The sequence below is a fragment of the Bradyrhizobium sp. AUGA SZCCT0177 genome, assembly GCF_018130125.1.
GTDB lineage: Bacteria > Pseudomonadota > Alphaproteobacteria > Rhizobiales > Xanthobacteraceae > Bradyrhizobium.
The window spans coordinates 1-84825 of the sequence record NZ_JAFCMA010000033.1 but is presented as its reverse complement, the minus strand read 5'-3'; the positions used below and the strand labels follow the sequence as shown (position 1 = coordinate 84825).

General features: G+C 63.6%; 55 protein-coding genes and 3 pseudogenes. 43 read left to right on the top strand and 15 right to left on the bottom strand.

The window, feature by feature from the left end; genetic code table 11:
• From JQ597_RS30560 to fhuB, 5 genes are all read left to right on the top strand, one after another.
• On the top strand, positions 1–1734 hold a 1734-nt coding region (locus JQ597_RS30560; RefSeq protein ID WP_212269185.1), incomplete at its 5' end, for an amino acid adenylation domain-containing protein.
• Positions 1727–18166, top strand: a complete 16440-nt coding sequence (locus JQ597_RS30555; RefSeq protein ID WP_212269184.1) for a non-ribosomal peptide synthase/polyketide synthase — start codon at positions 1727–1729, stop codon at positions 18164–18166. The genes JQ597_RS30560 and JQ597_RS30555, both read left to right, overlap by 8 nt.
• Positions 18167–18303: 137 nt before the next feature.
• On the top strand, positions 18304–19182 hold the full coding sequence (locus JQ597_RS30550) for an alpha/beta hydrolase (RefSeq protein ID WP_249148332.1): 879 nt from the start codon (positions 18304–18306) through the stop codon (positions 19180–19182).
• Positions 19183–19316: 134 nt separating this feature from the next.
• Complete coding sequence (locus JQ597_RS30545; protein ID WP_212269182.1) at positions 19317–20174, top strand: ABC transporter substrate-binding protein; 858 nt, start codon at positions 19317–19319, stop codon at positions 20172–20174.
• Positions 20161–22167, top strand: coding sequence for a Fe(3+)-hydroxamate ABC transporter permease FhuB (gene fhuB, locus JQ597_RS30540; protein WP_249148330.1), 2007 nt, complete (start codon positions 20161–20163; stop codon positions 22165–22167). Before JQ597_RS30545 ends, fhuB begins: the two co-directional genes overlap by 14 nt.
• Positions 22168–22202: 35 nt before the next feature.
• Here fhuB and JQ597_RS30535 read toward each other — a convergent pair whose 3' ends face one another.
• Together JQ597_RS30535 and JQ597_RS30530 are read right to left on the bottom strand one after the other, a co-directional pair.
• Positions 22203–23027 carry an ATP-binding cassette domain-containing protein gene (locus JQ597_RS30535; protein WP_212269181.1) on the bottom strand — a complete coding sequence of 275 codons (825 nt, stop codon included), beginning with the start codon at positions 23025–23027 and terminating at the stop codon, positions 22203–22205.
• 74 nt (positions 23028–23101) lie between these two features.
• Positions 23102–24163: a siderophore-interacting protein gene (locus tag JQ597_RS30530; protein ID WP_212269180.1), complete on the bottom strand. Its 1062-nt coding sequence runs from the start codon at positions 24161–24163 to the stop codon at positions 23102–23104.
• Between the two features lie 354 nt (positions 24164–24517).
• On the opposite strand from JQ597_RS30530, the gene JQ597_RS30525 reads away from it, so the two are divergent.
• Positions 24518–26185, top strand: a complete 1668-nt coding sequence (locus JQ597_RS30525) for a cyclic peptide export ABC transporter (protein ID WP_349628912.1) — start codon at positions 24518–24520, stop codon at positions 26183–26185.
• Between the two features lie 139 nt (positions 26186–26324).
• On the opposite strand, the gene JQ597_RS37860 is transcribed toward JQ597_RS30525, so the two are convergent.
• Complete coding sequence (locus tag JQ597_RS37860) at positions 26325–26561, bottom strand: hypothetical protein (RefSeq protein WP_249148340.1); 237 nt, start codon at positions 26559–26561, stop codon at positions 26325–26327.
• A gap of 6 nt (positions 26562–26567) precedes the next feature.
• Between JQ597_RS37860 and JQ597_RS30520 the strand changes: the two genes are divergently transcribed.
• Positions 26568–27467, top strand: a complete 900-nt coding sequence (locus JQ597_RS30520; RefSeq protein ID WP_349628911.1) for a GNAT family N-acetyltransferase — start codon at positions 26568–26570, stop codon at positions 27465–27467.
• Between the two features lie 22 nt (positions 27468–27489).
• A pseudogene (locus JQ597_RS38530) lies at positions 27490–28787 on the top strand (lysine N(6)-hydroxylase/L-ornithine N(5)-oxygenase family protein).
• 3 nt (positions 28788–28790) lie between these two features.
• Here the strand turns inward: JQ597_RS38530 and JQ597_RS30510 are convergent.
• Positions 28791–29600, bottom strand: coding sequence for a 4'-phosphopantetheinyl transferase family protein (locus JQ597_RS30510; protein ID WP_212269177.1), 810 nt, complete (start codon positions 29598–29600; stop codon positions 28791–28793).
• A gap of 280 nt (positions 29601–29880) precedes the next feature.
• Here JQ597_RS30510 and JQ597_RS30505 point away from each other — a divergent pair, with 280 nt between their 5' ends.
• Positions 29881–31071: a CaiB/BaiF CoA transferase family protein gene (locus JQ597_RS30505; protein ID WP_212269176.1), complete on the top strand. Its 1191-nt coding sequence runs from the start codon at positions 29881–29883 to the stop codon at positions 31069–31071.
• A 48-nt stretch (positions 31072–31119) separates the two neighbouring features.
• Here JQ597_RS30505 and JQ597_RS30500 read toward each other — a convergent pair whose 3' ends face one another.
• From JQ597_RS30500 to JQ597_RS30485, 4 genes and pseudogenes are all read right to left on the bottom strand, one after another.
• Positions 31120–32625 carry a helicase HerA domain-containing protein gene (locus JQ597_RS30500; protein WP_212269175.1) on the bottom strand — a complete coding sequence of 502 codons (1506 nt, stop codon included), beginning with the start codon at positions 32623–32625 and terminating at the stop codon, positions 31120–31122.
• 120 nt (positions 32626–32745) lie between these two features.
• Positions 32746–33348, bottom strand: coding sequence for a pyridoxamine 5'-phosphate oxidase family protein (locus tag JQ597_RS30495; protein ID WP_212269174.1), 603 nt, complete (start codon positions 33346–33348; stop codon positions 32746–32748).
• A gap of 29 nt (positions 33349–33377) precedes the next feature.
• Positions 33378–33962 (bottom strand): annotated as a pseudogene (locus JQ597_RS30490) (M20/M25/M40 family metallo-hydrolase); the annotation flags it as partial.
• Positions 33963–34167: 205 nt separating this feature from the next.
• Complete coding sequence (locus JQ597_RS30485; RefSeq protein WP_312012324.1) at positions 34168–34488, bottom strand: MarR family winged helix-turn-helix transcriptional regulator; 321 nt, start codon at positions 34486–34488, stop codon at positions 34168–34170.
• A gap of 338 nt (positions 34489–34826) precedes the next feature.
• On the opposite strand from JQ597_RS30485, the gene JQ597_RS30480 reads away from it, so the two are divergent.
• From JQ597_RS30480 to JQ597_RS30435, 10 genes are all read left to right on the top strand, one after another.
• Positions 34827–36104 carry an amidohydrolase/deacetylase family metallohydrolase gene (locus JQ597_RS30480; protein ID WP_212269171.1) on the top strand — a complete coding sequence of 426 codons (1278 nt, stop codon included), beginning with the start codon at positions 34827–34829 and terminating at the stop codon, positions 36102–36104.
• 17 nt (positions 36105–36121) lie between these two features.
• Positions 36122–38524, top strand: a complete 2403-nt coding sequence (locus tag JQ597_RS30475; protein ID WP_212269194.1) for a xanthine dehydrogenase family protein molybdopterin-binding subunit — start codon at positions 36122–36124, stop codon at positions 38522–38524.
• Positions 38521–39357 (top strand): FAD binding domain-containing protein, encoded by an 837-nt coding sequence (locus JQ597_RS30470; protein WP_212269170.1) that lies wholly within the window; start codon positions 38521–38523, stop codon positions 39355–39357. The genes JQ597_RS30475 and JQ597_RS30470 overlap by 4 nt, the downstream gene beginning before the upstream one ends.
• Positions 39354–40559 carry a xanthine dehydrogenase family Fe-S subunit gene (locus JQ597_RS30465; protein WP_212269169.1) on the top strand — a complete coding sequence of 402 codons (1206 nt, stop codon included), beginning with the start codon at positions 39354–39356 and terminating at the stop codon, positions 40557–40559. The genes JQ597_RS30470 and JQ597_RS30465 overlap by 4 nt, the downstream gene beginning before the upstream one ends.
• A gap of 78 nt (positions 40560–40637) precedes the next feature.
• Positions 40638–41792, top strand: coding sequence for an ABC transporter substrate-binding protein (locus JQ597_RS30460; protein WP_212269168.1), 1155 nt, complete (start codon positions 40638–40640; stop codon positions 41790–41792).
• 72 nt (positions 41793–41864) lie between these two features.
• The gene (locus JQ597_RS30455) at positions 41865–42737 is read left to right on the top strand and encodes a branched-chain amino acid ABC transporter permease (RefSeq protein ID WP_212269167.1); all 873 of its coding nucleotides are present in this window, start codon (positions 41865–41867) and stop codon (positions 42735–42737) included.
• Positions 42734–43780 carry a branched-chain amino acid ABC transporter permease gene (locus JQ597_RS30450; RefSeq protein WP_212269166.1) on the top strand — a complete coding sequence of 349 codons (1047 nt, stop codon included), beginning with the start codon at positions 42734–42736 and terminating at the stop codon, positions 43778–43780. Before JQ597_RS30455 ends, JQ597_RS30450 begins: the two co-directional genes overlap by 4 nt.
• Positions 43780–44562, top strand: a complete 783-nt coding sequence (locus JQ597_RS30445; protein WP_212269165.1) for an ABC transporter ATP-binding protein — start codon at positions 43780–43782, stop codon at positions 44560–44562. Before JQ597_RS30450 ends, JQ597_RS30445 begins: the two co-directional genes overlap by 1 nt.
• The gene (locus tag JQ597_RS30440; protein WP_212269164.1) at positions 44555–45259 is read left to right on the top strand and encodes an ABC transporter ATP-binding protein; all 705 of its coding nucleotides are present in this window, start codon (positions 44555–44557) and stop codon (positions 45257–45259) included. Before JQ597_RS30445 ends, JQ597_RS30440 begins: the two co-directional genes overlap by 8 nt.
• 19 nt (positions 45260–45278) lie before the next feature.
• The gene (locus JQ597_RS30435) at positions 45279–45620 is read left to right on the top strand and encodes a Rieske (2Fe-2S) protein (protein WP_249148328.1); all 342 of its coding nucleotides are present in this window, start codon (positions 45279–45281) and stop codon (positions 45618–45620) included.
• Here the strand turns inward: JQ597_RS30435 and JQ597_RS30430 are convergent.
• Positions 45617–46492, bottom strand: coding sequence for an alpha/beta hydrolase (locus tag JQ597_RS30430; protein WP_212269193.1), 876 nt, complete (start codon positions 46490–46492; stop codon positions 45617–45619). The genes JQ597_RS30435 and JQ597_RS30430 overlap by 4 nt on opposite strands.
• A 738-nt stretch (positions 46493–47230) precedes the next feature.
• Here JQ597_RS30430 and JQ597_RS30425 point away from each other — a divergent pair.
• Complete coding sequence (locus JQ597_RS30425) at positions 47231–48268, top strand: aldo/keto reductase (protein ID WP_502754704.1); 1038 nt, start codon at positions 47231–47233, stop codon at positions 48266–48268.
• Positions 48268–49122: an amidohydrolase family protein gene (locus JQ597_RS30420; protein ID WP_249148327.1), complete on the top strand. Its 855-nt coding sequence runs from the start codon at positions 48268–48270 to the stop codon at positions 49120–49122. Before JQ597_RS30425 ends, JQ597_RS30420 begins: the two co-directional genes overlap by 1 nt.
• A gap of 18 nt (positions 49123–49140) precedes the next feature.
• Here JQ597_RS30420 and JQ597_RS30415 read toward each other — a convergent pair whose 3' ends face one another.
• From JQ597_RS30415 to JQ597_RS30405, 3 genes are all read right to left on the bottom strand, one after another.
• Positions 49141–50742 (bottom strand): FGGY-family carbohydrate kinase, encoded by a 1602-nt coding sequence (locus JQ597_RS30415; protein WP_212269163.1) that lies wholly within the window; start codon positions 50740–50742, stop codon positions 49141–49143.
• A complete protein-coding gene (locus tag JQ597_RS30410; protein ID WP_312017345.1) occupies positions 50739–51716 on the bottom strand; it encodes a sugar-binding transcriptional regulator in 978 nt (325 codons plus the stop codon). Before JQ597_RS30410 ends, JQ597_RS30415 begins: the two co-directional genes overlap by 4 nt.
• Before the next feature lie 80 nt (positions 51717–51796).
• Complete coding sequence (locus JQ597_RS30405) at positions 51797–52819, bottom strand: zinc-dependent alcohol dehydrogenase (protein WP_212269162.1); 1023 nt, start codon at positions 52817–52819, stop codon at positions 51797–51799.
• Between the two features lie 980 nt (positions 52820–53799).
• Here JQ597_RS30405 and JQ597_RS30400 point away from each other — a divergent pair.
• The 6 genes from JQ597_RS30400 to JQ597_RS30375 all read left to right on the top strand — a co-directional run bounded on the left by JQ597_RS30400 (position 53800) and on the right by JQ597_RS30375 (position 61277).
• Entirely contained in the window at positions 53800–54765 is a 966-nt protein-coding gene (locus tag JQ597_RS30400; protein ID WP_249136058.1) for an AraC family transcriptional regulator, read from the top strand.
• A gap of 448 nt (positions 54766–55213) precedes the next feature.
• The gene (locus JQ597_RS30395) at positions 55214–56026 is read left to right on the top strand and encodes an esterase/lipase family protein (protein ID WP_212269160.1); all 813 of its coding nucleotides are present in this window, start codon (positions 55214–55216) and stop codon (positions 56024–56026) included.
• 62 nt (positions 56027–56088) lie between these two features.
• Positions 56089–56514: a phasin family protein gene (locus tag JQ597_RS30390; protein ID WP_212269159.1), complete on the top strand. Its 426-nt coding sequence runs from the start codon at positions 56089–56091 to the stop codon at positions 56512–56514.
• Positions 56515–56630: 116 nt separating this feature from the next.
• The gene (locus JQ597_RS30385) at positions 56631–58352 is read left to right on the top strand and encodes a long-chain-fatty-acid--CoA ligase (protein WP_212269158.1); all 1722 of its coding nucleotides are present in this window, start codon (positions 56631–56633) and stop codon (positions 58350–58352) included.
• Positions 58353–58407: 55 nt separating this feature from the next.
• Positions 58408–59874, top strand: coding sequence for a WS/DGAT/MGAT family O-acyltransferase (locus JQ597_RS30380; protein WP_212269157.1), 1467 nt, complete (start codon positions 58408–58410; stop codon positions 59872–59874).
• A 47-nt stretch (positions 59875–59921) separates the two neighbouring features.
• Positions 59922–61277, top strand: coding sequence for an MFS transporter (locus JQ597_RS30375; RefSeq protein ID WP_212269156.1), 1356 nt, complete (start codon positions 59922–59924; stop codon positions 61275–61277).
• A gap of 78 nt (positions 61278–61355) precedes the next feature.
• On the opposite strand, the gene JQ597_RS30370 is transcribed toward JQ597_RS30375, so the two are convergent.
• The 3 genes from JQ597_RS30370 to JQ597_RS30360 all read right to left on the bottom strand — a co-directional run bounded on the left by JQ597_RS30370 (position 61356) and on the right by JQ597_RS30360 (position 65339).
• Positions 61356–62585, bottom strand: a complete 1230-nt coding sequence (locus JQ597_RS30370; RefSeq protein ID WP_409411317.1) for a pyridoxal phosphate-dependent aminotransferase — start codon at positions 62583–62585, stop codon at positions 61356–61358.
• Positions 62586–62597: 12 nt separating this feature from the next.
• Complete coding sequence (gene amaB / locus JQ597_RS30365; protein WP_212269155.1) at positions 62598–64154, bottom strand: L-piperidine-6-carboxylate dehydrogenase; 1557 nt, start codon at positions 64152–64154, stop codon at positions 62598–62600.
• A 252-nt stretch (positions 64155–64406) separates the two neighbouring features.
• The gene (locus JQ597_RS30360) at positions 64407–65339 is read right to left on the bottom strand and encodes a LysR family transcriptional regulator (protein ID WP_212269154.1); all 933 of its coding nucleotides are present in this window, start codon (positions 65337–65339) and stop codon (positions 64407–64409) included.
• A 170-nt stretch (positions 65340–65509) separates the two neighbouring features.
• On the opposite strand from JQ597_RS30360, the gene JQ597_RS30355 reads away from it, so the two are divergent.
• The 16 genes and pseudogenes from JQ597_RS30355 to JQ597_RS30285 all read left to right on the top strand — a co-directional run bounded on the left by JQ597_RS30355 (position 65510) and on the right by JQ597_RS30285 (position 84403).
• Positions 65510–66793, top strand: coding sequence for an NAD(P)/FAD-dependent oxidoreductase (locus JQ597_RS30355; RefSeq protein ID WP_212269153.1), 1284 nt, complete (start codon positions 65510–65512; stop codon positions 66791–66793).
• Positions 66794–66946: 153 nt separating this feature from the next.
• Positions 66947–67708, top strand: a complete 762-nt coding sequence (locus tag JQ597_RS30350; protein ID WP_212269152.1) for an ABC transporter ATP-binding protein — start codon at positions 66947–66949, stop codon at positions 67706–67708.
• Positions 67701–68402 (top strand): ABC transporter ATP-binding protein, encoded by a 702-nt coding sequence (locus JQ597_RS30345; protein WP_212269151.1) that lies wholly within the window; start codon positions 67701–67703, stop codon positions 68400–68402. Before JQ597_RS30350 ends, JQ597_RS30345 begins: the two co-directional genes overlap by 8 nt.
• Positions 68403–68415: 13 nt before the next feature.
• Positions 68416–69291: pseudogene (locus tag JQ597_RS38370) on the top strand (branched-chain amino acid ABC transporter permease); the annotation flags it as partial.
• 138 nt (positions 69292–69429) lie between these two features.
• Entirely contained in the window at positions 69430–70329 is a 900-nt protein-coding gene (locus tag JQ597_RS38365) for a branched-chain amino acid ABC transporter permease (RefSeq protein ID WP_349628914.1), read from the top strand.
• Between the two features lie 95 nt (positions 70330–70424).
• Positions 70425–71648: an ABC transporter substrate-binding protein gene (locus tag JQ597_RS30335; protein WP_212269149.1), complete on the top strand. Its 1224-nt coding sequence runs from the start codon at positions 70425–70427 to the stop codon at positions 71646–71648.
• Between the two features lie 69 nt (positions 71649–71717).
• Positions 71718–72380: a helix-turn-helix domain-containing protein gene (locus JQ597_RS30330; protein WP_212269148.1), complete on the top strand. Its 663-nt coding sequence runs from the start codon at positions 71718–71720 to the stop codon at positions 72378–72380.
• 24 nt (positions 72381–72404) lie between these two features.
• Positions 72405–73373 (top strand): bifunctional Delta(1)-pyrroline-2-carboxylate/Delta(1)-piperideine-2-carboxylate reductase, encoded by a 969-nt coding sequence (lhpI, locus tag JQ597_RS30325; protein WP_349628909.1) that lies wholly within the window; start codon positions 72405–72407, stop codon positions 73371–73373.
• A gap of 25 nt (positions 73374–73398) precedes the next feature.
• Positions 73399–76716, top strand: a complete 3318-nt coding sequence (locus tag JQ597_RS30320) for a molybdopterin-dependent oxidoreductase (protein ID WP_212269147.1) — start codon at positions 73399–73401, stop codon at positions 76714–76716.
• Between the two features lie 294 nt (positions 76717–77010).
• Entirely contained in the window at positions 77011–78348 is a 1338-nt protein-coding gene (locus JQ597_RS30315; protein ID WP_349628907.1) for an extracellular solute-binding protein, read from the top strand.
• A 119-nt stretch (positions 78349–78467) separates the two neighbouring features.
• Positions 78468–79418, top strand: coding sequence for an ABC transporter permease subunit (locus JQ597_RS30310; RefSeq protein ID WP_312010873.1), 951 nt, complete (start codon positions 78468–78470; stop codon positions 79416–79418).
• A gap of 4 nt (positions 79419–79422) precedes the next feature.
• Entirely contained in the window at positions 79423–80343 is a 921-nt protein-coding gene (locus JQ597_RS30305; protein ID WP_212269145.1) for an ABC transporter permease subunit, read from the top strand.
• Between the two features lie 10 nt (positions 80344–80353).
• Complete coding sequence (locus JQ597_RS30300; RefSeq protein ID WP_212269144.1) at positions 80354–81115, top strand: glycerophosphodiester phosphodiesterase family protein; 762 nt, start codon at positions 80354–80356, stop codon at positions 81113–81115.
• Entirely contained in the window at positions 81112–82653 is a 1542-nt protein-coding gene (locus JQ597_RS30295) for an alkaline phosphatase D family protein (protein WP_212269143.1), read from the top strand. The genes JQ597_RS30300 and JQ597_RS30295 overlap by 4 nt, the downstream gene beginning before the upstream one ends.
• Positions 82653–83459 (top strand): inositol monophosphatase family protein, encoded by an 807-nt coding sequence (locus JQ597_RS30290; protein WP_212269142.1) that lies wholly within the window; start codon positions 82653–82655, stop codon positions 83457–83459. The genes JQ597_RS30295 and JQ597_RS30290 overlap by 1 nt, the downstream gene beginning before the upstream one ends.
• On the top strand, positions 83456–84403 hold the full coding sequence (locus JQ597_RS30285; protein ID WP_212269141.1) for a sugar-binding transcriptional regulator: 948 nt from the start codon (positions 83456–83458) through the stop codon (positions 84401–84403). Before JQ597_RS30290 ends, JQ597_RS30285 begins: the two co-directional genes overlap by 4 nt.
• Positions 84404–84825 lie beyond the last annotated feature (422 nt).

The following is an 84825-nucleotide window of genomic DNA, read 5'->3' as shown; positions in this document are numbered from 1 at the left end:
GCGCTGAGCTATGGCGAGCTGAACAAGCGGGCCAACAGGCTGGCCCGTGACTTGCGGGATTACGGCGTCGGGACGGACGTGGTGGTCGGTCTGGCGCTGGAGCGCGGCGTCGCGATGATGGTGGCGCTGCTGGCGGTGCTGAAGGCGGGCGGGGCGTATCTGCCGCTCGATCCGGATTATCCGCCGGAGCGGCTTTCCCACATGCTGCGCGACAGCGGCGCAGCGCTGGTGCTGACGCAGACGTCGTTGCTGGAGCAGTTTGCTCCCGTGCTCAAGGAAACCGGCGCCGAGGCGTGGCTGCTCGACGAGGCGGCTGGCGGTGAGGGTGGTAATGCCGACAATCTTGATCTCACGATCCATCCCGAGAGCCTGGCCTATGTGATCTACACCTCGGGTTCGACCGGCCTGCCCAAGGGCGTGATGGTCCGCCACGACGCGGTGACGAACTTTCTGGCGACGATGGCGGAACAGCCGGGAATGACGCCACAGGACCGCGTGCTGGGCCTGACCTCGCTGTCGTTCGACATTGCGGTGCTGGAACTGTGGCTGCCACTCACGCTGGGGGCGCGCGTCGTGCTGGCGGATCGTGCCGCGGCGCATGATCCGGGCCAGCTCAAGGCGATGGTGGCGGCCCAAGGTGTGACGATGATCCAGGCGACGCCGTCGACCTGGCGGATGCTGCTCGATCACGACGGGCCACAGCTTCCGCAAAGCTGCCGCGTGCTGTGCGGCGGCGAGGCGCTGCCGCCGGATCTTTCGCGTCGGCTGGTAGCGCAGGCCGGCGAGGTCTGGAATCTGTACGGCCCGACCGAGACCACGGTGTGGTCGGCCCGTCATCGCCTCGACGCGCAAGACGATAGGCCAGTGCTGGGCGGCCCGATCGGCAATACCACGCTGCACATCCTGGACAATGATCTCAACCTTGCGCCGGTCGGGGTTGCCGGCGAACTCTATATCGGCGGCGAGGGACTCGCGCGCGGCTATTGGCGGCGCGGCGCGCTGACGGCGGAACGTTTTATTCCCGATCCGTTTGGCACTCCCGGGGCACGGCTGTACCGCACCGGGGACGTCGCGCGGTGGCGGGCCGACGGCGTGATCGAGTATATCGGCCGCTCGGATCACCAGGTGAAGATCCGCGGCTTCCGGATCGAGCTCGGCGAGATCGAGGCTCGGCTGATGGAGCAAGCCGCGGTGCGCGCAGCCGTGGTGGTGGCGCGCGAGGTTGGCGCTGGCCGCCAACTCGTGGGCTATGTCAGCGGCGAGGCGTCGCTGGACGGCTTGGCGCTCAAGACGGCGCTGTCATCGGTGCTGCCGGATTACATGGTGCCTGCTCGTATCGTGGTGCTGGATCGCTTGCCGCTGACGCCGAACGGCAAGATCGATCGCAAGGCGCTGCCGGCGCCGGATCAGCTCGGCGCCGCCGAGCATGTCGCGCCGCGCACGCCAACCGAAGCGGCGCTGGCCGCGATCTGGGCCGACCTGCTGCGCCAACCCAACATCGGCGTCACCGATAACTTCTTTGAGCTCGGCGGGGATTCTCTCGCCGCCGTCCAGCTCATCAGCCGTATCAAGCGTGATCTCGGCCATGACCTGCCGCTGAACCGCCTGTTTGAAATGACGACCGTCGAAACCATGGCTGCCAGCCTCGCCCCGGAGATTCAGGTCGACAAGCGCGGCGATGACATCGCCGCGATGCTCGACATGTTGAAGGAAGTCGAATTTTCCGATGAGTGACATCGCCACCACGCAGAAGCAGCAGCTTCGCGACATCTCACGGCGATTGATGCGCCTTGATGCGAGCAAGCAGCATGCGTTCCTGACGCAGCTGGCGGCCAAAGGCGTTAACCTGGCCATGCTGCCGATTGCGCGCCAGGAACGGACACGCGCGCCGCTTTCCTTTGCGCAGTCGCGCCTCTGGTTCCTGTGGCGAATGGATCCGGGCAGCGCCGCCTACAACATCTCGGCGACCGTGCGGGTGCGCGGTAAACTCGATGTGCATGCGATGCAGCAGGCGTTCGACAGGCTGGTTGTCAGGCACAGCGCACTTCGCACGGTGTTTCGGCAAGAGGGCAGGGATGCCGAGCAGATCGTGCTCGATCCGCAACCGGTCGAGATCAGGCACGTCAAGGTGGACGGCCGCGACCGCGAACAGCAGGCTCACCTGCTGGCGCGCGAGGAAGCCGCGCGCCCCTTCGATCTCATGGCCGGCCTGCTCATGCGGGTCGCAGTGCTGACGCTGGAAGAAGACGACAGGTTTGTCGTGGTCAGCCTGCACCATATCGTCGCCGATGGTTGGTCGATGGCGGTGCTGGTCGAGGAGTTCTGGCAGCTGTATGCGGCCGTTGCGCGAGGCGAGGCGCCGGCGCTGCCCGAACTTGATGTTGAATACATCGACTATGCCGATTGGCAGCGGCTCTGGATGAGCGTGGTCGACGGCGAGCGGCAGATCGATTACTGGACGACGCGCCTTAGCGATCCTGCGGTGCTGCAGCTCCCCATCGATCGGGCGCGGCCGGCGGAGCCCGACCTTGCCGGCGCCGCGGTTCGCATGGAGCTTGATCCGGGGCTCGCCGATGCCCTGCGTGCTTTGGCGCGCACGCACAAGACGACGCTGTTCGCTATCCTGCTGGCGAGCTTCAAGCTGCTGCTCTATCGCTACACCGGCCAATCCGACATCGGCGTCGGTGTGCCGGTTGCCAATCGTCACCGGGACGAGACCCGGGGGATGATCGGACTGTTCGTCAACACCCAGGTGCTGCGCACGCAGCTTGACGGGCGCGCGGCAATCGCGGACTTCATCGCAACCGTCCATGCAGCCACGATCGAAGCCCAGGAGAATCAGGATCTTCCGTTCGAGCGGCTATTGGAGGTACTGCAGCCCAAGCGCAGCCTGAGCCAGAATCCTCTCTTCCAGGTTCTCTACAACCACCAGCGCCGCCGGACATCGGACAATTCGCTCGGCCTGACCGGCCTGCAGATCGAAAAAATCGACCCCAATGTCGACACCGTCAAGTTCGATCTGGCGCTCGACAGCGAAGAGGGACCGTCAGGAGAGATACGCGCGATATTCACCTACGCAACGGCACTGTTTGACGCGGCGACGATCGAACGCCTTGCGGCGCATTGGATCACGCTCCTCAAAACGATGGCTCAGGATTCGTCGCAGTCTATCGCCGGAATCGCGCTGCTTTGCGAGCAGGAACTGACTCAAATCAGGAGCTGGAACGGAGCAGACGCCGGTTCGGCGACGCCGTTCACACCCGTGCACCAGACGGTAGCCCGCTTTGCCGCGCAAACACCAGACGCGCCGGCGCTCGTCTTCGGCGACGACGTTATCTCGTATGACGAACTCAACCGTCGCGCCAACCGCCTTGCGCATCGACTGCTCCGTCTTGGTGTCACCAGCTCCGACCTGGTCGGCCTGTCGGCGCAACGTTCGCCATCTCTCGTCGTGGCGCTGCTGGCCGTACTGAAGACGGGCGCGGCCTATCTGCCGCTTGATCCCGACCACCCGGTCAAGCGGCAGCTCGCCACCATGCGCGATGCCGGCGTGCGTTTTGTGCTGACGGATACGGCCGGTGAAGCGCTGACCTCGCAACCGTCCGGGGTCAAAGTTGTTCTGCTTGATGTAGTTGATCCCGATCAGGAGACGGAGAGCGATCCTGCGATTGCCGTGGCAGCGCAAAGCCTCGCCTACGTGATCTACACGTCGGGTTCGACCGGACTACCGAAAGGCGTCGCGGTCGAGCATGGACCGTTCGCGATGCATTGCGAGGTGACTGCCGGCCTCTACGACATGGACCGGCATTCCCGCGAACTGCACTTCCTGTCCTTTACGTTCGACGGTGCGCATGAACGGCTCTGGACCGCGCTGACCTGCGGCGCCGCGCTGGTGATGCGGGACGAGAATCTATGGTCAGCCGAACAGACGCTGGACGTCATGCGCAAGCAGCGCGTCACCAATGCCGGCTTTCCACCAGCTTACCTGCAGCAGCTCGCCGACTTTGCTGAGTGGCGCGGCGATCCACCGCCGGTCTCGCTCTATTCTTTCGGCGGCGAGGCGATGCCGAAGGCCGGCTTCGACAAGGTCAAGCGCGCGCTCAAGCCAAGGGCGTTGATCAATGGTTACGGCCCGACCGAAACCGTCGTAACGCCGCTAGTCTGGAAGGTCGATGCCAGCGAAGAGATTGAGGGCAATTATGCGCCTATCGGTCGCCCGGTCGGCCGGCGGTCTGCCTATGTCCTCGATGCTGATCTGAACATCGTGCCGGTCGGCGTAACCGGCGAACTGTTCATCGGCGGCGAAGGGGTGGCGCGGGGCTACTGGCGGCGCGGCGCGCTGACGGCGGAGCGATTTATCCCCGATCCCTTTGGCACGCCGGGCATGCGGCTATACCGCACCGGCGATCTGGCTCGATGGCGTTCGGATGGCGTGATCGAATATCTCGGCCGCTCCGATCATCAGGTCAAGATTCGCGGTTTCCGGATTGAGCTCGGCGAAATCGAGGCGTGGCTGATGCGTCAGCCCGGCGTGCAATCGGCGGTCGTCATCGCCCGCGACGCCGGGGCAACCCATCAGCTGGTGGGTTATGTCTGTGGTGAAGGGGCGTCCGACGAGACGGCAATGCGCGCCGCGCTCGCGGACGGGCTGCCGGACTACATGGTGCCGGCCCGCATCATCAGACTTGAAAGCCTGCCGCTCACCGCTCATGGCAAGGTGGACCGTGAGGCGTTGCCGGCCCCCGACATGCACGCCGCCGCAGCACACGTCGCGCCGCGCACCGCGACGGAGACGACGCTTGCCGCGATCTGGGCGGAGCTTCTTGGCCAGCCTCTGATTGGCGTCGACGACAACTTCTTCGAACTTGGCGGCGATTCAATCATCTCGCTGCAGATGGTGGGTCGCGTCCGTCAGGCCGGCCTGCTGATCGAGCCACGTGATGTTTTCCGGCACCAGACATTGCAGGAACTGGCGCTGGCGGCGCGCACGGAACAGGCGGTGCCGGACGCCGAGCCCGAGAAGGTTCTCGTGGGCAGCGAGCATCCGCTGTTGCCGATTCAAATGCGGTTCTTCGGCGAGGACGCCGGCGAACGCCATCACTGGAACCAGGCTGTGCTGCTGATGCCGCAGTCGCGGCTGGATTGGGCGATCGTGGAACGCACGGTCGCCGCTGTCGTGGCGCATCACGATGCGCTGCGCCTTCGCTTCGAAGAGATTGATGGTGTCTGGCGGGCGGCCTATGGCGCTGCGCCCTCGGTATCGGAACTATTCTGGATTCGAAGCGGCATACGCGATGCGGCCGAGGTGACGGCGCTGGCGTCAGCGGCCCAGGCGAGCCTGTCATTGCAAGGACCGCTGTTGCGCGTGGTCGGAATGGACCTTGCCGACGGCAGCCAGCGGCTCCTGATATCGGTGCATCATCTCGTCATCGACGGTGTGTCATGGCGGGTGCTGCTGGAAGACGTCGCATCGGTTTACGGCCAGATGGCGCAGGGTGCGGCCTCCGTTGCGTTGACGCGAAAGAGCCAATCCTATTCGTCCTGGGCCGCGCGCTTGGACGCGCATGCAGGCAGCGTCGAACTGGCGGCCGAACTGCCATATTGGCTTGAACGCAAGCCCAACGCCGATCTGCCCTGCGACGACGATCATGGCGACGTCGATCGCGTTGCCGAGGGCGAGGAAATCTCGCTGACATTCGACGCGGGTCTGACGACGCGGCTGCTCAAGGAAGCGCCGTCCGCCTACCGGACCCAGGTCAACGATCTGCTGCTGGCGGCGTTGGCGCGCGCGGTATCGTGCTGGAGCGGGATAGACGATATCCTTGTCGAACTCGAAGGCCATGGCCGGGAAGACATCTTCCCGGGTCCGGAAATTTCACGCACGGTGGGCTGGTTCACCACCGCGTTCCCTGTCCGCCTGCCTAGAGGTTCGGGCGACGACGCTGCGCTGATCAAGGCGGTCAAGGAAGAACTGCGGGAGATCCCTGCGCGCGGGCTGGGCTATGGCATTCTGCGCTATCTCGGCACCGAAGAGCAGCGCCATGCGCTTTCCGCAATCCCCGAGCCGCGTATCGTTTTCAATTATCTCGGCCAGTTCGATGCGAGCCTGGGTGAGGGGGCCTCGTTCAAGGTTGCGCCCGAGAGCGCCGGCGCTGCGCGCAGTGCGAGCGCGCCGCTTGGCCGCTGGCTCAGCATCAACGGCCAGGTGCGCGACGGACTGCTGCGGCTGTCGTTCAGTTTCGGTCGCAAGCGCTACCGGCGCGCAACAGTGGAACGCCTCGCAGAGTCATATGCGGCAGCCTTGCGGAAGCTGGTGGACCATTGCACCGGCGGCGCGCATGGGATTACGCCGTCGGACGTCGAACTCTCCCGTTTGAGCCAGGCTGACCTCGACGTTCTGACTGCGACGATCGATTGTCGTGAGATCGAGGACATCTATCCGCTGTCGCCGATGCAGCAGGGCATGCTGTTCCATGCGCTGCGCGATGGCGAAAGCGGAAACTATGTCAATCAGGTCGGCCTGGAAATCCGCGGCATCGATCCCGGCAGGCTGCGAGCGGCCTGGCAGGAAGTAAGCGCCCGGCACGCGGTGCTGCGCACCGGCTTCGCCTGGCGCGAACTGGCGGGCGCGGCCCAGCAGGTGGTGTATCGTCATGTGACACTGCCGTTTCTCGAAGAAGACTGGCGCGAGCGGGCGGCCAGCATGGACCGCAGCGAACTCGAGGCCGCGCTGGCGTTGGCGTCGCAGGCCGAGCGGGCCGAAGGTTTCGATCTGTCGCATGCGCCGTTGCAGCGGGTGCGGCTAATCAGACTCGAGAAAGGCCGCCACTGGCTGATCTGGACGCATCACCACATCCTGCTCGACGGCTGGAGCTCGGCGCGACTGGTGGCCGAGATACTGCAGCACGAACGCGGCGGCCGATTGCCCGCCGTGCACGGCCGTTACCGTGACTATATCGGCTGGCTGCAAAGGCAGGATCGCGACGCGTCGGCGGCGTTCTGGCGTACCGCCTTGGCCGAGTTGGACGAGCCGAGCTTCGTGGCGGATGTGCTGGGAGGACCTTCGAGCACAGGTGCAGCCGGTCACGGTTCGCTGGATCTGCTTCTCACGCCTGATCTGACCGCAAGATTACAGGCGATTGCCAGGCGCGAGCGTGTGACGTTGAACACGCTCCTGCAGGGTGCGTGGGCGCAACTGTTGCGGCGTCATACCGGGCAGCGCGTTGTGTGTTTCGGAGCGACGGTGTCGGGCAGGCCAGCGGAGATCGCTGGGTCCGAGGACATGGTGGGCCTGTTCATCAACACCCTGCCGGTGGTTGATCAGGCAAACCCGCAAACCGAAATCGGTGCGTGGCTTCGCGGCTTGCAGGAGCGCAACATTGATCTGCGCGATCATGGCTGGATGCCGCTCTACGAGATCCAGCGCCTGGCCGGACGATCCGGCCGGCCGCTGTTCGACAGCATCCTGGTGTTCGAGAACTATCCGATCGATGAGGCCCTGCGCGGCGAGAATGAAAGCGGTTCGCGTTTCGGACGGGTCGTGCAGGTCTCGATCACCAATTATGCGCTTACGGTAGCGGTATTCGCCAAGACCGACGGCATCAATCTCGGTTTCCGCTATGACCGCGGCCGGTTCGACCAGGACCAGATAAGATATCTGCAAGCCTGCTTGTCGCGCCTGCTCGCGCAGATCGTGACGGATGCGGCCGCTCCGCTTGGCGAACTCACCGGGCTCGATGTCGATGAGGTCAGGCAAATGCTCGCCTGGAGTGGCGGCGCAATCGAACCGAACAAGATTCGGGAGTTTGGTGGCGGAATCGTTGCCCAGATCGAGGCGCGCGCCGCTGCTTCACCGTCCTCAATTGCGTTGGTCTTCGGCGATCAACGGGTCAGCTATGGCGAGTTGAACGCTCGCGCCAATCGTCTGGCGCGACAGTTGCGGGACCGCGGTATTGGCCGCGACCAGCTGGTGGGTGTCGCGCTGGAACGCAGCGTCGAATTGATCGTTGGTGTGCTCGCCGTCCTCAAGGCCGGCGCGGGCTATCTGCCGCTCGACCCGGATTATCCGGCTGATCGGCTGCTGCATATGCTGCGCGACAGTGACGCCGGGTTGGTGCTGACTCAAAGCCGGCTGCTTGAACGCCTCGCGCCTGTGATGACGGAATCGGCCGCGGAGGCCTGGGCAGTCGACGTGGAGAATGAGGCCGGGGCAGCAGAGCCGGCGTGCAATCTCAATCTCGCGCTTGATCCGGAGAGTCTCGCCTATGTGATGTACACGTCGGGCTCGACCGGCATGCCAAAGGGCGTCGCCTGCTCGCATGGCGCGCTGGCCGCACGGCTCGGCTGGATGCAGGCGGAATACCGCCTCGATGCCAGCGAGACCCTGCTGCAGAAAACACCGTTCAGCTTCGACGTGTCGGTGTGGGAAATTTTGTGGCCGCTTGCGGTCGGTGCGCGCCTTGCGATCGCCGCGCCGGGTGCACATCGCGAACCGCGGCTTCTCATTGACGCGGTCGTTGCCCACGATGTGACGACGCTGCATTTCGTGCCGCCAATGCTCGAGCATTTTATTGCTGAGCCGGAGGTGGAACGCTGCGTGACGCTCAAACGGCTGTTTGCCGGCGGCGAAGCCTTGTCTGCGGAGTTGAAGGCGCGCGTGCTCGCGGCCTTCCCCGACGTTCGCTTCGACAACCGCTACGGTCCGACCGAGGCCCTGATCAACGCGACGTTCTGGAATTGCCGCGACGACGGCGCGGTGCGCGTGCCGATCGGGCGACCGATCCCGGGCACGGCCATTCGCATCCTTGACGCTTCGCTGAACCTGGTACCGGCCGGGGTGACGGGCGAGTTGTTCATCGGCGGCGTCGGGCTGGCGCGCGGCTATTGGAAGCGCCAGGGGTTGACGGCGGAACGGTTCATCCCGGATCCGTTTGGCGGTCCCGGTGAGCGGCTGTACCGGACGGGGGATCTGGCGCGCTGGCGCCCGGACGGCGCCGTCGAGTATGTCGGGCGATCCGATCACCAGATCAAGATCCGCGGCTTCCGCATCGAACTCGGAGAGATCGAAGCGCGGCTGCTGGAGCAGCCCGGCGTACACTCCGCGGTGGTGGTTGCGCGCGAGGTGGGTCTGGCACGTCAGCTCTTCGGTTACGTTTGCGGGGCGGGCGAATTTGACGGGACGGACTTGCGCGCGGCGCTGTCGTCCGTTCTGCCGGACTACATGGTGCCGTCGCGAATCGTGACGCTGGAACGGCTGCCGCTGGCGCCGAACGGCAAGGTCGACCGCCGTGCGCTCCCGGCGCCGGACGCGATCGACACCGGCTCGGAGCACCTGGCGCCGCGTACCCCGGCGGAAATGGCGCTCGCGGCGATCTGGGCCGAACTGCTCGCCCGGCCTGTCGTGGGCCTATCCGACAATTTCTTCGAACTCGGCGGCGATTCGATTATCTCGCTGCAAATGGTGAGCCGCGCCCGACGCGCCGGTTACCTGATCGAACCGCGCGATGTGTTCCGGCATCAGACGCTGGAAGCCCTGGCGCTCGCGGCACGTACCGAGCAACTGAGCGAAACGCGCGCCGACCAGGGATTGGTATCCGGTTCGCATCGTCTGCTGCCGATACAGACCCGGTTCTTCGCAGAGGATGTTACAGAACGCGATCACTGGAACCAGGCGGTGCTGCTGCGGCCGAACGACCGGCTTGACTGGGAGGTCATGGGACGCGCGATAGCGGCCGTGCTGGCCCATCACGACGCGTTGCGGCTTCGCTTCGAAGCGAGGGACGGCGTGTGGCGCGGGGAGCATGACGCCGCGCCGGACGTGGCTGAGCTGTTGTGGGTCCGAAGCGCGGTTGATGGCGAAGCCGTCACGGCGCTTGCATCGTCGGCGCAGGCAAGCCTGTCGCTGGCCAATGGGCCGCTGTTGCGTGCGGTTGGCATCGATGTCGCCGACGGCAGCCAGCGCTTGCTGATCGTGATCCATCATCTGGTTGTGGACGGCGTGTCGTGGCGGGTGCTGCTGGAAGACGTCGCGGCGGCGTACGGCCAGTTGACGCAAGGCAACACGGTTGCGCTTCCGCCGAAGAGCCATGCCTATTCCCTGTGGGGTGCCCGGCTGGAGGCTTATGCGTCGTCGTCCGAACTTCCGGCAGAATTACCCTATTGGATCGAGCGAAACGGACGGGCTGATTTTCCGTGCGACGACGATCACGGCGGCATCGACATCATCGCCGACGCCGACGAAATCTCGCTGTCGTTCGACGCAGAACTGACGCAGCGCCTGCTGACGGACGCTCCTACCGCCTACCGCACGCAAATCAACGATCTTCTCCTCGCTGGTCTCGCGCGCGCCGTTTGGCAATGGAGCGGACAGGATGATGTTCTGGTCGAACTGGAAGGTCACGGCCGCGAGGATCTGTTCGGCGATATCGATATCTCGCGTACGGTCGGCTGGTTTACGACCGCGTTTCCCGTGCGTCTGGCCGGCGGCTCGCAGGATCCGTCGTTGTTGATCAAGACCGTGAAGGAAGAGCTTCGCGCCATTCCCGGTCGTGGGCTGGGCTACGGCGTGCTGCGCTATCTCGGCTCTGAAGAGCAGCGCGCGGCGTTGTCGAAAGCGGCGGAGCCGAAGATCACGTTCAATTATCTCGGCCAGATCGACGGCGGCGCGGGAGAGGCGTTCGCCATGGCGCCCGAAAGTGCGGGCCCCTCGCGCAGCGCATCGAGCCCTCTGCGGCGCTGGCTCAGCGTCAACGGCACGGTGCGCGAGGGGCAGCTGCGGCTGTCGTTCGGCTTCGGCCGCAAGCGCTATCGGCGCGAGACGGTCGAGCGGCTGGCCGCGTTGTATGAGGCGGCGCTGCGGGAGTTGGTCGATCACTGCACCAGCGGTGCCTGCGGAATCACGCCGTCGGATGTGGCGTTGTCCGGGCTCAGCCAAACCGATCTCGACCGGCTGGAACTCGACTGGCGCCAGATCGAGGATGTCTATCCGTTGTCGCCGATGCAGCAGGGCATGCTGTTCCATGCGATGCACGACGGCGTTAGCGGACTTTATGTCAACCAGGTTGCCGCCGAAATACACGGCCTTGATGCCGGCAAGCTTCGTCTGGCCTGGCAGGCGGTCAGCGACCGCCATGCGGTGCTGCGCACCGGGTTTGTCTGGCGCGACCTGTCGGGTTCGGCGCAACAGGTGGTCTATCGCCACGCCGAGGTGCCGTTCATCGAGGAGGATTGGCGCGCGCGCCTTGCGGTGCTGGAGCAATCCGGACTGGATGCTGCGCTTTCGGACGTTTCGCGGCAGGAACGCCTCGAAGGCTTCGACCTGTCGCGGCCACCCTTGCAGCGGGTCCGGCTGGTTCGTTTGGGAGAAGACCGTCACTGGCTGATCTGGACCCATCATCACATCCTGCTCGATGGATGGAGTTCGGCGCGGCTGATCGCCGAGGTGTTGCAATACAGCGCCGATGGCCGGTTGCCAGCCTTGCAGCGCCGCTATCGGGACTACACCGGCTGGCTGCAGAACAGGGATCGCGACGCTGCAGCCGCGTTCTGGCGCACGGCGATGGCGGAACGAGGGGAGCCGGGTCTACTCTCGGATGGCTCGCCGGAACGCTCGAGCGGAGCAACGCCGGGTCACGGTGCGTTGGCGCTGGAAATGGACGTCGCGCTGACCGCGCGGCTGCAGCAATTTGCAGCCCGGGAGCGCGTGACGCTCAACACATTGGTGCAGGCCGCTTGGGCGCAATTGCTGCGTCAGCATACCGGGCAGGGCGCGGTCTGCTTCGGCGTCACCGTGTCGGGGCGGCCGTCGGAGCTCGCAGGCGCCGAAGACATGGTGGGCCTGTTCATCAACACTTTGCCGGTCGTCGACAGCGTCAGTCCGCAGCAGAAAATCGGCGCATGGTTGCGCGAGCTGCAGGATCGCAATCTGACCATGCGCGAATTCGGCTGGACGCCGCTCTATGAAATCCAGCGCCTGGCGGGACGTCCCGGACGGCCGCTGTTCGACAGCATCCTGGTGTTCGAGAATTATCCGGTCGACAGTGCGCTCAAGGAGAAGAACCAGCGCGTCCGTGTCGGCGAGACAAGGATCACCGAGACCAGCAACTATCCGCTGTTCGCGAGCGTCGGTCTCGATGAGCGGCTGCGGCTGGTGCTCAACTATCAGCGCCAGCATTTTGACGAGGTGCAGGTGGCGCGGCTGCAGGCCGCCTTCGTGCGGTTGCTGGAGGCGTTGAGCGCTGATGCGGATCGACCGGTCGGTATGATCGCGGCGAACGATCCTGTGGATGAGGCGCTGCTTTTGCGCATGAACAGTACCCGTCGTGACCAACCACGCCGGGGAATTGTCGCGCAGTTCGAAGAGCAGGTCCGCCGGTCTCCGGATGCGATCGCGCTGGTGTTTGGCGATGCGGCGCTGAGCTATGGCGAGCTGAACAAGCGGGCCAACAGGCTGGCCCGTGACTTGCGGGATTACGGCGTCGGGACGGACGTGGTGGTCGGTCTGGCGCTGGAGCGCGGCGTCGCGATGATGGTGGCGCTGCTGGCGGTGCTGAAGGCGGGCGGGGCGTATCTGCCGCTCGATCCGGATTATCCGCCGGAGCGGCTTTCCCACATGCTGCGCGACAGCGGCGCAGCGCTGGTGCTGACGCAGACGTCGTTGCTGGAGCAGTTTGCTCCCGTGCTCAAGGAAACCGGCGCCGAGGCGTGGCTGCTCGACGAGGCGGCTGGCGGTGAGGGTGGTAATGCCGACAATCTTGATCTCACGATCCATCCCGAGAGCCTGGCCTATGTGATCTACACCTCGGGTTCGACCGGCCTGCCCAAGGGCGTGATGGTCCGCCACGACGCGGTGACGAACTTTCTGGCGACGATGGCGGAACAGCCGGGAATGACGCCACAGGACCGCGTGCTGGGCCTGACCTCGCTGTCGTTCGACATTGCGGTGCTGGAACTGTGGCTGCCACTCACGCTGGGGGCGCGCGTCGTGCTGGCGGATCGTGCCGCGGCGCATGATCCGGGCCAGCTCAAGGCGATGGTGGCGGCCCAAGGTGTGACGATGATCCAGGCGACGCCGTCGACCTGGCGGATGCTGCTCGATCACGACGGGCCACAGCTTCCGCAAAGCTGCCGCGTGCTGTGCGGCGGCGAGGCGCTGCCGCCGGATCTTTCGCGTCGGCTGGTAGCGCAGGCCGGCGAGGTCTGGAATCTGTACGGCCCGACCGAGACCACGGTGTGGTCGGCCCGTCATCGCCTCGACGCGCAAGACGATAGGCCAGTGCTGGGCGGCCCGATCGGCAATACCACGCTGCACATCCTGGACAATGATCTCAACCTTGCGCCGGTCGGGGTTGCCGGCGAACTCTATATCGGCGGCGAGGGACTCGCGCGCGGCTATTGGCGGCGCGGCGCGCTGACGGCGGAACGTTTTATTCCCGATCCGTTTGGCACTCCCGGGGCACGGCTGTACCGCACCGGGGACGTCGCGCGGTGGCGGGCCGACGGCGTGATCGAGTATATCGGCCGCTCGGATCACCAGGTGAAGATCCGCGGCTTCCGGATCGAGCTCGGCGAGATCGAGGCTCGGCTGATGGAGCAGGCCGCGGTGCGCGCAGCCGTGGTGGTGGCGCGCGAGGTTGGCGCTGGCCGCCAACTCGTGGGCTATGTCAGCGGCGAGGCGTCGCTGGACGGCTTGGCGCTCAAGACGGCGCTGTCATCGGTGCTGCCGGATTACATGGTGCCTGCTCGTATCGTGGTGCTGGATCGCTTGCCGCTGACGCCGAACGGCAAGATCGATCGCAAGGCGCTGCCGGCGCCGGATCAGCTCGGCGCCGCCGAGCATGTCGCGCCGCGCACGCCAACCGAAGCGGCGCTGGCCGCGATCTGGGCCGACCTGCTGCGCCAACCCAACATCGGCGTCACCGATAACTTCTTTGAGCTCGGCGGGGACTCGATCATTTCGCTGCAAATGGTGAGCCGCGCGCGCCGCGAAGGCGTCCTGATCGAGCCGCGCGACTGCTTTCAGCATCAAACAATCGAAACGCTTGCGGCGATATCCCGGCAGGTTCGGCCGCCAACGGAAGCGCCGGCGCCGGTGCGGGGCTCGCTCTCAGGACTGAGGAGCGAACAGCTCGAAAAGCTCGCTCTCGACTGGAGCCGCATCGAGGACATCTACCCGTTGTCGCCGATGCAGCAGGGCATGCTGTTCCACAGCCTGCGTGATGCCGGCAGCGGCGTTTACGTCAATCAGGTCAGCGTTGAAATCCGTGGGCTCGATCCCGAACGCTTCCGGTCGGCATGGCAAGACGTGACCGCGCGTCATCCGATGCTCCGGACCGGCTTCCTGTGGCGGGAGCTATCCGGCTCGCCGCTGCAAGCCGTCTATCGCGACGCAGCCGCGCCGTTCGAACAGGAAGACTGGCGCGGGCAACCCGTCAGCGACGAACGAATTGCGTCGGCTCTTGCCGGCGAACGTGCCGCTGAATTCGACCTCTCGGCACCGCCTCTGCAAAGGGTCCGGTTGCTGCGTCTTGAGGACAACTTCTATCGCTTGATCTGGACCTATCATCACATCCTGATGGACGGCTGGAGCTCGGCGCGCTTTGTCGGCGAAGTCCTGGAGCGTTATTACGGCGGCTCGCCCGCGGCGAACCCGACGCATTACCGCGACTATATCGGCTGGCTGGTGGCGCAGGACGCGCAAGCGGCTGAACGCTTCTGGCGCGAACAGCTCAAATCCTTTGACGAGCCGACGCAACTCGCCGATGCCTTCGGTTCTCGTCGTCACCCGGCTTCCGGTCACGCGCGCTGTTACACCCGGCTCGGCGAGACGGCGACCGCGCAGTTGAAGGCGTTCGTTCGCCGTGAGCGGATCACGCTCAATACCATTGTCCAGGGCGTGTGGGCGCTGTTGCTGCAGCGCTATACGGGCCAGCAGGCCGTGACTTTCGGCGTCACCGTCGCCGGTCGCCCGGCAAGCCTCGACGGATCGCAGCAGATGCTCGGTCTCTTCATCAACACATTGCCCGTGATCGAATCGCCGTCGCTGGCAAGCACAGTCGGAGAATGGCTGCGGGCGCTTCAGGATCGCAACCTGGCGATCCGGGATTATGAGCACACGCCGCTCTACGACATTCAGAGCTGGGCCGGCCGCGGCGGCCAGACGATGTTCGACAGTATCATCGTGTTCGAAAACTATCCGATCGAACGCGGCATGCTGCAGAAGGGGGATGGCTCGCTGCAGTTCGGTGGCCTGAAGAATGTCGACGTGACGAACTATCCGATGGACCTGTCGGTGCTCGTCGAGGAAACGCTTCAGGTCGAATACACCTATATGCCGAGCCATTTTACGCCAGCGCAGGCCGAGCAGATCAGGATGCAGTTCGAGCATCTGCTGGCGGCGCTGACGCGGGATGCTTCGGTGCTGCTTGGCGGCATCGATCCGGTCACGACGGTCGATGCTGGTGTTGCCGATAACTGCAATCGCCACGCGGTGCCTGCCGTCGCATTGCCGCTGGTGCATGAGGCGATCAGCGCACATGCGAAGCATCACCCGGAACGAACGGCGCTTACCATCGGCGGGAACGTGCTCTCGTTCGGAGCGTTCGACACCAAAGCCAATCGTCTTGCCCATCACCTGATTGGCCGCGGGCTCAAGCCCGAGCAGCGGGTCGGCGTCGTGGTCGAGCGAACCGAAGCCACGATGGTCGCGCTGCTCGCCGTCCTCAAGGCGGGCGGGGCGTACGTTCCGCTCGATCCGGAGCTTCCGTCCGAGCGACGCAAGTTTGTCATGCGCGATGCCGGGATTTCGTTCCTGCTGACGGGACAGCTCGAAGAGGACCTGGACAATGTTGAAAGAATCTCTCTTTCCACATTCGATCTCGATGCGGGCCCCCACCATGCGCCGCAACCGGATTTGCACCCCGAAAACCTCGCTTATCTGATCTACACCTCCGGTTCGACCGGGACGCCAAAGGGCGTGGCGGTTGCTCACGGGCCGCTCGCCATGCACTGTCACGTCACGGGAAGCCTCTACGAGATCGACGATGGCTCGTGCGAATTGCATTTCCTGTCGCTGGCTTTCGACGGCGCCCATGAGCGCTGGTTGACGGTGCTGTCGCACGGCGCGCGGCTGCTGATGCGCGATGCGGAGCTGTGGACGCCGGAACAAACCGTCGAAGCTTTGCATGCGCATGGCGTCAGCCATATCGGCCTGCCGCCCGCCTATCTTCAGCAAGTCGCGGAATGGGTCGAGCAGGCGGGCAACCCGCCGCCGGTCAAACTGTATTCTTTCGGCGGCGAGGCGATGCCGAAGGCTGGCTTTGACAAGGTCAAGCGCGTCCTGAAGCCGCGCATCCTGATCAACGGTTATGGTCCGACCGAAACCGTGGTCACGCCCCTGGTCTGGAAGGTCGATGGCGCCGCCGAATGCGATACGCCCTACGCGCCGATCGGTCTGCCGGTCGGTGATCGCAGCGCCTATATTCTCGATAGCTCGCTAAATATCATTCCCGCCGGCGTTGCAGGAGAGCTCTATCTCGGAGGCTTTGGGCTGGCGCGCGGCTATCAGGGAAAAGCGGGCATGACGGCCGAACGTTTCGTGCCGGACCCGTTCGCAGCGGCGCCGGGAGCACGACTCTATCGCACCGGCGACCTGGCGCGATGGTGCGAAGACGGCACCATTGAATATCTCGGCCGCAGCGACGACCAGGTCAAGATCAACGGCTTCCGGATCGAACTTGGCGAGATCCAGACCTCGCTTCTTCGGCACGAGGAGATCGAGCAAGCGGCGGTGGTGGCGTTGCCGGGCGTTGCCGGAAGCCAGCTCGTTGCCTATGTCGCGCCGAAGGCGGCAAAGGCCTCGTCAGGAGCACCTGCCGAGGCGCTGGTCGACAGATTGACCGATTTCCTGAGGCGGACATTGCCGGTCTATATGGTGCCGGCACGGATCATGGTGCTTGATCGCCTGCCGGTGATGTCGAGCGGAAAGATCGACCGGCGCGCGCTGCCGGCGCCCGATACCGCGGCGCGAAGCTTCGTTGCTCCGCAGGGGGCTGCGGAAACCGCGATGGCGCGCCTGTGGGCCGACATACTCAAGCTGCCGCAAGTCGGCGTCACCGACAATTTCTTCGAACTGGGCGGCAACTCGATCCTCAGCCTCAAGGTCGTTGCCAGGTTGCGTCAGGACAAGAGCTTCGGCATCGAGATCAAGCTTCGCGATCTCCTGCAGAAGCCGACGATCCGGGCGCTGCTGGCAGATACCGGCGACGTGGCTCCCGCCGCTGCAGCGGCGCCGTCGGCGTTGCTGCCGCTGAGCGTTGCGGTTCCTGGAATGCATCCGGTGTTCTGTGTGCATGGTGGTTTCGGCACCGCCTTCGATTATGGACCGCTGGCGCGGCGCCTCCAAGGGCGCCGGCAGGTGATCGGGTTGCAATCCCGGATGCTTGTCGACGGTTCGTGGAGTGATAGGTCGCTCGAGGCGATGGCTGCGGATTATGCGCGCGAGATCAGACAGGTGCAGCCCCGCGGTCCGTACAGCCTGATCGGTTGGTCGCTCGGAGGGCTTCTCGTCAGCCTTGTTGCAGCCGAGCTCGAACGAAGCGGTGAACGTGTGGATCGTCTCGCCTTGGTCGACAGCTTCGTGCTGCGGACGCACGGCGGATCGAACCGGCAGGAAGCCGTAGCCCACTGGGCCGATGATCTCGCGGGATTGCTGTCGGCCGTTCTTCCGAACGCTGCATCCGGCCGTATCCATCCGCACGTGGAAGCAGCGAAACGCGACGGCGCGCCAGAGACGTCCGCAAGCGTCCGGCGTCTGGCCGCGCAGATATTGGAAGAGGTGCAGGGACCATTGCCGGACGACACTCTGCTCGGCATCGACGATCTGTCGAGCGCCTTTGCAGTCGGGCGGCACCTGAAAACCCTGACGCAGAACGCCGCGCCGCCGCGTCGTCTCGCGGCCGCGCCGTTGTGCTGGTGGACGTCAGGTCGCCTGACGCAGCGCGATCGGCTGGAGACGCAGCTCCCGAATGCCGTTGATCGCGGCATTGTTGGCGACAACCATTTTACGATCCTCAGGGATGCCGATTTTCTCGATGAGATATGCGCGCTGCTGGCTCCGGAGGCGACATCGACAACGTCGCAGGACCAGGTGCCGGAACCCGCGGAGTGAACGATCGCATGAGCCTTGATCCCGATATCGCAGCGCTCCTCGAGATGGTCCAGCTTGGGACCGAAAGCGGTGCACGCGTTCCGTTTCCGCAACTGACCGCCATACAGGCACGCGCGGATTTCGACGCTTCTTCGCCGTTGCTCGACGTCGACCCTCCGGCGCTGGCGTTTGAACGCCAGCTCTCTCTGCCGACGCGCGATGGGGAGGCCATCGCCGCGCGGCTGTACGCCCCGCGGGAGCCGGACGCGCAAGATCCCACGCCCGTTCTGCTTTATATGCACGGCGGCGGCTTTGTCGTCGGAAGTCTCGATTCGCATCAGCCCTTGTGCCGCGGCCTCGCCGCCGATAGCGGTGCGGCGGTGCTGTCGATTGGTTATCGGCTTGCCCCGGAGCATAAATTTCCGACGGCGTTCGAGGATGCCGTCGATGCGCTGGCCTGGATCGGTCGCGAGGGGGAGGCGGCCGGGCTGGACGCGGGCCGCGTTGCTGTTGGCGGCGATAGCGCCGGTGGGACGCTTGCCGCAGCACTGGCGATCGCAGCCAAGGCTGACGCAAGCTTGCCGCAGCCCGTTCTGCAGGTTCTCGCCTACCCAGGCCTGAGCGCACGGCAGACCTCGGATTCCTATAACCGGTATGGCTCGGGCTTTCTGCTCGAGCGGGACACCGTCGATTGGTTCTTCCGGCAATATCTCCGCGACGATTCCGACCGCGACGATTGGCGCTTTGCGCCGCTGGCCGCGCACGATCTCTCCGGGCTGGCGCCGGCGCTTTTTGTGCTTGCCGAATATGATCCGCTGGTGGACGAGGGGCGGGATTATGCGGCACGGCTTCGCGCCGCCGGCGTTGCCGTCGATCTCCAGATCTATCCGGGCATGATCCATGAGTTTTTGCGGATGGGAAATGTCGTTGCCAATGCCTTGCAGGCGCAGGCGGCGATCGGGCGGGCCCTGGCAAACGCTTTTAGCGCCTCCAGCGCCAGGGCTTGGACGGACACGAGGATTGAAGGTATGTCATAATGGCCTTCCGTCCCCTGCCTTGGCCGCGAGAGCTCTTTGAGCCGATTTCCATGAACAAAAAGCCTGTCATTGCCTCAGATCGCCGGCCGTCACGCCGCGCCGTTCTCACCGCAGGCGTGAGCCTCGGCGGAGGCGTGCTGCTCGGCAACTGGCCGCTTTGCGCCACGCAAGCCGCCACGTCACAGCCCGGGCCGCGCGTTGCCGCGCTCGGTTGGGCCTGTGCACAGACGCTGCTCGCGCTAGGGGTCGTGCCGCTCGTGGTTCCGGAGATCGAGCGCTACGGCAGGCTCGTCGTCGAGCCCGCCGTCCCGTCAAGCGTTCAGGAAATCGGCCTGCGTTCGGAGCCGAATCTCGAGCTGCTGCAGAGTTTCGCGCCTGACATTATCATCATCGATCCCAGTATCACTGCGGCAATACCCCGGCTCAAGCTGATCGCCCCGGTCGAGATTTTCACGATTTTCAGGCCCGGTCGCCATCCTCTGGAAACCGCGCGCAGTTCGACGATGGAGCTCGCACAGCGGGTCGGCGTGCAGGCCGCGTGCGAAGCCTATCTCGCGCGCTTCGATGCAGCGATGGCCGGTTACCGTGAGCAGCTTCGCAACCGCGGCGGCAAGCCGCTTTATCTTGTCAGCGAGATCGCGCGCAATCGTGCGCTGGTGTTCGGTCCGAACAGCCTCTATCAGGAGGTGCTGAACCAGTTCGGATTGAAGAACGCATGGACCGGGCAGAGCGGTCCGTGGGGACATACCAGCGTCGGCCTTGAAGTGCTCGCGGCGGTGCCGGATGCGCGGCTGATCCTGATGAGTTCGCGGGTCGCGGATATCGAAGCTCTGCTCACGTCGAGCCCGGTGTTGCGAACCCTGCCGTTCCTACGGTCGGGGCGGTTGACGGTGCTGGGAAATCAATTCTTCTATGGCGGCGTGCCGGCAGCTGAGCGCTTCGCCCGCCTTCTCGCCGAACGTCTGCCGCAGGAAAAAAATGAGCAAGGTTGAGGCGCTGCCCGCCCGCTCCGGGATCGCGATGCACCCGGCGGTGCTGATCGGGCTGCTGTTTGCAGTAGCGGCTGCGCTGACGTGGCGGCATCTGTCGGGGTTTCTGCCGGCCAACGCATGGTTGCCGGTGCTGTGGCGCCCCGAGATCAACGATCCGCAGCAGATGCTGGTGCATTACACGGTGTTTCCGCGCATAGCGGTGGCGCTGCTGGCCGGCGCAGCGCTGGGCCTCGCAGGAACGGTCTGTCAGCAGGTGCTGCGCAATCCGCTTGCTGAACCGAGCACCCTTGGTGTCCTGAACGGAGCCTATCTCGCGCTGTCCGTGACAACCTTATGGGCGCCGTCGCTGCTCACCTTCGGCCGTGAGTGGATTGCGTTGCTGGGCGGATTCGCTGCGTTCCTGTGCGTGTTCGGTCTCACTTGGCGCCGTGCGCTATCGCCGGTCGTGCTGGTGCTTGCCGGGCTGATCGTTGCTTATTATTGCGCGGTGACGACCCAGGCCCTGATATTGCTGAACCACGAATACCTCATCGGCCTGTTCATCTGGGGCGCGGGTTTCCTCAATCAGCAGGACTGGAACAACGTCGCGTTCCTTGCGCCGCGTTTCATCATTTCCTTCCTCCTGATCGCGGCGATGGTCCGCCCGCTGACCTTGCTCGGCTTCGACGACGAGACCGCGCGCAATCTCGGCCTTGGATTGACCGGCGCGCGGGTCTGCGCGCTTGGCATCGCGATCGCGCTCAGCGCTTCGGTTGTCAGCGTGGTCGGCGTGATGGGCTTCGTGGGCCTTTCCGCGCCGGCCATCGTCATGCTGTCAGGAGCGCGCCGTTTTCGTGACCGGCTGATTTGGGCGCCACTTTGCGGCGCGCTGCTGCTGTGGCTGACGGATGAGCTTGTGCTGCTGATCCCGCCCGGCTATCGCGAAATGCCGGCTGGCGCCGCCACCGCCCTGATCGGTGCGCCGATGTTGCTGCTGTTGCTGCCGCGGCTTCGGGCCACCGCGCCGGTGGGAAACCTCACGCCATCCGTTCCACCACGTCTCGACCATCCCTGGCGGGTGATCCTGTTCGGTCTGGCCTTGCTGCTGCTCGTGGTCTGGATCGCGCTTGCGGTCGGGGTCGGTTCAGAGGGCTGGAGCTGGAGCGGTCTGGCCGGCATCCAGGAGTTTCTGCCGTGGCGCTGGCCGCGCGTGGTGTCGGCCTTGGCTGCGGGGGCCACGCTGGCGGTGGCCGGCACGCTGCTGCAACGCATGACCGGAAACCCAATGGCGGCTCCAGAGGTGATGGGAATCAGCTATGGCGCCGCGATGGGTGTCTTAGTCCTGCTGTACGCGTTGCCCTCTCACACCCGCGCGGCGCAGATCGCAGCCGGGGCGATCGGCGCCTTCAGCGTGCTCGGCCTGGTTCTGCTGTTCAGCCGGCGATCCGAATTCAGCCCGGAGCGTGTGCTGCTGGCGGGCGTCGCCATGAGCGCGGCGTTCGGCGCGATCATGGCCATGGTGCTTGCAACCGGTGACCCCCGCATCGGCATGCTTCTGTCGTTGCTGGCGGGATCGCTTTATCAGATCGGTCCGACCGAGGCTGCGATACTGGCCATCGCCGCGATTATCCTGCTGGCACTGGTCCCGATGTTGTCGCGCTGGCTCGATATCCTGCCGCTCGGTCAGGCGGCCTCGCGTTCGGTGGGCGTATCCCTGGCGCGGAGCCGAATCATCATCATGCTGCTGACCGCGTTGTTGACGGCAACCGCGACCCTGATGGTCGGGCTGCTAAGTCTGGTCGGCTTCATCGCGCCGCACATGGCGCGGATGATGGGGGCGCAACGCGCGATTCATCAGGTAGCGCTGGCCGCGCTGATTGGCGGCACCCTGATGGTGTTCGCGGACTGGGCAGGGCGGATGGTGATATTCCCGTTCCAGATGCCGGCCGGCATCTTCGCGATGATGCTCGCCGGTCCATATCTGGTGTGGCTATTGCGCCCGCGGCGCGCGTGACCCCCGCTGCAATGCAGGGCGGATGATCCGCCTGTTCACCGCGCAAAGCTGATGAGGTGGCTTTGATCCGGAGACGGCATCACCCCCATGGGGATGCCGTAGATGGTTTCGAGTTCGGCCGGCGTCATGATCTTGTCAGGCGTTCCGCGCGTTATCAGTCTGCCCGAATGCAGCGCGATGATCTCGTCGCAGAAGCGGGCCGCCATGTTGACGTCGTGGAGAACGACGACAATTCCGAGGTTGCGCTCACGGGCGAGCTGCTGCACCAGCGACAGAACCTCGATCTGATGGGCGATGTCGAGCGCTGAAATCGGCTCGTCGAGCAGCAGGCATTCGGCGTCCTGCGCGACCAGCATGGCGATCCAGACCCGCTGGCGCTCGCCGCCTGACAGTGTGTCGACGAGCCGGTCCGCAAACGGCTCGATGTGGGTGAGCGCCATGGCTTCCGCGACCTTGTTGCGGTCGGTATCGCCAAATCGGCCGAGCGCGCCATGCCAGGGATAACGGCCGAGCGCGACCAGCTCCTTGACCAGCATGCCGGCGGCGGGCGGGGTCTGCTGCGGCAGGTAAGCCACCTTTCGCGCGTATTCCCGATCGCTCCATTCCCGCAATGGACGCCCTTCAAAGCGGATCGTACCGGAGGAGTTTGGCTGCTGCCGCGCCAGCATCTTCAGCAAGGTCGATTTGCCGGAGCCATTGTGTCCGATCAGGCCGACGACGCTGCGAGCGGGAAGGGTCAGGGTCAGCGGTTCGAGCAACGCGCGGCCTGCCACCGCGAAGCCGACCTGGTCCAGTTCGAACAAGGGCATGGCCGCGTCGCGCGACGCCGGGACGGTTTCGGTTGGCAGAACTGCGTGCATGGGGAACGCCTGGTAGAATTATGTGGTGCAAAGAGAACGCAGCCCGGCCGGTCCACGTGTGCGACGTTGGGACGTCATGGCTGGCGCAGGCTCCAATACGCGACCGCAAGGTGCTGATCGCGGGAAAGTTTTCGCTCATCGCGCAAATGGTTTCGCAGTGCCTTCAGCGCCTGCGCTTCGCAGGCGACCCATGCAAAGACCTCGCGGTGATCGGGCCATCGCAGGGCCTTGACGGCATCGACCAGCAATTGCGTTGTCCCCGCTGGATGGTCGCCACGATGCAGCCAGCGAACCGACATGCCGGCTGGCGCGATCAGCGGAACCTCCTCGAGTTGGTCGGCGACTTCGATGAAGACTTCGCCCATTGCCGTCGCCGGCAGTGTTTCAAGGATGCGCGCGATGGCGGGCAGGGCGGTTTCGTCGCCTGCCAGCATAAACCAGCGCGCCGGACGAATACCTCGCCCGAGTGGGCCGGCCATGCCGCAAATGGCGCCGGCTCGCGCGTTGAGCCCGAATGCGGAGCCAGGCCCGGCATGGTCATGAACCACGAAATCGATGTCGATCTCGCGGGTCTGCAGATCGATGCGACGGATCGTGTAGTAGCGGGTGAGAGGCCTGCGGTCCGCTTCGGGCCACATGATACGTCCGTCCGCGGCAGGCCACGGCCATTCAGGCTTGGCGAGGCCCTCTGGTGGAAAGTACAGCCGGACGTGCAGGTCATCGTCATCCAGGAAACGCGTGATGTCGTCCCCGGTGAAAGTCAGCCGGCGCATGCGGGGCGTGAGATCGATCGCCGCTTTCAGCCGTACCTCGCGGAAATTGGCCAACGTCCCGCCATCCGATTCATGGCCGGACCAGACGATCGTCGGTGCCTCGTCGCCTGCGAACTCGATGACGTGGGATGCTACGACCGAACGCAGCATTTCGAGGTGACCCTTGTCGTTGGCCTCGACACGAATCCTGAGTGTCTCGGCCTCGACGGCGAGTGAGCTGGTTCCAAACGGCAGTTTCGCCACCATCAGGCCGCCCTGATCCTCGAAGGCGATGTCATGCTCGGCCAGATGATCAATCATTCGGGCAGCAAGACCGGCGGCATCGGCAAGCTGGATGCGGGTTTCGGAGACGAGCGAATCCAAAGTCATTCTCCAGTCGGGCCTGCTCCAGTCGGGCCTGTCCGATGCTGGCCTGCGAGCGCTTCGATTTCCGGGTATCGCGGTCCGATACGGCGGCCGGATCCATGTCCTACGCGCTCTTCGGCTGCGATGCAAAGGGGGTACTACCCGACATTTTATTAAACGCGTTGCCGATCACAAATTAGAATCGATCGAAAAAGACCGGAAAATAACCGCTGGAATAGCCATGCTGCCATCATGTATTCGCATCACTCCAGCAAGGCTGTTCGTGTCACGACGGGCCGTGTAGGTTCGCTTCAGCCATAATCCAGCGCGGCATTCATGATGATCCCACCAAGCGGCCTGACCGCGCAGATATTGCATCTCCTGCGGCCGTATTGGCCGATTGTGCTCGGTGGCGTCGTCCTCGGTATTGTCGGCGGCGCCAGCGTTGCGGGGCTGCTAGCGGTCGTCAATCGTGGCCTCTATGCGTCGCAGAGCGATGTCGTGACGCTGCTTTTTGCCTTTGCGGGCCTGTGTTCGCTGATCCTGATTGGTTCGATCGGTTCCGATATAAGCGCCAATTATGTCGGACAGCGGATCATTGCCGAGCTTCGGAAGTCGCTTGCGGCCAAGATTCTGGCCGCCCCGATCGACCAACTCGAGATTTATCGTACCCATCGCCTGATCCCGGTTCTCACCCAGGACGTCGACACGATCAGCGATTTCGCGTTCTTCTTTTCGTCCTTCTTCGTGTCCGTCGTCATCACTTTCGGCTGCATGGTTTACCTGGCGGTATTGTCGTGGCCGCTGTTTCTGATCACGGGATTGGTCATCATCCTGGGTTCGCTGGCGCATGCCTTTGCGCGAACGCGAGGGGTTCGGGGCTTCAATGCCGCCCGCGACTCGGAAGATGAGTTGCAGAAGCACTACCGGGCGATCGCGGAGGGCGCGAAGGAATTGCGCCTGAACCGCATCCGCCGGCAGCGCGTGTATGTCGACAAGCTCCAGCGTACCGTCGATCTGATCAGCACGGTGCAGATCAAGTCGATCAATCTCTTCGTCACCGCACGTGCCTTCGGCACGATGCTGTTCTTCGTGGTGATCGGCGTGGCGCTGACGCTGCGCCCATTCCTGTGGCCGGACAGTCCCGCCTCGGTCTCCAGCGGTTTTGTGCTGGTGCTGCTCTATATGCGGGGTCCTATTGACCAGGTTATAGGTATTCTGCCCGCGCTCGGCCGCGCACAGGTGGCGATGCGCCGCATCGCCGAGCTCTCGGAACAGTTCTCCACGCCTGAACAGGATTTGCTGGCTGCGCCTTCGACCGCGCCGGAAGCATCGGCCAAGATCAAATCGATCGAACTCCGCGGGGTGTCGTACGCCTTCCGCACCGTGCCCGGCAGCAATCCCTTCGTGCTTGGCCCGATTGACCTGCACATCCGCCAGGGGGACATCGTTTTCATTGTCGGCGAAAATGGCAGCGGAAAAACCACGCTTATCAAACTGCTGCTGGGCCTTTACGCCCCGCAAAGCGGCGCGGTGCTTCGCGATGGCCTGTCGGTCGTAACGGAAACCCGCGATGACTACCGGCAGCTCTTCACGACAATCTTTTCCGACTACTACCTGTTTGAAGATCTTTTGCAGGGAGCGGGAATGGTGCCCGATATCGCCGAGCGGTACCTTGAGCGATTGGAGGTCGCGCACAAGGTTTCGGTTGAAAATGGCGTATTCACGACAACGGATCTGTCCACCGGCCAGCGCAAGCGGCTGGCTCTGATGAATGCCTGGCTCGAGGAGCGGCCCGTTCTGGTGTTCGATGAGTGGGCGGCGGATCAGGATCCGGCGTTCCGGCACATCTTCTACACCGAATTGCTGCCCGACCTGAAGCGCCTGGGCAAGACGATCATCGTGATCTCACATGACGACCGTTATTTTGGCGCGGCGGACCACCTTGTGCGGCTCCGGCATGGCAAGATTGTCGCTGGCGAGGCGAGGCCCCATTACGTCATGGAGCCGTCATCTGTTCCAACCGATGCGCCTCTTTAGACCTGTTTTATTCTCCCGAAAAATTTGAATCTAAGTTCCGGCACCACCGGCGCCGGCCTTGAGTAGGGCATGCAACGTCCCGGCCCGGTCATTCATTGGTTTTGTAAGGAATCTAAACTGGGTGCGTTGGCATTCCTTGTCATCCTGCACGGGAGTGATTTACATCGCGTGCGTGAGCGAAGATCGCGTCTTGTTTGAAGCAATCACGTAATACGAGTGCCGGATGAACAAAACGTCGAGCTCCGCGAAAGATATTCATGCGTTTCCGGTCGGGCCGCGCGCCGCCGCGACGGTCCTTCAAGACGGTGCGGAGCTGCGGGTCGTTGCTGGTGGCGCTACGATGATGCGTCTGCGTCTCGATGAGCAGCTGGATCATCTGAAGATGCTTGATGCTCCCGACGATCCGCGGCTTGCGGTGCGGGCGGTTTCAGCGGCTGCAGAGGCAATGTTCGGATGGCGCCCGGGTCTCAACCGGATTCTTCTGGATTCGGTCCGGGAACCGATTGCGCGCGAATTGCTCGACGATGGCCTCGCTGTCGTGGCCGGAAGCAACCTCGTGCTGCTTCCGGATTTGGTCATGCAGCGTCGTGACAACTGGCTGGTCGATGCCGAGCGGTCGCCAATGCCGCAACTGCACGTCATGACGGACGGCAAACGGCATCCGCGACGCCCGCAAAAGCCGGCGGGGATGGTGTATGCCCGCTTCATCCCCTGGCTCTCCGAGATCATCTCGTTCCGTGTCGCGGATCTGAATGATGATCTTCATTTGCTGCACCGCTGGATGAACGATCCTCGCGTCGACGCCTTCTGGGACGAAGCCGGCGAACTGGAAAAGCATCGCAAGTATCTGTCCACTATTCTGGCCGATCCGCACATGCTGCCGCTGATCGGCTGCTTCGGCGACGCGCCATTCGGCTATTTCGAGGTCTATTGGGCCAAGGAAAACCGTATCGCGCCGTTTTACGATGCCGATGATTACGATCGCGGCTGGCACGTTGTCGTCGGAGAGGACGCCTATCGGGGACGCCGCTACATCAGCGCATGGCTGCCCTCGCTGATGCACTACATGTTCCTGGATGATTGCCGAACCCAGCGGATCGTCGGCGAGCCGGCGGCGGCGCATTCGCAGCAACTCCGCAACCTTGAACTCTCGGGATTCGCGAGGATCAAGAACTTCGATTTTCCACACAAGCGGGCCACCCTGGTCATGCTGCTGCGCGAGCGCTTCTTTGGTGACCGGCTGTGGCTACCGGCGACGGCCGGTCCGGCACCCACAGCCTAACGCGCGAACGGAGCGCAGCTTTATGTCTCATCAGCTTGCCATCGAGCACGACGTCATTGGCGTCGGATTCGGTCCGTCCAATCTCGCGCTTGCGATCGCGCTGGACGAGTGCGCCAGAAGGTCACGCTTGAAATGCACTCCTCTCTTCGTCGAGAGGCAGCGCCAATTTACCTGGCATGGCGGCATGCTTTTGCCGGGTAGCGATATGCAGATCTCGTTTCTCAAGGATCTGGTTTCGTTGCGTGATCCGACCAGTCCGTTCACCTTTGTGAACTATCTGCACAAGCACGGCCGCTTGCAGGATTTCATCAACTGTCGGACGTTCTATCCGAGCAGGATGGAATTCAACGATTATCTGCGGTGGGTGGCAGCGCAGTTCAAGTCACTAGCGGCTTACGGCGAAGCCGTCGTTGCCATCGAACCCGTAACAGCGGGGCAGTCGGTGAATTCGTTGCGGGTCTATTCACGCAACTTCGCCGGCGGTGAAACGGTGCGGCTTGCGAAGAACCTTGTCGTGGCGGCGGGAGGTAAGCCCAATATCCCGCAGGTCTTCGCGAAAATCGCCGACGATTCCAGATTGTTCCACTCAAGCCGCTACCTCGATACGGTCGAGTCCGCCGGCCTCGGCGGCAAGGCGGCATGCGTGGCCGTTGTCGGGGGAGGGCAGAGCGCGGTCGAGGTGACGGTCGATCTTCGAAACCGTTTTCCGCACCGAACATTGACCTGATCTTTCGCGGCCATGCATTAAAACCGTCCGACAGCAGTCCGTTCGTCAACGAAATCTTCAATCCGGATTACACGGATTTTATCTACGCCCAGCCGGACGAGCGCCGGAATGCGATCGTTCACAATTTTCGAAATACCAACTATGCCGTGGTCGATTCCGATCTGCTCGATCAGTTGTATCGCTTGCTCTACCAGCAGCGCGTCAGCGGCACGACGGGCATCGAATTGCATCCGCGCAGCGAGATCACCAAAGTGCTCGCGGCTGTTGAAGGCATTGAAATCCGAACGGTCGATAAATTCGACGGTCGGGACCGCCGCTCCTGCTACGATGCCGTTATCCTTGCGACCGGCTATGACAGGGAAACGCCACACGCGTTTCTGGAGCCGATACGGCGCTATATCCAGGACGACGTTGTCGACCGCAATTACAGGCTCGCCACGAGCCCTGCGTTTCGGCCGCAAATCCATCTCCAGGGGTATTCCGAGGCCTCTCACGGCCTGAGCGACACGTTGCTCTCCGTTCTGGCCAGCCGTTCGCAGGAAATCGCCGAGTCGCTGCTTTTGACGATCTCGCGCCGCGAACTGATAGCTTAGCGTTCAGGCGGCGGGAGCTATCAGCCGCCATTGCGAGACAGGCCCGAGCGCTGCTGGTAGCGAAAGAACGGCGGGTGATGGGCCAGCGTCGATGATCACCGAATGCGGTGGAATGATGAATCCAAGCGCGGCTGCCTTAAGTATGGCTTCCTTGAGGGTCCAGTAGCGAAGAAACAGCCGCGAGCGGAATGCGGCAGGAGTGCTCCACAGGACCTCACGCTCTTCGCGAGCCAGGACGATCTCACTCACGGAATCCAGATCGGGGATTTCTCGCAAGGGCTCGACATCGACACCGACCGGCGAACGCGCAGCAGCGACAGCGACCACACCTCTTGCGTGACTCAGGCTGAAGTCGATGTTCGGCGAGTCTGAGACGAGCATCGGCTTGCCGTGCTCGGACGGTCGAAACCGCAAGGTGTCGGCGGCGTGCCCCACAATGCTCCCCAGCAAAAGGCGGACGCCGGCATGTGCGGCGAGGTAGCTATTTCGATCCTCAATGTGCACGAAGCGCACCAGGCGGCTGGCTTCCTCGCCGTCGAGCACCGCGGCAGCTTGCTCGAAGCTGAGCGTGCCCAGTCCTTCGGTGCCTTGGTCATGAGAGGGATGCACTGCCGCTAGCCAGAAGGCGATGTCCTCCGGTCTTAACCGCTCGGTCAGGCCTGAGATGCCTGGACTGGTCAGCCATCGCACACCCAGCTCTTCTTGCGGAATTCTGCAATTGGTTGCGATAGACCACGCGACGGTATCTCGTGCATTGGCCGTCGTTAGCGATACTGCGAGTTTGTCCTTTCCAGCGTCGTCGGATAGCGCCATGTCCATCGGCCATTTGGAGAAATTTTGAAGAGTAATGTAAGCTGTCGAGAAATCAAAATTATCCCTTCTCCGGCGCCCCCATGATGGATGGAGCGACAAGGTGCTGACGCCAACCGCCGGACAGATTGCCTGGGCCAACGAGGTCATTGAAGCGATGGCGGCGGCCGAACGCGAAGGGCGCGGGGCGCTCAAGGACCAAGAGCGGTGAGATGACCGCTCTCATGCACATCAAGTTGGCCAGGAAACTGCTCGATCGGGCAGCCAGCATCGGGGGAAAGCCGTGAGCGCACTTGAGGGGATCCGGGTCCTCGACCTCGGCACGTTCATCGCGGGGCCGCATTGCGCCACCATTCTCGGTGAATTCGGTGCCGAGGTTATCAAGATCGAGCCACCAAAGACCGGCGACTCGCTTCGGCGTCTTGGAACCAATACCGAATGCGGCGATACGCTGGTTTGGCTCTCCGAAGCCCGCAACAAGAAATGCGTCACGCTGAATCTCGGGACCGAGCGCGGGCGGGAACTGCTGAAGCGCCTCGCCGCGAAATGCGACATCATCGTCGAGAATTTTCGGCCCGGCACCTTGGAAAAATGGGGACTCGGCTATGAGGAACTCAAGAAGATCAATCCCGGTGCGATCCTGGTGCGCATCTCGGCCTACGGGCAGGATGGACCGATGCGGACGCAGCCGGGCTTTGCCCGCATCGCGCACGCGTTTTCCGGCCTGACCTATCTTGCCGGCGAGCCCGGCGGTATTCCCGTTGTTCCAGGATCGACCTCGCTGGCCGATTACATGTCGGGCATGTACGGCGCCATCGGCGCACTGGTTGCGCTGCGGGCCCGCGAGGCTACCGGCGAGGGGCAATGCGTCGATCTCGCCCTGTACGAATCGGTGTTTCGCGTGCTCGACGAGATCGCGCCTGCCTATCAGAAGTTCGGCTATGTGCGCGAGCGGATGGGCGCGGACGCGGTCAATGTCTGCCCGCACAGCCACTACCAGACCGAGGACGGCAAATGGATCGCGATCGCCTGCACCAGTGATCAGATGTTCGCGCGGCTCGCGGAAGCGATGGGGCAACCGGAACTGGCCTCGGCGGAACGATATGGTCCACAGACGCTGCGGCTGGCGGCCCGCGACGAGGTCAACCGCATCGTCGCCGAATGGGTCGCCTCGCGCGACCTCGACAGCGTCCTTGCGCTTTGTTCGAAGGGAGGCGTGCCGGCCAGTCTGATCTTCAGCATCGCGGATATTTTCGAAGACCCGCAATACCGCGCCCGGGGTAACATCCAAATGACGGACTCGCGCGCCGGCGAGATCGCGGTTCCCGGCGTCGTACCACGGCTGTCGGAAACGCCCGGTGAGATCCGCTGGCTTGGCGCGGGTCTGGGTGCCCAAAACGAGGATATCTACAAAGGTCTGCTCGAACTAAGCAGCGAAGAGATCGAAGATTTACGGGTCTCCGGCGTGATTTAAGTGATCACCACGGTTTGGTATCTTCTGAGTGTGCGCTTGACCGTCACATCATAGAGCCGGGCTGCAGCCTTGCTCCGCCGGCAGTTCCTCGGCATTGGGGTCGCCCGGTGCCGTCGCCCAGGCCAGTTCGACGAGCGTCACAATCCGCCGACCTGCACCGTCGAGCTGGCAAACGATGAGGCCCTGCTCCTCGATGTAGGTCAGCAGACGCCGTGCACGGCGCAACGAATGCGAGCCATAGGCGCGGGCAATCGCTGCATCACCCGGGCAGGGCCAACCTTCCTTCGCGGCGCGGGCGATCATCATGAAGACGCCCTGCATATCCTCCGGCAGAAGGGAGGCGCGGACCGAGACATCCTCCCAGCCGTCATCGTCAGCCATATCGGAGCCGAGCCCGGCGCGGGCGCGCGTCAGCATGCGACGGAAGTCACCCAGGTCCGGCACAGCCGAACCGAGGCCCTCTATTCGGCAGCGGACAACGAACTCCTGATAGAGGACGCCGATGGCACGGAACCCGGCGTCGGGTTCGGCCATGACGGCGCGCAGAATGCGGTCCACGCGCTCATGCCGCTCCGCCAGTGCCTCGGCGCTAAGCGGCTGCTCCACCGATTCGGGACGGATCTCCAGCGCCGCTGACTTCGCCGCCATGAGCTGGCCGAGGAGGTCGGGTGGCGACCGGCGCTGGGGCCGATTATGCTCGGGCGGCGGTGCTGCCAGGATGATGGCGCGTGCGTCCGGTGTCGCTTCCGGCAGAGGCATCAGGCGCGGGGTCGCGTTGCGCGGCGTTGTATCCGTCGGACCAATGCGCAGCCCCAGCGGACGGCGGGACAGGGCCGGCCCCAGCGCCATGAATTGGCCGCGCTCCAGATCCCGGAAGGCCTCTGCCTGTCGCCGCTCCATGCCCAGCAGGTCAGCAGCGCGCGCCATGTCGATATCCAGAAAGGTTCGCCCCATGAGGAAATTGGACGCCTCGGCCGCGACGTTCTTGGCGAGTTTTGCCAGTCGCTGGGTGGCGATGATTCCCGCAAGCCCGCGTTTGCGGCCACGGCACATCAGGTTCGTCATGGCGCCGAGCGAGAGTTTGCGCGCCTCGTCCGAAACCTCGCCGGCGACGGCCGGCGCGAACAGCTGCGCCTCATCCACCACCACCAGCATCGGATACCAGTGGTCGCGGGCGGCCTCGAAAAGCCCGCCGAGGAAGGCGGCGGCGCGCCGCATCTGGTTCTCGGCGTCGAGCCCCTCGAGATTGAGCACCGTGGAGACGCGATGTATGCGCGCTCGCTCGCCGGCGACCTGCAGGCCCCGCTCGGTATGGTCCTGGGCATCGATCAGGAGGTGGCCGAAACGGTCGGCAAGCGCAACAAAGTCGCCTTCGGGGTCGATGATGGTCTGCTGCACCCAGGGGGCGCTCTGTTCCAGCAACCGGCGCAGCAGATGGGATTTGCCCGAGCCGGAATTGCCCTGCACCAGCAGGCGCGTCGCCAGCAGTTCCTCAAGGTCCAGGTTAGCCGGGGCGCCTGCCGTTGTGTGGCCCATCTCGATCGCAACGGTCATGTCTCGACTCAAAGTCTCCCTGCGGAGGCGGGCTTAACAACCCGACCGCAGCCCGTCGAGCGCCCATTGGCCGGTTGCTCACGTTCTCCACGGCTGGTCGAACGCTGGCATGGTCGTGCACTATTGGAAAAGACCGTCATCGTGGCCCACGCGATTCGATGTCGCTCTGGACAACGCGAAACCCAATAAACTGTAGCGTTCGACCTGGGCCTTGGGATCCCACAATTTCGAGCGCATCAGCGCCTTGCCGCAATGGAAATAGCATTCATCGACATGGACCTTGAGCCCGATGATCGGCACGACGTTTTGCACCGCCAGCGGCGTCAGCAGGGCCGGATCCTGGGTGATCTCCGCCTTGCCGTTGATGCGCAGCGTTTCCTTGATGCCCGGCACCAGGAAAATCAGGCCGATACCTGGCGAGGCCAGGATGTTGCCGAACGTGTCGACCCGGTTGTTGCCGCGGCGGTCCGGGATCAGCAGCGATTTGTCGTCGAGCACCGCGACGAAGCCCGGCGCGTCACCGCGCGGGCTCGCGTCGGCGTTGCCCTTGCCATCGCTCGATGCGAGGACCAGGAACGGGGAGAGCGCGATGAATTCGCGACAGAACTTGTCGAGATGGTACAGGACCTTCTTCTCGGCGAGCGGGCTTAGCTGCCCGAAATGCGCACGCAGATCTTCTGGCGTCCGGACCAAGGGCTTGCCGCCCGCGCCGTTGCTCTCCATGGCAGACCTCCTCCTGTCTTGTTGCGTTTTTACGTCACCTCGACACCGCACCAACCCGCGATGAACAGCGCCAGCGTCTTGGTGACCTTCTTCACGGATTCGAGTTCTACCCGCTCGTCGAAACCGTGCGCGTTTTCCATCCTGGCGCCGAAGCAGAATGCGGGGACATCGTAATCGAGCCCGTAGAAGCGTGTGTCGGTGAGGCCGGTGAAACAGGCGTCCTCGAGCGGGCCACCGAACACGGCCTCATACGCCGCTGATAGCACCGCCTCGCTGTCCTGCGCGCCGGTCACCTCATAACCCGGCGACAGGAAGCCCGACCAGACGACCTCAGGCGCGTTATCGGCAAGGAACGGATGGGTCCTGGCGGCCTTCGCGACGCAGGCGACGATCTCGGCCTGGCAATCGGCGATCGTCCAGCCGGGCAGGATGCCGATACGGCAATCGACGTCGCACCAGGCCGGAACGCTCGAGGCCCAGTCGCCGCTCTTGATGATGCCGGGATTGAAATTGAGCGGATGCTTGACCTTGCCGAAAAAGCGATGGCTCCTGGCGCGCTCGTTCCACTCGGCCTCCAGTCCTTCGAGGGCCTGGATCAGGTGATAAGCGGCGAGCCCATCGAATGGCGGAAGTGGGATGGGGATTGATCGCGACCTGCGCGATCTTTTCATTGGCGAGGCTTGAAGGTGCTCTGCTGCTTCTTGCGCCGGCTGTCCTTGTGGCCCGCGGCCAACGGGGCGTAATGAGGCTCGCGACGGTCTAAGGTGACTACAAATTATGCAGATCAAACTAGAAAGTCAGCAGATGACGCCGTGACGCTCAATCGAATATGGCAGAGGCGCTGTCATGATCGGAGTGTGCCGCCACGATACGCTGCATCATCTCGACGAATGCGACTTGCTCCCGTTCACTCAAATTGTCGAGTGTGGCGCGGTGTGCGGCCCGGGCCGAGGCCTCGATTTTTGCCAGGAGCGTCGTTCCCGCCGGGGTCAATTTGCAGAGCCGGGCGCGGCGGTCTTCGTCATTAATGGCTCGCTCGACAAAATTGCGGGCCGCCAGTCGCTTCAGCGCTCCGGTCGTCGTCGTCCGATCCAGCGCGATATCGGCCGCCAATGTGGTCTGATCGGCGGTTTTCCGCACCGCAAGCGCCGAAAGCAGGCTGTATTGCAGCGGTGTGATCTCGAACTCGCCGCACGCTTCCTGGAACAGGGCGACATGGATCTGATGCAGCCGCCGGATCAGAAATCCCGGTCGCTGTGACAACGGCCACGGTCGGTGTCTGGTCTCGACGCGACGCCTTTTTGCTTTTTGCAACGCACTCTCCCAGCCCCCGGCACCCGGCGCGGGTTATCCGATTCGAGCGCCGGCGCCATGATTAATCATGGCATGCGCTTTGCTTTTGTAAAATACGAAGTATGCTTCGTATCTCGACAGGAGAGCGGGGATGAACTCCGCCGGCCGAAACACAGGAGATCGCTATGTCTATCAGCGCCAGCTTCGACCAGCTTCTGCGCGGCGGCCGGGTGATCTGCCCGGCCTCAGGCATCGATGGCATCCGGGACGTCGCCATTCGCAGTGGCAAGATCGCGGCCGTGCAGCCCGATATCCTGCCGACCAGCGCCAGAGAGGTGATCGACGTGACCGGCAAGCTGGTATTGCCGGGTCTCATCGACACGCACGCACATGTCTATCAATACGTCACCGGCCGCTTCGGCATGAATGCCGATATGGTGGGCGTGCAGTCCGGCGTGACGACGTTGGTCGATCAGGGTGGTCCGTCATGCATGACGTTGCCGGGCTTCCGGCACTTCGTCGCCGAGCCGGCGAAGTCGCGCGTTTATGCGTTCCTGTCGGCCTATCTGGTGGGCGGGCTCGAGGGTCATTACTATCCCAAGCTCTACAGCCCCGATGGCGTCGACATCGACGCCACGGTGAAGTCGGCCACGTCCAATCTCGACATCGTTCGCGGCATCAAGGCTCATGCCGAGATCGGTGGTTTCGCGCGCTGGGGCATTCGCGTCATCGAGATGGCGTCCGAGATCGGGCGCCGCGCCGATCTGCCGGTCTATGTGCATTTCGGTCAGCTTTGGGGCCTGCCCGAGAGCGGCACCAACGGCGAAGACGTCGACACCATTCTGGAGCGCGTAATCCCCTTGCTGCGCGAGGGCGACGTGCTGGCGCATCCGTTTACGCGCCATCCCGGCGGTTTCGTCAACCGTGAGGGTGAAGTGCATCCCGTGATCGAGGCGGCGCTGGATCGCGGCTTGAAGGTCGATGTCGGTCACGGCAGCCACTTCTCCTATCGTCTCGCCAAGAAGGCGATTGCCGCCGGCATTATTCCGACGACGCTCGGAGCGGACATTCACGGCTACAATACCCACGTGCCTCAGCCTGCCGGCACGCCGGACCAGCACGAGGATGACGAGAATCATCCGTTTGCGGGTCAGGCCAAGTTCAGCCTGGTCCAGGCGATGAGCTCGATGATGGCGCTCGGCCTCACGCTCGAACAGATTGTGCCGATGGTCACCTCGAGCCCGGCCAAGATGCTCGGCCGTGCTGACGAAATCGGAGCCCTCAAGGTCGGCAGGGATGCGGACGTCTCGGTCATTGGACAGCGTACCGGACGATTTGTCCTTTCTGACAACGAGAAGAACGAAGTCATCGCCGAACGCCTGCTGCAGCCCGCGTTCTGTCTACGTGCCGGTACGCGATATGACGCGATCGCGCCAATTCTGCCTCAGGCGGTTGCGGCGTAACGAGGCAGCGTCAGCCGATCGAGGAGAACGCCACAGTGCGCAATGAGCGCGATTTTCCCTCCGCGGACGGTGCGGGCGCCGGACAAGGCGTCGGCGCGCGGCTGCCGCGCAAGGAAGACGACCGCCTGATGCGTGGCCGCGGGCGGTTTGTGGCTGACATTCGTCTCGCCGGGCTCCAGGATGTTGCGTTTGTGCGCAGTCCTTTGGCGCATGCGCGGATCCGAGGAGTACGGGTGCCGGAGCAGCATCGCGCCAGCGTCTTCACCGCGGCCGATCTGGTCGGCGTCAATCCGATCCGTGCCGTGTCAGCGCTGCCGGGCTTCAAGATCTCGGAGCAACCGGTACTCGCCGCCGGCAAGGTGCGTCAGGTCGGCGAACTGGTTGCGATGTGCGTCGCTCCGACGCGTGCCGAAGCCGAAGACATTGCGGCGGCGGTGATGCTTGATCTCGAGCAGCTTCCCGCCGTCTATGACATGCGCAAGGCGCGGGAACCGGGTTCGGCCCTGGTACATGAGCATTGGGGCGACAACGTCTTCCTCGAAACCAACTTCGAAGTGGACATCTCGTCCGCACTAGATGCGCCGATTAAGGTGTCGCGGGAGATATCGACCGCGCGGCAGTGCATGTCGCCACTCGAGGGGCGCGGCGTCGTCGCGACCTTCGATCATCGCCTCGATCAACTCACGCTCTATTCCGCCGCCCAGATGCCGCATATCACGCGCAGCGGTCTGGCCGAATGTCTCGGCATGGAGCAGGGCCAAATTCGCGTCATTTCGCCAGATGTCGGCGGTGGCTTCGGGCACAAGGGAATCCTGCTGCCGGAAGAAGTCTGCCTTTCGTGGCTGACGATGCGTTGTGGCCATCCGGTGCGCTGGACGGAGGATCGCCGCGAACATCTCACTGCCAGCTCCAACTGCCGCGAACACCATTACAAGATCACCGTCTATGCCGATCGCGACGGGCGGCTGCGCGGCATCGATTGCGAAGCGACCGTCGATTCCGGCGCTTACTCCTCCTATCCGTTCTCGGCGTGCCTTGAGGCGGCGCAAGTCGCCAGCATCCTGCCTGGCCCTTATTTGATGCCGGCCTATCGCTGCCGAACCTTTTCGGTCGCCACCAACAAATGTCCGATCCTGCCTTATCGCGGCGTGGCCCGCACCGGCGTTTGTTTCGCGCTGGAGCTGATGCTCGATCTGGTCGCGGCGGAGGCGGGGCTGGAGCCCGGCGAAGTGCGCCTGCGCAATCTGGTGCGGCCCGAGCAGATGCCGTTCGACAACATCACCAAAAAGCACTTCGACAGCGGCGATTATCCCGAAGCGATGCGCCGCGCCCTGGCGTCTATCGACGTCGAGGGCGTGCGCGCACGTCAGCGCAAGGGCGAAGCCGACGGCCGCCTGATCGGCGTCGGCGTTTCCATCTATTGCGAACAGGCCGCGCACGGGACGTCGGTCTATGCCGGCTGGGGCATTCCGATGGTGCCCGGTCACGAGCAGGCGTCCGCGCGGCTAACGCCGGACGGTGGCCTCGAACTGCGGGTCGGCGTGCATTCGCATGGGCAGGGCATGGAGACGACGCTCGCCCAGGTCGCGCACGAGATGCTGGGCGTCGATGTCGCGAGGGTGCGCATCATCCTTGGCGACACCGCGATGACGCCGTACTCCACTGGCACCTGGGGCTCGCGTTCGATGGTGATGGCAGGCGGCGCGGTCGCAACCGCGTGCCGCGAATTGGGAGAGCGCGCCAAACGCATCGGCGCCAAGCTGCTGCAGCATGATCCAGCGGCGGTGGTGCTGCAGAACGGCGAGGTTCAGGGCGTCAACGGTAGCGTTACCTTGAAGGAAATCGCGCACACCTGGTATCGCCGTCCGCAGGATCTGCCGCCCGATGTCGATGCGGGCGGGCTTGAGGTCACATCCGGCTACAAGCCGCAGCGCGATTCCGGAACTTTCAGCTATGCCGCGCATGCCGCGGTGGTCGCGGTCGATCCCGATCTCGGCGAGATCGAAATCCTCGATTACGTCATGGTCGAGGACGGCGGCGTTCTCGTCAATCCGATGGTGGTGGACGGCCAGATCTATGGCGGCTTGGCCCAGGGCATCGGCACCGCGCTGTACGAGGAGATGCCGTTCGATGCGGCGGGGCAGCCGCTGGCGACGACGTTAGCGGATTATCTGTTGCCCGGTCCGACCGAAGTGCCTGCGGCGCGTCTCGATCATATGGAGACGCCGTCGCCCTATACGCAGTTCGGTGTGAAGGGAATCGGCGAGGGTGGTGCGATCGCTCCGCCCGCTGCGATCGTCAACGCCCTTAACGATGCACTGCGGCCGCTTGGTGCCGAACTGATGCAATCACCCGTTACGCCTTACCGAGTCGTCGAGGCGATTCTGGCGGCGCGCGACGCAGAAAGGCCGGCGGCATGAAACCGGCTTCCTTCGGCTATGAACGCCCGCGCGATCTGCAGGCGGCACTCGCCCTGTTGGGCGGGGCCGAAGTTTCCACCAAGATCATCGCCGGTGGCCAATCGCTGGGTCCGATGCTCAATCTGCGGCTCGTGGAGCCGCAGATGATCGTCGACATCTCCGGGCTTGACGAGCTCAAGCAGGTCGAGCGCCGCGGCGACGAACTCGTGCTCGGGGCCTGTGTCACCCACGCTGACATCGAGGATGGACGCGTTCCCGATGTTACGCGTGGCGCCATGCAGGGCGTTGCCGGTAACATCGCCTACCGCGCGGTTCGAAATCGCGGCACGGTTGGCGGATCCCTCAGCCATGCCGATCCTGCGGCAGACTGGGTTTCCGCGCTCTCGGCGCTGGGCGCGAAACTGACGCTGCGAAGCCTTGCTGGCGCCCGTACGGTCACGATGGAGGAGTTCATCGTCGGCGCGCTGGAATCGGCGCTGCGGGTTGGTGAGATCGTGGAGACGATCCATGTTCCGTCGAGGCCGGCATCGGCGCATTGGGGATACGTCAAGAGTTGCCGCAAGACGGGCGAGTTCGCGCATGCGATCGGCGCGGTCCTGATCGATCCGAGCGTCGCAACCGCCCGCGTCGTCATCGGCGCGATCGATGCTGCGCCGATCGTCATCACGAATGCGACGGAATTGTTCGGCGGGCGCATTGCCGGCGACTACAAGGAGCGCTTCGAGGGGCGTGTGGCTGATCTCCTGCTGGTGAAGGCAGGCGTCGCCAACGCGGCACATCGCCATATTCACGTGAATGTCCTGAAGCGCGCGGTCCGCGAGGCCGCCGCATGAACATGATCGCACTTTCCGTGAACCGGCGCGCAGTGCAGGCTCTCGCAGAGCCTCGTACCAACCTTGCGGATTTCGTCCGCGAAAAGCTCGACCTGACCGGGACGCATCTCGGTTGCGAACACGGCGTCTGCGGCGCGTGCACGGTGCTGCTCGACGGCATGCCGGCGCGCTCGTGCATCACCTATGCCGCTGCCTGCGAAGGGGCAGAGGTCACCACGATCGAAGGCCTCGATGAGGACGATGTTACGTCAGAGCTTCGCTCGGCCTTCACCCGCGAGCATGCGCTGCAATGCGGCTATTGCACGCCGGGAATGCTGGTCTCCGCGCGCGATCTCGTGCTGCGGTTGCCGCAAGCCGACGAGCGCCTGATCCGTGTGGGCTTGAGCGGCAATCTGTGCCGCTGCACCGGCTATGTCGGCATCGTGCGGGCGGTCCAATCCGTGATCGAGGCGCGACGTGTACGCAACATTCCACCCGAACCGGGAGGAGGACGGAAGATCCTCGGGCCCGTCGGCTCGGGCCGAAGCCTGGATCGCGGTACCGATCTCGCTGAACGCATGCGGTCGGTCGAAACCGAACAAACCTCGCCCGGGGGATCCAGTTCGGTCGATTCGATTCCGGACTTCATCCCCGCCACTGTCCTCGAGCAGCAGTTCAGCGTCGCGCATCCGCCCGAACGGGTGTTTGCGATGTTCGGCGACATCGCGGCTGTCGCAGCTTGCCTTGCCGGCGCGTCGTTGACGGCGCCACCGAAGCCGGAGCGTGTCGAAGGTGAAATCCGGGTCAGGATCGGCCCGATCGCCGCGACGTTCTCGGGCGCAGCGCGTGTCGAACGCAGCCCGGGCGATATGTCCGGCCGCATCGTCGGCATCGGCAACGACCGGCGCAGCCGGTCTTCGACTCAAGGCGAAATTCGTTATCGGCTGGTGCCTTCCGAACAGGGGACGCGAGTCGATCTTTCCATCGGATACACGCTGACGGGAATGCTGGCGCAGGTCGGAAGGCCAGGGCTGGTGCGTGATCTCGCGGCGCGACTGATCGCGGAATTTGCCGGCAATCTCGACCGCCGGCTGTCGGGCACCTTGCCGGCAGATGCCGTTGCGGCCGACCTGAACGGAATGACGCTGGGTTTCAGTCTTTTGCGCGAGCGGGTTGCGCGCTGGTTTGGTCGTTTCTCGTCCAACAAGGACGGAGCGGCATGAAGGATCGACGTTGCGCACAGTGCGGAGCGGCGAGTTTTGGACTGCGGATGGATTAACAGCGGCAGATTGGAGAATCATATGACATGGACGTTCAGACTTGTTCCAGCGATTGCGCTGGCGGCTGCTTTGCTGGGTGGCGCCGCCGATGCCCAAACCATCAAGATCGGGGTGAATGAACCGCTCACAGGCGCATTCGCTGCTTCCGGTACCTATGTCGTCAACGGCGCCAAGATCGCTGCCGACGAGATCAACGCCAAGGGCGGCATTCTCGGCAAGAAGATCGAACTCGTCATCGAGGACAACAAAAGCAATCCGACGGAAGCGGCCGCCGTCGCCGAAAAACTGATCACCAGCGACAAAGTGCCGGTCCTGATGGGGGCGTGGGGCTCGAGCCTGACGCTGGCCGTGATGCCCAAATTGATGGAGTACGAGGTGCCGATGGTGGTTGAGACCTCATCGTCGGGCAAGATCACCACGACGGGGAATCCCTATGTCTTCCGTATCTCGCCGCCGTCGGCGATCGAGGCTGCCGCCTTCAAGGGGATCGTCGACAAACTCGAACTGCAGAAGGTCGATTTCCTCATCATCAACAACGACTGGGGACGCGGCACTGCCGAGGATTTCAGCAAGATGATGAAGGAAAAGGGGATCACGGTCGGCGTCGTCGAGACGATGGACCAGGGCGCGCAGGATATGAGCGCGCAGCTTTCCAAGCTCAAGGGCACCGATTCCGAAACCATCATCGTGACGACGGCGGTGGACCAACTGACGCTGATCTTCAAGCAGGCCGCGGCGCTGGGGCTCAAGAAGCGCATCATCACCACTGGCGGCTCACAGAATCCGGATCAGATCATCGCTCAGGCAGGAGCCGCCGCCAACGGCACCATGCACCTGACGACCTTCCTGCCCTGGTTCCCCGACAAGACGCCGAATCCGGAGGCGACCAACTACTTCATCGCCGAATGGAAAAAGCGCGGGTTCGACTTCGCCGGCTGCACCGAGAGTTTTCGCGGCTATGACGGCATTCGCACGGTGGCAGCCGCAATCGAGAAGGCGGGCAAGGCGGAGCCCGCGGCGATCAAGGCGGCTATGTGGGACATCAACATCAAGGGCCTGAACGGCGACATCGTGTTCCGGAAATCCGGCCCGGCTGGCAAGGAAAGCGGCCAGAGCCAGCCCAACGTCTATCTGATCGAAATCACCGACGGCAAGATCGGCATGAAGACACTTTGACGTCAAATTGCTGACCGGCAAGGGCCGCGGCGAACCCGCGGACCTTGCTGCGTCGGATAATTGGGAGCCACCTTGAGCGAGTTTCTGCAACATCTGATCAACATGCTGGTCCTTGGCGGCACCTATGCCCTGCTGGGTATCGGACTGACGTTGATCTTCGGCATCATGAACGTCGTGAACTTCACGCATGGGGTGCTTTATACGTTCGGCGCCTACATCATGTTCATCGTGGTGCATCAGCTCGGGGTTAACTTCTTCCTGGCGCTGCCGCTCGCCGTGGTGGCCGGCTGGCTGCTTGGCGCGGCGATCGAGCTGATATTGCTGCGGCCGCTGCGCGGCTCCGATATCGACACCACCATGCTTGTCATGATCGGCGCCTGGATCGCGATGCAGTCCGGCGCCCTGTGGATATGGGGCGGTGTGGCGAAATCGGTGACGACGCCGTTTCCCGAGGCGCCGCTGGTGCTCGGTCCGGTCTCCGTGTCCTGGCTTCGGCTGTTCGTGCTCGCCGCAGCAGCCATGCTGATCGTCGTCACCTATCTCCTGATCAACAGGACAAAACTCGGCTGCGCAATGCGGGCGACGTTTCAGGATCATGACACCGCTTCGCTGATGGGCGTCAATGTCGACATGATCTACACCTCGACCTTCGCGATCGGTTCGAGCCTGGCGGCCGCGGCCGGTGCGCTGCTGGGTCCGGTCTACGTGATTTTCCCGCAAATGGGCGATCTCGCCGCCGTCAAGGCGTTCGCGATCGTCATCCTTGGCGGGCTCGGCAACATCACCGGCGCGGTGATTGGTGGTTTCATCCTGGCCTTGGCGGAAGAGCTGGGCGCCGGCTACGTTTCGTCGGGATATCGCGATGCGATGGGCTTCCTGATCATCATTGCGGTTCTGATCTTCAAGCCGACCGGACTTTTCGCGCGCTCGGAGCGCGTCGGATGAGAACAGTGGTCGCTATTCTGACGGTCGTCGCGTTCGCATCCGTGCCGCTGTGGTTACGCGATCCGTACCTGATGAACGCGTTGATCACGACCGGTATCTTCATCATCGGCGCGATGAGCCTCAATCTGCTGCTCGGTTTCACCGGCCAGCTCAGCCTCGGCCACATCGCGTTCTTCGGTATTGGCGCTTACGTCAGTGCCCTGACGTCGCTTGGTTTCGACGCCGGCTTGCCCTTCGGCTTCCGTATTGTTCACGAACCCTGGCCTCCGATCATCGGCTTTGTGCTCGCGATCGTCGTCGCCGGCTTGTGCGGGTATCTGGTGGGGCTGCTATCGTTTCGTGTTCGCGGCGCATATTTCGTGATTGTGACGATTTCCTTCGCCGAAGTGGTCCGGCTGGTGGCCCTCAACTGGGTCGAGCTGACGCAGGGACCGCTGGCGCTGACCAATATTCCCTCGATCACGATCGGAATGCCGGGTCTTGGAGATCTTACCCTCCGCACCAAGTTGCAGAATTACTACCTCGTGCTTGCTGTCGCGGTTATCGCCTATGTGCTGATCTCGCGCCTGGTCCATTCACATTTCGGCCGCGCGATGCGCGGGCTGATGGAAAACGAAACGCTGGCGGTGTCTGTCGGCATCGACGTGACGAAAACGCTCACGCTGGCGGCAGTGATCTCGGCGGGGATCGCCGGAGCGGCGGGCAGCCTCTATGCGCACTACATCCGCATTATCGATCCCGAGGTGTTCGCATTCATCAATACCGTGACGATGGTGATCATGGTCATCACCGGCGGCAAGGGCTCGCTGGCCGGTCCTGTCGTTGGCGGCATGATCTTCGGACTGTTGCCGGTGTTCCTGCGTCCGATCATGGCGCCGGAGGCACAATGGATCGCCTATGGCGGCGTTCTGATCGTGATCCTGTTTGTATTGCCGCGCGGCATCGTGCCATCGCTGGCGCAGCGATTTGCGAAACGGCGGAGCCGGGTCGAAGCGGTGGCACCGGTTGCCTTCGTAAAGCGCGACGCCAAGGAGCATGCGTGATGGCGGCTCCGGCGACGGCATTGAAAGTCGAGCAAGTCGCCGTGAGTTTTGGTGGGCTCGTCGCACTCTCGGACATGAATTTTACGGTCGGCGAAGGCGAGATCGTCAGCCTGATCGGGCCCAACGGCGCCGGCAAGACCACGGCGTTCAACGTTGTCACGGGCTTTCTGGATCCAACCCATGGCGCCGTGAGCTATCGCGGAACCGCTCTCAACGGTCTGAAGCCGCATCAGATCGCCGATCTTGGATTGATCCGCACGTTCCAGCGCACCAGTGTCTTCCCGAACGACACGGTTTACGACAATTTGCTGGTCGGGCTGCATCGCCAGGGCAGGGTTGGCCTTCTCGAAGCCATTCTGGGCCTGCCGCGCGCGCGGTCTTCCCAGCGCCGTTTGCGCGAACGCGCCAGCGAATTGATCGAACGGGTGGGCCTTGAACGCCGCGCCAACGATCTTGCAGGGTCGCTGTCCTACGGCGAACAGCGGCTTGTCGGCGTGGCGCTGGCGTTGGCGGCCGAACCGTCGATGCTGCTGCTCGATGAACCGGTCTCCGGCATGAACGCCTCGGAAACCCACACCTTCGTGCAACTGATCCGTAACATCAGGGATCGCGGTGTCACCATCCTGCTTGTCGAGCACGACATGCCGATGGTGATGAGCGTCTCGGACCGCATCGTGGTGCTGAACTACGGCCGGATCATCGCCGAAGGCCCGCCCGAAATGATCCGGAACAATGCGGCCGTCATCGAAGCCTATCTCGGCCAGGGAGCGGCGCGTGCTTGAGATCCGGGACATGGTCTGTGGCTATGGCGGCGTCACGGCGCTGCGCGGCATTTCGCTGGAGGTCAAGGCCGGGCAGCTCGTCGCCCTGATCGGCGCCAACGGCGCTGGCAAGAGCACGACGCTGCGCGCGATCTCCGGACTGGTTGCGCCGCGTTCGGGGTCGATGCTGTTCGAAGGCAAGGACATTGCGGGTGCCAAGCCGCCGCGCGTGGTGGCCGCAGGAATCGCGCATTGTCCGGAAGGGCGGCGCGTATTTCCGCATATGACGGTCGAGGAAAATCTCGACATGGGCGCCTATCTGCGCACCGGCTCTGCCGAGATCGCGGCGGACCGCGACCGGATCTATGGCGAGTTTCCGCGGCTTGCCGACCGCAAGCGGCAGGCTGCCGGTACCTTGTCGGGCGGTGAGCAGCAAATGCTGGCGATCGGCCGGGCGCTGATGTCGCGGCCGCGGCTGATCATGTTCGACGAGCCTTCCCTTGGACTGGCGCCCAACATCGTCGAGCGGACTTTTGCGATCATCCGCGGCATCCGCGATGCCGGAACGACGGTTCTGCTGGTGGAGCAGAACGCGTTTGCGGCGCTCGAAATGTGCGACCACGCCTATTTGCTGGAAGGCGGCCGTATCGTTCTCTCCGGGCCTGGCGCAGAGATGATCGAGAACGAGCACGTGCGAAAGGCTTATCTTGGCGGATGAGCAGAACCAAACGACGGCCTTGTCAGGCGACGAAAAATGGATGCCGGTCTGCGGCCTCAGCCGGTTGATTTCACAAACGATCGTCTGTGCCCGTGTGACCGGCGTCGATCTGATCCTGGTCTGGAACGAAGGTCGCGTGGTGGCCTGCGAACGAATGTGCCCGCACGAACAGGCCGACCTCAGTCTCGGGCGCCTGTCCGGAGGACGCTTGTGCTGCCCCCGTCACGCGGCCTCGTTCGATCTGCGCAATGGCCAGATTTCCTACGGCTGGTCGAGCCGGCCATTGCGGATCTACCCTGTCCGGATCGGAGACGATCAGGTCTGGATCGACGCCGGGGCGATCAGATCGCCGGCAACCTAACCGACGAGCTTTCGGGCGATATCCACAAGCGCGCCGTCAGGACGACGCAGCTCGCCGAGGATGCTGAAATGGTCTGCACCTTCGATCGGGACCAGCCTACCTGGCGCGCCTGCGGCCACGCGTGCTTCGTGAAGCTGGATTGAATCGAAAACCAGCGCCGGCAGTTCGGCGGTACCGTAGGCGATATCGAGCCGTTTGTGGACAGCTGGCAGCCGAAGCGGCGACAATTGTGCCACTTCCTGGTCGGTCAGCTTCAGCGCGTTGTTTAGCCCGGTGTCGCGGATTGGCGCAAGATCGTACACGCCCGAAATCGCCAATCCTGCAGCGACGCGCGGGTGATCGAGCGCCATGGCGACGAGGTGGGCGCCGGCCGACCAGCCCGAGAGGATAACGGGACCGGAGATGCCGTATGCCGCTCCGTTTTGCGCCAGCCAATCGAGCGACTGGGATATCTCCGCCACGATCAGGGTCAACGATGCGTCGGGCGCCAGCGAGTAGCCGGGGATGGCAACCGACCAGCCATGCGCCGCGACGCCTTCGACGAGCATGGCAAATACGTCGCGTGCGTTGCGCTGCCAGTAGCCGCCGTGCAGGAACACCAGGCAGGGGGCTGTCCCGTCGGTCGCCGGATAGAGATCGATCTTCGTCCTTTCGCGGTCGCCATAGGGCACATCCAGAACCGATTTGCGGCTGGCGCGCAGCGCTTCGGAAGCCTGGTTTCGTTCAGCGATCAGCGCCGCGCTGTTCTTTACCGCTGCATTGTTGTCATAGGCTGCGTCGCGCTCGGCTTGCGAAAGCGTGGCCCAGTTCAGCCGGGGATCTGAAGACCCGTCGTTCGTCACTCTCGTATCATTCACACAAATTATTCCCATTGCCGACGCTTTCTCCCCGGTCAGTATATTCGCGCGGCCGGTCCCAGCAACCGAACTTGCCAAGCTCGCTGATTACGATCGTGCAGATAATCCAACCGACTGCTCTACGTCCCACCCAAAATGACGCGCGGATTACGGGTCCCGTGCTCCGAGAGGTCAACCGGGTACGAACGTGGGCAATTTGGTCTATTTTGGGCGCGCACGTCCGCTGTTCATCTCCATTGAGAAAGCAAGATAAGCTACTGAAATGGCGAGGCTATCGCTTTCCGTCGCCCCCATGATGGATTGGAGCGAGAGTTAATCTTCTCGAGTGGTTAGAAGGCGGACGTGTGCACGATGCCTGTACCGGGAGATCAAAGAAAATCCAGCGACAACCAGCGTCAGCAGCCTCGCATTTCGATGTGTCGTCGGGTGTGTGTTCCCCGCTGCCGGTCCGGCACACCGAGAGACATTGCGATCGCGCCGCACGGGTCCACGTCGAATCCGGCCTGTCGGTCAGTCGGTACCGCTTTCGTGCACGGCCGAACATCGGAAGCGATTGCCGCTTGGTACGGTCGGATTGACTTCCGCTCCAGGTTTTTCGGTGGCAAAAGCAGCATCTAGCCAGGGCGGTCCCATTGAACGGCGGCCGCGGCTGGCAATATCGCGAGGGTTCACAGCCAGCGGACTTCTCCAATGGCAAGCAAGGTAAGGGCGCATCGCCGCGACTGGGCGATGGGCCGAAGAGAACCGGTCAATATGAAACCAGTATTTGCGGTGCCGCGCCGTGCTCTTGGTGGGACGCGGCTTCAGGTTTCGGTTCTGGGATTCGGAACCGCGCCGCTTGGTGATCTCTATGTGCAACTGGATGACGGCACGGCCATTGATACGGTGAAACGTGCATTCGAGCTGGGCATCAATCTCCTCGACACTTCTCCGCTCTATGGCAACGGCCTTGCCGAACATCGTTGCGGCGCCGCAATCAGGCGCGTGCCGCGCCAGGACATCGTCGTTTGCACCAAAGTCGGTCGCTGGACGGATCCGTTTCGCGGTCGAGGCGACCGTTCCGGTTTTGTAGGAGGGCTGCCGCACCAGGCAGTGGTTGATTATTCCTATGACGGCACGATGCGTTCGGTGGAACAGTCGCTGTTGCGGCTAGGGGTCGACCGGCTGGACCTGTTGCTGATCCATGACGTCGACGTTTGGACTCATGGCGTCGACGCGATCGACGAGCGGTTTCGCGAGGCCATGACTGGCGCGTACGTGGCGCTGGACCGGCTTCGCGCAGAGGGCGTTGTTGCGGGCATCGGGATCGGCGTGAACGAGGCCGAGATGTGCGTGCGTTTCGCGCAAGCCGGTTCATTCGATACCATGCTGCTCGCGGGGCGCTATTCCCTGCTGGAGCAGCCGGCGCTGACAAAGTTTCTGCCGCTTGCGCAACAACAGGGGATCGGTGTGTTGCTCGGCGGCGTATTCAATTCAGGTATTCTGGCAACCGGCGCGGTGAGCGGTGCCAAATACAATTACAGGGATGCGCCACCTGAGATCCTGGCAAGGGTAGCTCGGATCGAAAGCATCTGTGATGCGCATGGCGTTGCCCTGCCAACCGCGGCGTTGCATTTTGCCCTGGGCCATCCGGCGGTGACGAGCGTTGTGCTGGGGGGCCAGAGTCCGCAGGAGGTCGAACGCAACGTAGCCGCGCTGGCCTGCGACGTGCCAGCGGTGCTTTGGGCCGATCTGAAGGCCGAGCGCCTGCTGGCTGCGGAAGCGCCCGTTCCGCTGCCGGTAGCCGGCTGATGCGAATCGATGCGCATCATCATCTGTGGTCTCTCGCGCGTGGCGATTATGGTTGGCTAACTCCCGCGCTCGCGCCGATCCATCGCGACTTTTCCCTTTCGGATCTGGCGCCGCACCTCGCTGCCGCGAACATCAGGGGGACGATCCTGGTGCAGGCGGCACCGACCGAGGCGGAGACCATGTTTCTTCTCGACATCGCGGCGAAGGCACAGGTGGTGCGGGGTGTGGTCGGCTGGACGGACTTCGACGTAGCCGACGGCGGGGCGCGCATTGATGCGCTCGCCATGCACAAACTCTTGGTTGGGTTGCGGCCGATGGTGCAGGACATGCCCGATGACGATTGGCTGCTCCGCCCTGGCTTGGCGCCGCTATTGGCAGCGATGGCCCGAAACAACCTGGCGTTCGACGCGCTGGTGCTGCCGCGCCATTTGCCGCGACTGCTGCGGCTGGTCGATGATCATCCCTATCTGCAGTTCGTGCTTGACCATTGCGCCAAGCCCCGGCTTGCGACCGGCGAGACAGCAGATTGGTATCGCGATGTCGCGCTGCTCGCCGAACGCCCCAACATCGTCTGCAAGCTATCGGGATTGGTGACGGAGGCCGCACCGGATTGGCAGATTACCGATCTGCGGACAGCGGTGGATCATGTCGTTGCGTGTTTCGGACCACATCGCCTGCTATGGGGAAGCGACTGGCCGGTGGTCAATCTGGCGGGCGGTTATGAAAAATGGATTGCCGCCGCCGAAACCCTGCTCGCCGGTCTGTCACCGGACGAAAAGGCGGCTATCTTCGGCGGTAACGCGGCTCGCATCTATCTCTCAAGCCGGGGACGGAATGTTGACGCCAGTTGCTGACGAGAAAAGACATCGCGTTCAGAATGCGCCTGCGGACGCGGAGGGGCGGCCGGCCGGTCGCCGACCTTCGGCCTCGATTTCGTTGCGGATGGCGAACAGCTTGAGATAAGTCGAATAGGCGGCATCGTTCGCCGCCGCCCATATCGGGTCGGCCTTGTGGATCGTCTGCTCCGGCGCCATCGCGTCGAGCGCCGCAAACAGATCCGGGTAAAGCCCGGCCGCGACGGAGGCGACCATCGCGGTGCCGAGCAGCACCGGTTCGGGCGAGTGGGAGATGACGAGGTCTGCGCCAAGCGCATCACGATAAAGGCGTACCATCAGCGGATTCCTGGTGTGTCCGCCGGCGAGACAGGCGCGGTCGATCGCATAGCCACGCGTGTTGAGATGCTCAAGGATATGACGGCTTTGCAGCGCGAGCGCGCGGGCCGTCGCGTAGTAATGTTCGAGGAAGGTGCGTGAGCTCGTCTCCAGGCCAATGCCGCTGACGAGCGCGCGCACCGCACCGTCGCCATGGGGCGCGCGGTTGCCGAGCCAATCGGGGACGATATGCCGCCGCGCGCCGAAGGCGGGGCCTTCGAGATCGAGCAGCGCGAGAATATCGCGCGCAGTTTCCGCGTGTCGCGCCGCCGACGCCTTGCCGGGGCTGGCGGGATGCTGGTCCAGCACGGCGTCGAGCGCCGCGCCCGAAATGCTCATCCCGGCCTCGTGCATCCAGTAGCCGGGAAATACCGCGTCCTTGAAGGGACCCCAGACCCCGGAGATGTGCCGCTTATCCTCCGCCCAGCACATGTAGCTGCTTGAGGTGCCGCCGATCAGCGCCAGCGTGCGGTTCATCTTGTCGCGAAATCCGTGGCCCACGACACCGAGAGCGCCTGCTTCCGCGTCGATCAATCCGATCGCGACCGGCGCTCCCGGCGCAATGCCGAGCGCCTTCGCCGCATCCGCGGATACCGTTCCGTGAACCTGGCCGACCAGGCCCGGCGGCTCGGCGAGCTTGCCGCGCCGCAGCAGATCGGAGAGATCAAGCGTAGCGAGCAGATCGCGGCGCCACGGATCAGGGTCGGCAGGCAGGTAGGGAAACTTGCAGGCAAGCCCGCAGACGGAGTGCCGATCGATGCCGGTCATGCGGCGAGCGACTTCGTCCGAGAGGTCGCGCACGGCGGTGACGCGCGCCCACGCCTCCGGCGTGTGCCGCTTTACCCAGAGAATCTTGGGCAGATACATCTCCGGCGAGACCGTGCCGCCGACATGATCCAGATAATGGTCGCCGGATGCTCCAATCTCCGCTGCCTCGCGCTCGCCGCGATGGTCCATCCAGCAGACCACGTCCGCATCGCCTTGCAGCGGCGGCTCGCCGTTCGCCTCGAAATAGGTCGAGGATGTCGCGTCGACGGCGACGCCCGCGATCGCAGCCGCCGCACCCGGCGCATCGGCAATGGCGGCGCGGATGGCGGCACATACCGCGGCCCAGATTTCGTCCATCCGATAAACAGCGTGGTTTTCCGCGGGCCGCAGCAGTTCGAACGGATGACTGTGCGCGCTCACCAGCCGGCCCGACGCGTCGAACAGCCCGGCGCGCGCCGACAACGTACCGACATCGATGGCGAGCAGCAGGCTCATTGCAGCAGTGCCGCTGCCGCAGATTCGTCCGTGACGAGGCAGCGTACATAGCGCGCGTTCAGAATGCCGCGGATCACCGGCGCCTTGGGTAACCCGCCCGAGGCCAGGATGGAGATCGGATACGCCTTCAGCTCCTGCGGGCTCAGCGCCATGACTCGGGAATTGAGAGGGTGGTCGACCGGGCGGCCGTATTCGTCGAGATACGTTCCGAGCAGGTCGCCGACCGCGCCCGCCTTGCGCAGTCCGTCCAGCGCTTCATTCACAATATGGGTCGCTGCGAGCAGCGAGCGTGGTGTCAGGTCACCGCACGATACCAGCGCGATCTGGCCTTCGCGAGCCCGGCGCATCACGTCCGCAAGTCCGTAATGCGTCAGGAGTGTGGACCGGCTCTCGACCGACGGGCAATAGATCGGTGCCGCGACGTAGTAGCATTCGGCGCCGATCAGGCGCGCAAACTCGGTCGCGACCTCGAACGTGTTGGTGCCGGCGCCGCGCGTCATGCCGCCCATCAGCGAAGTCACCCAGCTGCGGGCGAATCGTCGCTGCTTGAGCGTGCGCGCGGCGGCTCTGAGCGTGCGCCCCCAGCCGACGCCGAGGCCGATGCCATCCTTCAGCAGGGGATGAAGCATCGTGCTCGCGGCTTCGCCGATCACCTGTTGCAGCGCATCGGGATCGGGCAGGCTAGGAACCACGGAAACATCGTCGAGCGCGAAGCGCGCCTTCAGCTTCTCTTCCAGCGCAACGCAGTTGGCGAGCGGCAGCTTGATCTCGACGCTGACGAGCCCATCCTGCCGTGCCTGCCCGAGCAGCTTGTTGACCTTGAGCCGCGTCAGCCCGAGGCGATCGGCAATCTCCTGCTGCGTCATCGCGCCGACATAGTAATACCAGCAGGCTCGAGCCTGGATTTGCGCTTCGGCCAGGTCCTCGGCGTTGATGCGCATTGTCGTCGTTTCGCTGTCGGGTGTGTCGCTCACGGCCTCACCTCACGCATACGCCGGCTTCATCGTGATGCTCCCATTTGTTAGTGGCGGCCAGGTGTCATTCCGGCGTCGGTTCAACTCCCCTTCAGATCGACGAGGACCTTGACGTAGCCGGGCGCATTCTCGGCAAGTGCCGTGAACACGCCGGGCGCTTCCTCCAGCGCGACGCGGTGGGTGACGATCGAGCGTACGTCGATCTTCCCCGCTGCGAGGAACTCAATGGCGCGCGGATAGACGTCGCCCATCCGCCGCGCGAACTTGATGTTCAGGCCGCGGCGGCGGGCGTCCGCGGCGGGCAAGGTGTAAATGTCGCCGTCGGGAATGCCGACAAGCACGATCCGCCCGCCGATGCGCGTCGCGGTTACGGCGTCGCGGAAGCCGAACGGCGAATTTGTCGCTTCCAGCACAAGGGGGCAGCCGCCCTTGGACCATTCGGCAATGTCGGCGGCGCTTTCACCGACGCGATCGGCGCCGATCTTTTCGGCTATTGCGCGGCGGTGCAGCAGCGGATCGCAGGCGAGAACCTCACCGGCGCCGGCAGCCTTCAACACCTGGACGATGAGCAGGCCGATCGGGCCGCAGCCCAGCACGGCCACGCGTTCGAGCATGCGCGGCTTGGCGAGCCCGACGGCGTGAATGGCGACGCCGAGCGGCTCCAGCATGACGGCATCCAGCGCGTCGAAGCCATTCGGCAGCGCGACGAGCTGCGATCTTGGTGCCCAGATGCGCTCCGTCATCGCGCCGTCGAAGGGAGGAGCTCCAATGAACTCAACGTTAGGGCAGAGGTTGGGATGGCCCTCATGGCACCATTCGCACCGACCGCATGCCTTGTTTGGATCGACGGCAACGAGCTGGCCGCGCGTGAGACCGAGTTCCTCGACGTCCTGACAGAGATAGCCGCCGAACTCATGCCCGGGGACAAAGGGTTCGTTGATAAGCGTGCTGCCGATACCGCCGTCCTTGAAATAATGCAGATCGCTGCCGCAGACGCCGACCGAGGCGACATCCATCAGGACTTCGTCCTCGCGCCCCTCGCGCAGATTGAACTGCGCTACCCGCGCTTTGTTGGCGCCGTCGATGAAGAGAGCTCGGCTCATCAACCCTGCACCCGGCTTGTACCGGGTCCCCTTGTGGGACATTCCTATTGTGCTCTCTTACATTCGTATTCTATGGGATGCAACATATGAAAAATGCAAAGAACATTTGTATTTTGACAGAGGTCCAGTTTCTACGAATTATAAAAGTATAGTTATCTCAATCTCTTAGGAAGAGGTTTGGTGCTGCGATCCACCCGCAGACCTGAAGTAATGGTGCAGGTGTCCGTCGCGCGGTCGGTCTCGGGCTGCGCTTCCTCGACCATCTGATCTACGAGCCCACCCGTGCGGCGTTGCTGCACGGTGCGGGGTCGCCAGCTCATCCGATCACCCGGAGCGATATCATCGACAAACTCATGGTGGGATCTCCCGTCGGCCGGAGGATAGCGACGCAACCGCAACGAGTTCGAAGAGGCTGCCTTGAGGTCCGATCAATCATCGAAGCGCGATGGTGAACCGGCAGCATGCGGACCTCGCCTCTGCCTTTACGGAAGCTGGAACCGCGGCGAACAAGCATCGCGATCCATGAAGACGACTTTCGGGGCTCGTTCCGAACCGAACTTGCGAAAGGACGTAACCGAGCTCGGCTCCAGGCTCGCCGATTGCGATGCAAATAAGCCAGCCGATGCCTCTACGCCTCATTCAGAATGATGCGCGGGTTACGGGTCCTGCGCACCGGTCCCGAACTGCCGGCGCTAAAATGACTGAATGGCCTCAAATCCAAGATGGTCAAATAGAATCGGAAGACCGCCGGGTCGAGGAGAACACCGAGTTGAGGTGTCCGATCGGCGTTGTCTGTGCCGAGCGCGGTGGGTAGTGTGTCTTTCTGGCCGCTGGCAACAGGAGAGCGGCGCGGGTAGGGCACGGCTATGAGGGAAGGAGGCAAGTCGCAAAAACAGGACGGTGAATCATGCGGCCTGTCGCGGCAAGACTTCGTGCAGCGCATCTATTCACCGCATTCGATCGCCGCGATCGTTTCGGAGTTGAACGCGCAAGGTGTCGATGCGTCCGAAACACTGGACGGTACTGGACTCGATCGGTCCCAGCTGGAGGCACACACCACCCAGATTTCGTATCGGCAACTCGATACGGTGATTCGCAACGCCCTCCGCCTGTCGAAAGATTCTGCCATCGCGCTCCGCGCGGGTCAGCGCATGCACGTCACGACGTATGGAATGTACGGATACGCGCTGCTGAGCAGTCCCACCTACGCCGACGCCCGCGATTTCGCCAACCGCTACATCCGTGTGATCGGCCCGTTCTGCGATGCCAGCAATGCCTATGACGAGACGACCGTGCTGTGCACCGTCGAGCCGCGGCATTGGGTGGACCCCACCGAGGACGCCTATCGGTTTGCGGTGGAGTTCGCGCTGGCGGCACATTTGATGATCGCCCGGGATCTGGTCGGGCCATCATTCAGATACTCGCACGTCGCCGTCGTGTATGCGACGCCGCAGCATGTCGCCTTCTACGACGAACTGTTCGCATGTCCGGTTCTGTTCACGCAGCGAAGCAACGCCTATGGCTATGATTTGGCGACAGCTGATGGTCCGGTATCGCTCGCCGACCCGCGCAGTCACGCCATGGCGCGCGAGATGTGCGAGCAAATCCTGGCTGAGGTCAATCGCGGAGGCGGCGTCGCGGCGGACGTTCGGCGGATGCTGATCGAACTGCGCGGCCGATACCCCGGCATCGAAGTTGTTGCCGAGAAGCTCTCGATGCATCCGCGGGCGCTGCGCCGCAGGCTGGAGGTGGAAGGGACGGCTTACCGCGATATCCTGGCCGAGGTGCGGATGCATCTTGCCATCGAGTACCTTCGCAAGACGAAAATGACCAATGAGGAAATCGCCAATCGGCTGGGATACAGCGACGCCGCCAATTTCCGGCACGCGTTTCTGCGGTGGACGGGAAAGAGTCCGTCTGATTTCCGGCTTTCGCTTGGCATCTAGCTAGGCGGAACGAGATGAGGTGGAGCCGGGACGACGGACCATTTTCTTCTCGTGCCCCGGACGCCAGCAGCACGGGTGCTGCAAGGCCGGGTTTTTCTACTTTGCATGGGGTTGTTTTCGCGATTTTGTGTCCGGGCTCGCGCTGCGTTCAGGACACCCGATCGTCAGGGCGTTTTCCAGCCAAGCATCATGCATGCAGCAGTCGCCGCGCGTTAAATGATTGCAGTGCAGCACGAATCCGGCAGAGCTTGGCATCGCGGACTGTGTCCCAAACTCACCGGGCAAGCGGGTCATTTGCACCTTTCGAGGGTCGAAGGCGCTCGTTACCGTAACCTCAAATCAAGCTGCACGAGAGGTCTGATCCGAACCTGAGCGTTCCGATCCCGATCAAGCCAAAGACTTGATGTGAGCGCGCCATGAGCGCTGCATTCAAAGGGGAGGAATTGTGATGGATCGGGCGACCGAACCCGTCGGGCCGCCGTCGCGGCTGCTGCTGGCGCTCGAGATGCGCGGCATTTGGGAGTTGCAGGCGTTCTTCGCGACATATCCGTTGCTGCGGCAGGCGCCGCGTGGCGATGGCCATCCGGTGCTTGTGTTGCCCGGCCTGGCGGCAAGTGATGTCTCGACCCGACCGCTGCGAACACTTCTGAAAGACCTGGGCTACGCAGCTCATGGCTGGAAGCAGGGCTCGAACCATGGTCCACATCCCGGCGTAGAACCCGGCATCGACGAGCGGCTCGCGGAACTGTTCGCGCGCTATCAGCGCAAGGTCAGCCTGATTGGTTGGAGCCTAGGCGGCGTCTTTGCGCGCGAGGCGGCGCGACGGACGCCATCGCTGGTACGCCAGGTGATCACGCTCGGCAGCCCCTTCGCCAACGAACCCAAAGCAAGCAACGCCTGGCAGCTCTATGAAACCCTCAGCGGGCGCCGGGCGGAAGACTGGCCCGGGCGCGAAGCCATGAAGCTGCCGCCTCCGGTGCCAAGCACCGCGATCTACAGCCGTAGCGATGGCATCGTCGCGTGGCAGGGCTGTCGTGAACAAGAGAGCGCGACAACCGAGAATATCGAGGTGGAAGGCAGTCATTGCGGGCTCGGGCACAACCCCGTCGCGCTCTATGCCATCGCGGACCGGCTCGCGATGCGGGAAGGCGAATTGTGGCCGTTCGACCGAAGCGGCCTGAAACGCCTGCTTTTTCCGGACCCGCGGCGGCATCACCAGGCTAGCGCGGGCGGCTCCGATGCCGGCCCATTCGCCGCATAGGGTTGGCGGCCTCTGCCGCGACGTGATCACGGCCGGAGTTCAATCGAAGAGGAGGGTTTTTCATGGAAGCAGACAGCAAGCAGCCGGGCGGCGCGATGTGGTCCGACGATCTCAGGAAATTTGCCGAGAAATTCCAAACGCCCGGACTCGACATAGCGGCGCTGATCGAATGGCAGCGCAAGGACATGGAGACGCTGGTCGAGGCAAACCGGCAGGCTTATGCAGGGGTTGCGGCGCTTGTCGAGCGGCGCAACGAGATCCTGCAAGAAACGCTCGCGCAATGGCAGGCTGCGATCAAGGATGCGAGCGGTGCGGACAGCCTGACCAAGCAGGCGGAAGCGGCCAAACTTGGCGTTGAAAAGGCCTTGGCGAATTTCAACGAACTGTCTGCGATGGAAGCGCAGTCGCGCAACAGCGCCTGGAAGATCGTTCAGGACCGTTTGCAGGAAAATCTCGGCAACCTGCAGAAACTATTGCTGCCGAAGTAAGTCAGCGCCGGCCGTCCGGATTTTGCGGCTTGCGGCCAGTAAGGCTGCTGCGGCGGACGGATCATCCGATACGCCGACCTGGCGGAAGACGTGCGTTGTTCTGGGAGAAGCTCAAGATGAACGACATGCCCTGGATCAAATCCTACCCGGTGGGTGTGAGATGGGATGCCGAGATCGTTTCGATGCCGGTGCAGAACATTCTCGATGACACCATCGCGAAATGGCCTGATCGGCCCGCGCTCGAGTTCATGGGAAAGCGTCTGAGCTATCGCGACCTCGGCGACCAGGTGGATCGTGCGGCGCGCGGGCTTCAGCGACTTGGCGTCCGGCCGGGCGTGCATGTTGGCCTGTTCCTGCATAACACGCCGCACTACGTCATCGCGTTCTTCGGCGTACTGAAGGCCGGCGGTACGGTGGTCAACTATTCGCCGCTCGATGCCGCCAAGGTTCTCGAGCACAAGATCGAGGATAGCCGGACGGATTTCCTGATCACGCTCGACCATGTCACGCTGTATCCGCAGATGGCGGGAATGCTCGGCAAGACAAGGCTGCAGAAGCTGATCGTCGGCAGTCTGGCCGAGATGACGGCGTCGCCGGACGTGCTCGCAGGCCAGATGAAGGCGGCCGGGCAGGTGAGCGATGTGACGTGGGACGACAGTCGCATTCGCTTTGCCGACCTGCTCGACAATGACGGCGCGCCGGAACACCACCCGATGTCAGATCCGCGCGAAGTGATCGCCGTGCTGCAATATACCGGGGGCACGACCGGCCTGCCCAAGGGCGCCATGCTGACCCATGGCAATCTGTCGGCGGCCTGCCAGCAGTTCTGGGAGACGACGCGCGGCAATCCGCCGGTGCTCGTCGAAGGGCAGGAGCGGATGCTCGCCGTGCTGCCGCCCTTTCACATCTATGCGCTGACCGTGAACGTGCTGTTCGGCATCCTCGCCGGCGCCGAAATCATCCAGCATGTGCGCTTCGACCCTGAGGCCGCGCTGGCGGAAATTTCGCGGAAGCAGGTCAGCGTGTTCTGCGGCGTGCCGACGATGTTCACGGCGCTGATCAACCACCCGGAGACGCCAAACCACAGCCTTCGCTCGCTCAAATATTGCGGCTCGGGCGGGGCGCCGCTGCCGCTCGAAGTGGCGCAACGGTTCGCGGATATCACCGGCTGCCATCTGACCGAAGGATGGGGCATGACGGAGACCTCGCCGAGTGGTACCTTCACGCCGGCGCAGCCCGGCGGCATGCGGAAGGCCGGGTCGTGCGGGATGCCGGCGCCCGGCATCGTGATCAAGTTCCTCGGTCTCGATGGCAAGGCGCAGTATGTCCCGCTCGGCGAGCGCGGGGAAATCTGCGTCAAGGGCGCCAACGTCATGAAGGGTTATTGGAATAATCCGCAGGCGACGGCCGATGTCACCACGACCGACGGTTTACTGCGCACCGGCGACGTCGGTTACATGGACCAGGACGGGTTCATATTCATCGTCGATCGCACCAAGGACATGCTGCTGTGCAGCGGCTACAACGTCTATCCGCGCGTGCTCGAAGAGGCGATTTACATGCATCCCTCGGTCGAGGAAGTCGCGGTAATCGGCATCCATGACCATTACCGCGGCCAATCACCCAAGGCCTTCATCAAGCTGAAAGCTGGTGTGGCGGCGCCTTCGCTCAGTGAGCTTCAGGCGTTCCTGAAGGACAAGCTCGGCAAACACGAAATGGTGCAGGCGCTTGAAATTTGCCCCGAGTTGCCGAAGACCGCCGTGGGAAAGATTTCGAAGAAGGATTTGTATGACGAAGAGGAGCGCCGGCGCGTGAGACGCGTGGGAGCAGCAGAATGAAACGCTTCAGTGCCGGATGCGCACAATTTCTCGACACCGCAAAGGAGCGATGAGGATGGATCAACTCAGCGGCATGGATGCCTCCTTCCTGCATCTCGAAACGCCGGAGACGCCGATGCATGTCGGCAGCCTGATGCTGTTCGAGCTTCCCGACGGATATCAGGGCGACTACTACGAAGAAGTGAAGGCCATGCTTGGCAAGCGCCTGCATCTGGCTTCCGTACTTTGCCGCAAACTGGCGCAGATGCCTTTCGAACTCGCCGAACCGGTATGGATCGAGGACGATGATATCGACCTCGACTATCATGTGCGCAGCGTTACGCTGCGCCGCCCCGGCACGATGGCGCAGCTTGAGCAGTTGATCGCGAGGCTGCATTCCACACTGCTCGACCGCAGCCGGCCGTTGTGGGAGATGTACGTCATCGAGGGTCTCGAGAACGGACAGGTCGCATTCTACTCCAAGGCCCACCACAGCGGCGTCGACGGCAAGGCCGGGGTCGAGCTTGCAAAGGTGCTCTATGATGTCTCGCCGCAGATGCGCGAGGTGCCGCCGCCACGCCGCAAGCGCGGCGGCGTCTCCTACCAGCTTGGCGTCACCGAACTGCTGCAAGCGGCGGTTGCCAATTCGGCCGAACAGTATCGCAAGCTGGCGGATCTGCTGCCAACCGCTGCCAAGGCGCTAACCGCGGCGGCAACCGTGGTCGCCAACCAGCGCACGACCGGCGGCGAGCGCTCGCTGAATCTTGGCCTTGCACCAAGGACGATCTTCAACGATTCGATCACCAACCAGCGCTCCTACACGACGCTGTCGTTGCCGCTGGCGGACATCAAGCAACTCGGCAAGCGAGTTGGCGGCACCGTCAACACCATCGTCATGGCCGTGTGCAGCGTCGCGCTGGATCGCTTCCTCAAGGAGCGCGATCTGCTTCCAAAGGAAACGCTCATCGCGGTGGTTCCCGTGAGCCTTCGCACGGAAGGCGACAGCGCGATGAACAACCAAGTGTCGATCGTCCGCGTCGACCTGGCAACCGACATCAAGGATATTCCGGCGCGCTTCAAGGCAATCCATGCCTCGTCCGAGGCCGCGAAAGCGGTGGTGCGCGAGCTCAAACCGGTCCTCGGGGTCAACGTGCCGATCACGGGCTCGCCATGGCTGATGACCGGGCTCGCCTCGTTGCTCGGCCGCTCCAACTTCGCGAGTCGCGCGCCTGCCGCCGGCAATGTCCTCATCTCCAATGTCCCGGGCCCGCCGACGCCGCTCTACATGGCCGGAGCGCGGATGGTGCATTACCACCCGGTGTCGATCCCGTACCATGGCAGCGCGCTGAACATCACGGTGCAAAGCTACGCCGGCCTGCTGGAGTTTGGCCTCACTGCCTGTCGCCGCGTGTTGTCGCAGGAAGAGTCCTACGAGCTGGTGGAGCACCTGCGGGCGGCGCTGCGCGAAATTGAGGCGCTGCCTCCGGTCGAGCAGGCTCCTGGAGGTGCATCAGGTGCCGATGCATCCCGGCGATCCGCATGATAGGCTGACTGACATAAAGATAAGCAATCCTTGGGGGGGGAACCATCATGCATCCGACTGGCGCGCAAACGTCTTCGCCGCAATCGCTGGCGTTGGAGAGCGGGGAACTCAAGGCGGTTTTCTCGAAGGTTAGCTGGCGCCTCATCCCGCTGCTGCTGATCGCTTACATGATCGCCTATCTCGATCGCATCAATATCGGCTATGCGCAGCTGCAAATGAAGCAAACTCTGCCGTTCGATGATGCCGTCTACGGCCTGGGCGCGGGGATATTTTTTATCGGATACTTTTTGTTTGAAGTGCCGAGCAACCTTCTGCTGGAGAAAATCGGTGCGCGCAAGACGCTGTTGCGTATCATGGTGCTCTGGGGTCTGACCGCATCGGCCATGATGTTCGTGTCCACGCCACTGCAGTTCTACGTGTTGCGATTCCTGCTCGGTGTCTTCGAGGCAGGTTTTTTCCCAGGTGTCATTTTGTATTTCACCTATTGGTATCCATCGGTGCGGCGCGGCCAGGTCATCGCGATCTTTATGTCCGCCACCACGATCATTTCCGTGCTTGCCGGACCGCTTTGCGGCGCTACCTTGAAATATTTCGACGGGGTCAGCGGGCTTTACGGCTGGCAATGGCTGTTCCTGGTGCAGGGATTGCCGGCGGTCATTCTTGGGTTCCTGGTGTACTTCCTTCTGGAGGACAAGCCCGCGAATGCTGCCTGGCTCTCGAAGGACGAAAAGAAGCTGCTCGAAGACAGCCTTGCGCATAGCGTGAAGGCTGTCGGAAGCGAGCCTGCCGGCACGTTCGGCGGCTTGCTGCGGGATCCGAAAGTGTATGCCCTGTCGCTCGTTTATCTGCTCCTGCTGGGTGCTACCTATACGATGGTGTTCTGGCTGCCGACCTTGATTCAGAGTTGGGGGATCAAGGATCTGTTGCTCGTCGGGATCTACGCGGCGATCCCTAACGCGGTCGGTGTCATCGGCATGATCCTGATCGGCCGGCATTCCGACAAGTGGCGCGAGCGGCGCTGGCATTTTGCAGCATGTGTGGTGATTGCTGCGATCGGCCTCTTCGCGACGACGCTGCTGCAGGGCAACCTGGTCGGATCGCTCCTGGCGCTGTCGTTCGCCGTGATCGGAATAGCGTCGGCTACGCCTCTGTTCTTTGCGTTGATCAGCGAATACCTCTCGGTCGGAGCTGCCGCCGGTGGCCTCGCGCTCATCAGCAGCCTCGGCAACCTCGGTCCGGCGATAAGTCCGACGATCAACGGGCTCATTGTCCGGAGCACAGGTGACAATACTTACAGCATGTATTTCGTGATTGCGCTCTATCTTCTGTCCGGGCTGCTCCTGCTCCTGACGATCCGGCCGACTTCAACCGCGGGTGTGGCAGCGCCGGCGGCTGCGCACTGACGGAACCTGACAAGATGCCTGTTGAGTTGGGTGACTGCGACGCGTCGCGCCGAGGAGCTAATTCGGCGACCGGCTGTCCTAGGACAGTTGCGCAGATGCTGCCGCGATGCGCCGGCAGGCCTCCATGAGTTCTGCGGCCGACGTTGCGTAGGAGATGCGGAAATACGGCGCGAGGCCAAATGCCGAGCCGGGAACGACCGCGACGCCGACGGCGCGCAGTAGATATTCCGCAAAGGCCGTGTCGCTCGTGATGATGCCGCCGTCAGGAGCCTTCTTGCCGATCAGACCCGCGCAACTGGCGAACGTATAGAACGCGCCTTCGGGCACGCGGCAGGTAATGCCCTCGATCGCGTTCAATGCGGAAACGACGAGATCGCGACGCTCCTGAAACGACCTGCAATGGTCGCGCACGATCCCTTGCGGACCGTTGAGGGCTTCCACGGCCGCGGCCTGGCTGATCGATGATGGGCAGGACGTCGATTGGCTCTGCACGATGGCCATGGCGCGAATCAGCGCGCTTGGCCCGCCGGCGTAGCCAATGCGCCAGCCGGTCATCGCATAGGCCTTGGAAACACCGTTGACCGTCAGGATGCGGTTGCGAAGCCCCGGTTCGATCGCGGCCGGTGTGACAAAGCGGAAATCGTCGTAGACGATGTGCTCATAGATATCGTCAACGATCAGCCAGACATGCCGGTGTCGCGACAGCACGTCGAGCAGCGGCCGATAGTCAGCTTCGCGATAGGCGGCTCCGGTGGGATTCGATGGCGAATTCAGCATCACCCATCGGGTGCGCGGCGAGATCGCCGCTTCGAGATCGCCGGCGGTGAGCCGGAAGCCGTTGGCTTCCGAACACGGCACCAGAACCGGCTTGCCGCCTGCGATGAGGACGATATCGGCGTAGCTCACCCAGAATGGTGTCGGGATGATCACCTCATCGCCCGGATCGAGGCTGGCCATCATCGCATTATAGAGAACCTGCTTCGCACCGCTGGAAACCGTGATCTCGTCCTGGGTGAATTCAAGGCCGTTGTCGCGCTGGAACTTGGCGCGGATGGCGGATTTGAGTTCTGGCGTTCCGTCGAGCGCGGTGTATTTGGTCGCGCCGTCGTGCATGGCGCGCGCCGCCGCGTCCTTGATGTGAGCGGGCGTGTCGAAGTCGGGCTCTCCGGTCCCGAGGATGATGACATCCTTGCCCTGGCGCTTCAGATCGGTGGCGAGGCCGGTAATCTTCAGGATTTCCGACACCCCGATCGATGAAAGCCGGGAGGCCGGGCGGAAATGCGATGATGTCGGAAGCGGCGCGTTCACGGCGATTTCCATTCAATCCACGTCGAACTTGACGCCCTGGGCGAGCGGCAGCGTGCGGCCATAGTTGATCGTGTTGGTGGCGCGGCGCATGTAGGCCTTCCAGGCATCCGACCCGGACTCACGTCCGCCGCCGGTTTCTTTCTCGCCGCCGAATGCGCCGCCGATCTCGGCGCCTGAGGGACCGATGTTCACGTTGGCGATCCCGCAATCGGAGCCGCGCGCCGACAAGAAGGCTTCTGCCTCGCGCAGATCGTTGGTGAAGATCGAAGACGATAGTCCTTGCGGAACGGCATTGTGCAATTCGATCACCGCATCGAAGTCGCTGTATTTGATGACATAAAGGATCGGCGCAAAAGTCTCGCGCTCGACCGTTCCGGTCTGTCCGCCGATCTCGACCAGCGCCGGGCGGACATAGAAGGCCGTGCCTGCGCCTGCGACGGCGACGCGGTCGCCGCCGACAATGGCCGCTCCGGCGGCCTTGGCTTCGCCGAGGGCGCGCTGCATCGATTCATAAGCGAGGCCGTCGATCAGAGGGCCGACCAGATTGCCGGTGAGGGGATTGCCGACGGAAACGGACTGATAGACCTTCTTCAGGCGCGGCACGAAGCTGTCATAGACGCTCTCGTGAACGAACAGGCGGCGCAGCGTGGTGCAGCGTTGGCCGGCCGTGCCCATTGCCGCGAAGGCGACGCCGCGCAGCGTCAGGTCGAGATCGGCGGTCGGCGTGACCACCGCCGCATTGTTGCCGCCGAGCTCCAGAATGGCGCGGGCGAAACGCTGCGCGAGCTTCGGCGCGACGGCGCGTCCCATCGCGGTCGAACCGGTCGCCGAGACCAGGGGAACCCTGGTGTTGTTGACGAGGGCCTCACCGATCTCGCGCCCTCCGACCAGCACGGCAGACAATCCGTCGGGCGCTGCGCCGCCATCGGCCTTGAAGCGCTTCAGGGCGCGGGCGAACAGCGCGTCGGTCGCCAAAGCGGTGAGGGGCGTCTTTTCCGACGGCTTCCAGACGATGCTGTTGCCGCAGACCAGCGCCAGCGCGGCATTCCATGACCAGACCGCGACCGGGAAATTGAACGCCGAGATGATGCCGGTGACACCGAGCGGATGCCAGGTCTCCGCCATCCGGTGCTCGTGGCGCTCGGTGGCGATCGTCAAGCCGTAGAGCTGCCGGGAAAGCCCCACGGCGTAGTCGCAAATGTCGATCATCTCCTGCACTTCGCCGAGACCTTCGGACTCGATCTTGCCCGCCTCGATGGAAACCAGCCGGCCGAGCGCGCGCTTGCTGGCGCGCAACTCTTCGCCGAGCAGCCGCACCAGTTCACCGCGCTTGGGAGCAGGGATCAGACGCCATTGCAGGAAAGCCGCATGAGCTTTTTCGATCGCCGAGGTCGCGCCGGCGGCGTCGATCTCCCTGACATGCGCCACGGTTTCACCGGTGATCGGGGTTCTCGCGACCAGCGTGCCACCGGTATAGCTGACAGGTTCGACACCGAGTTCAATCAGAAGCGCGTCGACGTCGGCCTTGAGCGAGAGGTCTTTGGTTTTGGTGGATTGTTTGTCTGACATGAGGGGCTCTTTCCGAGGGCTCGCGTTGATTTCAGAGAAGGCGGCTGTCAGCGATTGGCTTGAGACGTCACCATCGTTCTCCGTCAGGGGCCGGAAGGCGATGTCCCGCCTCATAGAGAGGACAATGGTCCGGCATTTTCAAACGATAGAAGTTCAATAAGTCATTCCAGCGCTGAATGACCATGGGCCAAATCCAAAACGGCTGACAGTTGCGGATGAGTCGCAGACCCGACCTTGTCAGAGCGTGACGCTTCAGCGGTCTGGCGCCGTTTCCAGAAGAAGCCATTCCCGGAAGGCAACAAGTGGCGGATGGGACGCCCGGTCGGTCGGCCAGACCAGATAATAGGCCTCGGCGCTTTTCATCGGCAGATCGAGCGCGCGCACCAGCTTGCCGGTGCTCAACTCCTCCTCGATGAGAAATTCGGGAAGCAGCGCGACGCCGAGCCCGGAAATCGCCGCCTGGGAAGCGGTGGCGAACTGGTCCAGCAGCATGCCATGGACGGCATGGGCATCCACGCCGTGCAGCGTCAGCCATTGTTCCCACGCGTCGGGGCGCGTCGTCAGGTGCAGAAGAGGGGCCTTCCGCAGGTCGCTTGCTTGCTTGAAACCGTAACGCTCCCGCAACTCGGTGCTGCAGGCGGGGATCACGGTCTCCGACCGCAGCAACGCCAGTTCACCCCCTTGCCATTCCGGGCGCCCGAAATGGATCGCGGCGTCGACGGGCTCCAGCCTGAAGTCGAAATTCGATAGCCGCGTGACCAGGTTGATGGTGATGCCGGGGTTGCCCGCGAGAAATCTGGGAAGCCGCGGCGCCAGCCATCTGGTGCCGAACGTCGGCAGGATCGCAAGCGTCAGCGTGCCGCCGAACGGATTGGCGCGCAGATTGAGCGACGCCGTACTGATCTTGCGCAGCGCGTCGCGTATCTCGCGGGCATAGGCGTCGCCGCCCACGGTCAGGCGGATGGTTTGCCGCTCGCGATGAAACAGCTCGACCTCGAGCTGCTCTTCGAGCGCCTTGACCTGACGGCTCACCGCGCCTTGCGTCAGCGACAGCTCTTTTGCCGCGGCCGTGATGCTTCCGGTCCGCGCCGCCGCTTCAAAGGCGGAGAGCAGAGGCAGCGAAGGCAAAAAGCGGCGTGGGCCCTGCACGTCATTCTCCAGCCGAATGAGGTCTTGATCAAACATGACTTGGCCCGGCGCCGCTGGCAACGCTAGATTACCGCCCGGCCTCGCAGTCACGCAGTCGGCATGTCTTCCAACGGTCAGCATCTTACTTGCCGAATTGGAATGAACCAGTCAACGCGCCTCGAAAAGCCAGACCTTGCGGGCGGCAACAGACGAGGACGTCGCAGACGATGCTAGATAACGCCAGATCCCACGGTCTCTGGGAATTGACCGCACCGGCGGCGCCTGAAACGGCGGAGTTACGCGGATCGATCAAGGTCGATACTGCCATCGTCGGTGGTGGATATACCGGTCTCTCGGCCGCTCTCCATCTCGCCGAGGGCGGCGCCAACGTCGCATTGCTGGAGGCGGTGGAGATCGGCTTTGGCGGGGCCGGCCGGAACGTCGGCCTGGTCAATGCCGGTATGTGGGTGATGCCGGACGTGCTGCCGGACATGCTCGGCGGCGATTACGGCGAGCGTCTTCTCGGATTGCTGGGCGACGCCCCGAAGCTTGTGTTCGATCTCATCGACCGTCATCGCATCGAATGCGAAGTCGAGCGTGCCGGCACGCTGCATTGCGCCGTCGGCGTCAAAGGGATGAAGGAACTGGAGGCGCGCGCAGCTCAGTGGAGCCGCCGCGGCGCGCCGGTGGAGTTGCTGAACGCCGCTGACACCGAAGCGAAAATTGGCTCCTCGGCTTACGCCGGATCGCTGTGGGATCGGCGCGCGGGCACGATCCAACCCCTGGCCTATGCGCGGGGTCTTGCTCGCATCGCTTTGAATGCCGGCGCGAAGATATTCACCCGTAGCGCGGTTATCTCCGCCGCGCGAATTGGCGGCAAATGGAAGCTGCAAACCGCTGATGGCAGCGTCGTCGCCGATCGTGTCATCGTGGCGACCGATGCCTATGCGACGGGCCCTTGGTCCGAAGTTACGATGGAGCAGGTCCACCTGCCTTATTTCAACTTTGCCACCCAGCCGCTGTCCGACAACATCCGTGCGTCCATTCTTCCCGAACGGCAGGGGGCCTGGGACACCAATGAAGTGCTGAGTTCGTTTCGTTTCGATCGTGCCGGCCGCCTCGTGTTCGGAAGCTGTGGCGCGCTGCGTGGGACCGGTGCGGCGGTTCACCGATCCTGGGCAAAGCGGGCGCTCAAGAAGCTTTTCCCGCAAATCGGCGACGTCAGATTCGAATCTGAATGGTACGGCCTGATCGGAATGACCGACGATAACCTGCCGCGATTCCACAAGCTCGCTGAAAACGTGATCGGCTTCAGCGGCTACAACGGGCGCGGCATTGCGCCCGGCACGACCTTCGGACGCCTTTTGGCGATCCACGCGCTTGGACAACTCGACGAGAAAGATCTGCCGCTGCCGGCGTCGTCGCCGACCAAGCCCAACTTCCGGAACGCCAAATCGGCCTACTACGAGGTCGGGGCACAGCTCCTTCATCTGGTCCAGGCGCGGCGGTAGGTCCCGCCATCGAATTTCGGAATTCCGAAGAATAGCAAAAAGATCACATCGGAAATTAGTTGACGATAGGAAACTTTTGATCAAAGGTGGGCGCGCGGTCTGGATCCAATCTGACTCTCCAATCCGGGATCCAGACCTCAGCAGGGGACAGGCATGACGGATGGCGCCGTTTACGCTCTGGAGACGCGCGGCCTCAGCCGCGAGTTCGGCGGCTTCTTCGCTGTCAATAGCGTCAACTTCCGCCTTGCCCGCAACAGCATGCACGCCGTCATCGGCCCCAATGGGGCTGGCAAGACCACCCTGTTCAACCTTCTGACGAAATACCTTCCGCCTTCGGCCGGTACGATCCTGCACGACGGCCATGACGTCACCCGCCTCAGCATGCCGGCGATGGCCAAGCGCAGCGTGGTGCGCTCCTTCCAGATCTCGGCGGTGTTCGCCGGGCTGACCGTCCGCGAGAACGTCGAACTCGCTTTGCTGCCTGAGCATGGTCTCGCCTGGAATCTGCTCGGCCGGATTTCGCGCCATCGTGGTGTGCTGGATCGCGCCGATGCGTTGCTCGCGCGCTTCGGCCTGTCGGAATATGCCGAGACGATGGCCGGCAGTCTTTCCTATGGCCGCAAGCGCGTGCTCGAACTGGCGACGACGCTTGCGCTCGAACCCAAGGTGTTGCTGCTCGACGAGCCGATGGCGGGGCTCGGCCACGAAGATATCGGGCGCGTGACGCAATTGATCCGCGAGGCCGGCCGGGGCCGCACGGTGCTGCTGGTCGAGCACAACATGAATGTGGTCGCCGAACTCGCCGACACGATCACCGTGATGGTGCGCGGCGAAGTGCTGGCGGAAGGAAGCTATGCGGAGGTCTCCTCGCGCGCCGACGTGATGGCCGCCTATACGGGGCAGGCGCATGCCTGAGATCCTCACGGTCGGCAACCTCGAGGCCTGGTACGGCGAGTCCAAGGTCCTGCACGGAATGGATTTCAGTGTCAGGGCGGGCGAGGTGGTGACGCTGCTCGGCCGCAACGGCGCCGGCAAGACCACAACGCTGAAGGCGATCATGGGCCTGCTCGACAAGCGTTCGGGTTCGATCGCGCTCAACGGCCGTGAGATCATCGGCGCCGCGCCCTATGACATCGCGCGCAAGGGTATCGCTTTCTGCCCGGAGGAGCGCGGCATCTTTGCGAGCCTGAGCGTGCGCGAAAACCTGCTGCTGCCGCCGAAGGTCGCTGCCGGCGGCATGACGGTCGCGCAGATCCTGGAGCTGTTCCCGAACCTGAGGGAGCGGCTCGACAGCCAGGGCACGAAGCTGTCCGGCGGCGAGCAGCAGATGCTGGCGCTCGGGCGCATTCTGCATACCGGCGCGCGCATCCTGCTGCTCGACGAGCCGACCGAGGGCCTGGCTCCCGTCATCATCCGCCAGATCGGCCGCACCATCACCGAACTGAAGACGCTCGGCTTCACCATTCTCCTGGTCGAGCAGAATGTCGGCTTCGCCGCCGGTCTCGCCGACCGGCACTACATCGTGGAGCTCGGCCGCATCGTCGAGGAAATCCCGGGTGCGGCGTTCGAAGGCAGGCTCGGTTCGCTCAAAAGCTATCTCGGACTCTGACCGAAAGGGCATCATGACCACGATCCTTGGCGTCCCTTCCGCGGTCCTCTATGGCCAGCTTCTGCTCGGGCTGATCAACGGCGCCTTCTACGCCATGCTGAGCCTTGGCCTCGCGGTGATCTTCGGCATGATGAACATCGTGAACTTCGCCCACGGGGCGCAGTACATGATGGGCGCGATGGGCGCGTGGTTTCTGCTCAATTATCTCGGCATCGGCTATTGGTGGGCGCTGATCCTGGCTCCGCTCGCCGTCGGCGCGATCGGCATCGTGATCGAGATGCTGCTGCTGCGACGCCTTTACAAGCTCGACCATCTCTACGGCATGCTGCTCACCTTCGGTCTTGCACTGATGGTGCAGGGCATGTTCAGCGACTGGTTCGGCTCTTCGGGCCAGCCCTATTCGATTCCGCAGGCGCTGATGGGTGGCAGCCATCTCGGCTTCATGTTCCTGCCGAACTACCGGGCCTGGGTGATCGCCGCTTCGGTCGTGATCTGCCTCGGCACCTGGTACGTTGTCGAGCGGACCAAGCTTGGCGCCTATCTGCGCGCCGCGACCGAAAACCCGATGCTGGTTCAGGCTTTCGGTATCCGCGTCCCGCGCATGATCACGCTGACCTACGGCGCCGGCGTTGCGCTTGCCGCACTGGCTGGCGTTCTGGCCGCGCCGATCTACCAGGTCAGCCCGCTGATGGGAGCGGATCTCTTGATCGTCGTGTTTGCCGTGGTGGTGATCGGTGGCATGGGATCGATCATGGGCTCGATCCTGACCGGCTTCCTCGTCGGTATCATCGAGGGCCTGACCAAGGCCTTCTATCCCGAAGCCTCGACGACGGTTGTCTTCGTGGTGATGGCGGTGGTGCTGCTGATCCGCCCGGCGGGGCTGTTCGGATCGAAGCCCGAGGCCGCTCAGGGGCAACCGCAGTCGAGCCTGTCGGCGCCGGCGCCGTCAGCGCGTACGCAAAGCCTGATCTTCCTGACGGTCGCCGCCTGCCTCGCGGCCGCGCCGATCATCGTTTATCCCGGCTTCATGATGAAGGCGATGATCTTCGCCCTGTTCGCCTGCGCCTTCAACCTGGTCGCCGGCTATGGCCGGCTGGTCTCGTTCGGCCACGCCATGTTCCTGGGCTCGGCCGGCTATGTCTGCGGCCATGTGGCGAAGATCTGGGGGCTGCCCCCTGAACTCGCTATTCTGGCCGGAACGGCAACCGCGGCCGTGCTTGGCTTTGTCTCGGGCTGGCTCGCCATCCGCCGCAGTGGCATCTACTTCGCCATGGTGACACTGGCTTTCGCGCAGATGGTCTATTTCGTCGCGCTGCAGGCGCCCTTCACCGGCGGCGAGGACGGGCTGCAGGCGATTCCGCGTGGCATGCTGTTCGGCCTGATCGACCTTTCGCGGCCCGCTAACCTCTACACGTTCGTGCTGGCGATATTTCTCGGCGGTTTCTTCCTGATCATGCGCCTGGTCGGCTCGCCGTTCGGGCGCGTGCTGAAGGCGATCAGCGATCACGACGCCCGCGCGCAGTCGCTCGGCTTTGATACGAGCCGCTACAAGCTCGTTGCCTTCACGCTCTCGGCGGCGCTGGCGGGGCTTGCGGGTTCGACCAAGGCGATCGTCAGCCAGATCGCCAGCCTGACCGACGTGCACTGGTCGATGTCGGGCGAAGTATTGCTGATGACGTTTCTCGGCGGCGTCGGCACGCTCTACGGCCCACTGATCGGCGCCTTCATCGTCGTCGCCATGCAGAACTATCTGGCGGCGTTCGGACAATGGGTCACCGTCATTCACGGCCTGATCTTCGTCGTCTGCGTGCTCGCCTTCCGGCGCGGCATCGTCGGCGAACTGATCGAGTTCTGGCATCGCCGGCGCCGGGCACCAGCGGCGACACAAGCCGTACTTCGCAAAGTGGCCGTCGCGACGAAGGAATGAGACGTCTCGATAAGAAACTTCGTCATCCGGGGAAGTGGAACAGGACCGAACCAAACCCCGCTCGGAAGAGCGGATCCGACAACAGGGGATAGATCATGCGAAAGATGCCTTCCAGACTCTTGTGTGGTGTAGCCGCCGCGCTCTGCCTCGGCGCCATCGCCGGCCAGGCCGCAGCCCAGGTCAGCGACGACGTCGTCAAGATCGGCGTGCTGACCGACATGTCCGGCCAGTATTCCGACCTTAACGGGCCAGGCTCGCTGCTGGCGGCGCAGATGGCGGCAGCGGATTTCGGCGGCAAGGTTCTGGGCAAGCCGATCGAAATCATCGGCGCCGACCATCTTCAGAAGGCCGACGTCGGCGTCGGCATTGCCCGGCGCTGGATCGAGAACGAGAAGGTCGACGCGATCTCAGACGTCACCAACAGCGCCATCGCGCTTGCGGTACAGCAGTTGACGCGCGAGACCAGCCGCGTGGCGTTGTTCGCGTCGCCCGGCACGACGGATTTGACCGGCAAGCAGTGTTCGCCCACCGGCTTTCACTGGGTCTACGACAATTATTCAAACGCGGTCGGACCGCTGAAGGCGCTGATCGACAAGGGTAACGATACGTTCTTTATCGTTACCGCCGATTTCGCCTTCGGGCATTCGCTCGAGAAGATCGCGAGCGAAGCGATCAAGGCGAATGGCGGCAAGGTCCTGGGTAACGTCCGCCATCCCTTCGGCGCAGCCGATCTCTCGTCTTTCCTGCTGCCGGCGCAGGCATCGAAGGCGAAGGTCATCCTGCTTGCCACCGCCGGCAAGGATATGACGACGGCGATCAAGCAGGCCAACGAGTTCGGCATCATCGCGGGCGGGCAGGCCATCGCGGCGCCGGTCGTGTTCATTACGGATGTCAACGCGCTCGGCCTGCCGACCGCGCAGGGCATCTCGTTTGTCGAGGGTTTCTACTGGGACCAGAACGACGAGACGCGCGCCTTCGCCAAGCGCTTCTTCGAGACCCGCAAGGCCATGCCGACGTCAGTGCAGGCCGGCGTCTACTCCTCGATCACGCACTATCTCAAGGCGATCCAGGCCGCGGGCACCGATGAGGCCAAGGCCGTCGCCGCCAAGATGCGCGAGCTGCCGGTCAACGACTTCTTCGCCAAGGACGGCAAGGTGCGCGAGGACGGCCGCATGGTCCACAACATGCTGCTGGTCCAGGTCAAGAAACCTTCCGAATCGAAGCAGCCATGGGACTACTATAATGTTCTGGCTACCGTTCCCGGCGAGCAGGCCTTCCAGTCTCTTGCCCAAAGCGAATGTCCGCTCGTCAAGAAGTGAGGCAAGGTCCCGGCGGCGACGGCCGCCGCCGGGACCTTACTTCCGCGATAAAAAAGGGAGAGAGCCGCGATGAAGAAGACTGCGACGCGATCGTCGCTGAGGGAGGCCACGGCAACAGTGGTTGTACCGGCCCGCTTCTCGGCCGACGCCGCGCCGGCCGAGGGAAGCGATGACCTCGGTCACAGGTTGAAGCGGTTACGGATCGACAAGGGGTGGACGCTGAAAGAGGTCAGCGAGCGCACCGGCGTCGCGCGCTCGACCCTGTCGAAGATCGAGAACGGCCAGATGTCGCCGACCTACGACGTGCTGCAGAAGATCACGCGCGGCGTCGATCTCGACATCGTCGAGCTGTTCGATCAGCGTCGCCAGAATGCGCCGTTCGGCCGCCGCAGCGTCACGCGCACCGGCGAGGGCAAGCCGCACCGCACCGATACCTATGATTACGAGGTGTTGGCGACCGACCTTTCGCAAAAGCATATCCTGCCATTCAAGGCGCGGATCAGGGCGCGCAGCCTCGACGAGTTCCCCGGCTGGGTGCGTCACGAGGGCGAGGAGTTCCTGTGCGTTTTGTCCGGCTCTGTCCAGGTCTTCACGGAATTCTACGCCCCCGTCACGCTCGCGGTTGGCGACAGCACCTATTTCGACAGCAAGATGGGCCACGCCATCGTGTCGATCAGCAAGGAAGATGCCGAGGTCATCTGGATATGCACCGGCATCACCGCACTCTCATGATATTGTAGGACAGGAATAAACCCGATGCTGCGCAGCTACTCCGCTGCCGACGTCCATGCCGCGCTCGGCTATCCCGAGCTGATCGAGGCATTGCGCGAGGCTTTCAAGCGCGACGGCGAGCCGATGCCGTTGCGGCAGGCCTATGAAGTCGGCGTCGATGGAGCGCCGGCGCGTCTTCTGACGATGCCGGCCTGGATCCGCGGCGAAGCCGTCGGCGTCAAGCTCGTCACGGTGTTTCCGCAAAATGCCGAGCGCGGTCTCGGTGCGGTGTCGTCGCTTTATTTCCTGCTCGACGGTCAGACCGGCCAGCCGCGCGCGACGATCGACGGCGAGGCGCTGACCAATCGCCGCACGGCCGCTGCGTCAGCGCTCGCATCCAGCTATCTGTCGCGCGCGGACAGCCGCACGCTGCTTATCGTCGGAACGGGCCATGTCGCGCGTCATCTCGCCGCCGCTCACCGCGCTGTGCGTCCGATCGAGAAGGTGATGGTATGGGGACGCAATCCGGAGCGCGCGCGGGCTCTGGCCGACACGCTTGTCCGGCAGGGCGCGAACGCAGTTCCGGTGACCGACCTTGACCTGGCCTTGCCGCAGGCCGACATCGTGAGCTGCGCCACGACGTCGACCGAGCCACTGGTCAAAGGCGCGCTGCTGCGGCCTGGAACCCATCTCGACCTGGTCGGTGCCTTTACGCCGCAGATGCGCGAAAGCGATGACGCGGCCATTTTGCGCTGCCGCGTCTTCATCGATACCTATCCTGGCGCGCTCGCCGAAGCAGGAGACCTGCTGCAACCGATCGCCGCCGGCAGCTGGAGCGCCGACAGGATCTGCGGCGATCTGCATGAACTGACAAGTGGCGCGAAAGCCGGCCGCCTTGACCGCGACGAAATCACCCTGTTCAAATCGGTCGGCGCGGCGATCGAGGATCTTGCGGCCGCGAGCCTGCTGGTGAACGAGGCCAATCCGAACTCACGCGCGCAGCCTCCCGAGTGAGGGTGTGCGGCAACGAGGCCTGACCATGTCGACGCAGGAAAAGCCTGGCTTCTGCACGCTCTGCCGCTCCCGCTGCGGAACGATCAATGTCGTCGAGAATGACAGGCTCGTCGCGGTGCGGCCGAACCCGGCCCATCCGACCGGCAAGGCGCTATGCCCAAAGGGCAGGGCCGCGCCGGAGATCGCGCATTCGGCCCGTCGCCTGAAGACGCCATTGCGACGCACCGCGCCGAAGGGCGCCGCCGATCCCGCCTTCGTGCCGATTTCCTGGGACGAGGCGCTGACCGAGATCGCCGAGCGGCTGGGGCGCTACCGGGAAGAAAGCGGGCCGGAATCGGTCGCGTTCGCGGTAACCTCCGGCTCTTCGTCGTCGACATCAGACAGCCTCGACTGGATCCAGCGCTTCATCCGCGGCTTCGGCAGCCCGAACAATTGCTTCTCCACGGAGATCTGCAATTGGCACAAGGACCACGCCCACGCCTTCACCTTCGGGTGCGGCCTGCCCACGGCGGATTATCGCAATTCCGAACTGATCCTGCTCTGGGGCCACAACCCCGCTAATGTCTGGCTTGCCCAGGCAGAGGCGATCAGCGCCGCGCGGGCGAGGGGCGCCAGGCTTGCGGTGATCGATCCGCGCCGGACCGGTTCAGCGCGCGATGCCGATCTGTGGCTGCGTATCCGCCCGGGCACAGATGCGGCGCTGGCTCTCGGTCTTGCGCGCTGGCTCATCGTCAACCGCGCCTACGACGCCGACTTCGTGCGGCACTGGACCAATGCGACCTTCCTGATCCGCGATAGCGACGGTTGCTTCCTGCGCCCCGGCGATATCGGCCTTGAAGGCGACGGCTTTCTGGTCTGGGATGCGGTCGCGGGCAAAGCAGTGCCGGCCGAGGGCGGGCTCGCGGCTGCCGCGCTCGAAGGATGCTTCGATGTGAGCGGCCCTCAGGGCCCGATCGCCTGCCGCACCGGTTTCGATCACTATGTCGCGGCAGCCGAACCCTACGATCCCGCGACGGTCGAGCGCATCACCGGCATCCCGGCGGCGCAAGTTAAGGAACTCGCGGCTGCGATCTCGAAGGCATCATCGGTCTGCTATCACGGCTGGACCGGCCTCGGACAGCACACCAATGCCTCGCAGACCGAACGCGCGGTCGCAACGCTCTATGCATTGACCGGCCATTTCGATGCGCCGGGCGGCAATGTCAGGATGCCGAGCCTTCCGGTGCCGTCGCTGCATTCCATGGCGATGATCCCACCGGAGACGCGCGCACGCACGCTCGGACTGTCGGCGCGGCCGCTCGGGCCGCCGGCCGACGGCTGGATCACCTCCAGCGATTTCTACGACGCTGCGCTGACCGGAAAACCCTACCGCCTGCGCGCGCTGTTCGCGTTCGGCTCCAATTTGCTGGTGTCGCATCCGGCGCCGGAACGCGGACGCGAGGCGCTCAAAGCGCTCGACTTCCAGGTCCATTGCGATCTGTTCCTGAACCCGACAGCCGAGATGGCTGATATCGTGCTGCCGGTGTCGAGCCCGTGGGAGCATGAGGCATTGCGCCTCGGCTTCGAAATCTCGCCCGAGGCGCAGGAATTGGTGCAGCTCCGTCCGCAGATGATTCCGCGGCAGGGCGAGGCCCGTTCGGATATGTGGATCGTCTTCCAGCTCGCCAAGCGGCTCGGCATGAGCGAACTGTTCTTTGGCGGCGATGTCGAGAAGGGGTTTGAGCATCTGCTCGCCCCGCTTGGCCTCGATCTCGAAACGCTGCGGGCAAGGCCCGAAGGCATTCGCGTGCCGCTCAAACATGGCCATCGCAAATACCAGACGACCGGCTTCGCCACGCAGACCGGCAAGGCCGAACTCTATTCGGAACTGCTGCATCGCCACGGCTATCCGGCGGTACCGCGTTTCATCGAGCCGGCCGAGCGCCGCGATGACGCGTTTCCGCTGACGCTGTTTTCCGCCAATAGCGGCTATTTCTGCCACAGCCAGCATCGCGGCATCAACGCGCTGCGCCGCAAGCGCGCCGAACCGACCGCCGAGATCCATCCCGAACTCGCCCGCCGCAAGAATATCCTGGAGGGCGACTGGATGTTGGTGCGCAGTCGCAAGGGCACGATCCGGATCCGCGCCGCTTTCAACGACGCGCTCGCGCTGGATGTGGTAGCGAGCGACTATGGCTGGTGGCAGCCTGCGCCGGATCTCGGCCTGCCGGGCTATCTGCCGGACGAGACGCGGCCTGTCGGCGCCAGTTTCAACGCCATCATCTCGGAACGCGGGCGCGATCCGCTCAGCGGATCGCTGGCGCTGCGCTCCTTTACCTGCGACGTCGAACGTGACGAGAGCACCGCCTGGCAGGGCTGGCGCTCATTCGTCGTTGCGGAGCGCCGCGAGGAATCTGCCGATGTGGTGGGGCTGACATTGCGGCCAGTCGACGGTGGGGCGCTTCCGGCATTCCGGCCAGGCCAATATGTCGGCGTCCGGATTGGCGAGGCGATCCGCTCGTATTCGCTGACCGGGGCAGCGATCCCGGCACCCGATGCCTATCGTATCGGTGTCAGGCACATCGAGGGCGGGCAGGTGTCGACGGCGATCAGGCACGATCTCGCACCTGACGACACCGTCGAATTGCAGTCACCGAAGGGTGGCTTCGTGCTGCCGCTGCGCAACGAGTTTCCGGTCGTCCTGATTGCCGGCGGCATCGGCATCACGCCGTTCCTGTCCTATCTCGACACGCTCGAGGGCGTCGCCGACGAACCACAGGTCACGCTGCATTATGGCTGCCGGGATGGCGCAAGCCGCCCGTTCCATCATCGGCTTGAAGCGCTACGGCAGCGGCTGCCGAATCTCACGCTGGTCACGCATCTGACCCGCCCACAGAGCGGCGACCGTTTTGATCGGCTCGGCCGGTTCACCGTGTCGGATATCGACGCGGAATTGCTGCGCAAGCGCGCGCGCATCTACATGTGCGCATCCGATGCGATGATGGAAGAGGTCGCCGCAGGCCTGCAGGCGCGCGGCGTGCCGGTCTTCGAGATTTTCAAGGAGCGCTTCCGCTCGCCCCCGGCGCCTGCGCTCGATGGCCTCATGTCGCGCCAAATTCATTTTGCCCGCTCTGGACGCACATTGAACTGGTCGCCGCAGGCGCCGCTGGCCAGCATTCTCGCGGTGGCCGAAAGCGCGGGCATTGCGCTTCCAAGCGGCTGCCGTGTCGGCCAATGCGAGAGCTGCGCCGTGCCGGTAAAGACCGGCGAGGTTCGCCATCTCGTCGATTGTTCGGAGTTGGATGAGGGGCATTGCCTGACATGTCAGGCCGTTCCACTTTCCGATCTCGTCATCGACGCATGACTCACGAGCAAGACCGACGCCTCCGATCATCAGCGAGTGATTGAGCAAGTTGCTCGCCACTCCTGCGATATAGTGGGGGTTTTCAAGGCCAATGCGCCGCCGCGCTCCGGTCGATTGCGCCATGCACCACCATACACTGACCAGCCGGGCTCGAGCGCGAGTGCTCCCCCGCAATAAAATCCCTGCACCCGGCCCCCTTTCATCAAAGCGACACATATGTCATTATAGAAATACAAATGATCGAAGCCGGGTTTTGAAGCGCCGGCTCACTGGACCGCTGAGGGAGGATCACCCGTGAAGAAGATTGCATTCATTGCGGCATTGTTCGGGGTTTTGGCGTCGGCCGCGCCCGCTCAGGCGGCGCGCGTCGAGGTGCAATGGTGGCACGCCATGAGCGGCGTCCTGGGCGAACGGCTCGGCGAACTGGTCGAGAAATTCAACGCATCGCAGGATAAATATACCGTCGTGGCGGTCGCCAAGGGCAATTACGACGAAGTGACCAATGGCGTGATCGCGGCCTATCGTGCCAAGCGGCCGCCGGAAATGGTGCAGATCGCCGAACGTGGCTACATGACCATGCTGCTGTCCGGCGCCGTGGTGCCGGTGCAGGAACTTCTGGACCAGAAGGGCTACAAGGTCGACTTCTCCGACTTCATCAAGCCGGTGGCGAGTTTCTGGAGCTACAAGGGCCGCATGTCGGCGATGCCCTTCAACTCCTCGACGCCGATCTTCTGGTACAACAAGGACCACTTCCAGAAAGCCGGCTTCGACAAGCCGGCCGCAACCTGGCAGGAGCTGGAGACACAGCTCTACGCCATGAAGGCCAAGGGCGTCAGTGAGTGTGGCACGGTGCTGCCGGGCGACTTCTTCTGGAGCCTGCTGGAAAACTACAGCGCCATCAACAACCAGCCCTACGGTACGCTCGCCAACGGCTTCGACGGACTCGGCACCGAATTCGTCTACAACAAGACCAAGGTGGTCTCGCAAGTCGCGCGCCTGAAAAAATGGCTCGATGATGGCGTCCTGCAGATTGCCGGGCAGGGCTTTAGCCCGGAACAGTTGTTCACCTCCGGACGCTGCTCGACCTTCGTCAATTCGACCGCGTCGCACGGCAATATCGAACGCAACGCCAAGATCAACTGGAGCGCCACCTTCCTGCCGCACGAGAGCGATATCAATCCTCCGCTCAACAGCACCATTGGCGGTGGCGCCATCTGGGTGATGAAGGGGCACACGCCGGAACGCTACGACGCGGTCGCCGCCTTCCTCGATTTCGTCGCCCAGGCGGAGACGCAAGTGTGGTGGCATGGCGTGACCGGATATGTCCCGGCGACCAACAAGGCCTATGCGCTGGCGCGCGAGCGCGGCTATTATAAGGAGCATCCGACACGCGAGATCGCGGTGCTGCAACTCTCGCGCGGCACGCCCAATGACAATTCGCGCGGCTTCCGCTTTGGCAATTTCGTGCAGACGATGCTGGCGCAGCGCAGCGAGGTCGAAGCGGTGTTCACCGGCCAGAAGCAACCGCAGCAGGCGATGGATGACGCCGTCAAGCGCGGCAATGAAATCCTGCGGCAGTTCGAGAAGCTCAACGCCGGAAAAGGCACCGAGTGGGCCCCCGAGGCGAAATGAAGGCAAGTGCGCCGATCGCAACTTCGTCGATCTGGCCAGAAGCGCCGGCAGACCCACCTTCCGGCTTGGCCAGATCGCAGCACAAGTCGCCCGGCGAAACTGCCGCCGGGCGTAGCGCGGTGACGGAACGGGCCAGTAAGGCGCGGACGCCCAAGCGTGGCCAGCCTGATCGGGAACCCGGACTGAAGCGAGCGAATTTCGGCCGCGGCGCCGGCCTGCCGACGCTATTGCTGCTGCCGCAGGTGTTGATCCTGGTGTTCTTCTTCTTCATCCCGTCGCTGCGGGCGCTGACGCAGTCCGTCCTGTTGAGCGATCCGTTCGGCACCACCGTCCATTTCGTGTGGTTCGACAACTTCAAGGCGCTGTTTGCGAGCGGCGAGTATCGCCAATCGCTCGTGACGACGGCCTGGTTCACGGTGGCGCAGAACGTGATTACGCTGGCGATTGCCGTCGTTCTGGCATTCGCCACCGACCGGGTGGTGCGCGCACGATCGGTCTACCGGACTCTCATCCTGCTGCCCTATGCGATCGCGCCCGCGATCGCCGGCATCCTGTGGGCGTTTCTTTTCAACCCGGTCGTTGGCCCGCTCGCACACATGTTGCACGCGCTCGGGATTTCCTGGGATCCCAATCGCAATCCGAACGACGCGCTGTGGCTCGTGATCATGGCCGCGTCATGGAAGCACATCTGCTACGACTACATCTTCCTGGTGGTCGGCCTGTTGGCGGTGCCGGTCTCGCTGATGGAAGCCGCCGCCGTCGACGGCGCCGGACCGATACGGCGGTTCTTTCTCATCGCGCTGCCGATGCTCGGGCCGACTATCTTTTTTCTCGCCGTGATGAATTTTATCTACGGCTTCTTCGAAACCTTCGCGATCATCGATGCCGTCACCCATGGCGGGCCGGCCGGCGCGACCAACATCCTGGTCTACAAGGTCTTCGTCGATGGCTTCATCAACCTCGACCTCGGCTCCTCGGCGGCGCAGTCGGTGCTGTTGATGACCTTCGCGCTGATTTGCACGCTGCTGCAATTCCGCTATTTCGAACACAAGGTCAATTACGGGGTCTGACCGCATGGTGGAGCGCGCACCCATCCTCGATATGATCTGCCACGCGATCCTGATCGCCGGCGCGATGTTGGTGTGCGTGCCGCTCTACTTCGCGTTCGTCGCGGGCTCGCTGACGATCGCCGAGGTGCAGAAGGTGCCGCTGCCGTGGCTGCCGGGCGATCAGTTTCTTGCCAATCTGCAAACGGCCTGGGTCAAGTCCGACTTCAGCCGCAGCTTTCTCAATTCCATTGTGGTGGCACTCGGCATCACTGCCGGAAAGATCGTGGTGTCCTTGCTCTCCGCCTTCGCCATCACCTATTTCCGCTTCCGCTACCGGATGCTGGCGTTCTGGCTGATCTTCATGTCGCTGATGCTGCCGATCGAGGTGCGGATCGTGCCGACGTTCGAGGCGGTGGCGAACGCCGCGCTGCCGCTGCAGTGGCTCGCCGATATGCTGCATGTTGCCGATCTCTGGAAATGGATCAGCGGCCACGATGTGGCGATTGCGCTGGAATGGAACATGGTCAACACCTATCCGGGGCTGATCCTGCCGCTGATCGCGTCCGCCACTGCGACCTTCCTGTTCCGACAGTTCTTCCTCACCGTGCCGGATGAGTTGTGTGAGGCGGCAAGGCTCGATGGCGCCTCGCCGCTGCGGTTCTTCTGGAGCATTCTGCTGCCGCTGTCGGTCTCGAACATCGTCGCGCTCGCGATCATCCTGTTCCTGTTCGGCTGGAACCAGTATCTGTGGCCGCTGCTGTTCACCACCGACAAGGACATGGCGACCGCCGTGATCGCGCTGAAGAATTTGATCCCGCGCTCCGACAGCGAGCCGGCCTGGAACATCGCCATGAGCGGTGCGCTGCTAGCGATGCTGCCGCCGATGCTGGTGATTTTGCTGTTGCAGCGCTGGTTCCTCAAAGGGCTCGTTGACAGCAGTAAATAGGGGACTCATCATGGTTCTTATCGCCGGACACCGCGGCGCCCGCGACCTTTGGCCGGAGAACAGCCTCCTCGGCTTTCGCAATCTGCGTGGACTTGGTGTTGACGCGGTCGAGTTCGATATTCATCAGAGCGTCGATGGTTCGCTGGTCGTCATCCACGATCCGCTGCTCGATCGCACCGCGCATGACGCCGGGCCGGTCGGCGTTCGGACGCTGAAACAATTGACTGCCATCCGTCTGCGCGAGGCCGGCGAAGAATGCATCCCAACGCTCGATGCCGTGCTCGACGTGTTCCGCGATTCACCGCTTGAGCTTCACATCGAAATCAAGACCGACGCCTTCGGCAATCCCTATCCGGGAATCGAAGGGCGCCTCATCGAGGCGGTCAAGCGGCGCGGGCTGGAGCGGCGCGCGGTGCTCACCTGCTTTGTCCCTGACGTCATCGCGACGTTGCGGAGGCTGTCGCCGCAGGCGCGGGTGCTGGCCTCGCTGGACCGCAGGTCGGCGGAAATGATGGGCGGCATTTCGCCGGCGTTCGACCGTCTCGCCGCGATACCCGATTGCATCGTGGCGGTCGAGAAGTCGCTGCTGACGCTGACACTGCCGCTGGCGCTGAAAGTCTTCGGTCGCGAACGGCTCGGGGCCTGGGTGACGAACGAGCCGCAGGATATCGCCCACTGGCTCGCCCAGCCGGTGCGGCAGATCACCACCGACCGGCCCGATCTCGCCGTGAATATCAGGCGCGAACTGACGTCCGCGTCTGTGCCGTCATGAGCGGCATCACGATCCCGCGCCGGCGATTCCTCGCAGGCTCCTTGGCCAGTGCCGCGATGGCCGCGCCATTCGGGATCGTGCGCGGTGCGCCGGTGGCGTTCAACGCGCACCCATATACGCTGGGCGTAGCCTCCGGCTGCCCGCGCGAGGACCGCGTCATTCTGTGGACACGGCTCGCGCCCCGACCGCTCGAAGAGGGCGGCATGCCGCCTGCGCCGGTCGAGGTCGAGTGGCAGGTCGCGGAGGATGAAGGATTTGCGCGCATCGCCACGAAGGGCGTCGTGCAGGCGACGGCGGAGCTCGCGCATTCGGTGCATGCCGAGGCAACAGGCCTGCAGCCGGGCCGCGTCTACTGGTACCGGTTTCGCGCCGGTGCGGCGGTGAGTCCGGTCGGGCGTACCCGCACCGCGCCGGCCGGAGGTAACAGCCGCTTCCGCTTCGCCTTTGCCTCCTGTCAGCAGTACGAGCAGGGCTATTTCGCCGCGTATCGCGACATGGCGGCGCGCGATCTCGATCTGGTCGTGCATCTCGGCGATTACATCTACGAAAAGTCCTGGGGCTCGCGTCACGTACGTCAGCACGGCGTCGGGATTCCGACGTCGCTTGCCGAATTCCGCAATCGCTACGCGCTTTACAAATCCGACGCCGACCTGCAGGCGGCGCACGCCGCGTTTGCCTGGCTTTCGATCTGGGACGACCACGAGGTCGCGGACGATTACGCCAATGACCGCTCCTACACGACGCGCGATCCGGAGCAGTTCATGAAAGTCCGCGCTGCCGCCTATCAGGCCTATTACGAGCATATGCCGTTGCCGCCATCCGCCCGCCCGCGCGGGCCGAATGCGACCATCTACGAGCATTATCGTTTCGGCGACATGCTGGACATCATGCTGCTCGACGACCGGCAGTACCGCTCCGCGCCCGCCTGTGTGAAGGGAGGGCGCCCGACCACGGTGCCGGACTGCACGGAACGAACCGAGGAGGAACGCTCCATGCTCGGGCGGCCGCAGGAGCAGTGGCTCGACGCACGATTGCGCGACAGTCGCGGGCGCTGGACCGTCGTGGCGCAGCAGACTCTGATGTCCGAAAGCAAGCGCAAGGCGGACGATGGCAACCGCTTCTGGATGGATGGCTGGGACGGCTACCCCAATGCCCGCCGCCGGCTGCTCGATTCGATTGTGTCGCACAAATTGCGCAACCCGGTCGTCATCGGCGGCGACCGCCACGCTTACTTTGCCGCCGACCTCAAGCGCGATTATTCGCAGCCGCATGAAGCGGCCATGGCGACCGAATTCGTCGGCACCTCGATCTCTTCCGAGGGGCCGAGCGAAAGCAGCGTGGCCAAGGCGCTCGCCGACAATCCGGCCCTGACCTATGCGCGGGGCGACAAGCGTGGCTATGCGACCGTCGAACTCGATGCGCGATCGTGCACGGTCGGTTTCGAGGCGCTCGACGACGTCAAGGACGTGAGCAGCGGTGTACGCCGGCTCGCGACCTTCGTGGTCGAGGATGGCGCGCCCGGCGTGAAGGCAGCCTGATGCCGATATCCGCCAGGACGGATTTGATGGCGCTGATGCGCGGCGCCGAGCCGGTGGTGGCGGAGGCGGCCGCGACGCTGGTCGCGATGCAGCGCGCGCCGCTTGCGACCGCACGCAAGGAACTACGTGACATCGTCACCGACGCCGACCTTGCCGCGGAAAGGATCGTGATCGACGGACTAAGATCGCTGACACCATGGGCGGCGATCCTGTCGGAGGAAAGGGGTTTTAGCGGCAACACAAGCGGACCGCGCTGGATCGTCGACCCGCTGGACGGCACCGTGAATTACGCCTCCGGGCTGCCGTGGTATTCGGTCAGTGCGGCCTACCATGATGGCGAAGAGGCGCTGGTCGGCCTGGTTCAATCGCCGCTGGCCGATGTCTGCGCCCGCTACGTGCAGGGCGCGCTTGCCACTGTGAACGGTGAACCCGTGCGGGTGTCGAGCACGCGTTCGCTTTCCGATGCGGTGGTATCGGTGATCTTGACCTCGCATTATCAACCCGACGAGGTGCGGATGGCCGCTGCCATTATCGAGCGGCTCGGCTCGGCGGTTCGCGGCGTCCGCATCGTGGTCTCGGGCGCGCTCGAGATGACATGGATCGCGGCCGGCCGGCTCGACGCCTTCGTGTCGATCAAGGCCGATCTCGTCTCGCACGCCGCCGCGATGCCGCTGGTGCGCGCAGCGGGCGGACGCGTGACCACGATCGCGGGCGAGGCTTCGCAGTTTGACGATTTGCAAAAGATCGCTTCAAATGGTCACATCCATGACGAGCTTTTGCGGTTGCTCGAGGAGATTACGCTTTGAGTGACCAGACCATCCTGCGGGTCGCCTGGCTCTATTACATGGAGAACCTGACCCAGGCCGAGATCGGCGAGCGGCTCGGACTGACGCGGGCGCGCGTCAACCGCATGCTTTCGGAGGCGCGGCACAGCGGCATCGTGAGTATCAGGCTGAACTCGGCGTTCGCAAGCTGCACCGAGCTCGAACATCAGTTGCGGCAGCAATGCGGGCTCGACGACGCGGTGGTGATCCCGAGTCCGGAAAATCCCGAACTGGTGGCAAGCCTGATCGGAATGGCGGCGGGCGCCTATTTGTCGAAATTCCTAGAAGAGAAGAAACCACGCACCATCGGCATCGGCTGGGGCGCGACCTTGCGCGAAACCATCCGCCATGTGACGCCCGCGGAGTATCCGGATCTCTGGATCGTCTCGATGATGGGCGGGCTCTCCCGCGGGCTCGAACTCAACACTTTCGAGATCGCAGGCGAGCTTGCTCGTCGGCTGCACGCCAAGTGCAGCTATCTGGCTGCCCCGATCTATGCCAGCAGCCGGAGATCGCGTGACACCTTCATGGCACAGGAGGTCTATGCGGAAGTGTTGGACCGCGTCGAGCGGATCGATCTTGCGCTGCTCAGCATGGGCGACCTCTCGCCGCGTTCGCTCCTGGTGCGGCACGGGCTGCCGCCCGATGTCGGCATCGAGGATCTGCGCGCCGCCGGCGCCGTCGGTGACGTGCTCGGCCAATATCTCGAGCAGTCTGGCCGGCAGATCAACCACGGCATCAATTCGCGCGCCATCGCATTGCCGATCGAGAAGCTGGCACGGGCGCCGACCGTGATGCTGATTGCGGGCGGGACCAACAAGGTGCCGGTCATCGCGGCGGCGCTGCAGGGGCGGATCGGCAAAGTGCTGGTGACGGATGAGAAGGCCGCCGCCGGCGCGCTCAAGTTGATCGGCAAGCGGCGGTGAGCATGTTTCCCATTGCGGAAGCGGCGTGTGCACGATGTGTGCCCGGGAGATCAATGAAAATCCAGAAGCCATCGAGAGCAGCTTGAATTGAGCTTCGACCCATCTCTCACGTCGTCCCGGCGAAGGCCGGGACCCATACTGCGTGATCTCTCGATGAAGCTCGGTAGCAGTCACCATTCGCAAAACTTCTCCCTGTGGTTATGGGTCCCCCAATGCGCAATTGCGCATCTGAGCTCAAGGCCGAGACGACGGCGGTGTTTGTTGTTGCGCCATCATCCAAAACGCAGTTTCACATTCTCGCGGCGCGTTGCGCCCGAGCTTTGCCAGAAACTTCCCGCCCTCTCGTAAGAGGGCGCAGGGAAGACCGGGTGCGCGCTGCACCCGCGGTCTCGCGTGCGGTTTGCACAAAACAAAATGCACAC

Bases quoted from the DNA above. Each gene is read 5' to 3' on its own strand.
- JQ597_RS30555 (WP_212269184.1), top strand. From the start codon at position 1,727: ATGAGTGACATCGCCACCACGCAGAAGCAGCAGCTTCGCGACATCTCA.
- fhuB (WP_249148330.1), top strand. From the start codon at position 20,161: ATGAGCAAGGTTGAGGCGCTGCCCGCCCGCTCCGGGATCGCGATGCAC.
- JQ597_RS30535 (WP_212269181.1), bottom strand. From the start codon at position 23,027: ATGCACGCAGTTCTGCCAACCGAAACCGTCCCGGCGTCGCGCGACGCG.
- JQ597_RS37860 (WP_249148340.1), bottom strand. From the start codon at position 26,561: ATGATCCAGCTGCTCATCGAGACGCAGACGCATCATCGTAGCGCCACC.
- JQ597_RS30520 (WP_349628911.1), top strand. From the start codon at position 26,568: ATGCTTGATGCTCCCGACGATCCGCGGCTTGCGGTGCGGGCGGTTTCA.
- JQ597_RS30510 (WP_212269177.1), bottom strand. From the start codon at position 29,600: ATGGCGCTATCCGACGACGCTGGAAAGGACAAACTCGCAGTATCGCTA.
- JQ597_RS30500 (WP_212269175.1), bottom strand. From the start codon at position 32,625: ATGACCGTTGCGATCGAGATGGGCCACACAACGGCAGGCGCCCCGGCT.
- JQ597_RS30495 (WP_212269174.1), bottom strand. From the start codon at position 33,348: ATGGAGAGCAACGGCGCGGGCGGCAAGCCCTTGGTCCGGACGCCAGAA.
- JQ597_RS30480 (WP_212269171.1), top strand. From the start codon at position 34,827: ATGTCTATCAGCGCCAGCTTCGACCAGCTTCTGCGCGGCGGCCGGGTG.
- JQ597_RS30470 (WP_212269170.1), top strand. From the start codon at position 38,521: ATGAAACCGGCTTCCTTCGGCTATGAACGCCCGCGCGATCTGCAGGCG.
- JQ597_RS30465 (WP_212269169.1), top strand. From the start codon at position 39,354: ATGAACATGATCGCACTTTCCGTGAACCGGCGCGCAGTGCAGGCTCTC.
- JQ597_RS30460 (WP_212269168.1), top strand. From the start codon at position 40,638: ATGACATGGACGTTCAGACTTGTTCCAGCGATTGCGCTGGCGGCTGCT.
- JQ597_RS30450 (WP_212269166.1), top strand. From the start codon at position 42,734: ATGAGAACAGTGGTCGCTATTCTGACGGTCGTCGCGTTCGCATCCGTG.
- JQ597_RS30445 (WP_212269165.1), top strand. From the start codon at position 43,780: ATGGCGGCTCCGGCGACGGCATTGAAAGTCGAGCAAGTCGCCGTGAGT.
- JQ597_RS30430 (WP_212269193.1), bottom strand. From the start codon at position 46,492: ATGGGAATAATTTGTGTGAATGATACGAGAGTGACGAACGACGGGTCT.
- JQ597_RS30425 (WP_502754704.1), top strand. From the start codon at position 47,231: ATGAAACCAGTATTTGCGGTGCCGCGCCGTGCTCTTGGTGGGACGCGG.
- JQ597_RS30420 (WP_249148327.1), top strand. From the start codon at position 48,268: ATGCGAATCGATGCGCATCATCATCTGTGGTCTCTCGCGCGTGGCGAT.
- JQ597_RS30415 (WP_212269163.1), bottom strand. From the start codon at position 50,742: ATGAGCCTGCTGCTCGCCATCGATGTCGGTACGTTGTCGGCGCGCGCC.
- JQ597_RS30405 (WP_212269162.1), bottom strand. From the start codon at position 52,819: ATGAGCCGAGCTCTCTTCATCGACGGCGCCAACAAAGCGCGGGTAGCG.
- JQ597_RS30395 (WP_212269160.1), top strand. From the start codon at position 55,214: ATGGATCGGGCGACCGAACCCGTCGGGCCGCCGTCGCGGCTGCTGCTG.
- JQ597_RS30390 (WP_212269159.1), top strand. From the start codon at position 56,089: ATGGAAGCAGACAGCAAGCAGCCGGGCGGCGCGATGTGGTCCGACGAT.
- JQ597_RS30385 (WP_212269158.1), top strand. From the start codon at position 56,631: ATGAACGACATGCCCTGGATCAAATCCTACCCGGTGGGTGTGAGATGG.
- JQ597_RS30380 (WP_212269157.1), top strand. From the start codon at position 58,408: ATGGATCAACTCAGCGGCATGGATGCCTCCTTCCTGCATCTCGAAACG.
- JQ597_RS30375 (WP_212269156.1), top strand. From the start codon at position 59,922: ATGCATCCGACTGGCGCGCAAACGTCTTCGCCGCAATCGCTGGCGTTG.
- amaB (WP_212269155.1), bottom strand. From the start codon at position 64,154: ATGTCAGACAAACAATCCACCAAAACCAAAGACCTCTCGCTCAAGGCC.
- JQ597_RS30360 (WP_212269154.1), bottom strand. From the start codon at position 65,339: ATGTTTGATCAAGACCTCATTCGGCTGGAGAATGACGTGCAGGGCCCA.
- JQ597_RS30355 (WP_212269153.1), top strand. From the start codon at position 65,510: ATGCTAGATAACGCCAGATCCCACGGTCTCTGGGAATTGACCGCACCG.
- JQ597_RS30350 (WP_212269152.1), top strand. From the start codon at position 66,947: ATGACGGATGGCGCCGTTTACGCTCTGGAGACGCGCGGCCTCAGCCGC.
- JQ597_RS30345 (WP_212269151.1), top strand. From the start codon at position 67,701: ATGCCTGAGATCCTCACGGTCGGCAACCTCGAGGCCTGGTACGGCGAG.
- JQ597_RS38365 (WP_349628914.1), top strand. From the start codon at position 69,430: ATGATGAAGGCGATGATCTTCGCCCTGTTCGCCTGCGCCTTCAACCTG.
- JQ597_RS30335 (WP_212269149.1), top strand. From the start codon at position 70,425: ATGCGAAAGATGCCTTCCAGACTCTTGTGTGGTGTAGCCGCCGCGCTC.
- JQ597_RS30330 (WP_212269148.1), top strand. From the start codon at position 71,718: ATGAAGAAGACTGCGACGCGATCGTCGCTGAGGGAGGCCACGGCAACA.
- lhpI (WP_349628909.1), top strand. From the start codon at position 72,405: ATGCTGCGCAGCTACTCCGCTGCCGACGTCCATGCCGCGCTCGGCTAT.
- JQ597_RS30320 (WP_212269147.1), top strand. From the start codon at position 73,399: ATGTCGACGCAGGAAAAGCCTGGCTTCTGCACGCTCTGCCGCTCCCGC.
- JQ597_RS30305 (WP_212269145.1), top strand. From the start codon at position 79,423: ATGGTGGAGCGCGCACCCATCCTCGATATGATCTGCCACGCGATCCTG.
- JQ597_RS30300 (WP_212269144.1), top strand. From the start codon at position 80,354: ATGGTTCTTATCGCCGGACACCGCGGCGCCCGCGACCTTTGGCCGGAG.
- JQ597_RS30295 (WP_212269143.1), top strand. From the start codon at position 81,112: ATGAGCGGCATCACGATCCCGCGCCGGCGATTCCTCGCAGGCTCCTTG.
- JQ597_RS30290 (WP_212269142.1), top strand. From the start codon at position 82,653: ATGCCGATATCCGCCAGGACGGATTTGATGGCGCTGATGCGCGGCGCC.